Raw genomic sequence first — 88,187 nt, 5'->3', positions numbered from 1 at the left:
TCTGGATTGTGCTTTTCCTTTCTTTTTGTTCCCTTTAATTAGCCATAAACTGCTTCATGCCCTGAGACTTGGCACCGGGGTTGTCGTTGCCGTAGCCTTCCAGCAGGTTGATCGCTCCCCAGATGCCGAGGCCGGCACCCAGTGCGATAACGAGGGTCTGAAGAACGGTTACTGCGCTGTTGAAAAATGCCATAAATGTGTACCTCCTTGTACAATGCGCCCTTACGGGCTGATGAATAGTGAATATCCCCCTGCATGTGCACCTGCAAATGGGCAAACATATAGCCAGATTTCCAATCCCAATCAGAAACCTGGCTATGTAAAGAGGCGGCAGCTCGCCGCCTCTTCTTATTCTGTTGCCAGCAGCGCACCCATGACATCTTCGCCGTCAGAGCAACCTTACTTGGCATGATCTGCGTCAACCACTTCGTACTTATCACCGGGCTTGAGCTTCAGCCGATGATCGAGAAACGCCTCGATGCTGAACGTGTTTTTCTTATCAGCACCGGCAGTGAGCTTGTAGTTCGGATGCTGGGTCAGATCGTATTTATCTGACTTGAACGGTCTGACACCGCGCAGCTGCAAAATGCACTTTCCGCCATCCAGCACAGCCAGTTCATCCACCGAAGCCAGGTCATGCCCAACCTTTTGGTAATTGGTGCCGTAAGATGGGCTATTGCCTCTGGTATCGGAAGTGTTGTACAGATCAATCGTTTCTTTTCCCAGTGCCTGATTCAGCTCTTTTAGCGTAGTCGGCTCCGAACCGCCAAGGAAAATACGAGAATCCATATTGCCGATGATGGTATCGGCATTGTCCTTGTAGATTGCCTTCAACTGGCTCTGTGCCTGAAGCACCAGACACGCCGAGATTTCTCTTGATCGGATGGTGGCTACCAGCTTTTCCAGATTCGGAATCTGACCAATGTTCGCACACTCATCAATCAGGCAGCGCACATGCACCGGCAGTCTGCCGCCGTAAACATCATCCGCTTTTTCGCACAGCAGGTTAAACAGCTGTGTGTAAATCATGGAAATCAGGAAATTAAAAGTCGGGTCTGTATCGCTCATAATGAGGAACAGAGCCGTTTTCTTATCTCCCACCGTATCCAGCGACAGCTCATCGTACATAGTGATATCACGGACTTCCTCAATATCGAAGGGAGCAAGACGTGCGCCGCAGCTCACCAGAATCGACTTTAAGGTCTTGCCCGCCGCCAGCTTGAACTTGGCATATTGGCGGACAGCAAAGTGGTTCGGTTTTTTCTTTTTCAGAGCTTCAAACATCTGATCCACTGGATTCTGAAAGGTTTCATCATCCTCGCGTACTTCCATCGCATTCAGGAATTCAATCAGCGTTGCAAAGTTCTGCTCTTCCAGCGGTGCCTCATAGTGGATATAACCAATCAAAGCACAATACAGCAAGGTCTCTGCCTTCGTCCAGAATTCGTCACCGGCCTTGCCGTCCCCTTTGGTGTTGGCAATGAGGGTTGTGGTCAGCTTCAAAATATCCTTTTCGCTGTGAATATACGCGAAGGGATTATAATGCATCGACTTTCTGAAATTGATAGTATTGAAAATCCGGATACTGTATCCGTTCTTCAAAAGGGCTTGGCCGCAGTCGATTACGATATCGCCTTTCGGGTCAGTGACCACATAGGAACTGTGGCATTGTAAAAGATTGGGTTTAAGCCAAAACCGGGTCTTGCCGCTGCCGGAGCCGCCCACCACCAGCACGTTTTTGTTTCGGGCATTTGCCGGATTCTTCGGGCGGTTGCCCATCATCAGCCGCTCCGTCCGGGTCAGAATCACATTGTTTGCAAACACTGGATCTTCAAACGGTTCGATGTCTTTCTGCGTACCCCAACGAGCAGAGCCATACTCCATGCCATGGCGATATTTCTTGGCATTTTTGCCTTTCAGGTACACAGCAAGCCGCAAACCCGCTCCGCAGCACACACCAATCAGCAAATCCATCGGATGCAGACTTGGCATCGGGTTGGAAAATGCTGCACCCAGGGCAGAAAGAAAGCCGAGGAGCTTTTCAGACATGTCTGCGCCCTCGGCAATTCTCCACGCTTCTCCCAGATTGGTACATACAAGACCGGCAATGAAGTACGGTAGGTTCAGGAGCAGCTGCTTCTTTGTCTTATTACTCATAGATCACGCTCCTGACTTTTGTGGCGAACCTTATCCGGAAGAATTGCAGCAACCAGCTCTTTGAGCTTGTTAAGCTGCTCCAGAACACTCGGTTTTTCCTTTGTTTTCAGCTTTCGGTTGGTGAATTCCTCAAAAGCGGAAGTCAGTGCATCCGCATCCTTCGCCTTAAAGAACACCGTGTACTTGGGTGGCATTACATTTTGGTCTTTCGTAATGGCATAATCCACACCATATTTCCGTGCCACCTGTTCAAAGCCTTTCAAATCCGTTTTCTCAATGGGGATACTGCTGACTCCCTGATTCTGACCGATCAGTTCTTTGATGCTCTGCTTTCCAACCGGCAGCTGCGCTGTTTTCTGAGCCACCTTTGCCTGATGGTGCCGTTTCCACGCATTATAGCCATTCACGATGGTGCGAAAGGTCAATTTCGTGGTGCTGATTGCCAGATTGACGGTACGATTTTCAACTTCTTCCTGCATGAATCTCCGCCTCCTTCCTTACAAACTGTCCCGGTCCGGTGCAGGTTTGCTCTTTTCTTGGGGCTTTGCAGCCTTTTCCTCCATCTTCTTCACCATGTCATCCGGAACCGGAATCGCCATGATGCTGCGACCCATACGAACGAACATCTGGGGCTGATGGAACTTTTCCTCAAATTTCTGCATCTGCTCCGAAGTCAGAGAACCAAAGTCATCCTCTGTCAGCCCTACCACCAGAAAATCACCGGCATAAATGTCCTGCATATCCCCGTCTTCGGTGTAAATCGCACGGTTCAGCGGCAGACCATTGATTTTGCCGGATTCATTCAGAATAATGGCCACTTCATCCTCAAATGGATAGGTGACTTCAATATCGCCGCCGACCATGGCCTGCAAATCTTCCAGCTCCGTGCCAACACTGATTTTCTTCGGATAGGCATTGGGCTGTACCAGCAGCACATCCATTGTCCTGGTCTCTGCCAATTCATGTTCTCCCACGGTCTTGAAATCCACACCGGTGAAATCGCCGGAATCCAGAACATAGTCCTGATTGTTCCACGCCTGCGTCACCATGCGTTCCGCATCTTCCTGTGAGGCAGCTTCCACGGAAACCTTTCTCTGGAGAGTCTCTGTAATCTCCACATCAAATTTCTTCATAGGCGCCTCCTTAGATCAGGCGCAGTGCCGGAACCAACTCGCCGCCAATGGAAACCACCGTCAGGTTCTCGTTCACATAGTCGATGGTACGTTCCAGCGTAAACAGATTGATGCTGCATTCGTTGCCGTTCTGGTCGATTTCCGAAACCTCCGCAGCTCCCAACAGATAGCGGGTTCTGTCAGTCTCGATCACATCGCTCTTATCATAATGGAGAAGCAGTTCCCCATCTGCCACCAGATCAGCCTCCATCTCATCGTAAACATCCTCAAAGATGTCTCGACTGCCAGCCTCGGTCAGAAGTTCGCCGCCAGTCCCCGGCAGGATCACCATCACAATACGCTCCTTCGGGTGATCTTCACGGATTGCCTCCAGCATCACCCAGTTATGAAGCATCGCAATGGACTTCTCAAACTTGGGATCATCCATCGGATTCGGCTGCGATGCACCGTTCGGGCAGTCCTTACAGTCCATGCTGCACACTGCGTTGTTCTGATTCTTCTTAAAGTTCATCATCATAAAAATCTCCTTCTCATCGTTCCATATCTCGTTGTTTACTTCGCTGCCACTTTTCCAGCAGCCGGATAATCGTGTCCTGCATCTGCTTCGGCGTATAGGATTTCGGGAAATACTTCCGAAGAACCTCATTTTTAATCGTCACATGGTCAAGCTCATCCTTTTTGATTTCATTCATCACTTCACACATGGCATCCAATGTGCAGCCGCCCTCCTGCGAGAGTTTTTTCAGCCGCTGCGCCTGCGACAGGGATGGAGATGCCTGTGCATAGTCCATTGCCTCCAGAAATTCTTTCTGTTCAGACGGTTTCAGATAAGACAGCTCTACCGCCGGATTGAAGGCGATTTTCTTCTCATCCACCATATCCAGAATTTCAGGAATCAGGTTTGTAAGGCGGATATATCGCTTTACTTGGGATTTACTGTCACCAGCTTCTTCAGCTACAACCTGAGCTGCCCACGACTTCGGCCCAACTTGGGCCGAAGTTAAATCTCCGCGTTCCCCCTGATGCTTCATTGCCTCCAACTTCATCTTGTAGGAAAACGCTCTCTCACTGGGAAGGATATTTTCCCGCTGCAAGTTGCTGTCCACCATAAAGATGATTGCCGCATCATCATCCATTTCCTTAACGATGACCGGCACTGTCTCCAAACCTGCCAGCTGCGCCGCATGAAGTCTGCGGTGTCCCGAAAGGATTTCGTATCCGCCTTCCGGGTCCGGTCGGACAATCAGCGGTGATACCACACCGATCTGCTTGATGCTCTCCACGGTCTGTGCCATCAGCTCATCGTCCAGCACCTTAAAGGGATGCCCTTCAAAGGGATGCAGGTCTGAAAGCGGCATCTCCGTCCACTGCTCCTTAGCCGCAGCGTCGGCAGCTGAGCCACTGCGGTTTTCTGTTGTAATACTGGTTTTTGCTTTTGCCATTCAGCTTCTTAACCTCCTTCCAGCGGTGATAGATGTCATTCTTACCTGCGAAAAACGCCTTTTTTGCCTTGCACTTCATAGATCAAGTACCTCCTTAACGACCTGCTGTTTTTCTTTTCCAATGCTTTTTCTGCGGTCCTCTCCGCTGATTCGCACCGGCGTACACATTTCCAGAATCCTGCTGTAAATCCGGGCGTATACCACATCCTGCGGATTGCGGATTTCAGCAATCTTCAGATTGGTTGTGATAATGACCGGAAGCCCGGACTTATACCGCTCATCAATGACAGCGTAGACCTGCTCCAGCGCATATTCGGTGCTGCGCTCAATTCCCAGATCATCCAGAATCAGCAAAGAATAGTTGGAAAACGAAGCGATATACCGGTATCGTTCTTCCGAATACATGGCACCCATCTGGTTCAGGATTTTGGAGAAATTCGTCATCAAAACCGGAATGCCCTGATCCAGCAGCGCATTTGCTATACATGCCGCCACAAAGGACTTTCCGGTTCCGACATCTCCCCATAACAAAAGGCCAAGGTTTTCAGCCTTGACCTTTTTCCACTGCTCCACATAACGTTTTGCCATCTGGATGTCCTTGTTGTCTTCTGCAACGCCAAAATTCCATTCCAGAAGATGCTTTTCCTGAATCCCAGTTGCTTTCAGCTGCCTGATTTTACGCTGCCGCTCCACCAGTTCATCCTGGCGTTTCTTTTCCGCCATCGCTTCCTGCTGGCATCTGCAAAGGCAGGGAACAATCTTGTCTCTGCCCCAGAGCTTTACCCTGCACTGCACCGGCGTATGGCAGTTTCTGCAATACAACAGTCCGTCATCGCCCTGGTATTCCAGCTCTCCGGGTTCTTTCGGCGTAAAGAGCGAATCCAACGCCGCATTCAAAACTTCAGGCACCATGTCGCTCATAGGCTGTCTCCTTCCTCAAATGTGTAGTCTGCCGGGTTGTACTTCGGCTTTTCTCTCTTTGCCCAGCTCCGGATTGTTGCAAGGTGGTTTTTGTAGCTCCTGCCGGTGGAGGCCATATACTCAGAGAGCCGTTCCACTCGCATCTGATAATCTCCTGGGAACTCCTGCCGGAGCTTGCCGTATTCCGTGTCAGAAAGAAGGACATTTTCGTATGAGCCATACCGGTGTTGGATTTCCTTCTTCTCTCTTTTATTGATTGTTTTAGTACTTGTTCTATTAGTACTTAATTGCGCGGGATTTTCCGTAACCGGTGTGTCCGTATCCGGATTTACCGCATACGGCTTTTCCGTACACGGTGATTCCGAACACGGCTTTTTCCTTGGCATCTCATAAATCACATACTCCGCTCTGCCCATCCGACCGTTACTCTCACGCTGCTGGTTCCTTTCCAGATACCCAAGACGCTCCAGCTCCTTCAGAGCCGTAAGCACTCCATCTACGCCATCCGGCGTAATCGAAGATAACCCCCGTACCGAATAGTTCCATGTGTCTGGCAAACTGAGCAGCATGGAGAGAAGTCCTTTCCCTTTCAGGCTGAGACCCTGATCCCGCAGGTGGTAATTGCACATTGTTGTGTAATTGCTGTTCTTCTCAACCCTGAATACCGGCATGGTGCTCACCATCCTTTTTCGCAGGCTCCGCTTTTTTCTTCGGACATTTGCGCGGACGATCTTCGCTGTCCTCTCGGCGATGGTATTTGCCGGTATCCTGCATCATGCGTTCAAACGCCTGAAGGCGTCCCTCTGTAAAAAGCGTCATTCGATCACACCCCATTTCTTAAACAACTTGAAGAGATGATTCTTTCCCTTGCAGGTAACTCTCGTCTGCTGTACCAGTTTTCCGCTTCTGCCGTAGCAATCCCGGACAATAAAATAGCCCCTTGCAGATTTGTCTGCAAAAGGCATCAGCCAGCCACTCGGACTGCGGTACAAATAGCGATGATCCAGTAAGAGAGCCACTGCCGTCTTCTCCGGGATTCCGATTTCCTTACAGAAATTCCGGATGCAGGTACAATCCTCCGAGTTCACAAAGGTGTCGAAGTAGTCTGCCTTGGGCTGTGCCGCATCCAGCTGTTTGCGGATACCCTCAAGTTGCTCCCTCTCGGCTACAAGCTCCTGTGCCAGGGTGTAGATGACCTCCGGATGCTGAATCACCTGATCCAAAATGGAATCGCTCATATACACTCCATGCTTGCGGATAGAAGGGAGAACTTCATCAAACACCCAGTGTTCAAATCGTTCTGCCGATGGCAGCTTGCTGTGAACGATCAGCCGGTAAACATCGCCTTCTGTGATAAAGGCGATTTCAACCACCTGCTCTCCAGCATCCCCATACTGATTCACCTTCTGAACGACCCCCTCGCGTTTCGTTAGGGGGCCTCTGCAATGGCGTTTCACTGCGGCGTAGGGATTCACATACCCCAACGCTTTCGCCACATCGCTTGCACAGAAGAAGGTCTTGCCTGCCTCTTGTAACAACCGGATCGAACCAAACTCCTGGTTCTCAAACACCTCCATCATCTGCCTCGACTGTCCGCCATGACTGCCCACATCGGTATCATGGGTCTTCTGATTGAAATCCGTCATACCTGTTACCTCCTACTCAAATTTGTCTCGCCGGATTTCGGGCGAAAAAAATAGAGCCTCGACCCATTCTCGTTTTCAAAGAATGAGCCAAGGCTCTATGTAAATCAGTCAAGTATGTGTTCGTCCGTCGATGGCAAAATTGGACTTCATTTGCTCCTATTGTCCACCAGTAATTTAACCCATAAGAGGTCAAAATGGGCTTGTCCACCAGTAATTTGACCACTATAAACCCATAAATTTCCGTTCAAATTCCATCAAAGCCGAACAGTCCAGATAGAATTTTGGGCATAGAAAAAGCCCGGAAATAGCGTATTTCCGGGCTTTTTTAGCATTATTAAGCTGTAGATTAGCGCTTGCTGAACTGAGGTGCACGACGTGCAGCTTTCAGACCGTACTTCTTTCTCTCCTTCATTCTTGGGTCTCTTGTTAAGAAACCAGCTTTCTTCAGGACTGGTCTGTAGTCAGCATCTGCCTGGAGAAGTGCTCTGGAAATGCCATGACGGATTGCACCAGCCTGTCCTGTTGTGCCGCCGCCGCGGACATTTACTAAAACGTCAAACTTGTCAACTGTCTCAGTTGCAACTAAAGGCTGACGAACGATTAACTTTAAGGTCTCAAGACCAAGATACTCATTGATATCTCTCTTGTTGATGGTGATGTTGCCTGTACCCGGTACTAAATATACTCTGGCGATGGATTTTTTTCTTCTGCCTGTTCCGTAAAATTTTGCGTTAGCCATGATACTTTCTTCCTCCATTCCTCATTAAAATGTTAAAACTTCTGGTTTCTGTGCTGCCTGCTCGTGGTTCGGGCCTGCATATACATGAAGCTTGGTATACATGCTTCTTCCCAGAGGTCCCTTTGGAAGCATACCCTTAACTGCTAACTCTACAACCTTCTCCGGCTTCTTAGCCATCATCTCACGCAGAGTGGTCTCTCTCATACCGCCTACATAATCAGAATGGTTGTAATAGATCTTCTGGTCTAACTTCTTGCCTGTAACCTTTACCTTGTCTGCATTTACAACGATCACATAATCGCCGCAGTCAATGTGTGGTGTAAAGATCGGCTTATTCTTTCCTCTTAACACCTTTGCTACTTCAGAAGCCAAACGTCCTAATGTATATCCTGTAGCATCAACTACGTACCATTTTCTTTCAATTGTCGCTGGACTAGCCATAAAACTCTTCATTGGTTAACCTCCTGTTAATCTCAACCTTGTTATACATCTGGCATCCAACAGATGCCCGCTATATTCTGATAAATATGGGAAGTATTTATCAACCAAATGCTCATTCCGGGGCTTTGGATGAGCATTTTCTGGTAATGTCACAGTTTTATATTATATAATAACGGTTCCGGCATGTCAACTGTTTTATGCAGGATTTTTCGCTGTTTTCCATGTTTTTTAGGCAATAATTCAGCCATGCGGATCTCCCGCTGTCTTCCCCGTCTCTTCATATTCAATCGAAACCAGAGTAAGACCCTTTGCCGGAGCTGTTGGCCCTGCTGCGCTGCGGTCCCTTGCTTCCAGCATGGTTTCCACATCCTCCGGCTGCCTCTGCCCCATACCCACGCTTAAAAGGGTTCCGGCTATGATCCGCACCATATTGTACAGAAAGCCGCTTCCCTTCACACGGATCGTCACCATTCCCTCGCTGTCCCGCTCCGCCTGAACGCTGTATATGGTCCTGACCGTGTCCTTTACCTGAGTGCGCACATTGCAGAAGCTCTTGAAATCGTGCTCTCCCACAAGCCGGTCTGCCGCCTGCTGCATTTTTTCCATATCAAGTCCGGCATAGGTGAAATGGGCATACAGCCGCTCTGTGGGAAGCTCCACGGGGCGGTTCCATATCTTATATTCATACGTCTTTATACAGCTGCATCTTCGGGGATGCCAGTCTGCAGGCACCTCCTCGGAGGACTGTATCCGTATATCCTCAGGAAGGCGCTGGTTCAGCGCAAAGCTTACCTTATCCGCCGGCATCCGGTGGACCGTATCAAACACAGCCACGTTTCCTTTTGCATGGACCCCGGAATCCGTTCTGCTGGCTCCGATGACCTGGATGGGCTCTCCCAGAAGCTCTGTCAGCTTCTCATTCAGCACAGATTCGATTGTCACTGCCCCAGGCTGCAGCTGCCAGCCATGGTAGTTTGTTCCGTCATAGGCGACCACAAGCTTTACACGCTTCACCTTCTGCCTCCTTTAAATCATCTTACAAATAGTAACAGTTCAGACGGGGTATCTTCTTGCCCGGCTAGGCCGGCCAAGAAGCATCGGATTTCCCCGCCGTCTGAACTATTACTATAAATATACCCTGGCAGCGATCATAACCACAAAATACAGAGCCATCATCATATAGGCTTCGTGGTCTCTCTGCTTATACTGCAGGGGCTTCATCTTTGTCCGTCCCTCTCCGCCGCGGTAGCAGCGTGCCTCCATCGCCATAGCCAGATCCGTGGCCCTGCGGAAGGCGGAGATGAACAGCGGCACCAGAAGGGGCACCATGGCCTTTGCCTTCTGTATCAGATTTCCTGTCTCAAAATCAGCTCCACGGGCCATCTGAGCCTTCATGATCTTGTCTGTCTCCTCCACCAGGATAGGGATGAAGCGCAGAGCAATGGACATCATCATGGACACCTCATGGACCGGCACTCCCACTCTCTTTAAAAAGCCCAGGCCCTTTTCCAGGCCGTCTGTCAGCTGGTTTGGCGTGGTAGTCAGCGTCATAAGGGAGGAGCCGATCACCAGGTAGATCAGCCGGACACCCATAAAGCAGGCCATCCTTAAGCCCTCCACAGTGATCTTAAAAATCCAGAATTTGGCAATCACCTGTCCTCCTGTCAGAAACAGGTTAAAGCTGACACTGATAAGGAGCAGGATCACAATGGCCTTCAGCCCCCGCACGATGAACCGGAAGGGCACCTTTGTCAGCCTGATCACTGCTGCCAGCACAATGGTGGCCACCACATATCCCCAGATATTGTCCGCTATGAACAGGGAAATGATAAATACCATGGTACCGAACAGCTTTGTCCTGGGATCCAGACTGTGGACCACCGATTCCACCGGATAATATTGTCCCAACGTAATCTCTCTAAACATCTCAGTCCCCGCTCTTTTCTGCTTGTTTTTTCTGCCACAGCTTAAGGATCGCCTCCCTGGCCTCTCCTACGGTAGTGATATCGCTGTCAATATCTACACCCTTTTCCTTTAGTCCATGGACAACATAGGTGATTTGCGGCGCAGCCAGGCCAATTGTCTCCAGCTCCTTATAATGGCGGAAGACCTCTTTGGGCGTGCCATCAAATACCTTCTGCCCGTGGTTCATGACAATGAGCCGGCCGGCATATCTGGCCATATCCTCCATGCTGTGGGAAACCAGGATGATCGTAATCCCCTTTTCCTCGTGAAGGCGCTTGATCTGATCCAGTATCTCATCCCGCCCCCTGGGATCCAGCCCCGCTGTGGGCTCGTCCAGTATCAGCACCTCCGGTTCCATTGCCAGAACGCCTGCAATGGCTACGCGGCGCTTCTGTCCGCCTGACAGCTCAAAGGGAGACTGCTTATAATAGCTCTCATCCAGTCCCACCAGCTTCAGGGCTTCCATTGCCTTCTTCCTGGCATCCTCCTCGCCAAGGCCCTGGTTCTTTGGCCCAAAACACACATCTGTGAGCACATCGATCTCAAACAGCTGATGTTCCGGATACTGGAATACGAGACCCACCTTGCTGCGCAGGGCCCGCATATCATAGCCGTCCTCGTAGATATTTTCTCCATTATAATAGAGGGCTCCTGAGCTTGCCCTGATGAGCCCGTTTAAATGCTGGATCAGGGTGGATTTTCCAGAGCCCGTATGACCGATCAGGCCTACAAACTCCCCATCCCGGATCTCAAAATTCACATCAAATAATGCATGCTGTTCAAAGGCAGTTCCGCCTCCGTAAACAAAATTCAAATCAACTGCTTTTATCGACATCGTTTTCTCCCCGGCATTCTGCCTCACAGGCTGGCTGCCTGCATGCCTATTTTCCCAAGATCGGAAGCAGCTGGGAAAGCAGCTCCTCCCTGCTTAAAATGCCGTCGGTCAGAGGCATCCCTGCAGCCTTCAGCTCCCAGGCCAGCTCTGTCACCTGGGGCACATCCAGGCCATGGCTCTTTAACTCCTGGACCTGTGAGAAGATCTCCCTGGGCTTTCCATCCATAACGATCCGGCCGTCATCCATCACAATGATCCTGTCCGCATCAACTGCCTCTTCCATATAGTGAGTGATCAGAAGCACTGTGATCCCTTCCGCCCTGTTAAGCTCCCTGACCGTGCGGATGACCTCCTTACGTCCATTGGGATCCAGCATGGCAGTGGGCTCGTCCAATATAATACACTGGGGCTTCATGGCCATGACACCGGCGATGGCAACGCGCTGCTTCTGTCCTCCTGACAGCTTATTGGGCGACTGGAGGCGGTAGGCAGTCATTCCAACCGCCTTCAGGCTCTCATCCACCCTCTTCCATATATCCTCCGTGGGAACACCGATATTTTCAGGGCCAAAGCCCACATCCTCCTCTACCACATTTCCGATGATCTGGTTATCAGGGTTCTGGAACACCATTCCCGCCATTTTGCGCACATCCCATATGTGCCTCTCGTCCTTTGTGTCCATATCTCCCACCCAGATGGTTCCCTCTGTGGGAAGAAGAAGGCCGTTCACATGCTTTGCCAGGGTGGATTTCCCGGAGCCGTTGTGCCCCAGTACGGCAACGAAGTCCCCCTTCCGTATATCAAGGTCCACACCCTTTATGGCGCGCTTGACCTCCTCTATATTTTCTTCCTCATCCCGTCTGACATACTCGTACACCAGCCGGGCCGCTTTTACGATTCCCATTCATTTTCCCTCAAAATCCGTGTCTCTGCTTCGATTTTCAATTTTAGTTGATATCATACCATAAGTCAAGTACCGGGGAAGGTAAAAACGCCAAAGGTTGTTTACGTTCCGTTAAGTAAAATCCTTTTTTATCCAAAAAAGAAGCCCGCTTGCACAGGCTTCTGATAATACTTCAGCTATTTTCTATTAATGCACCCAGATGCCATTTGCATCCAGCACAAATCCGCTGATAGAGGTATTCACTGCCTTTGAGCCGTCTCCCGGATAGAAGTAATAGTAATTGCCTTCCACCTGCTGCCAGCCCTCAGCCATGACACCGGATTCATTGATAAAATAGGTCTTTCCGTTTACAGTCAGCCAGCAGTTCTTGATCATGGCTCCCTCCGGTCCGTTGGCATTGGGATTTAGGTAGTACCAGAGTCCGGCTGACTGGATCCAGCCAGTTTTCATGTCACCGCTGCTGCCAAGATAGTACCAGTTGCCATTGCTCTGCTGCCAGCCAGTAAGCATCTTTCCGGCAGAATCAAAGAAATACCATTTGTCATTCCATTTAAGCCAGCCGGCCTTCTGATAGTTTCCGTCCGGATAACGGAAGTACCAGGTATTTCCCTCCTGGCGCCAGCCCACATCTGTAGTGCCGCCGCTGGGTGTGCTGCCATTGCTGTTATCCTGTCCGGAGCCGTCAGATACCTCGTTCTCGTCAATATACTGGTCATCTGATTCTACCCATTCGCTCTTTTTGCCAATATCATCGCTGTCATTGGGGTTTGGTACCGTCCTGACCTTAAAGGTGTAGTCTCCTTCCTTTGTCATGTAGGGATAGAAATTGTAGGAGGTTCCCTTATAGGCCTCCAGCTTCTTCACAGTGCTGTTGCCCCTGTAAAGGTATACATCAAAGTATCCTGAACTGTCATCTCCCTCATCCCAGGTGGCCCTGCCCTTGCTGTTGCTCCATTCCAGGTCCTCCGGCTCACTGTAGGTTCCCTTGATCGGCTTTGTCTTGATCACGACCTTCAGCTGCTCTCCCTTCCTGGAGGCTGATACAAAGGTTCCGCCGCTGACGCTGACGCTGCTGGAGCTGTAGCTGCTGCGGAAACGGTACTCCTTGGCCCCTGAGGTATCCGGGTCAAGATAGATCTCGATCTTTGGCGTATCGCCAATGCCTACCTCCTTGTCTGTGGCCCATTGGGCAGATTCAATGGAGTATTTGTTTCCGCTGGTATAAACATAGGTACCACTTCCGCTGCCATTGCCAATGCTGATATCGTCTCCGTCATCTATCTCGTCTCCTGCCTCCAGCTCCACATTGACCTTGATCGATATACTGCTGATATACGTATAATCTGCCGCCAATGCACTGAGGGGCATGGAAGCTACCAGCATTCCTGCTGCCAGTATCATACATAACCATCTGCTGCCTTTTCTCATAATGCCTTAACCTCCTCAAAAGGGTACACCCCTGTGTTCTCTTTTATGCTTCTATTATAGCCCCTATTATCGTTTTGCGTCAACTTACGATATTCTTTCGATAATTTCTCATTTCATGGGAAAATATTTTCAAAATAAATAAGGATCCTGCCGGCCGGACTTTTTGTTGCAAAAAAAGCTGCGGATATGTATAACCATATCCGCAGCCGCCTGCATAACTATATTCGGATTAGATTAACTCAATCAGAACTTCCATTGCAGCATCGCCCTTACGGGGACCGATCTTAACGATTCTGGTGTAGCCGCCGTTGCGGTTTGCGTACTTAGGAGCAACCTCGTCAAACAGCTTTGCAACCAGATCTACAGACTTTGTGTTCTTCTTTCTGCCAGCTGCAGCAGTCGGAACCTCGGTAACTCCGTAGAGAACCTTTAACATCTGTCTTCTAGCGTGAAGTCTGGAAGGCATATCCTTCTTGATCTCCTTCTCTACCTCATCGTAAACAGTAACCTTCTTGCCGTTTACAACTTCCTTTACGCGCTTGCCGTCCTTGTCCTTGCGGGCAACCTTAGCAGTAACCTTAACAGTCTCGTAGTTATCCTTTTCCTTCACAGCCATAGCAATGATGCCCTCAGCTACCTTACGGATCTCTTTTGCTCTGGTCTCAGTGGTTTTGATGTGGCCATGGTATAACAGTGCTGTTACCTGGCTTCTGATCATAGCCTTTCTCTGGTCGGAAGTTCTTCCTAATTTTCTGTATCCTGCCATTTTCTAATTCCTCCATATCTGTGGAACACCGCAGCTCATGCATCATTGGTCTTACTGGCCCGGCATTTTCTCCCACTCCTTCATTGGCGCCCATAGCCATGCATCATTGGTCTTACTGGCTGTGGGATATATCTATGCGATTAAGCTTCGTCGCTGGGGTTCAGCTGTAAGCCTAATTCCTTTAACTTAGCCAGCACTTCCTCTAAGGACTTGCGGCCCAGGTTACGAACCTTCATCATATCCTCAGAAGTTCTGTTGCACAGCTCTTCTACGGTATTGATACCGGCTCTCTTTAAGCAGTTGTAAGAACGAACAGACAGCTCCAGCTCGTCAATGTTCATCTCAAGCACTTTTTCCTTCTCGTTGTCTTCCTTCTCTACCATGATCTCTGCAGTCTTGGCATTCTCGGAAAGATCAATAAACAGGTTCAGATGCTCGCTCAATACCTTTGCAGCCAGGCTCACTGCTTCATCCGGAGCCAGGGTGCCGTTGGTATAGATCTCCAGGGTCAGCTTGTCATAGTCTGTCTGCTGTCCAACACGTGTATTGGCAACTGCCATGTTCACGCGCTCTACCGGAGTATAGATGGAATCAACTGCAATTACGCCGATGGGAAGATCGTCGTTCTTGTTCTTGTCAGCGCTGATATAACCGCGGCCTTTGGTGATCGTAAGCTCCATATAGAACTTGCTGTCTGCGCCGCCGCTCAAGGTAGCGATCACCTGCTCCGGGTTCATGATCTCGATATCGGAATCAGCCTGGATATCAGCAGCTGTGATCACGCCTTCGCCTTCAAATTCAATGTATGCAACTTTGGGCTCATCGGTATCGCTGTTGTTCTTGATTGCTAAACTTTTGATGTTCATAATGATCTCAGTTACATCTTCCTTTACGCCTGGAATCGAACTGAACTCATGCAAAACGCCATCGATTTTTACCTGACTCACTGCGGCTCCGGGTAAGGAAGAAAGCATGATTCTTCTTAAGGAATTGCCCAGTGTAGTACCGTAACCTCTCTCAAGTGGTTCAACTACAAACTTGCCGTATCTCTTGTCTTCTGAAATCTCTGCAATTTCAATGTTTGGTTTTTCAAAATCGAACACTATAGCCCCTCCTTTTTGGGTTCTGTCAAATCTTGAGGGATGAAAGTACGCCTGTCCTAATCAAGAACAGGCATACCTTACAAAATTCATAAGCCAGCGGATTATTTGGAGTACAACTCAACGATAAGCATTTCGTTTACTGGAACATCAATCTCGTCTCTGGTTGGCAGCTCTTTTACAGTGCCGCGCAGGTTCTCCTGGTCAGCCTCCAGCCATGCTGGGATCATACGGCCTCCGGTTACTTCCAGGATATCTTTGTATCTCTGAGCAGATTTATACTTCTCTTTGATCTCAACTACGTCTCCAGCCTTTACCTGGTAGGATGGAATGTTGACCGGCTTGCCGTTTACAAGAACGTGCTTGTGGTCAACGATCTGTCTGGTCTCCTTACGTGTACGGCCAAAGCCCATGCGGAACAGTACATTGTCCAGTCTGCACTCAAGCAGGATCATCAGGTTGGTACCAACCATACCATTCATCTTGGATGCCTTTGCATAGTAGTTACGGAAAGGCTTCTCTAATACGCCATAGATGAATTTCGCTTTCTGCTTTTCTCTCAGCTGCATGCCGTATTCGCTTAACTTCTTGTTTGCTCTTTTAGATTCTCTGTTGGACTTTTTATCAATTCCTAAATAGATCGGATCCAGTCCGAGGGATCTGCATCTTTTAAGAACAGGAACTCTATCTACTGCCACTTTTATTACCTCCTAATAAAAATAAATCAGACTCTTCTACGCTTTGGTGGACGGCATCCGTTGTGAGGAACTGGTGTTACGTCCTTGATGCTTGTTACTTCCAGACCGCATGCCTGAAGGGCACGGATAGCGGCCTCACGTCCTGAACCAGGACCCTTAACCATAACGTCTACGGATTTTAAGCCATGTACAAGAGCTGCTTTTGTAGCAGTTTCTGCTGCCATCTGAGCTGCATAAGGAGTAGATTTCCTTGAACCTCTAAATCCCAGACCACCGGCACTTGCCCATGATAATGCGTTTCCCTGTGCATCCGTTAATGTAACGATTGTGTTGTTAAAGGATGACTGGATATGTGCCTGTCCGCGTTCAACGTTTTTCTTTACACGCTTTTTTGTCACTTTTTTTGCTGCAGTGGACACTTTTTTAGCCATTTTAAACTAACCTACTTTCTCATTGATTATGAATTCGTTCTTCCTGTTTTTAAAACATACAAATCCGAATTCGGTTACGTTGTTGCTTTGATTAATGAAGTTCTTTTCCCTGCCGGTCAAAGAACAGCTTTCACACCTGCAATGATGATACATCCTCGCGCTGCTCGGAGTATCCGCTTTCACACTAGGCCCGAAAAAATCTCGCCAAGTGTTCAATGCGTCACTAAGTGTTCAATGCTTACTTTTTCTTATTAGCTACAGTCTTTCTCGGACCCTTGCAGGTTCTGGCGTTGGTCTTTGTCTTCTGTCCGCGAACCGGCAGGCTCTTTCTGTGACGGATTCCTCTGTAGCATCCGATTTCCTGAAGTCTCTTGATGTTCATAGCGATCTCTCTGCGCAGATCACCTTCAACAACCTGAGTGTCAGCAATGATGGTAGCCAGCTTCTTTACCTCATCATCGGTTAAATCCTTAACGCGAGTGTCTGGGTTTACGCCAGCTTCTGCCAAGATGCGGTTGGAGCTTGCTCTACCAATTCCGTAGATGTAAGTAAGACCGATCTCAACACGTTTTTCTCTTGGTAAGTCAACACCTGAAATACGAGCCATGTGTGTAGTACACCTCCTAATTTTAATTAACCTTGTCTCTGTTTATGCTTTGGATTTTCGCAAATTACTCTGATACTGCCTTTTCTCTTTATGATCTTGCACTTTTCGCAGATCGGCTTTACGGATGATCTAACCTTCACAGTAATTCTCCTTTCTATAGACCAACAAAGTTGCTAAAGCATTATACCAAAATTTTTCAACAAATGCAAGCACTTTTTTTGTCTATTTTTGTATTTTGAAGTTCTTCTCCCTACTGATCCTGAGTACGGGAAACCCGAACTCCGCCTGGGGCTGCGTTTGGGTAGCGCTTCGCTTATTTATCTCTCCAGATGATCCTTCCCTTGGACAGATCATAGGGTGATAACTCAATTGTAACCTTATCTCCCGGCAGGATGCGGATGTAGTTCATACGGAGCTTTCCGCTGATATGTGCCAGAACCTGATGGCCGTTCTCCAACTCTACCTGGAACATGGCGTTTGGTAATTTTTCTACTACGGTTCCCTCAATTTCAATAACGTCTGCTTTGGACATTCTCGTTTTCCCTCCTACTGCTGCATTGGGCACTTAGCGCCTGTATTTTCAGCGCTGAAGTTTTCTGTTTTGGATGCGGATGAAATGAATGATCTCTTCATTTCCCACCGCTTCGCCCTGTGTGAGCTTCTTCCTTATGGTTTCATCGTGTTCATCTATAAGCTGTAAGTGTTTTTTGTTCTTGCGTTTCTGCTTTTCCAGGGGATGCTTTCTGCCGTCTGACAGAAAAGCATATTCCCCCCGGACGCTGATTATGATATACAGTTCATCTTTGTCGTGACCTGCAAGACTTCTTACCAGGCCGGCTTCCCTAAACTCTACCATACGTCCCACCTTACGCTACAGCGACAAAATCTCAGGTTCCCCATCCGTGATCAGGATGGTGTTTTCATAATGAGATGCCAGTGAGCCGTCCTCTGTTACTACGGTCCAGCCGTCATCCATCCATGCCACATCATAGCGTCCTGCAGTAATCATGGGCTCGATCGCCAGGGTCATCCCGGCTGCAAGGCGGATGCCTTTGCGGTGCTGCGAAAAATTCGGTATCTCAGGATCCTCATGCATATTGGTTCCGATTCCATGGCCTACCAGGTCGCGGACCACGCCGTAGCCAAAGCTCTCTGCATAAGCCTGGATGGCTTTGGAAATATCATTGAGATGATTGCCTGCTTTTGCGTACTTTATACCCTCAAAAAAGCTCTGCTGTGTTACCTCCACCAGCTTTCTGGCTTCCGGGCTTACCTCGCCGATCATATGAGTGCGGGCTGCATCTGACTGATAGCCCTTCCATATAACGCCTGTATCCAAGCTGACGATATCCCCCTCCTGCAGATAACGGTGCTTATTCGGGATCCCATGGACCACCTCGTCATTGATAGATACGCACACGGAAGCAGGATATCCTTCATAATTTAAAAAGGAAGGAATGCAGCCATGACTGCGGATCATATCCTCGCAGATGCGGTCGATCTCTTTTGTAGACATTCCCGGCTTCAGGATCTTTCCCAGTTCCTCATGGACCTTAGCAAGGATCCTGCCGGCTTCTCTCATTAATTCAATTTCCCGTTCGGATTTAATTGTTACCATTCTCTATGCTCCTAAAATTTTAACGATATCCTGGAAAACCTCTTCCATATCCTTTGTCCCGTCTACCTCAGCCAGCACTCCTGCCTTCTGGTAGTAGTCGATCAGAGGCTGTGTCTGCTCGTGATATACGCTCAGACGCTTTTTCACGGTCTCAGGCTTATCATCATCCCTCAGTACCAGCTGCTGGCCACAGGTGTCGCATACACCCTCCGCCTTTGGCGCATTGTAAACAATATGGTAGGTAGCACCGCAGGACAGGCATGCACGGCGGCCGGACATACGGTTTATGATGTTGTCATCAGGTACATCCACATTTACGGCATAATCGATCGCTTCTCCCATCTCTGCCAGAGCCTTTGTCAGGCTCTCTGCCTGTGGGATCGTGCGTGGGAATCCATCCAGTACATAACCATTTTCACAATCAGCCTCATGGATGCGGTCAAGCAGCATGCCGATGGTGATCTCATCCGGAACCAGGCCGCCTGCATCCATAAAGGATTTGGCCTTCATACCCAGCTCTGTGCCATTTTTAATGTTTGCGCGGAAAATATCTCCGGTGGAAATATGAGGTATCTGATACTTTGCTGCAATTTTTTTAGCCTGAGTGCCTTTGCCGGCGCCCGGTGCACCTAACATGATAATCTTCATGAAACCAGCTCTCCTCTCAATCATGACTCTTTATGTATCGTCAGTGGTTCTCCTATAACGCAAGCAATCCGCCCTTGTGGAATACCACAAAGGCAGATTGACTGAAAAACTTTGATGTTAATCGTTCAAAAATCCCTTATAATAACGCACAAGCATCTGAGATTCTACTGCTTTGATTGTCTCAAGCACAACGCCCACGATAATGATCAGGGAGGTTCCGGAGAATGAAATATGCCCCACATCCAGAAGACCGGATGCAAGGATCGGAACAACTGCAATCACGATCAGGCCAACTGCGCCGATAAAAACAATATAGTTTAAAATCTTATTTAAATAGTCGCTGGTAGGCTTACCAGGACGAATACCCGGGATGAAGCCGCCCTGCTTCTTCATGTTGTTTGCAACCTCTAACGGATTAAAGGTAATGGATGTATAGAAGTATGCAAACACGATCAGCAGTGCAATGTAGATCACCAGGCCGATTGAATATACAGGCTGCTCTGGTCTGCACCAGGAGCTTGAGTTAAGCATCATCAGAATCTTGCCGCCGATGGAATTATAGTCCACAGTAAAGAACTGTGCGATCACCACCGGGAAGGACATGATGGAAGACGCAAAGATAACGGGCATAACGCCTGCCGTATTAATCTTTAACGGAATGCTGGAAGCCTGTCCTCCAACCATCTTACGGCCAACCATCTTCTTTGAATACTGTACAGGAATCCTTCTTTCCGCATCGTTTAAAACGATTACGAATACTACCATAGCCAGGATGACCAGGGCAATCAGAACAAAGGCAATTGCCATTGCAGCAACAGACTGTCCGAAGATGAAGCGGTAATAAAGGCTTCTCACGTCATTCGGAACGCTGGACAGAATGTTAAACAGAAGCACGATGGAGATACCGTTTCCTACACCCTTCTCTGTGATCTGCTCACCAATCCACATAAGCAGTGCGCTTCCTGTTGTCATGGTAACAACAGCTACAATGATGTTCCACACGTTATAGTCAAGGAGAAGTCCCTGACGGCCAAAACCAATGGCCATGGCGCTGGACTCAAGGAGTGCCAGGGCAACGGTGGTGTATCGGGTGTATTCCTGAATCTTCTTTCTTCCGTCCTCACCATCCTTCTGCAGCTCTTCCAGTTTTGGAATCGCAATCGTCAGCAGCTGGATGATAATGGAGGATGTGATGTAAGGCGTAATGCTCAGAGCAAAGATGGACATGGATGAAAAGGATCCACCTGTCATTGCATTAAAGAAGCCAAACACATCGGTTGTCTGCTTTTCAAACCACTCAGCGAAGAATGTGGTCTTGATTCCCGGAATCGGCAGCTGGCAGCCAAAACGGATGACTACCAGCATCATAAAGGTATAGAGGATCTTACTGCGAAGCTCTTTTACCTTAAATGCATTCCTGATCGATTTAAACATTAGATCACCTCGCAGGTTCCACCTAAAGCTTCGATTTTAGATTTTGCACCTTCACTGAATGCATTAACCTTAACGGTCAGCTTTTTGGTTAATTCTCCATTTCCAAGGATCTTTACACCATCTCTTGGATTCTTAACGATTCCAGCCTCGATCAATGTCTCAACTGTAACAACTGCATCGTTATCGAATCTTTCCAGTGCGCTTACGTTAATACCAACAATGGTCTTAGAGTTCATATTGGTGAAACCACGCTTTGGCAGACGTCTGTATAAAGGCATCTGTCCGCCTTCAAAACCAGGTCTCGGAGCTCCGGAACGAGCCTTCTGGCCCTTATGTCCCTTGCCGGCTGTCTTGCCGTTACCTGAACCATGGCCGCGGCCTCTTCTAAAATTATCGCTATGCTTTGAACCTGCAGCAGGCTGTAAATTTGACAATTCCATGACTGCACCTCCTTACTTTATCTGATTAGATTTCTTCCACTTTTACTAAATGTCTTACGCTCTGAATCATGCCTCTGACAGCGCCATTATCTGGCATCTCAACTGTCTTGTGCATCTTGGAGAGTCCGAGAGCCTCAACAGTTGCTTTCTGCTTTGGAACAGCACCGATAGGGGACTTGACCAGTGTGATCTTTAATTTCTCTGCCATGTCTTTCTCCTCCTATTAGCCCACGATTTCTTCAACAGATTTACCGCGAAGTCTTGCATACTCCTCTGGTGTCTTTAAGGAAGTAAGACCTGCAAGTGTTGCCAGAACTACGTTTGTCTTGTTGTTGGAACCTAAAGATTTTGTACGGATGTTCTTGATTCCTGCCATCTCCAGTACGGAACGTGCCGGACCGCCAGCGATAACACCAGTACCTTCAGGAGCTCTCTTTAACAGAACAGCTGCGCTTCCGAACTTACCGATAAAATCATGTGGGATGCTCTTATTCTCATCAACCGGAATCTCTACCAGATTCTTGATTGCTGCTTCTTTTCCTTTGCGGATTGCTTCCGGAACCTCGCCGGCCTTTCCTAAACCTGCGCCAACGTGGCCGTTGCCGTCACCTACTACTACCAGAGCGGAAAATCTCATGGTACGTCCACCTTTAACAGTCTTGGATACTCTCTTGATAGCCACTACCTTGTCATTCAGCTCCATCTGACTGGCATCAATAATTGTACGCTTCATGCTTGTTCTCCTCTCTATTAGAATTCCAGACCAGCTTCTCTAGCTGCATCTGCTAATGCCTGAATCTTGCCCTGATATATAAAGCCGCCTCTATCGAAGACTACTTCCTTGATGCCTTTTTCAAGGGCTCTCTTTGCAATAACTGTACCTACATATGCTGCAGCTGCCTTGTCGTTTGTCTTCTCCAGTTCAGCCTTAACCTCTTTCTCAACTGTGGAAGCAGCAACTAATGTGTTACCAACCGTATCGTCGATAATTTGAGCATACATATGATTATTACTTCTAAACACTGCCAGACGCGGTCTCTCTGCTGTACCAGAAAAACGGTTACGAATTCTGTTGTGCTTCTTTACGCGAATTTCGCTTCTTGACTGCTTGTTAACCATTTTTACACTCTCCTTAATTATTTCTTACCAGTCTTACCAACCTTACGTCTGATAACCTCGTCAGCATACTTGATACCTTTGCCCTTATACGGCTCAGGTCTTCTCTTGTCTCTGATTTCAGCAGCGTACTGGCCAACTTTTTCTTTACTGATACCTTTTACGATGATCTTGTTCTGTCCGTCGCAAACAGTCTCGATGCCCTCAGGATCTTCCATCTCTACCGGATGGGAGTAGCCCAGGTTCAGGGTCAGCTTCTTGCCCTGCTTTGCAGCCCTGTAACCAACACCGTTTACTTCCAGAACCTTCTCATAACCCTGAGTAACACCATGGATCATGTTGTTGATCAGAGTTCTTGTCAGACCATGTAAGGACTTCATCCTCTTTAAATCGTTTGGTCTTGTTACGATAATATGGCCATCCTTCTCTTCGATGGTCAGCTCTGCTGAGAGTTCTCTCTCTAATGTTCCCTTTGGACCTTTTACAGTCACTTTGTTTCCTTCTGCGATTGTAACAGTTACACCTGCCGGGATCGCAACTGGCATTCTACCGATACGTGACATGCCTTTAACCTCCTACTTAGATTCTCGGAGAAGACTTCTGCGTCCTCTCTGTTTTCAGTTGCATTGAGCACTTAGCTCCTGTATTTTAGGAGCTTACGCGCAAAAGCACTTCGCGATACTCAGCGAGGTCTTTTCGAGCTTAGTATCGCCGAAGTATCCTTTTACCAAACAAATGCTAATACTTCTCCGCCAACGCCCAGCTTACGTGCTTCCTTATCGGTGATCACGCCCTGATTGGTGGAAATGATTGCGGTGCCAAGGCCGCCCAGTACCTTCGGAAGCTCTTCCTTGTTTGCGTATACACGCAGACCAGGCTTAGAAATTCTCTTAATACCGGAGATAATCTTCTCGTTCTTGTCCTTGCCGTACTTTAAGGTGATTCTGATGGTGCTGAAGCCACCGTCCTCAACGATATCGTACTTTGCAATATAACCCTCGTCTAACAGGATGTTGGCGATAGCCAGTTTCATCTTAGATGAAGGTACATCTACTGTATCATGCTTTGCAGTGTTTGCATTACGGATTCTTGTAAGCATATCTGCAATGGGATCGCTCATTGTCATTTTAAATTGCCTCCTTCTATATAAATTTTTCTCTCTGTTCGCTCAACTAGGCTCGTGAGAAACCTCGCCAAGGTTCGCGAACGGCTTTCGCACTAGGTTCGTGAAAAACCTCACCAAGTGCCGGGTGCCTACCAGCTTGCCTTCTTGACGCCCGGAATCTGACCCTTATAAGCCAATTCACGGAAGCAAATTCTGCAGATACCGTACTTTCTTAAATAAGCATGTGGACGGCCACAGATTCTGCAGCGGTTATACTCTCTGGTAGAGAATTTAGCAGGACGCTGCTGTTTAATCTTCATTGAAGTCTTAGCCATGAAAGTTTCCTCCTAACTATTTTGCAAAGGGCATGTTGAATAATGTCAAAAGTTCACGAGCTTCCTCGTCCGTCTTAGCGGTGGTAACGAAGATGATGTCCATACCTCTTACCTTGTCAACTTTATCGTACTCAATCTCAGGGAAGATCAGCTGCTCTTTGATACCAAGTGCATAGTTTCCTCTGCCATCAAATGCGTTAGGATTGACGCCTCTAAAGTCACGTACACGTGGCAGTGCCAGGTTTACCAGACGGTCTAAGAACTCATACATTCTCTCGCCGCGCAGTGTTACCTTACAGCCGATTGCCATACCTTCACGGATCTTGAAGTTTGCAACAGACTTCTTAGCCTTTGTGGTAACTGCCTTCTGACCGGAGATGATTTCCAGATCTCTTACAGCAGAATCCAGAACCTTGGCATTTTCCTTTGCTTCGCCTACGCCCATGTTGATAACGATCTTGTCAAGCTTCGGCACCTGCATTACGTTTTTATATCCAAATTTCTTCATCAGAGCGTCTACCATCTCGTTCTGATACTGTTCTTTTAATCTAGCCAACGTTTATTCCTCCTCTCCTGAATTAATCGATCACCTTGCCGGTCTTCTTTGCTACGCGGACCTTCTTGCCGTCCTTCACCTCGAAGCCAACTCTGGTTGCCTTGCCGTCTACTACCAGCATTACATTGGAGATATCAATAGGAGCTTCCTGGTTAATGATGCCACCCTGTGGGTTGCCAGGAGTCTGCTTTGTATGCTTTGTGATCATATTGCAGCCCTGAACCAGAACCTTGTTCTTCTTTGTGTCAACAGAGATTACCTTACCCTGCTTATCTTTATCTTTACCTGCGATTACAACTACTAAATCGTCTTTTTTGATTTTATGCACAGTGGACACCCCCTTATAATACTTCTGGAGCTAAGGAGACAATCTTCATGAACTGTTTGTCTCTTAATTCTCTTGCTACCGGTCCAAAGATACGAGTTCCTCTTGGAGTCTTGTCATCCTTAATAATTACTGCTGCGTTCTCATCAAACTTGATGTAGGAACCATCTTTACGGCGCACGCCCTTAACGGAACGTACTACTACAGCCTTCACAACATCGCCCTTCTTTACAACACCACCTGGTGTTGCATCTTTAACGGAAGCAACGATGACATCGCCGATATTTGCATATCTTCTGGTTGAACCACCTAATACGCGGATGCAGAGAAGTTCTTTTGCACCGGTATTGTCGGCAACCTTAAGTCTTGTTTCCTGCTGAACCATACCTGTTACTCCTTCCTGTTAGTTTCGCTTATCTTGCTTTCTCGATAATCTCAACAAGTCTCCATCTCTTATCCTTGGACAGTGGTCTTGTTTCCATTACTTTTACTGTATCACCGATGCCACACTCATTCTTCTCGTCATGAGCTTTTAACTTAACGGTTTTCTTAACGATCTTACCGATCATTGGGTGTTTGATGTGATCCTCGATAGCTACAACAATGGTCTTATCCATCTTGTTGCTGATCACTTTACCGGTACGGGTTTTTCTTAAATTTCTTTCCACGGTAAGTTCTCCTTTCATTAAGCATTAGCCTTCTCAGTGATAACAGTCTGGATCCTGGCAATATTCTTACGAACTTCCTTAATTCTGGAGGTGTTATCTAACTGATTGGTCGCATTCTGGAATCTTAAATTGAACAGTTCCTTCTTCGCAGCTACTAACTCATTATTCAGCTCGGATGCTGATTTCGCCTTTAATTCTTCTACAAATTTATTCGTTTTCACTGTTATCACCGCCTTCTAAATCTGCTTTAGAAACAATCTTACACTTGCAGGGCAGCTTGTGCATTGCAAGACGAAGTGCTTCTCTGGCTGTTTCCTCTGGTACACCAGCGATCTCAAATAATACGCGGCCTGGCTTTACAACTGCTACCCAGTACTCCAGAGCGCCCTTACCGGAACCCATACGGGTTTCTGCTGGCTTTGCTGTTACAGGCTTATCGGGGAAGATCTTGATCCAAACCTTACCGCCACGCTTGATGTAACGTGTCATGGCAACACGGGCTGCCTCGATCTGGTTTGACTTGATCCAGCACGGCTCGGTAGATACCAGACCGTACTCACCATTTGAAATTGTATTTCCTCTCAGCGCCTTGCCGGCCATGGAACCACGGAACTGTTTGCGGCGCTTTACTCTCTTAGGCATTAACATTATTTATCGCTCCCTTCCTTGTTTCCTTTAGTAGGAAGTACCTCGCCTTTGTAGATCCACACCTTAACGCCCAGCTTGCCGTAGGTGGTATCTGCCTCAGCGAAACCATAGTCAATATCTGCTCTTAATGTCTGAAGCGGGATAGTACCCTCGCTGTAGAACTCTGTACGTGCAATATCAGCACCGCCCAGACGGCCTCCAACAGCGGTCTTGATACCCTTAACGCCAGCCTTCATGGTTCTGCCCATGGTGGACTTCATAGCGCGGCGGAAGGAAACGCGGTTCTCCAGCTGCTGTGCAATGGACTCTGCAACCAGCTGAGCATCTCTGTCAGGACGCTTGATCTCCTTGATATCTACGAAGAGCTTCTTGGAGGTCAGCTTCTGAACCTCTGCTTTTAACTTCTCGATCTCAGCGCCGCCCTTGCCGATCACAACGCCTGGCTTAGCAGTGTAGATGATAACCTTTACTCTGTCAGATGCGCGCTCGATCTCGATCTTGGAAACGCCGGCACTGTATAATCTCTTTTTCAGGAACTTTCTGATATTGTAATCTTCAACCAGGCAGTCTGCAAAATCAGCTTCTGCATACCATCTGGAATCCCAGTCTTTAATAACACCGACTCTTAAGCCGTGTGGATTAACTTTCTGTCCCATATTTGCCTCCTATCTTTCATTCAGAACAACAGTGATGTGGCTCATTCTCTTCTCGATCCTGTAAGCACGTCCCTGGGCTCTCGGTCTAACTCTCTTCATAGTTGGTCCCTGGTTTGCGTAGCACTCCTCTACGTAAAGCTTAGCGGGATCCATGTTGTTATTGTTCTCAGCGTTTGCTGCTGCTGATTCCAGTAACTTCTTGATTAAGCTGGAAGCATATCTTGGGTTATAGGTTACAATACCTAATGCTGTCTGTAAATCTTTGCCTCTGATGGCATCTAATACGAAGCAAGCCTTCTGGACAGATACTCTAGCGTAAGACAGTGTTGCGCTTGGCCTTGTGTCCTTCTGGGCATTTCTCTCTCTCTTGATTTGGGATCTATGTCCTTTTGCCATTGCTAAAACCTCCTTTCAATTTGCCGTGGATTACTTTCTAACGCCGGACTTCTTCTCGTCTTTACCGTGGCCTCTGTAGGTTCTGGTTGCTACGAACTCACCCAGCTTGTGTCCTACCATATCTTCGGTAACGTATACCGGAACGTGTTTTCTACCGTCATGAACTGCGATTGTATGACCAACAAACTGTGGGAAGATTGTAGAACGGCGGGACCAGGTCTTGATTACCTGCTTCTGTCCTGCTGCATTCATAGCGTCTACTTTCTTTAACAGATGTGCATCTGCAAATGGTCCTTTTTTCAGTGAACGAGCCATGTGTTCTTAACCTCCTTTAATTATTTGATGGTTTTGCCATCACGTCTTCTTACGATCAACTTGTTAGACTGCTTGTTTTTCTTTCTGGTCTTCAGACCCAGAGCTGGCTTGCCCCATGGAGTAGAAGGACCTGGACGGCCGATACCGCACTTTCCTTCACCACCACCGTGTGGATGGTCGTTGGGGTTCATTACAGAACCGCGTACTGTTGGGCGGATACCCATGTGACGCTTTCTACCAGCCTTACCAATGTTGATCAGGGAGTGTTCGCCATTGCCAACAACACCGATGGTTGCGCGGCAGATGATCGGAACCATTCTCATTTCACCGGAAGGTAAACGTAAGGTTGCATATTTGCCCTCTTTCGCCATAAGCTGAGCAGAGTTACCAGCAGAACGAACCAGCTGGCCGCCCTTACCAGGATATAACTCAATGTTGTGTACCTGAGTACCAACTGGAACGTGGAACAGCGGCATGCAGTTACCGATCTTAGCCTCTGCATTGTCACCGCTCATAACCTTCATTCCATCGGTTAAGCCCTGAGGAGCGAGGATATAGGATTTTGTACCGTCTGCATAGCAGATCAGTGCAATATTTGCGGATCTGTTTGGATCGTACTCGATACCGATAACGGTTGCCGGGATACCATCCTTGCTGTTTCTCTTGAAATCAACGATTCTATATTTTCTTCTGCTGCCGCCGCCTCTGTGACGAACAGTGATCTTACCCTGATTGTTACGACCTGCATTCTTATCAAGAGATACTACCAAAGACTTCTCTGGAGTTGTCTTGGTGATTTCCTTGAAATCAGAGCCGGTCATATGTCTTCTGGAAGGTGTATAAGCAGTATACTTCTTAATTCCCATGACATTTTACTCCTTTTCTTTTTCTTCTCACGGTATGCTCTGCGTGATACCGTATAAGTTCTCCGGCCGGAATGGTTTCCGGCGGGTTGTATTTGTTATGCAGGTTTTATCCTGCCACAACACGTCCGCTCAACTAAGCTCGAAAAGACCTCGCCAAGTTTCGGGACGGGCGTTCGCACTAAGCTCGAAAAGACCTTGCTAAATGCTCACAGCCCCTGGAAGATCTCGATCTCTTTGCTGTCCTCAGTCAGCTTTACGATCGCTTTCTTGGAAGCAGCTGTCTTGCCGAAGGTCATTCCTCTTCTCTTGGTCTTGCCTTCGCAGTTCATGGTGTTCACAGACTCAACCTTGGTGCCCGGGAACATCTTCTCAACAGCCTCTTTGATCATAGACTTGTTAGCGTCTACGTGTACCATGAAAGTATACTTCCTGTCACCCATAGCATTCATGCTCTTCTCGGTGATAACTGGTTTTAAAATGACGTCATAGTATCTGATATCTGCCATTATGCGTACACCTCCTCAATGGATGCAACAGCTGCCTTTGTAGCAACAACTGTATTGTACTTCAGAATGTCGTATACGTTGATGGTTCCTACCATAGCAGTCTTGATGTCTGCAATGTTCCTTGCGGAAAGAACGGTGTTCTGATCGTTATCAGCCAGAACAACCAGAGCCTTCTCAACCTTCAGGTTGTTCATTACATTCTTGAAGTTCTTTGTCTTGATCTCTTCAAACTTCAGCTCATCAACTACGATGAACTTATTCTCCTGAACACGGCTTGTGAGTGCAGACTTGAGAGCAGCCCTCTTCTCCTTCTTGTTCAGTGTGATCGTGTAATCTCTTGGTGTGGGAGCGAATACTACGCCGCCGCCCTTCCACTGGGGAGCTCTGGTTGAACCCTGTCTTGCATGACCGGTTCCCTTCTGTCTCCAGGGCTTTCTGCCGCCGCCGGAAACCTCAGAACGTGTCTTTGCTTTCTGTGTTCCCTGACGCTTATTAGCAAGCTGTGCAACAACTGCAAGATGTACCAGGTGCTCGTTTACTTCTACACCGAACACGGCATCGTTCAGTTCTAATGTGCCAACTTCTTTACCTTCCATATTGTAAACAGATACGTTTGCCATCTGTGTGTTCCTCCTTTCCTATAAAAGCTTACCTCTCAACCTTAACGGTCTCTCTGACTGTTACCAGGCTCTTCTTTGGTCCTGGCACTGCGCCCTTAACCAGAATCAGGTTATTCTCGGCGTCAACCTTAACTACTGACAGGTTCTGTACAGTTACCTGCACGCGGCCCATCTGTCCAGGCATTCCCTTGCCCTTGAATACGCGGCCTGGTGTGGTAGCGGAACCGTTAGAACCCTGATGGCGATGGAACTTGGAACCATGAGCCATAGGTCCTCTGTGCTGTCCATGTCTCTTGATTGCGCCCTGGAAGCCTTTACCTTTGGAAATAGCGGTTGCATCGATCTTGTCGCCTGCTGCGAAGATGTCAGCCTTGATCTCATCCTTTACAGAATACTCTTCAGCATTCTCTAACTTTAACTCTCTTACGTATCTCTTGTAGGATACGCCTGCCTTGTCGAAGTGGCCCTTCTGAGGCTTGTTGACCAGCTTGTCTCTCTTGTCAACGAAACCAACCTGTACTGCTTTGTAGCCGTCATTCTCAACTGTCTTAACCTGTGTTACTACACAAGGACCAGCCTGAAGTACGGTTACCGGAACTAACGCACCATTCTCATCGAAGATCTGGGTCATTCCGACTTTTGTTGCTAAAATCGCTTTCTTCATTGTCTTACCTCCTGTTTCATGATCTACAGCGGAATGCTTTCGCATTCATCCTAGAGCAGTCTAACTATACGTGGAACACTATGAACCGTAGCCGGTATGTTGATTCCTTAACAGGAAATGCAGTGTTGCTTCTATATTTAAACCCTTCAGGATATAAACGTTTTTGAATTCGCCTGCCGATTATTTCGTTTTCATTTTGATGTCGATGTAAACACCGGCTGGCATTTCCAGTCTGGACAGTGCATCTACTGTCTTCTGGCTTGGAGCAGTGATGTCGATCAGTCTCTTGTGAGTTCTCTGCTCGAACTGCTCTCTGGAATCTTTGTACTTATGAACAGCACGCAGAATGGTTACAACCTCTTTCTTTGTTGGTAACGGCACTGGTCCGCTCACCTGAGATCCTGTCTTCTTTACTGTCTCGATGATCTTTCCAGCTGACTGATCTACTAACTGATGATCATAAGCTTTTAATGTGATTCTCATTACTTGACTTGCCATAAAAAAAGTCGCCTCCTTTTCGCACTTTTAAAACAAGTACGACAAGCGGTGACTGTACACGTTCCCGTGTGTGTCCTGACCGGACTTCACACTGACTCTGCTTTCTTTGCAGCTTCTTTAATTGGTACAGTGACTTGTCGCCAGTTTCCTAACTTGACATTCGCTCCACGGAAAACCTGCCTCACTCACGGGCAGCAACCTCACGTTTCATAGCTATCATGCCACAGCCTTTATACAATAACATAGATGGGAGATAAATGCAAGTACTTTTTTTATTTTTTTCCAGCATTTTCAGCTTCGGAGGAATCTCCCATGCAAACAAAAAACTCCTCCGTCCTATTATTATGGTACGGAGAAGTTCTTTCTATAAAAATATAATGATACGTTTATTCCGTGCACATAGGCTCCATAGGCTCTGTGATATAAGAGCTGATATCAGACTCACCATCTGCTGTAGATAATGTACCGCTGCTGCTGGTCGTCAGCTTCACGCCATCGCTGTTCTTTACCGATGTTCCCTTCATAACCTTTCCGGAGGAGTTTACCACATAGTTATTTCCGTTTACGCGGTAGCATACGTATTTCTCACCATCCGTGGCCGTCTGAAGCTTTCCTTTGTAATACAGATAGTTATCCTTGACTCCGCTATATCCTCTGCCATTGTCCGCAAAATAGAAATCGGATTTACTGCCGTCATCCTCTGTGACCTTTATCTTTCCTGTCTGGACGCAGCTCTTTTCCTTTGTTCCAAAATAAAATGCTGTCCAGTTGTCCTCTCCGCCGCCCAGATATACCTTCTTAAGGCCATACGCAGGATTCCCCAGGTGGTTAAAAAGATAGGACTTGCCGCTGATCTTCACAATGTCGCTGATGGACAGGCGCTCGGAATCTGCTGCTCTGGGCTTTCCGCTGTTGGTGAAATAGAACCATTCCACATCGCCGTCATAGCCATCCAGATCATCCGGAGGCTCAATGGAATACCAGCCAGTCTTTGCCTTGCCATCGCTGCCAAAATACATGTAGGATTCAATGGTATCGCCGGAGCGTACCCGCTGCCATCCCGTCTGCAGGGCCCCATCTTCATCAAAGCAGTAGTATACCCCGTCAATCTTGCGTGTACCGTAGTCTCCAGCCGATCCATCGCTGGGCACATATTTCTTACCGCTGCTGCTAAAATAGAACCAATACTGACCATCATCCGAGCCGCCATTGCTGTCATAGCCGGGGATGACTTTATTCTTCATCTCATCATAATCATCCGGCGGGAACAGCTTCTGCCAGCCTGTGCGCATGACGCCGTCTGTGCCGGTGTAATACATGTCATCCAGGATCCATCCCAGCTCCATACGGCCGTCTCCGTCAAAATGATACCATTTATCATCGATCTTTTTCCAGGTATCATCGATCTTCTTGCCGCTGCTGCCAAAATAATACCACTCGTATTCGCCCTCGTCTGTTGTCAGCTTCAGCCACTTATCTGTCAGCATGATACCGTTGCTGTCCACATAGTAGTCGCCGTCTACCCAGGCATTGACCGCCATGGTCCCTTCACCGTTCAGATACCTCCACTGGTTATCTGCGCCCTTTTTCCAGGCATTGTAGACCTTACTTCCATTTGAATCATAATATATCCAACTGTTTCCTGACTGGGCCCATCCCTCAGCAGCCATTGCCGTGATCGTAGCACCACCCAGCGACAACAGCGCTGCCAGCGTCCAGACTGCCATTTTCTTCTTCATATACAAGGTTCCTCTCTCCTTATGCATTTGCATACGCCGGGAACACCAAACTGAAAAGGTCCCGGCTACCTAAGATATATTGTATCAGGGCTTTTTCGATTGTTCAACCCATTTTATCTTTCAATTCTATTACAATTCTCCGTTTTTGGGTAAATCAAACGTCTATACGCTTGACGTGAAACAGCAGATTCGACTATACTCTGTATGTGAGAATATAAGGAAATGAGGTTATGATATATGTGGCTTGCGGACGGATGGAAGGATTATGAAGTAATTGACTGCTCCAAAGGTGAGAAGCTGGAGCGCTGGGGAGACTATCTCCTGGTCCGCCCGGACCCCCAGGTAATATGGGATACTCCAAAGAAGCACCGGGGCTGGAAGAAGATGAACGGACATTACCACCGCAGCAGCAAGGGCGGAGGTGAATGGGAATTCTTTGATCTGCCGCAGCAGTGGAGCATTGACTATAAGGGGCTCACATTTAATCTGAAGCCCTTCAGCTTTAAGCATACAGGCCTGTTCCCGGAGCAGGCTGCCAACTGGGACTGGTTCGGCGCCAAGATACGCGAAGCAGGAAGGCCCATCAAGGTCCTCAATCTCTTTGCATACACAGGCGGCGCTACCCTAGCTGCAGCAAAGGCCGGGGCAAGCGTGACCCATGTGGACGCCTCCAAGGGCATGGTGACCTGGGCAAAGGAAAATGCCCACTCCTCCGGCCTGTCTGAGGCGCCTATCCGCTGGATCGTAGATGACTGCGTCAAGTTTGTTGAGAGGGAGATACGCAGAGGGAACCACTATGATGCCATCATCATGGATCCCCCCTCCTACGGCCGGGGACCAAAAGGGGAGATCTGGAAGATCGAGGATGCCATTCATCCCCTGGTAAAGCTGTGCGTACAGCTGTTGTCAGAAAAGCCCCTGTTCTTTCTCATCAACTCCTATACAACAGGGCTGGCTCCCGCTGTTCTTTCCTATATGATAGGAGTGGAGCTGGTACCGAAGTTTGGCGGCGTGGTGCACTCAGAAGAGGTTGGCCTGCCGGTGACACAGACAGGGCTGGTGCTGCCATGCGGGGCTTCGGGGAGATGGGAAGCCTAGGAGCCGTCTATTCGGAGGCAAGCTTCACAGTATCTGTACAGATAAGCCGTCCTGCTCTTACGCAGAACGGCTTATTTTATTTAATCACTTAACAGCCTCATCACATCCAGCCTCCCCCACCCCTGCTGATTATGGGGAAGTCCCATGTCCACTGAGCGCTCCCGGATGCGCAGCTTGACATCCTTGTTTGTCATCCAGGGGTATTTCTGCAGCAGAAGGGCGATGGCGCCGGATACGATGGGGGTGGACATGCTGGTGCCGGATTTGGAGAAGTAGCGGCCGGGCTCGTTGCTGCAGCTTATGATGCCGGAGCCGGGGGCTACAATATCGGGCTTGCAGATACAGGCAGGTGTGGGGCCCCGGCCGGAATAGTCCACCATGGGGCTTCCCATCACCTCCACCTCCTTGTGGTCATCGGAGCAGCCCACGGTGATGACCTTCCTGCTGATGCCTGGGGTAGTGATCGTCATAGGATGGGGGCCGTGGTTTCCGGCTGCCACCACCACTACCAGTCCGTCATCCCAGGCTGCGTTTACTCCCCGCACCAGCACAGAATTTTCCGTCATATTGCGCCTTGACAGGGAGCCTACGGATATGTTGACGATCCGTATCCCGTACCTTTCCTTGTTTTCCCGTATCCATTTCAGGCCTGCCAGCACATCAGAGGCATATCCATTTCCCTTGGAGTCAAGGACCTTTGCGGAAATGATCCTGCAGCGGGGCGCTACCCCCTGAAATCTTCCCTGGGAGGAAATGCCGCTGCCTCCGATAATTGCCGAAATATGAGTACCGTGCCCATTATCATCGTACAACTGCCTTCTGTGGTTTACAAAATCCTGAAAGGCAGTGATTCTATCTTCGAAATCCTCATGGGGATAAATGCCGGTGTCTAACACTGCCACTCCGACGCCCTCGCCTGTGATCCCCTGGGAATATGCTTCTTCACAATTGATTTCCAACCTGGCTTGGTTCACATTGAAGAAAACTCCTTCTTTTTTATTAGCATATTCCCCAGATTCCGGTTCGGTGTCAGAAGGTGGCCGGGACTGTCTCCTGTTTGTCTGTGTCAATGATTCCATGAGTAGTAAGCCGCAGCTTCGGTATCACGGGAAGGCTCACAAAGGCCAATGTCATAAAGGCATCGATATCCGGGCTTACTCCCAGCCTGGCAGCTTCCTCCTTCAGAGCCTTTAGCCTTTCCTCCGTTTCCTCTGCTGATGCATTTGTCATGATCCCGCCTATGGGAAGCGGCAGCAGGCCTGTGATTTCCCCGTCCGCTGCAATGGCCAGGCCGCCTCCACAGGCTCTCACCGCATTGGCCGCCAGTACCATATCCCTGTCATTGGTCCCCACGGTGATAAGATTGTGGGAATCATGAGCCACGCTTGTGGCAACCGCGCCCTTTTTGAGCCCATAGCCGCCTATAAAGCCCAGGCCCACATGGCCTGTGTGGCGGTGGCGCTCAAATACCGCTGCTTTTACAATATCGCGCTCAAGGCTGACACCAGGAGCAGGCGTCCCGGCCTTAAGCTCCTTTGGCTTCCGGTCATCCTCCCAGGGTTCGAAGCGCTCTTTTGTCAGGAGCTCTCCCGGATTCAGCTGGATGATGCGCTGGGTATATCCCTCTCTTTCAAGCCGGATATCTTCTTCCGTTATCTCATCCATGTGGAAGGACTGGAACACCTTCGGAAATGCCTCTTCCCAGGAAGGATCCACGTTTCCTGCTTCTCTCTGCTGCTTCGCCTGCCCGTCCGATGCTGCTCTTATCCCATTTTTATATAACGCTGCCACTTTAAATTCCTTCAGATCCTCCAGCACTGCGATATCTGCCTTCCTTCCAGGAGCCAGCGCGCCCCTGTCCTTTAAGCCAAAGTACTGTGCGGCGTGAAGCGTAGCCATTCTGATGGCCCTGACAGGATCCGCCCCCATGGATACAGCCCGGCGCAGGATATGGTCGATATGGCCCATGGATATCAGATCTCCCGGATGCCTGTCATCTGTCACCAGCATGCATCTCTGATAAAACGGAGCTTCAAAGAGCGGCATCAAAGCCTCCAGATTTCTTGCGGCTGTTCCCTCACGTATCATGATCCACTGGCCCCTTGCCAGCTTTTTCAGGGCTTCATGATAATCAGAGCACTCATGGTCCGACAGTACGCCTGCACACACGTAGGCGCACAGCTCCTTTCCCTCTAAAAACGGTGCATGGCCATCAACTGCCTTCCCTGCATTCAGGGCATCCTGTGTTTTTCTTAAAAGTCCTTCCAGTCCAACGGTCACGCCTCTGGCGTTCATCACCTCTGCCAGCCCCAGCACTCTGGGATCATCGTAGTAGGGCTTTAGCTCCTCTGCGCCCAGAGCAGCTCCTGATTCATCCAGCTCTGTAGCCGGAACACAGGAGGGCATCATGAAAAAGACATCAAGAAGAAGGCTCTCTGTGGCCTTTAACATATAATCAATTCCCTGAAGGCCGGCTACATTTCCGATCTCGTGGGGGTCTGTCACAACCGTGGTGGTTCCGTGGGGAAGGACTGCTTTTTCAAACTCCTTCGGGGAGACCATGGAGCTTTCCAGATGGATATGCCCATCGATAAAACCGGGACAAAGCCATTTTCCTGACACATCAATGTTTTCTATTCCATCGTAGTCGCCCAGTCCTGCAATGACTCCATCTTCTATGGCAATATCCACGTTCTCTATCTTCTCTGTGAAGACATTGACCACCTTTCCTCCTTTTAATACCAGGGAGGCCCTCTGGCGTCCAGTGGAGATATCCATCATTTTTTTCCATTTTGTATATTTATCCACAATTGCATCCTCCTTCCAAACTTTTCCTTTTTATATATCATACTATACTCTTCTATGGAATACAATCTTCTGAAATTATAAAATATTGCTTAAAATTTTCTGAATCATTTGAAGCCGTAAGGATCATTACCATTTCTTTTCATTTTCTTTTCTTCCCATTTTTCGTTTTTTCCCTGCAGCAAACAATCTTTTTCCTTTCGTTTTTTCCCGTATTTCCTTGATTTTAGGGGTTTTCCTGCCTGATCCAGGCGCTTTGATGTGCAGATGCAATATTAAGATTTTCTTAATAATCTATTCAAAGAACATTCAAACATTTTCGGAGATTGCGTGTTATACTAAGACCATAATAAATGCACGAATATTTAACAACTATCCTTCAACCCTTTTTGAAAATCCGAAAATCCTAAGAAAATTGCTCCGTACCTTCGGTACGGAGCTTTTTCTTTCCATTATTTCCAGATAGTAAAGCTATGCGTTCTGATTCAGGGAAGCCAATACCTTTTTCAGCTTTTCCACATTCCCATCTATGAAGCAATAGCCATCCATGCCGCAGGCCTGGGCGCCCTCGATATTCAGATCCCAGTCATCTACAAAAAAGCACTCCTCCGGCTTTAGCTGGAAGCGCTCAAAAAGGTGGGCATACATTTCCTTCTGGGGCTTCATGCATTTGACTTCGGCGGAGAACAGCACACCGTCAAAGCAGTCAATGGCGGGGATCACCTTCTGGTAACAGGTGAGAAGGCGGACAGATGCATTGGAACAGAGATAGATCCCATAGCCCTCCGACTTTAGCCAGCGTACAATATCTCCCATACCCTCCTTCGGATACATATTGTACTCATGCCAATGCTCAAAGCACAGGGCAGCCATCTGGCGTTCATGCTCTGTGGAGAGCCTGGACTGCATGCGCTTTAAGGCCGCATCCTCCGGGATCACTCCCATATCAAGGAGCACCCATTCCGGCGACAGAAATACTGCCCGGCTTACTTCCTTCCTCTCTTCCTCGTCCTCTATGTAATGGGCGCAGACGATGTCCGGCTCATATTCCAGCATTACCTTTCCCATGTCAAATACAATATTCTTTATCATCCTGTTTTCTCCTTAATAACATGAGGCTGCCGCAAAACAATGCCTCCCGTGTTGGTTGGCAGCATTTTGCCGCAGCCTCTGATCTGTCTGGCGGTTCTTACGCCCTTTTTTGCATTTCAGCCTGTCCGGCTCTTAAGCCTCCGGCTTCTCAACCTGAATGATAGCTGCCTTCTGCATCGGAATACGGCAGTTCTTGTTGCTGCCGAACTCTACGATCACCATGTCATCTGTCATATCAATGATCACGCCGTAGAATCCGCTGCTGGTCAGAATCGTGTCGCCCACTGCAACGCTGTTTAACAGCTCCTGCTGTTTCTGCTTCTCCTTCTTCTGAGGACGGATTGCCATAAAATATAACATACCACCCAGAAGAACAATATAGAGAATCCAGAAGATCGGACTACTTGTATTCATTCTAAGTTCCTCCTTCACACCTGCCGCCCTCTTGTGACAGCATTTTATTTATTCATCTGCTTTAGAAGAGCCTGCCATACCGGCCAGCTTTTTGGCCTTGTATTCGCTGTAGCGGTGCTCCTCGATAGCGTCTCGAATCTCTTCCATCATTGTATTATAAAAATACAAATTATGCAAGGTGCATAATCTCATTCCCAGCATTTCTTTTGCCTTTAACAGGTGGCGGATGTAAGCCCTGCTGTAGGAACGGCAGGCCGGGCAGCCGCAGCCTTCTTCAATAGGCCTGGGATCCAGCTCATATTTCTGGTTGAACAGGTTCCGCTTTCCCTGGTTCGTGTAAACGTGGCCGTGGCGTCCGTTTCGGGAGGGGTAGACGCAGTCAAAAAAGTCAACGCCTCTGTCCACTGCCTCTAAAATGTTTGCCGGAGTGCCTACGCCCATCAGGTATACCGGCTTGTCCTCCGGCAGATGGGGAACCGTCACATCCAGAACATGATACATCTCCTCGTGGCTCTCGCCCACTGCCAGGCCTCCGATGGCATAGCCATCCAGATCCATGGCCTTTATGGCCTCCGCATGGCTGATGCGGATCTCGTCAATAACGCCGCCCTGGTTGATGCCAAAGAGCAGCTGCTCTTTGTTGATCGTATCCGGCAGAGAATTGAGGCGTGCCATCTCTGTCTTGCACCGGGCCAGCCAGCGGGTCGTGCGCTCCACAGAATTGCGGATATAGTCGTAATCCGCCCGGCTGGAGGGACATTCGTCAAAGGCCATGGCGATGGTAGAGCCTAAGTTGGACTGGATCTGCATGCTCTCCTCAGGACCCATGAATATTTTATGACCGTCTATGTGGGAGTTGAAGGTAACTCCTTCCTCCTTGATCTTTCTTAAGCCTGCCAGGGAAAATACCTGGAAGCCGCCGGAATCCGTCAGAATAGGCTTATCCCAGTTCATGAACTTGTGTAAGCCGCCGTACTCCTTGATCAGCTTATCCCCGGTGCGGACATGGAGGTGATAGGTGTTGGACAGCTCCACCTGAGTCCTGATCTCGCGGAGGTCATCGGTGGATACAGCGCCCTTGATAGCGCCCACCGTGCCTACGTTCATAAAGACCGGAGTCTGGATCGTGCCGTGGACAGTCTCCATCACAGCCCGCTTTGCCTTGCCGTCCTTTGTGATCACTTGATATTTCATAGGCTCTCCACCGTCCGGTCCTCATCCTCTGCCAGGGCCGCCTTGATCATGATGGCGCACTCGATACGCTTTTTCTGCATTTCACAGCCGATCTCATATGCGCCGTTAATGGATCCGCTGAAATTGTAGGCATTTGCCCCGCAGCCGCCGCTGCAGTAGAACCTTGCAAAGCAGTCCTTGCAGCTCTCCTTTGCATAGACATTGCAGAGCTTGAACTCGTCCCTTACCTCCAGGTTTACCACGCCTGTGTCCACATTTCCCAGAAGGAACTTTTCATTGCCCACAAACTGGTGGCAGGGATACAGATCTCCCCATGGGGTCACAGCCAGATATTCTGTTCCGGAGCCGCAGCCTGCCATGCGCTTTGCCACACAGGGGCCGGCCTTTAAGTCGATCATGAAATGGAAGAAGTTAAAGCCTCTCCCCTCTTTTTTGCGCTTGATGTATTCCACTGCCAGCTTATCGTATTCCTTTAAAATAGCGGGAATATCCTCCTCGCGGATAGCATAATCCTCTGACGGGTCTGCCACCACCGGCTCCATGGACATCTGCTGAAAGCCCAGGTCCGCATAATGGAGCACATCATCTGCAAAGTCCAGGTTGTTCCTTGTAAATGTGCCTCTGACATAATAGTTCATCTGGCCCCGGCTCTCTGCAAATTTCCGGAACTTCGGCACGATCAGGTCGTAACTGCCGCTGCCGTTTCGGAAGGGACGCATCTTGTCGTTGACATCCTTCCTTCCGTCCAGGCTGAGCACCACGTTGCTCATCTCCCGGTTGCAGAAGTCCATGATCTCGTCATTTAACAGGACTCCGTTGGTGGTAAGGGTGAACCGGAACTTCTTGTGGTGGGCTTCCTCCTGGGAACGCCCATACTCTACCAGGCGTTTTACCACATCCCAGTTTAAAAGCGGCTCGCCTCCGAAGAAATCCACCTCCAGATGCTCCCTGCTGCCGGAATTGGCGATCAGGAAATCCAGAGCCTTTTTTCCCACCTCATAGCTCATGAGAGCCCGGCGGCCATGATATTCGCCTTCCTCTGCAAAGCAATAGCGGCAGGCAAGGTTGCAGTCATGGGCAATGTGAAGGCACAAAGCCTTTACCACAGTCTTTCTCTTCTTAAAATCTACCACAAAATCGCGGTAAATGTCCTTTGTCAACAGCTGCTCCATATCAATGAGCTGCTGGATGTCCTCCAGCGCTTCCTCAATATCCTGTGTGCTGTAACGGGAAGCCAGGCGGCTCTTGACCTCTTCTTTTACTTCCGGCGCCAGCTTTTCCGGCTTTTCGAGCTCCGGAACCAGCTCTGCTGTAACTGCAATGGCATCATATACAAGTGGATCCACCACATGGACGGATCCGCTGTTGACATCCAGAACAATATGATAGCCATTATTCACATACTGATGAATCACAAATCTACACTCTCTTTCCTACATGGCAAAGCCCCTATAATCCCATCGACCATAGGGGCTTTCTTACCAAAAAGTTATATCCTGCAATTAGCGGTTTGCATTCTCGCAGCTCTGATTGCCTACGGTGCAGGAAGTCTTACAAGCTGACTGACAGGAAGTCTGGCACTCGCCGCATCCGCCCTTTTTCATAGTATCCTTTAAGGTATTGGTGTTCAATGTCTTAACGTGCTTCATGTTGTGCACCTCCTCTTTCCAAAATATAATTCTTAAAAATTATAACACAGGTTAAAATCTCTTGCAATGATAATTTGCCCCAGTTTCCCAGGTTTGTCATATTTGTACCCGGAAAAGGAATATACTGCAACATACCTATTCGTAAAGGAGAACATCCTTATGGAAAATGGAATCGCAAAGCCTATGCTCCGTTCCCTGCTCCTATCCTATGTACTGTCAGGAATCCTTCTGGCTGCCCTTGCATTTGCCCTCTACAAGCTCCGTTTAAAGGAAAGCCAGGTGAATCTGCTGGTATTTGCCATCTACTTTATCACCTGTCTGGCCGGAGGCTTTCTTGCCGGGAAACGCATCCGGCAGCGGCGCTTTTTCTGGGGACTCCTGTCCGGGCTGTTTTACTTCCTGGTGCTTTTTGCCGTATCCTGGGTCATGAATCTTGGAAGTCCCATTGATATGGAACGGTCTGTGACAGTTATGGGAGTGTGTGCTCTGGGAGGGACGTTGGGAGGAATGTTCAGTTAAACAGTACAGCCCACAGAAATGCAAGGCTATCCTTCCTGCGCTTCTGTGGGCCGTTACATCCTCTATTCTGCGGCTTTCCTGTTCTGCTTTACGCGTTTTTTTCCTGTACCCTGCAGACCGGAGGCCGCCTCGGCAAGCATAAACACAGCGCTTCCCAGAAAGATACACATATCTCCCAGATTAAAGACCACCTTATCCAGCCCCTTTTTCTGGAAGCTGAAATAATCCACCACATATCCCCGCTTAAACCTGTCATACAGATTGCTCACAGCCCCGCCTAACACCATGGCAAGCCCGGCCTTCTGGGCAGTGGAGCCTTTCCTCAGAAGCAGGACTCCAAAGGCCCCTGCTACAGCGGAGGCCACCATAAAGGGGATTCCCTTCACAAGCTCAGGATACTCCTTTAAAAAGCCAAAGGGAAAGCCGTCATTATGATTCTTGTGCAGCCTGATCAGTCCCTTGCTGCAGGCCAGATCACGCGGAAAGCTTTCGTCCTCCTGGCGCTCTATCTCATTTTTAATCCCCAAATCCAGGGCGGCCAAACCGCCGATCAGCCAACCGTACATACCTTCTGCCTTCCTTTCCTGCCGATTCCCTGCCCGCAGACTGTCATTTTTTACAGCGGGCGCACTCTTTTCCTTTGTTTTACTCTTTCATTTTACTATGGTTTCCTGACCCAGTCCAGTGAAAGCTTTCTAAAATTCTGCATATACTATGGCAAACAGCCTTTTCGAGGTATGCCATGGCAGCCTGTCCTTTTAATCCTGCTTCAGAAAACATAGCAGATTTCATATTCCGCTACGGAAGCCGGCAGCAGATTCCCGGAAATCCTGCTGACATTCCCTGCATGGATTATGTCAGCCAGGACTACGCTGTGATCTATACGCCTTTGGAATCCGTGGCTCCCATTTCTCTGCGGAAATATTCTTATTACAGTATACCCAGTCTCTTTGCTCTTTTAGACACTACCAGTATGGAAGCTTCCGGCATTCTTTCCACTTTTAATGCTCCTGCTCTGGCAAATAAAGGGAAAGGCGTTCTCATAGGCTTTATCGACACCGGCATTGATTATACCAATCCTCTGTTCCGCAATCCGGACGGCTCCACCCGCATTGTGTCCATCTGGGACCAGAGCCTTCCCGCAGACAGTGACAGCCTTCCTCCCGGCGTGCCGGATCTCTATCCGGCCAGCGGGGCAAATTATGGAACAGAGTTTACAAGAGAGCAGATCAACGAAGCTCTCGCCTCCGATTCCCCCCTGTCTGTGGTACCCTCCACAGATACGAATGGCCATGGTACCTTCCTGGCCGGAATCGCAGCCGGGGCCTCTCTGCCTGAAGAGGATTTCACAGGCGCTGCCCCTGAGTCAGAGCTGGTGGTGGTAAAGCTGAAGCCGGCCAAACAATATCTCAGAGATTTCTACCTTGTCAGGGAGGGAGCGGAGGCCTTTCAGGAAAATGATGTCATGATGGGGATCAAATACATGCGGGTAGCTGCCTACCGCCTGGGCAGGCCACTCGTTATCCTGCTGGGCCTGGGTACGAACCTGGGCAGCCATGAGGCCACCTCCCCCTTAAGCCTGATCCTGCAGGATGTCAGCCGCACCCTGGGAATGGCTACTGTGATCGCTGCCGGAAATGAGACGGGAATGGCCCACCACTATGAGGGGACTGTAAAAGGGAATGATCAGTGGGAGGATGTGGAGATCCGCGTTGGCCCTGAGGAGGCAGAACACGGATTTGTGCTGGAACTCTGGGCTGCTGCTGCTGATACCTACTCCGTAGGCTTTGTTACCCCCAGCGGCCAGACCGTTGACAGAATCCCCATTATCTACAACAATGAGCCTATCATTTCCTTTCTGCTGGAGCCCACCCGGATTACGGTAAATTATATCCTGATCGAAACAGGCTCCGGCAGGCAGATGGTATTCATACGCTTTGAAAAGCCTACGGTAGGTGTATGGAAGGTCCGGGTCTACAGCTCCCAATTTTTTACAGGGGCTTACAATATGTGGCTTCCTCCCAGAGATCATATTTCCGATGACACCGTATTCCTGCTCCCCAACCCTAACACCACCATCACCATTCCCGGCAATACCAGCAGTCCCATCACAGTTGGAGCTTACAACCACTTAAACAACAGCATTTACATCCATTCCAGCAGAGGATATACTGCTTCCGGCATCATCAAGCCGGATATTGCAGCTCCCGGCGTAGATGTCTCAGGCCCTTCCCTTGCCAGAAGGCCCGGTGCCGGCGTACCCATGACACAGCGCACCGGAACCTCCGTTGCAGCCGCCCACGTAGCCGGTGCCGTTGCAGGGCTCCTGGGCTGGGGAATCGTGGACGGCAATACCCTGATCATGAGTGAGGCATCGATCAAATCTTATCTGATCCGGGGAGCCGGGAGGAATCCGGCGTTTACTTATCCCAACCGCGAATGGGGCTACGGAACCCTTGACCTCTATCAGACCTTCCTCCGCCTCCGCGAGTAGCACTCTGATCAAGACGTCACCCGCGCATCTGTACCAGCGGCCCTCCGCTTTTCTCAAGATAAGGCCTGGTAACGACCACAGAGCCGATATTGGGATCCTTTGGGATCTCGTACATGATATCCAGCATGAATTCCTCCAGAATGGCCCTTAAAGCCCTGGCACCAGTGCCCCGCTTCAGGGCCTCCTGGGCGATCCAGTTAAGGGCATCGTCCTCAAATACCAGCTTTACCTCGTCCATGGCCAGCAGCTTCTCATACTGCCTGGTAATGGCATTTTTCGGTTCCTTCAGAATGCGGACCATCATTTCCTCTGTAAGGCCCTGGAGAGTCACTGTTATAGGAAGTCTTCCTAAAAACTCAGGGATCATTCCAAAGGTGCGCAGATCCTCATTTGTCACCTTATTTAAAATATCAGGATCGTTATTGTAGGTATCTTTCAGGACAGAGCCAAAGCCCATGGAGGATTTTTTCATAAGGCGCTCCTTGATGATATCCTCCAGATCCGGGAAGGCCCCTCCGCATATGAACAGGATATTGTCCGTATTCACCGTGGCCATGGGAGTCATAGCATTTTTCTGGTTGGAACCCACAGGCACCTCCACCGTGCTGCCCTCTAAAAGCTTTAACAGCTCCTGCTGCACGGACTCTCCGCTGACATCCCTGGTGCTTACCTGCTTCTTTTTGGCAATCTTGTCTATTTCATCGATGAAAATGATCCCCTTTTCGGCCCGCTCCACATCATTGTCCGCAGCAGACAGAAGCTTTGACACTACGCTTTCAATATCATCTCCTATGTATCCTGCCTCTGTCAGGGAGGTGGCATCTGCGATGGCAAGAGGGACATCCAAAAGGCGGGCCAGTGTTTTTACAAGGTAGGTTTTTCCGCTTCCGGTCGGGCCGATCATAAGGATATTGGATTTCTCCACTGTCACCTCACGGTCACCCGCCCCTTCCTTTCCCAGAAATGCACGCTTATAGTGGTTGTACACAGCTACCGATATGACCTTTTTGGCTTTTTCCTGTCCGATCACATATTCGTCCAGTTTTCCTTTGATCACATGGGGTGCCGGTATGTCCTTCATGGTGAGAGCCGGCTGTGGCTCTGTTTTTTTCTTTATTTTCTGCTTTTTCGGTATCTCCATCGCAGGGGGCGCCATGTTCATGTCGCTGAAGTTCATATTCATGTAGGGCATGTTCGGCAGCTTAGACAGATCGATCCCATTCTGTGTAACGGAATCAAAGGCCTTCTGCATACAGCTGTGGCAGAGATTCATACCGCCAGGCATGGAGATCATAGGGCCTGCCTTACTCTCCGGCCTGCGGCACATATAGCATACCTTCTCAAAGCCGTCGTCATCCTTTTTTTCACTGCTGCCCTGAGCAGACGTGTCTGTATCCTGTATATAATCTTTCTCGCTCAAACGTTCTCTCCTCTCTCAGTTCTGGCCTGTCACCATATAAGCTTTGTTCTGTTCCTTATTCCTGCAGGGTCTGTTCAGATCCCTCAGGCATGGCTGCAAGAGTCACTGTCACAACATGCTCCCGGTACTCGCCGCTTTCCTGCGTCTCTACTGTCAGCTCTATCTGCTCCCCAATTTCATAATAGGCCAAAAGTGACTGGAGATCTGTCATATTTTTTATTCTCTGGCCATCCACCTTTGTGATAATATCCTTCTCCCTGAGGTCTGTGCCTGTGGCAGCGCCGTCAGCCAGTATCTTATACACAAACACGCCCTGAGGCATTCCAAAGGCTTTGGCTGTCTCCTGATCCACGCTGGTTCCCTGGATCCCCAGATATCCGCGCTTTTCCTGTGAAACTTCCTTTCTGGTCTTTCCCTTCATCAGCTGCCCCAGAATGTCCTCCACCTTGGAGATCGGGATCGCATAGCCAATCCCCTCTACGTCCGTGGAGGAATATTTCGCTGCATTGATGCCGATCACCTGTCCCTGCATATTGAGCAAGGCTCCGCCGCTGTTTCCGGGATTGATCGCTGCATCTGTCTGAAGCAGTGTTCTGGTAGAGTTATCAGAGGTCCGCACCTCCCTGTTTAAGGCGCTGACATAGCCCACTGTAACGGACTGCCCATAGCCCAGGGCATTTCCAATGGCGATCACGCCCTGTCCCACCTTCAGCTCATCCGAATTTCCCAGAGTGGCAATGGAAATCTTGCTTTTGGTGTCAGCCGGTATTTTCTCTAAAGGAACAGCAATGATCGCGAGATCGGTATCCGTATCCGTTCCCTTAATGTCCGCATCCACAACCTCGTCATCAATAAAAGCTACCTTCAGGGAGGTGGAGGACTCTACCACATGGTTATTGGTAACGATCAAGAGCTCTGTGTCATTTTCACTGATAATGATGCCTGAGCCGCTGCTGGGCACCTCATATGTCTGGCCGCCATATCCAAAGAGCCAGCCATAGCCAAAATTGTTGGTCTGATAAACAGCCGTGCTGGTAATGGCTACCACGGAAGGCATGGCCTGCTCCACAATGGAGGATACATCCGTAACCAGCGATGCCGATGGGGCTATGGATTCCTTTTTGCCGCTTCCCGCTTTTTCTCTTTTCTCCTGCTGCGTCTCCTCTGCTGTCTCTGCCTGCGTTGGCGCAGAGGCACTTCCCTGGGCCATCACCGATGCATACATATTCCCGATCATTCCCGATGCTGCCACATGAATGCCTACCATCACAGCGCCAGCTACCGTCCCAAAGAGAACCGCGCCGGCAGTGATCAGGGCTGCCTTCTTTAATATGCCGCCTTTCTTAGGCCGCTCCTCCTCATAACGGGACTGTTGATCCCTGTCATACATACCATTATCCCCTTTCTCACTTATGGAATAAATCTCTCTACAAATAAGAGGATACCGCAAAGCCTTTGGCTTTCTGCAATATCCTCTCAAAGCTCTCTGCGTACTCAGATACCCGGGCCGATGATAACAGAGCCAGAGCCTGTGTTATCATCCTCATTATTCAGCGCTCCCGGATAGGGGCTCATAGTTCCTCTGTTTCCTCCCGGTGAAGCAGCTGTTGACTCACGGGTGCTGCCCGTACTGCCGGGAGATGTGATTTGAGAGGAACCCGGCCCATGTGAGGAGCCTCCTGGTGTGGTCGTTCCTCCCGGAGATATGGTCCCGCCCGGCGTGGTGGTCCCTCCCGGAGATATGGTCCCGCCCGGCGTGGTCGTTCCACCAGGGGATATGGTCCCGCCCGGTGTGGTGGTCCCTCCTGGGGATAATGTTCCTCCCGGGGTAGTCGTTCCGCCCGGAGTCGTTGTTCCTCCCGGCCTGGTCGTTCCTCCCGGAGAAATGGTCCCGCCCGGTGTGGTCGTTCCTCCTGGTCTGGTAGTTCCTCCCGGCGTTATGGTTCCCCCCGGAGTGTTCTGCTCTTCATCATCACCGTCATTCGGACGCGTACTTCCGGACGGCCGCAGGCTTCCGGGATATCTTCCGCTTCCCTCTTCATAATCCTCCGGCGGATCGATCACATTGCCGTCCTCATCCGTCTCCAGTTCCCACTCATGCTCGCCGTCAATGATGCTCTCATCTGTCTCACTGGTACTGCTCTCAGACTCGTCCTCTTTCTCAGACTCTCTTTCCTCTGCCTCTGTGGCCTTTGTGGCTTCTGTGGGCTTCGGTATATATCCGCCGTCCGTACCCACATGATCGATCGGAGTTCCCTCACTGTAAAGACCGGAATCAGCGGAAATCTTTGCACTGATCTTCTTTACCATATCGCTGGGCTGGTAATCCTCCTCATCGAACAGGAACTGATGAAGTGCGATCACATTGCTCTCCAGGGTCTGTGGGATCACACAGGCGCCCTTCTTTCCCATCATAGCATCACTTCTCGCTGCCGGGAAGCCCATCGTGCCTGCAATGGTATATTTCGTCAGATTCTTAGCAGCCGGTATGATATCATTCAGTGTAACGCTGCTCTCAATCTGTGCCAGAACTACCTCCATTACGTTATTGATAACAGAGAAATTTGACTGCTTCAACTTATCAAAGCAGAGCTGGATGATCTTTCTCTGGCGCTCCGTCCTTGCAAAGTCCGTGTCCATCTTCCTGAGCCTTGCATAAGCCACCGCCTGAACGCCGTCCAGATGGTTCATGCCGGCCTGCTTTAGGTGTACGGACGCCACGTTGGTAGCCTTTACCGTCTCTGTGATATAGGCATTGATATAGTAGAACTCTGCCTTGCTCAGCTCTACATCCACGCCTCCCAGGATATTGATCGCATCCGCCACTGCCTTCCAGTTAAAGGTGGCATAATCGTCAATCTGCAGATCCAGATTCTTATTCAGCGCTTTGATCGCCTGACTGGGACCTCCCAGGAAATATGCTTCATTGATCTTATTGTAGGTTCCATTGTCATCAACATTCAGATAGGAATCACGGAATACGCTTACCAGCTTGATCTCGCCCGTTCCCTGGTTAATATTGCAGATGATGATCACATCCGACAGATTTCCCTTGCCCAGAGAACCGTTACGGCTGTCAACTCCAAAGAGAGCAATCGTCCAGTACCCTTTCATGATCTCCTCTTTTTCAAAAGAGAGGTTGGTATTGGTAAAATCTTCCTTTTTTACTGTGTCATCTCTTCTGATAAGGGATTCCTTTTGTTTCACATAGCGGATTCCAAAAAACATGCAAAGTACAAGGATCTCCGCAATGATCATGGTGATGATCCGGCGGCGGCGCCTCTTGATCTCCTGCCTGGCAGGATCCTGTGATGCCCGTCCTCTGCCTCTTTTCGTCCCCTGGCTGCCGCTTCTGTGCATTGCGCTGTCCCGCACTGCGGCGCCTGCTGTTCTCTCCGTACTGCGGCTGTAGGCCGGGGTAAATGTATGGCTTTCCGAAGCTCCCTCCCTGCGGGATGCCCCGCTTCTTCCCGTTGTATGTGAATCGGCCCTTCCTGAAGCCCCGGCTTCACGCCGGCGGCTGCGGCCTCTTACCTTCCCATCTTCCAGATCATACTCCCTGTCAAATTCACGATTCATGCGTTCATCCTCATTGCTATGAAAACTTTGCCGCCCCAAGGCGGCATGCATATCAGTATGCATTTTTATTAATAAAGCCTTTAAAAACTGTCAAAAACATGATTTTGAAGTCAAAGCCCAAGCTCCAGTTTTCAATGTAATACAGATCATGCTCAATGCGCTTTGTAATGGAGGTATCTCCCCGGTATCCGTTGACCTGCGCCCAGCCTGTAAGTCCGGGGCGTACCTGGTGCTTGATCATATATCTGGGGATCTCCTCCTTAAATCTCTCCACAAAAAGCGGCCTCTCCGGCCTGGGGCCCACCAGGCTCATGTCACCGATAAGGACATTAAAGAACTGAGGTGTCTCGTCAATACTTGTCTTTCGTATAAAACGTCCCACAGAGGTCACTCTGGGGTCATGGGGTGTTGTCCACTGACTTTGCTCCTTATTCGGATCCTGCACCTCCATGGAGCGGAACTTGTACATCCTAAAGGGGCGGTTGTGAAGCCCAATGCGCTCCTGGCTGTAGAACACAGGTCCCGGCGATGTAAGCTTAATAAGGGCCGCTGTCGCCAGCATGACCGGTGAAAATACCACAAGGCCGAACAGCGCACCCACAATATCCACACAACGCTTCATGGTCGCATTAAATACCCCTGTAAGGGGCACATGGCGGATATGGATCACAGGAAGTCCCTGGAGATCCTCCATGTACGGTATGGTAGGTATCATATTATTGTAATCTGGAATGAATTTCGTATGAACGCCTGATTTCTCGCAGGCAGCCACGATCTGTTCCAGATTCGCATATTCCTTGATGCTTAATGTAATGGCGATCTCATCCAGTGTATTGGCGTCCAGAAATGCCTCCAGCTGATCCGTTGTCCCCAGTATGCGGACATTTTTATAGGAATACCCTGCTGCCTTATGGTCATCCAGTATTCCCTGGATGTGGTATCCCCATTCAGGATTCAGCCTCACCCTGTCTATAAAGCCTTCTGCTGCACGGCTGTAGCCGATGAGGAGAATATGCTTCTGATTATATCCGTTGGTCCGCAGAGAGCGCAAGAATAAGCGTATTGCCATCCGCTCTGCTTCCAGCAGGATAATGTTGATAACGAAAAATGCCAGGATCATCCTGGTGGAGAAATAGCCCAGATGTACGATCAGCCTGCGTCCTCCAAAGAGGATGAAGGTAAAAAGCATCAGCCCGATCACATTGGCCTTACAGATATTGGCAAATTCCAGCCTTCTTCCCTGGATCCGCTTAGGTGTATAGAGGTGGAAGCACCCATACAGGATCAGGTAAACAGGCACAATAAAAATAAGGGCCGCAAAGTATACCTGTGGCTCCAACGCCTCCCCATGGAGAGGAACCACCATGCCGCTGACAATAATGAACCACGCCAGGGCATAGGCCAGGATGATCACCAGGGCATCCAGAAGGACATGTATGCGGTTCAGCCTTTTCTGGTTATCTTTTATCATTGTATATCACCTTGATTTCTCAGGGATCCCCTTTGCTATGAAAGTCCTGCCGCCGGATAGGCGGCTTGTATTCAGGTATGCCAAATGCGCCCGCCAGACCTTTATGGTATGGTGGCGCGTCCGCTGCCGGGCGCATGAAAGTTTACCGTAAATATCTTTGTTATTATACATGATAACTCATCATTATTCCATAAAATTTCTCTTAATTTCGGTAAAAGTTCACATTTCCTTTGTTTCCTGTATCTTGTGCCTTTTGGCCATCTGTCTCACAGAAAATTCATAGATATAGAGTATCGTCCCGGTGATCAGCTCCCATTCGATCGCAACGTAATTCTTAAGATTTTCTTTTTTCCAGGGTACCCGGCGGCATTTTCCCGCTGTAGAGAGCCCTTCCTTTAAGCCATTCAGGTAATCCCCTCCAAAACCGTTCTTCCGGAAAAACAGGTATTTTACCGCGATCCCTGCAGCCAGGAACGGGGCATTGAGCACCAGCTGGGGCAGCGGCATATTCTTATAGTTGAGATAGATATTGTTGCGGGCAGCCAGCCTCACCTTAAAGGGATTGTACCGGGAGCCGCTGGTGCCGCTTCCCACATGGTACACCACTGCGCTGGGACAGTAGATATTGTCATACCCTGCGATCCTGGCGCGGTAGCCCACATCGATATCCTCCAGGTAGGCAAAATGCATCTCGTCAAAAAGGCCGATCTCATCAAATACCTCCCTGCGGTAGATCGCTGCCCCTGCGCAGGCAGAAAAGATGCGGCAGGCCCTGTTATAGCCTGAGGAAGGGCGTCCTACCCCTCGCTGATATGCCCAGCCCATCAGGCTGTACATATCCCCGGCATCGTCCATAAGCTCTTTGTGGTACAGCTGTATCATCTTGCTGCTCACGGAAAAGATCTTCGGGGATCGCTCAATGGCCTTTATCATTTCCCCTATATAATGGCTGTCCGGCTCCGTGTCGTTGTTGAGAAGGATCACATAAGGAGTATCCGCTGCCTTGATCCCGCAGTTAACTGCGCCGGAGAACCCGGTGTTGGTCTCAAGGAAAACGGACGGGATCCCTCTCTCCTTCAGCCATTCCACACTTCCGTCCGTAGACCCATTGTCCACCACCAGCACGGAAAAATCCCTGCACGCCTGACTGTCAAGAGCCCTGAAGCAGGGCTCCATAAATCCGAGACCGTTGTAATTGGGTATTACCACTGTCACTTTTTTTTCCATCTATTTCTCCTCCGGTGCAAACTTGTCATAGACCGCCAGGTCATAGGGCTCGCCGATCTTCTCCTTTAACAGGTCGCGAAGGGCGAAGTTGGATTTGCGCAGAGTCAGGTTGGGATTGTAATAAGGGTCGCCCTCTCTGATGATATCCGGCCATTTCTTAATAAAAATAGCCACCTCGCGGTTAAACCGCTCCACCTTTTGGGGCGTATCCTCCAGGCCCCTGGATTTGGATTCATAATGGTACAGGCAGGCATATGGTGCATATACTACCAGTTTCCCCAGGGCCCGCACTTTCATGCAGTAATCAATGTCATTGAAGGCAACGGCCAGCTCCTCACTCAAGCCTCCCACAGCCTCAAATACGGACTTCTTTGTCATCAGGCAGGCAGCCGTCACGGCACTGTAATCCTGAGCGCACATCGCCCTGTGGAAGTAGCTGTTCTCCGCCTTGTGAAGCCCGATAAAGGTATGTCCTGCAATGCCTCCAAAGCCGATCACCACTCCCGCATGCTGGATGGTATCATCTCCATAGAGGAGCCTTGCCCCCGCAATGCCCACATCCTCCCGCTGGCAGAAGCCCAGCATCTCCTTTATGCTGTCCGGCTCTATGAGCTCTGTGTCATTGTTTAACAGCAGAAGATATTCGCCCTTTGCAAAGGATGTGCCGAAGTTGTTGATGGCAGAATAATTAAAGCCCTTCTCCCATGTCACCACATGGAAATTCGGATGCTCCGCCTGCATTTTCTCGTAGTATGCAAAGGTGGCTGGCTCTGTGCTGTTGTTCTCCACCACAATAAATTCCAGATTCCGGTAGGAGGAGCGTTCCAGCAGGGAGCGCACGCACACGTCCAGGTCATCTCTGTGGTCCTTGTTGGGAATGATCACCGATATAAGAGGCTCTCCCTGGATCCGGAAGGTGGTATGGTAAATGCCGTAGTCCACACCCTTTTCCACCTTCTCCGCCCGGATCCCCATCCGCTCATAGTGGGCCATAATGGCTCTGGAGCCGGCCTCAAAGGCATACATCTTGCTCTCCGGATTGCTGGCCGTGGAATCCTGGTGGCAGCGCCAATGGTAGAGCACCTTCGGAATATGATGGATCCCCTTTGCAGCCTCCGTGCACCGGAAGATAAAATCATAATCCTGGGCTCCGTCAAACTCCTGCCGGAAGCCCCCCACCTGCTTCAGAAGCTCCTTCTTTACAATAAACAGATGGCAGATATAATTCACACTGGTAAGCAGATCCCCATTAAAGTCAGGCTTAAAATGAGGGTCAAACAGTGCCTTCCCATCCATATCCAGCTTATCCTCATCCGAATAGATCACATCGCAGTCAGGATGCTCATTCACTGCCTTTGCCACCTCGTAAAATGCATGGGACGGCAGGGTATCATCGTGATCTGCCAGGATCACATAATCTCCCCGGGCCATTTCAAGGGCAGCATTGGTATTGCCGGCAATCCCCCTGTTGCCTCCCAATATCTGGAAGCGGATCCGCGAATCCTTCTCTGCATATCTCTGTAGAATGCGCTCTAAGCTCTGGCCCCTGGGACTTCCGTCTGCAATGCACACCTCCCAGTTGGTGTAGGTCTGAGCCAGGATCGAATCCAGCATCTCTCTTAAGTACCGCTCCGGTGTCTTATAGGCCGGGATCACCACAGACAGCAGGGGCTCATATGCAAAATGGGTATTTCTCTGGTTTTCCAGTTCTTCCTCCGTGGGTTTTATCAGGTCATACCACTCCCCGTAATCATAGTCATTGTCAAGTCCTGCCAGCTTATGGCGCGACTTTAACACCAGGGCGCGGAGGCCATGCTCCTTCCAGAAGTCAAGAGCCACATGGACGGTCTCCATGTTCATCAGGTCCTTGATCTTCTCCATGCGCTTGTGGGCAACACTGGCCCTCTTTGCGATCAGGCTCTCATTGTATTTGATCTTTGCCTGACGCCCCTCACAGCGTATGAGGAGCCAGTAATCCTTCCCTCTCTCATAGGGGAACTGGATATCAAAGCCAAACTCTCTGTCACAGGTCCTCTTAAAATAAATCTGGCTCACATCATCCCTGCGGGTGGAGACATGCTTAAATTTCACAGGACGGTGATGGTCGTCCTCCACCCGGAAGGTGGCCCTGCTCTCCGGTGACCTTCCGATCACCCAGCCGTTCAGCGTAATGGAATTTTCCCGGATGCGCACCACATCGATCTTATATTTCATCCTTCTCTACCGCCTTTTCCTCAAAATTGATCCGCTCCTCCTCGATCACCAGAGGCCGCTTCATCACACGCTGGTTGATGCTCATAATGTATTCTCCCAGAAAGCCGATAAAAAACAGCTGCACAGAGCCCAAAAACAGCATGCCGATCAGCATGGGAGCAGTCCCTGCCGGGAAGCGGTCCCACCAGATCAGCTTCATGACCAGATATACCAGCGCAATGGCCATACTGAACAGGGCACAGATACTGCCGAACATGGTGGCAAGGCGGAGTCCTGCCTTTGTGTAGGAGGTGACGCTTAACATGGCAGCGTCATAAAGGCGGTAGAAATTGTTGTGTGTCTTCCCTGCGCGGCGCAGAGGCTGTTCGTAGGGGATTTCCTTCCTCTTATACCCCAGCTCTGCCACGATCCCGCGAAGGAACGGCGTCGGATCGTCAAGCCTTCTCAACACCTCGATAAATTCCCTGTCATAGAGGCCGGAGCCGGTGAAATGTTCGATCTGCTCCACATCTGACAGCTTCTTGATGGTCCTGTAATAGCAGCTGCGCAGCCAGTACATCAGCTTATTTTCCTTGCTGCTGGTCTTAATTCCAATGACGATCTTGTAGCCATTCTCCCACTCATGGACATATTTGGGGATCATGTCCACCGGATCCTGGAAATCTGCCACCATCTCGATCACGCAGTCACCGGTCACCTGCAGGATACCGTAATAGGGCGAGTTGAACTGCCCGAAGTTCCTGGCATTGAAAATGGCCTTGATCTTAGGGTTTGCGGCACAGAGGTCTCTTATGATCTCCCTGGTTTTATCCGTGGAATCGTTGTCAATAAATACCAGCTCATAGTCATACCGGGGCAGCTCCCGCTCCAATATCTCCGTCACGGCCTGGCTGATGGGCCCTACATTTTCCTCTTCATTATAACAGGGAATCAATACGCTGATCTTTTTCATATTCTTTCTGCTTCTTTCTGTATGTTATCATGGCCCTCCGGCTTGGGAGCCATAGACTGCTCCTCCCTCTCTATCATCTCCAGGATCCCCTGACGGAAGGAGTATTTCTCATGCCAGCCCCCGGTCAGGGCTTCCAGCCTTGTGATATCAGGGCAGACAGAGAGCGCTCCCTCCTTGCCCTGCTTGAAGGTTCCATATTCCAGGCTTCCCTTCTTTCCCACGATCTCATGGATCTCCTCCACAAAGGAGCGGAGAGTCCGGGTGTCCCTTCCTGCCAGATTGACAATAATGCCGTCCTCCGGTTTTGCTTCCGGGCCCCAGGCCTTTTCCCCGATAAAGCGCTGGTATAATTCATATACTGCCTGCACAGCATCCTCAATATACATAAAATTCCACTGGTGGAGGCAGGCACTTAAGGATACGGTATGATCCCGGCGCAGCTCACGGACCAGGGTGGAGATAATGGACCATGGGTGGTCGCCATAGCCGTATACGCTGAAAAAACGCAGATGGCAGTAGGCCATCCCAAGGGTTTTGCATAAGGGCACGGCCTTCTGGTAAAATTCCAGTTTCGCTTTCCCGTACTGGTTTATGGGATGGCACTCCAGCTCCTCCTTCATCTGTCCGTCCACTGCCCCATACTCTACCCTGGAGCCGGCATCCATAAAAACAGAGCATTGCAGGAGATGGGCCGCCCTTACGCAGTCCAGGGAAGCCGCCACATTGCGGGCCTGCACCTCCGGGGAATCGATCTCCTCCCGGTTCACGCCGCCCCAGGCCAGATGGAAAAATCCTTCCGCCGGTCCGATCTCCTCCTTATGCTCCTTCACATAGTCCAGCACATGCTCCAGGGCACAGGGCACGATGCGAAGCCGCTCATGGGAAGGGAGCGCTTCCATATGAACAGAGCCAGGACGCACCAGCACCACCACCTCTGTCCCCTTTTCCAGGAACAATCTGGCAAGATTGCTTCCGATAAAGCCTGTAGCTCCTGTTATGACAATTCTTTTATGGTCCATATCCATCCGCTTTCTGCTCCTTCTCTAATGGTTCTGGCCGGTTATATCATCTCAAGATGATTGGAACGCATGGCCCTGATCTCTACCTGCTCTCCAAACTGCTCCCGTATGCAGGCTGCGATCTCATCCGTATAGCCCGGCGCTGTGATCACGATGGCATCTACCGGATTCTCATGGAAATGGGCAGGCGCCACAATCGGAAGATGGGAGGACGGAGCAAATTTCCCCTGCTTAAAGGGAGCGGAATCAATGATATACTCTGCCCGCTCTCCCAGCTTTGTGGTAGCTGCCAAGGTAAAGCCCTGGTGGCTGGCTCCCCAGAGCGCCACCTTCTTATTCCAGGCCTTTAAATACTTCATATAACCATCCATTTCCTTTTTCAGGTTCACATAGCACTTTAACAGATTCTCCGTGTCTGTCTGTGGACGCTTCTTCACGATCACAGACAGGGTATCCCTGTTGATCACCTCGCACTCCAGCACCTGAAAGCCATTCCGCTCCAGAAGGGGCATCAAGGTATCAAAGGTATAGTACGCAATATGGTCCCGTATCAGCTCATAGTAGCTGTTGTGGTCCATGATATATTCAAAGCTGGGAACTGTGATCAGCCCCATAGCGTCATCCTCTAAGTTTCTGTAAATGGCCTGGAGCATGGTATTGGGCTCCGGCTGGTGCTCAAGGAAATTAAAGGACAGGAACACATCAAAAAGGCCTCCTGCAAAGACCGTATCCTCTGTCTCTGTAAAGCCCTGGTCCACATGCAGGCCCTGGGCCTTTGCCAGCTCCACCAGAGCCGGATCATGCTCCACTCCGTAAGCCTTTACCGGAAACTCCTCCAGAACCTTTAAAAACTCGCCCTGGCCGCAGCCAACCTCCAGGAATTTCTTTCCCTCCAGGTGGTAGGTCTCGATCAGGTGCTTATACTGGTATCTGCGCAGCTCCACCATGGTCTTTGAAAATCCGCCTGCCCGGATCACATCCCTGTAATAGTCCACGGGCTCACAGTCAAACTGGACAAGCCCGCAGCCCATGCACTGGCATAGATCCAATGTAAGCCCCTTATCCTCCGCAACATTATCCGCATCCGGCATATGCTGCGCCGAAGACGGCATATTATCAAGTGTAAGCAGCGGTGTCTCCCATAGAGGTGCACCGCAGGCAATGCATCGCTTCATGAATCTGTCTTCCTCTCTTTCTTCAGCCCTTGTATCATTTCCAGGATCCCCTCCTCAAAGGATATCTCCTGGCGAAAGCCTACCGTGTCCCGCAGCCTTGTCAGGTCCGGGATCAGGGATACCACCCCCTCTGCATTGGGGGGCCTGTTTCCAAACTCATAGGAGCCTCTGCTGCCGCAGAGACCATAGAGCTCTTCGATATAGTTTCTTAAGGGACGGGTATCTTCCCCTGCCACATTATACACACCGGCAGGCACTTTCGCAAGCAGCAGCTTTGCAAGTGCCCTTGCTGCATCTTTTATATAGAGGAAATTCCACATCTGCGTACAGGGTCCCAGCTCCATGTGGCCCCCCTTTAAAAAGGTATCCACACAGGTAGAAACCAAGGACCAGGGATGATCCCCAGGCCCGTAGACACTGAACACCCTGGCATGGATATAAGAGATCCCCAGCCGTTTTCCCTCTGCTGATGCCTCCTCGCAGACCTTCAGCTTGTCTTTTCCGTACTCGGAGACCGGATGGCACTCCATATCTTCCCTCATAGGCCCCCGGCAGATGCCGTACTCTGCCTGGGAGCCGCAGAACAGGAAGCGGCTGCAGCCTAAGCGGGCTGCCGTCCTTAAGGCATCCATGGCATAGCCGATATTTTTCGCCTGAAGCTCCGGATTCTGGCGGTTGGCACTGCCTGCCCCTTCCCAGCCAAGGTGGAGCCAGGCATCTGCTGCTCTTGTGTTTCCGAGCTTTTCTGATATTCCAATATTTTCCAGTTCCTTTATCCTATCCAGGCTGCAGGGGATCACCCTGACCTTCCCTTCTCTCTCCAGCTGCTCCCGCCCAGGGGAGTCAGGCCGCACCACAGCTGTCACCTGGCAGCCTGCTTCTAAAAACTCCTTTGTCACGGCCTTTCCGATAAAGCTCGTGGCCCCGGTCATGATCACATGCATAAAACTGCACCTCTTGATTTTATTACTCTGAAAGTCCCGTCGCCGACAGGTGGCATGTATTCAGGTACGCCAAGTGCGCCCGCCGGACTTTCACGGTGTGGTGGCGCGTCCGCCCGCCGGGCGCATGCAGGTTTGCTGTCTGCCTTCCGGCTTTCTCACCCTGCGGGATGCCTCTCTATCCCTTAATAGGCTCTTGGAATCTCTTTGTGCCTGGATTTGCAAGGGAGATTCCGAGAGCCTATTTTATCCTGGGAATGATCATATTGCGGTCCATCTCCTCCTCCGGCAGGAAGGGTGACAGATCCTCAAGGGGCGGCGATACCAGCGTACCGTCCGGCAGCCTTTTGGCTGAGGACTTCGGCTCAAAGTTCTGATCCATGGAAACGAATACCTCACAGATCACAGGCCCCTCTGCTGCCAGAGTCTTCTCCACTGCCTCTGAAAGCTCGCTGTTGTGGCGGGCGCATACGTAAGGATATCCATAAGCCCATGCAAGCTTTTCCATATCCGGAAAGCTCAAGTCGCCGCTGTCCACACCAATGCCGATCAGAGGCTCCCCAAAGAAATTCTTCTGTGTCTGGCGGATGGAATGATAGCCGCCATTATTGATCACAAAGATCTTGATCCCCATTTTGTGGTGGATAATGGTCTGCAGCTCCTGAAGGTTCATCTGGATGCTGCCGTCCCCTGTAACTAAGATCAGATCCCCGCCGCTCCTGTCCCCATTCTGGCTGTAGCACTCATGTTTTCTGGAGGCAGCCCAGGCGCCGATGGCTGCCGGAAGATCATAGCCCATGGCTGCCACCGCGGAGTTGGTGATAAAACGCTGGCCCTTTTTGATAACATAGGCATGTCCTCCCACCACACAGGCAGAGCCATTGCCCACCACGGTGATCTGTCCCTCCTTCAGGCGGCTGCTCACCTCTTTTATAAACGCATACACATTAGCCGGCTCCCCGTCTCCCGCCGCATAATGCTTTGGAAGGACTACGGGGTAGACCTCCTTCCACATGATGCAGGTCTCACTCCAGCTCATATCGCCAAGGCCCACTCCGCCATCAAACACCTGCTTCCTGCCGGGACGGCTCAGGCTGCCGGGGAGGGCCTCCCCTTCCTCTGCAAGGATATCATCCAGCACCTCATCCAGCCGCTCCAGCAGATCCTTTGCATCTGCATGGATCCTCATATCGCTGTGCACAGAAGGCTTCTTAAGCTCCTCCTCGTCAATATCATTCACGATCACATAGGCCTCCCTGGCCCATGTCTGATAATTATAGCCTACCTGGCGGATGCTTAAGCGGCTGCCCACAGACAGCACAAGGTCGCTGTTCTGAATGGCAAAATTGCCTGGCCTGTCTCCCATATTGCCTGCCCGGCCTATATACAGGGGATGCTCATCGTACATGCAGTCCTCGCTGTCCCAGCCTGTGATCACAGGAATTCCCAGCTTCTCAGTCACTTCCATGAACACCTCATGTGCCCCTGCAATGCGGATGCCGTTGCCTGCATTGATCACAGGGCGCTTCGCAGCCCGCACCTTCGCGATCACTTCCTCTGCCGTCTCCCTGCTTACCTTGCCTGGAAGCACCTGGCGGTATTCGCCGCGGCCTGCCTCATCCTCCGGTATCTTATGCCCGTCACCCCGGCCTGCCCAGCCATCGCCGCCATTTTCATAATCAGCCGCATCAAAGCCCGCCAATTCCTCTGCCTCCACAAAGGCGCCCTGAACATTTAAGGGAATATCCAGCCAGCACGGGCCCGGACGTCCGGACTGTGCCAGGTAAAGAGCCTTCTCCAGGCAATAGCGGATGCGCATGGGATCGATCACCATTTCCGAATACTTTGTCATACAGTCAATGGACTTGCAGATGTCAAACTCCTGATCTCCCATGGCGCGGATCCTGATACCGGACCAGCGGGCTGTGGTGTCGTAGCGCACCTGGCCGGAAAGCACCAGCATGGGGATCGAATCCAGCCATCCTCCCAATACGCCTGTGATGGCATTGGTCCCGCCGGGTCCGGTGGTGACACACAGTGCCGCAATGCGTCCGTGTATCCTGGCGTAGCTCTCCGCGGCAATGGCGCAGGCCTGCTCATGGTGATTGTAAATACAGCAGAGCCCCTCCTGGTGTCCCAGAGCATCATCCAGATGCATCGCACCTCCGCCAGTCACCATAAATGCCTGGCAGATACCTGCCTGGACTAATCTGGAAGCAATATAGTTGGAAATTTTCATTTTCATAAACCCGCTCTCCCATCTTCTTGATCGATATGGTGATACCAGGGTCAAAAGGCCAGAAATCCGGTATCATAGGGGTCAAAGTACCTTTAGACCCCAACATCATATGGTGAGTATAGCATAAAAAATATAAAAATAATACTGTCTTTTCTCTTAACAAAACCTGGCTTCTTACGTTTTCCCGTGTTTCAGGGGCTTCCCCCCGCCCTCCATAGCCTTCCAAAACTGCCATTAACCTTCACTAGTTTTTGCGTATCCTGTCCGCTATAATGAACCACGTAATGCAACAACGGATTTTCGGCCACAACCAACCACACATATTCAAAAGGAGAGATTATCAATTATGAAAAAACAGATGAAAGCCCTGGCTGTATTATCCACTGCAATGTTTATGGCAGCAGTAACCCCTTCCCTGTTCCCAAATGTGTCCACTGTCTACGCAAAAAACGTTGGCTGGACAGAGGAGAACGGCAACTGGTACTACTATGATTCCTACGGCGATCCGCTGACTGATACCTGGAAGAAAAACGGAAGCGACTGGTATTACCTGGATTCCGATGGCATCCGCGCCTCCAACATGCAGATTGATGAGTATTACGTAGGAGAAGACGGAAAACGCGTTTCTATGAAATGGGTTTCCGTAGAAAACGAAGATTACTGGTCCGAGGAGGACGCGCCGGAATTCTTATACTACTATTACGGCAGAGACGGAAAAGCGCTGACATCCACCTGGGCATCCATAAACGGACAGTGGTACTATTTCAATGAGGACAGCATCATGGAAACAGGCTCCATCGCAGTAGACGGCTGCAACTACTATCTCGGCGAGGACGGAAGCCGCAAGACCGGATGGATCCTTCTGGAGGAAGAGACAGACGATCCTGAGACTCTGGAATACTGGTACTACTTTGACAACAGCGGAAAGCGCGTTGAAAATGAGGTCGACAGAAAGATCGACGGCGCCTACTACACCTTTGTAGACGGCCGCATGCAGACAGGCTGGTTCAAGCTTCCTGCAGCAGCTGCCCCTGCCCAGGACCAGGCCGCAACTCCTTCTGAGGCAACTCCTTCCGAGGCAGCTCCTGCCGTGTCCGCAGAGCCAACCGTTGCCGGCTATCAGTACTATGATGAGGACGGAAAACGCGCATCCGGATGGAGGACCATCGAGGGCGTGGAGAATCTCAGCGAGGACGGAGAGCTCTACAATTTCTACTTCAAAAACGGCGCTCCCTACCATGCCGAAAGCGGCTTAGAGCTCTTTACCGTTGATTCCAAGAAGTATGCTTTCAATACAAAGGGAGAAATGCAGACCGGAAAGCAGGTCGTCAATACAGGCGAGGGCCTCTCTGCCAATTACTTCTTTGATGAAAATGGCGTGATGAAGACCGGAAAGCAGACGATCTACGATGAGGATCTGGGCGAGACTCAGAACTGGTTCTTCCACACAGACGGCTCCAAGAAGGGCCAGGGCTACCACGGCATTAAGGACAACACACTCTACATCTACGGCCTGCGCCAGGATGCAGACAAGGATCTGCGCTTTGCCCCTGCTGAATTTGAAGGAAACCGCTATCTTGTAAACGCCAACGGCGCTGTGCAGAAGGCCGGCTCCACCTCCAAATCCAGTGAGAGGCCTGAGTTAGGCAATGGCTTTAAGGATTTCAAGGATACCAATGAAACCATCTGGACCGTAAATACGGAGGGTATCATCCAGTAATATCCGGCGGCACCCACTATAACCTTTCAAACAATGCGATACCTCCCACCAGCGCCTGTGGCTCATCCGTTCATCTTTCCACAGGCAGCGGTGCGGATGGCACGGTATTTTTCGCGGCAGACTAGCTAAACAGTCTGCTGCTTTTTTGTGTATTTTGCTGATTTTTACTCAAAATCCGAAAAAAATGGTATAATTTGGAAGTTCATACGCTATTTATTATAGTGATGATAAAATGTGGGAGGAAGTTATGAGAGAGCTTGCTGTGTTTTACTGCCCGAAATGCGGGCACTATGCCTATTATCACACGTCCCGTCATCCCCAGTGTCCCAAATGCGGGGCGCCTGGCGCCATGCTCATGGTAAGAATGCATTATCTGGAATTTATGCAGCTGTCATGTGAGGAACGGGATGAATATCTGACCCAGGAGATCCTGAATTCCAATCCTTCTTTGCTGAAACGTTTGAATATACCCCATGAGAAATACAACAGCCGTGAGCTGATCGCAGAAATGAACAATGTTATCATGAATCTGGACACGGAGAATAAAATCCTAAGCGACACCGTAAACTGGATGCATGACACCATCTGGGAGCTTCTGCGCGAAAAACGCCAGGCCGGACAGGCTCTTTCGGCGGAAGCCGCGGCTTCCAAAGAGCCCTTGGAAGATTAAAAGAAAATGCGTAATTTTATCCCTTTCTTTTGTGCAGATAGTGCGATATAATAAAATATAAGAAAATAAATTTGTGCACTTTTCATATCTTATACCATTTAGAAAGGAGTGAAACTATGAGTAACAAGATCATAACCATTGCCCGCCAATTTGGAAGCGGAGGGCATGAGGCCGCAGAGCGTCTGTCGAAACAGCTGGGCATCCCCCTTTATGACAGAAGCCTGGTGGAAATGGCTGCCGAAAAAATGGGCCAATCTGCTGTCAGCGTAGAAAAAGTAGATGAGACTGCCCTGTCCCGTTTTCTTGCCAATTACCAGATCTCCCAGGAGCCCAACTCTGTAACCGGCTATGGCCTTTCACTGAATGACAGCACCTATGTGACGCAGACCATCATCATAGATGCCCTTGCCGCGAAGGGGCCTTGTATCATCGTGGGGCGCTGCGGAAACTACGTGCTCCAAAATCATCCCGGACTGATCGATGTCTTCCTCTGTGCCTCCATGGAGGACCGGATCAAACGCATCATGGAGCGGTACGGCTTTTCAGAAAAGGATGCAGTGAACGCTATCAAGTCCACGGACCGGCAGCGCAAAAAATATTATGAAAATTATACCCAAAACAAATGGGGATCCATTGAATCCCACCAGATGCTCCTCAATGTCAGCCGCCTCGGTATGGAAAAAACGGTCGACATCATCAAAGGCCTCTACGAGAGCTGAGTCCGCCTGACAGCCCCCAGCTTTTCGCAGTAAGCATCATACTGCCTTAAGGCATTTTCCTTAAAAGGGGCGCTGATGGTAAATTTCTCACCGCCAAACAGAGTCACATTCCTGACACTGAAGGAGGCTACATATCTCAAATTGACTGCATAGGATTTATGCAGGCGGAGAAAGCCGGCCTCCTCCATATGGATTTTTGAAAAGAGCTTTTCGATCGTAGAGTAACAGTGGTAAACATTATTTTCCACGACGATCCGGACTCTCCGGTTATCGCCCTCAAAATACCGGATATCCTTTAGGGGTATCCGGTATATGGTGCGTCCTGATTTAAATTCAAAAATCCCTGCATTTCCTTCAATTTTCTCACAGGCTTTATAAAAAATGTGTTGGAAGGCTTCGGAATCAATCGGCTTTTTCAGAAAATAGAATGGCTGGAACTGGAACAGCTCCATGGCATATGTTTGTCCGTAGGAAGATATATAGATGATCAGACTGGAATCATCGTGCAGCTCCTCCCGTATGACCCTTCCCAGCTCAATGCCATTCTTATCACGCATCACCACGTCAAGAAATATCAGATCATAATGGTTTTCCCGCAATGCTTCATCAAACTCTATTCCAGATGTAAAGATATCCTGCTCGATATCCCTGCCCTTTCCCAAACACTCTATATACTTTTCCAGTTGCTCGCACACCTGGTAATTATCATCACAAACTGCAATTCGTATCATAAACATTTCCCCATAGTGTAGTGCAATTTAATCCTTCCTATTTTACACCCCCCTGGCATGTTCTGTCTATAAATGTAGAAAACAGTTTGTTTGTCGTAGAAAATTACTATAAAGGTCCTGCCGCCGGATAGGCGGCATGCCTTTATCCTCCCAGGGTAACATCCTGCCTGGAATACCAGGCCAGCGCCTCCTCCACATGAGCTGTCCGAAAGTCCGGCCAAAGCTCATCTACCACATACATATCCGCATACACGGACTGCACCGGCGGGAAACCTGACAGCCTTCTCCTGCCGCCCCACCGGATGATCAGGTCGATCCTGGAAACCTCTGCCGTCTTAAGTCCGGGTCCGATGAGACACGGCCCCTTTCCAGGGCCTCTTCCCTTAAGCCCCAGATCCCACTCCCAGCTGTAATTCACCAGAAAATTGATCTTCATTCCACCTCTTCCAAAGGTCTGCCTGACCGTATATGGAAGCAGCTCCTCCGGGAAGCTGGAGGAGTCTGTATTGCCCAGCACCAGAAGCTCTGCATCCTCCTTAGAAAGCTCCCTTACCGCCGCCACACAGGCTGCTGTAAACGCCTTCCGCTGGACAGAAGGACGCTTTGTATTGTCCACCGTAAATCCATAAAAGGTCATCTCCTCTACGCCCAGATCACGGCACATGTAAAAAAGCTCCATTCCCGGTGAAATCCCGTGTCCGTACCCCATCTCCTTTCCCATCCCTTGTCCCTCTGCCCATCTTCGGTTTCCATCCGGTATGATCCCTATGTGTCTAGGTATTCTCATAAGCTTTCTCCCTCCTTACAGGGAGAGTATTGCCCATTGTCGTGAATTAAAGCAGCAGGGCTCCAAATTGTATGAATAATTTAAGATTCTCTTCATTGCCGCTGACTTTTTCATCTGTTATAATGAAGATAGGATTATTGCACTGTGATGGCACTTGCTTTCTATAAGGGGGTATATTATGATCAGTCATACTGTAAAGCTTTTGATCCTTACAACACTTTTATCTGCCGGCACCTGCGGCATTGTCTATGGAGAGGAGAAACCTATCACAGAGATCGACCTGGATTTCTCCTGGGACAAAGCGCCAAAGGGCGGGGAGCTGGTCGGACAGATACGGGCAGACTCTAAAAATAAACAGCTTATCATCGAGGGCTCTGAATATGCCAAAAAGGATGATACCTGGATATTCGGCGAACGTCCCCTTGTGGAAGTGGATCTGTCTGCCAAGGAGGGCTATTATTTCGATGACCTCACAAGCAGTGCCTTCACGCTCTCCGGCTGCAGCGTGACATACCAGTCTGTCGAGATCGATGAGGACGGAAGCTATTTGACCCTCCGGGTCCGCCTTCCCAAAATTGACGGCACTCTTCCCAAAACCACTGCCACCAGCTGGGAGGGGCATTCCGCCTCCTGGGATGCGGTAGGCGGTGCCAGAGGATATGAGGTAAAGCTTTACCGGAATGGCATCCCCGTTACCTCTGCCACCACCAAAGACATCAGCTATGACTTAAGCCCCTACATCACCTCGAAAGGCACCTATACCTTCGCAGTCCGGGCAACCGGCTACTACAATGATCAGGCTGGCCCATGGGTCACATGCGATGACATCATCAGCCTTTCAGAGGAGGATGCCTGGCTCTGTGATAACGGTACCTGGAAGCAGACCGGAGATGAACGCAGATACATTTACAAAGACAACAGCTATCCGGTGAGCACCTGGCGCTCCATAGACGGCAAATGGTATTACTTTGACAAGGACGGCTGCATGGTCTCTGACTGCTACGTCCAGTCGCCGGACGACCCGAATACATACCGTTTTATAGGAGAAAACGGAAGCTGGGAGAAAGAAAAGGATACGGAGCGTCCTAACAGGGCGTTGTATGAAATCTATTAAGACAATCTATAAAAAATAAGGAGGAACACATTCACATGAAAAAACCAATGAAGCTTTTACTTTTAGCAGCCCTTTTATCCGTCGGAATGGCTTGTTCCGCCCAAGCAGAAGAGCCGGAGGCCAAGGCCACCACTTCCATTTCCCTCTCCTTTTCCTGGGACAGAGCTCCAAAGGGCGGGGAGCTGGTAGGTGAAGTCTATGCAAACACCAGCAGCCGCCAGTTTATCGTGGAGGGCGCAGAATATGCGAAGAAGGATGATACCTGGGTCTACGGGGAACAGCCCATTGTTGAGGTAGAGCTGTCGGCCGAGGACGGCTATTACTTCAGCGACACAAGCCGGAGCCGTTTCACCCTTTCCGGCTGCAATGCCCAGTACAAAACAGCTGAGATTGACTCTGACGGCAGCTCCCTGACCCTGCAGGTCTTCCTCTCCAAGATCAGCGGCAGCCTGCCCCGCACCACTGCCACCTCCTGGAACGGCAATATTGCCGCCTGGGATGCCGTAGAGGGCTCCAGCCGATATGAGGTACGGCTGTACTGCGATAACCGCCTTCTGACAACTGTCACCACAGCAAATAACTCCTACGACTTCAGTGCTTACATCAATACAGAAGGCACCTACACCTTCGCCGTCCAGGCCACCGGTTCCAACAGTACCCAGGACAGCTCCTGGACCACGGAATCCGAAGGACGCATCCTGACCCGCGAGGACGCCTGGACCATCGACAACGGCGCCTGGAAGCAATCCGGCTCCAAATGGCGCTTTGTATACGGCAACGGCGCCTATCCCACAAACAGCTGGCGCCTGATCAATGAAAAATGGTACTACTTTGACAGCAATGGCTACATGGTATCCAACTGCTACGTGAAATCCGCCGCATCTGGTGTTTACTATTGGATCGGTGGAGACGGTGTGTGGGATACACAGTGGGATACGCAGAGTCCGGATGTGAGGACGTATAAAACTTATTAATTACCAAGCCATCCCGGCAAACAAACTCAATGGTGCGTTTTGCCGGATACTTCATGACAAAAAGACCTGCTGCAAACAATGCCTTATTGTATTGGCAGTTATTTGCAGCAGGTCTTTTATTTTTCTATTCTATCTGGAGCCTTTCCCGGTCAGAACCACCTTCACTGTCAGCAGGATGATCTTCACATCCTTGAGGATCGACCAATGATCGATATACTCCATATCCAGCTTGACGACTTCCTCAAAGTCTTTGATATCACTGCGTCCGCTTATCTGCCACAGCCCTGTCATCCCCGGAGTCATACTGAGGCGGCATTTATGCTTTGCTTCATAGTGTTCAAACTCATCTACCGTTGGAGGACGTGTGCCTACCAGACTCATATCACCCTTTAGTACATTCCAAAACTGGGGCAGCTCATCAATACTGGTCTTGCGCAGGAATCTTCCCACCTTTGTGATCCTGGGATCATTTTCCATTTTAAACATCAGTCCGGTGACCTCATTCGATGCCATCAGTTCCTTCTTGCGCTGCTCCGCATCCTGGTACATGGAGCGGAATTTATAAAAGGTAAAACGTCTTCCATTCCTTCCAATCCTGGTCTGTCCGAAAAATACTGGTCCCGGCGATTCCAGCTTAATGGCAGGGGCAACAAAAACCGCTGCAGCACCCAGGATCAGCAGGCCTACCAGACTTCCGGCAATATCCAGCGCCCGCTTTAGCACCATATCCCTTGTGGAAAAAATATTTCTGGCAAATGTCACTACCGCATACTTTCCTACCCGGTTCAGAGACCGTTTTCCTGAGCTGCTGATATCAAAAATATCAATGTTCACATCCACAATAATGCCCATCATTTCCATTTCTGATATCCACTCCTGGATCAGCGGCTCATTCCTTACATTCGAATCCAGGATAAAGACCTCATCAATGTCATGATGGATGACATAATCAAGGAAGGTCTCTCTGTCTGCTACCACAGGATATCCGCAGATCTCCTCGCCAACAGCATCTTTGTCCAAAAGCACAAGCCCAGTCAGGACGCGGTTCCATTCATTGTAAGCCAGCAGGTTCCGGATAACATCGTCTGCCCTGTCCTCTCTGGTCACGAGAAGCGTTCTGTTGCTGTATTTACTCTTCTTATAAATCTTGACCATGTACTGTTTAAACAGCAAACGCGCCAAGTAGCTCAATGGTATATTCACTGCCAAACATACGCCGAATACGATTCGTGACAGCTCGTCCGTCCTGTGCATGATATAAAGCAGTACTACCCAGCATATGGAAAATGCTGCCTGCATTTTTATGACCGCTATCAGTTCTTCAAAAAACCCGCGTCTGAAAAAATGATGATTAAAATTGATCAGTACATTGATCACGATCAGAAGAAGGCATATAAAACTCACCTGCCATATCTGATCGCCATGTTTATCCCTTCCATAAAACAGTCCATAACGGATCGCAAAGGCAGCGGCAACGCTTACCAGGAGGCACAGGACATCCAATACCAGTAAAATGGCATTTTCGATCGTCTCTTTCTTTTGATACATTTGTATATACCTCACTTTTATCCAACGTGTTACAAAACCTTAAGCCATTCCTTTAATACACGCTCTTTCTCCTCCGCTTTCTCCCTGCTTTTGCCAACCGCCTGGATATAAACCTTCAGCTTTGGCTCTGTGCCGGAGGGGCGGACAGCGATCGAGGTCCCATCCTCCCAGATAAATTTTACTACATTGGAAGGCGGAAGGTCAATAGGAAGAATCCTTCCGTCCGGCAGCCATCTCTTTGAAGTCTTATAATCATCCGCCTGGATCATGTTCAAGCCGCAGCAGGCGGGGAAGGTCCTCATATTGCCGCGGTAGGACTCCATCAACTCTCTCATCTTTTCAATACCGTCTTTTCCCGGAAAGGAATAGGTATGCTGGGTGTTAAGATAATAACCATACTTCTCATAGATCCCATCCAGCACCTCTAAAAGAGAATGCCCCTTTGCCTTATGGTATCCAGCCATTTCGCATATCATAAGAGAAGCATCCACTCCGTCCTTATCCCTCACATAGGTACCGGTCAGATACCCATAGCTCTCCTCGATCCCCAGGATAAAGCGCCCCTTCTCATCTGCTGATTCCAAAAGGCTGATCTGCTCTCCGATATATTTAAAGCCCGTGAGAACATTTCTCATCTCAACATCATAGCCTTCCGCGATCTCTGCTGCCAGGTCTGTTGTGACAATGGTCTTAAATGCCAGCGGATCATCGGGCATTTTCCCTGTCTCCCGGCGCCTCCGGCAGATGTAATCCAACAGAAGTATCCCTGTTTCATTTCCGGAAAGCAGACAGTACCCCTTCGCACTTTTCACTGCAATTCCCACACGGTCACAATCAGGATCCGTAGACAACACCAGATCCGCATCCAGACGCTCTGCGTCTCTTAAGGCCAGAGTCAGCGCTTCCTTCTTCTCCGGATTCGGAACAGGACAGGTTGGGAAATTCCCATCCGGATCCTTTTGTTCCTCTACCACGTGGACATCGGAAAATCCATTTTCCTTCAGCACACGACATACCGGCTTCAAGCCAGTACCATTTAAGGGTGAATATACAATTTTAATATTTCTGTCGATCTCTCCCCCAAATGCCTCATGGGAAACATCTTTGATAAAGGCATCCAGAAGGCTGTCAGGCACAAAGGAAATCTTTCCCTGCTCCACTGCCTCCTCAAAAGGAAGACGTTTTACATCATCAAAGATATCCAGCTTCTGTATCTCAGCAAATATACTTTCTGCTGCCTCCCCCGTGATCTGTCCTCCATCTCTGCCATAAACCTTGTAGCCATTGTACTCAGCAGGATTATGGCTGGCAGTGATCACAACACCTCCGCTGCAGCCCAGATAGGGCACTGCATAGGACAAAACAGGCGTTGGCATCAGCTCCCTAAACAAGTGGACACGGATCCCGGCGGCTGCAAATACTTCTGCAGCCGCCTTTGCAAACTCAGTGGACTTTCTGCGGCTGTCATAGGCAATGACCACTTCTATGCCTTCCCTTCCGCTATAGAGCCCTTCCAGATAACGGGCGTATCCTCCGGAAGCGCGGGCTACTGTGTACACATTCATACGGTTTGTCCCAGCGCCAATGATCCCTCTGAGTCCTCCGGTTCCAAACTCCAGATCCTTATAGAAGCATTCTGTGATCTGCGCTTCCAGCTCACTGGCCTTCGGACTGCCCGGACTTTCCTCTTCCGGCTCCGGATTCTTCCATTCTCCGATTTTTTCCGTCTCTTGTTTCCACCCCAGAAGTTCTTTCGCGGTATCCGCGTCTTTTACGGCCTTCTCCTCCCACCGTTTCCACTGTCTGTATACTTCCTGTGTCATTTTTCTCACCATGTCCAAGTAAATTCTTCTATGTCATTCTCTTCCAGCTCTCTGCCGATCTGTACCTCGATCAGGTGAACATCACTCAGGGCACGAAGGGCATGCTTCTGTCCGGCAGTCAGATATACCACATCACCTCTCCTGACATTCCGGCTGTGCCCGTCTATGATCACTTCGCCGTCACCGTCCACAATGGTCCATATCTCATCGCGTTTTTTATGGCACTGATAGCCGATATATCTGCCCTTCTGGATAAAGGTGTGTTTTGTGAGGGAGCAGCTCTTATCTGCATACTGCACATAATCTGTCACCCTGTAATCTCCCCATATCAATTCCTCATACATGGGGCGCTCGCTTACCTTTTCTGCATAGGGCTTTAAATAAGAGCTGGCTCCCTTGTCAGAAATAAGAATACCGTCCGGACTTGCCGCCACGATCAGATTGTTCAACCCCAGTCCGATCACCGGCAGGGAGGTCTCATTGATAACCGTGGTATCCTTCGTCCCCTCTCCCAGCAGCACATGGCCCATGGCAGGCTCCGCGATCTCCTCTGCCAGAGTATTCCAGGTTCCCAGATCCTTCCATTTCCCCTCGTAAGGTATCATGGCTATGGACTCTGTCTTCTCCACCACCTCATAGTCAAAGCTGATCTTCTTAAGGCATCCGTAATGGCTTCTGAACTCCTCAAAGGAATTCTTCCCCTTCTCTCCAAAGCTCTGATACTTCCGAACTGTCTCAAGAAGATATCCCAGCTTAAAAGCAAACACACCGCCGTTCCAGAGAGCGCCGTCCTCCAGAAGCATTTTTGCCTTCTCATAGGACGGCTTCTCCTGGAACCGCTTCACAGGCCAGGCGGTAACGCCCTCTGCCTCTACCGGCTGGGACTCCGGCACAATGTAGCCATACTTCTCTGACGGATAGGTGGGCCGGATCCCCATGAGGACCATATCTGCGATCCCGGCCTGAACTGCCTTCTCCATCTCGATCATTGCATGGAAATATTCGATGTCTGCATAGGGATCCACAGGAAGCACAAGAACCACTTCATTCTCATCCATCCCCTTCTCCAGAGCCAGATACACAGAGGCCAGGGCAATGGCCGGAAAGGTATCCCTGCGTTCCGGCTCCACCACCACATCCACATTTTTGCCCAGCTGGCTGCGGATGGAGTCCACCTGGGAGGCTCCGGTAGCCACCACGATATGAGCGTCGATCCCGGCCTTGCGTATCTGTCCGTACACTCGCTGTACCATGGACTCATACTGGCCCTCTTCATTTTTTAACAGCTTTAAAAACTGCTTTGATCTCGAATCATTGGAAAGAGGCCACAGGCGTTTCCCTGAACCCCCGGATAATAATACAATATTCATCGCTCTGCACGCACCTCACTGTGTAAAAAGTCATCATATGCCATGGCAATGCCATCCTCCAGCTCCGTCTTATAGGTCCAGCCCAGACTGGTAAGCTTATCCACATTCAAAAGCTTTCTGGGGGTCCCATCCGGTCTGGAAGTATCAAAGGTGATCCTGCCCTCGTAGCCTACTGCCTTTTTCACCAGCTCTGCCAGTTCAGCGATCGTAAGCTCCTTTCCTGTTCCCAGATTCACGGTCTCATTGCCGGAATAGGTATTCATGAGGAAAACACAGGCATCTGCCAGATCATCCACATACAGGAACTCCCTGAGAGGCGTACCCGTTCCCCAGATCACCACCTCAGGAAGCTTCTGCTCCTTTGCCTCATGGAATCTGCGGATTAATGCCGGAAGCACGTGGGAATGTTCCGGATGGTAGTTGTCATTGGGCCCATACAGGTTTGTGGGCATCACGCTGATATAATCTGTCCCATACTGGCGGTTCAGATATTCGCAGTACTTCAGACCGGAAATTTTTGCCAGGGCATAGGCCTCATTTGTCTGCTCCAGGGAGCTGGTCAAAAGGCAGCTCTCCGGCATGGGCTGGGGAGCCAGTCTGGGGTAGATGCAGGAGCTTCCCAAAAACATCAGCTTTTTTACCTGGTTCACAAATGCACTGTGGATCACGTTCATTTCCAGGATCATATTTTCATACATAAAATCAGCGGGATGCTTGCTGTTTGCAATGATCCCTCCCACTTTGGCGGCTGCCAGGAATACATACTCCGGCTTCTCCTCTGCAAAAAACTGCTCCACCTGATCCTGCCTGCGAAGATCCAGCTCCTTTGACGTTCTCAGGACCAGATTATCATATCCCTGTTTCTTAAGGCAGCGCACGATCGCTGAACCCACCATTCCCCGGTGGCCTGCCACATAGATCTTTCCACTCTTTTCCATCATTTTTCAAATACCTCTTTTCTCTAATGCCTGTTTCTGTATTCCTCACAACTCATTCCAGCTATCTTCCGAAGATCTGCGTCCATCATCATGGCCACAAGCTGCTTGAAATCAACCTTTCTCTTCCAGCCCAGTTCCTTTTCCGCCTTTGCAGGATTTCCCCAAAGGTACTCCACCTCGGCTGGACGGTAGAACTCCGGATTCACATCCACTAACAGCCTGCCTGTCTCCTCATCGTAGCCCTTTTCCTCCACACCGGTTCCCTCCCAGCGGATACGGATACCAAGCTCCTCAAGGGCAGCTTCCACAAACTGCCTTACGGTATGGGTCTCGTTGGTGGCAAGGACAAAATCACCCGGCACCTCATGCTGGAGCATTCTCCACATGCCCTCTACATAATCACCTGCAAAGCCCCAGTCGCGCTTTGCATTCATGTTGCCCAGGGAAAGCTTTTCCTGCTTGCCGGCAATGATATTTGCCAATGCAAGGGTGATCTTGCGGGTAACGAAATTTTCCCCGCGGCGGGGAGACTCATGATTAAACAGGATGCCATTGCAGGCAAACATATTGTAGGACTCCCGGTAATTCACTGTGATCCAGTATGCATACAGCTTTGCGGCGCCATAAGGGCTCTTCGGATAGAAGGGCGTTGCCTCACTCTGAGGAGCTGTCTCCGGCAGACCGCCAAACAGCTCGGAGGTGGATGCCTGATAATAACGGCAGTTGCCTCCGTTCACGCGGATCGCCTCCAGAAGCTTCAAGGTAGAAACTCCTGTTGCCTCAGCTGTATACTCAGGAACCTCAAAGGATACCCCCACATGGGACTGGGCGGCAAGATTATACACCTCTGATGGGCGGATCTCCGCAATAAGACGCATTAAATTGCTGGAATCTGTCATATCTGCATAGTGCAGGAAAAATTTGATCCGGTTATAATCAGAATGGATAATATGGTCGATCCGCTCCGTATTGGAAATGCTGTGGCGGCGGATAAGGCCATGGACCTCATAACCCTTGCTCAGCAGAAACTCCGCCAAATAGGAACCATCCTGACCTGTAATGCCTGTAATTAATGCTATTTTGCTCATATACTACCTCTCTCACTTTTCACTGTATATTACATGTATTCTTCCCATTTTTCAGCCTGATGCACGATGTCATAGATCAGTCTGCCTAATCATAATACAGACAGACCTAAAATTCAATTGATATAATTGCGGAAAAATAGTATTATATTGCTATGGAAAACATTGCATCGGAGGAGCCGCTATGCCCCATTTTTTCGAACAGTACAGAAAATCAGAAGTCACCGAAACTCACCGCATCATCCACACCCCCAGCGATACCGCCAAACGGACCTTCCTTTACATCCAGGAGGCCGGCTATTTAAAAAGCTTAAAGCCCCACTTAGGCAGGCGTTCCGGGCTGAGCTCCTACCTTTTCCTGATCGTGCTCTCCGGCAGCGGTTCCATCACCTACAAGGGCGTTCAACACGAGGTCTCTGCCCAGGACTGCTTCCTTCTCGACTGCCGGGAAGCCTACAGCCATATCAGCACGGAGCAGGATCCCTGGGAGCTGCTGTGGCTGCATTTCAACGGCGAGCAGGCGCCGCTGCTCTACCAATACGTTATCCAGAAAAACGGCCACTGCTTCCGCGTCAACAATCTGCCTGCCATCACAGATGCTGTTCACGAGCTGATCGCCCTCAATTCCGATGTATCAGAATACAGCGATCTGTCCTCCTCCTATCTGATCACCCAGATCCTCACCCTGAGCGTAACCGGCTGCCAGAAACACAGCGGCAGCCAAGCCGGGATCAAGGAAAAGCTGTATCAGGTACTGACCTATATCAATGAGCATTTCAATGAGTCCATCACCCTGGATACCCTATCCGGGCAGTTTTATATAAGCAAGTATCATCTTGCAAGGGAATTTAAAAAAGAATATAACCAGACGATCGTACAATATTTATTAAACAAACGGATCACCTGTGCAAAAGAGTTGCTGCGTTTTACAGATATGAATATTGGAGAGATCGCACAGAGGTGCGGGATAAAAGACTTGAATTATTTTAATAAGGTGTTTCGGAAAATCGAAGGATGCACCGCCTCCGAGTATCGGAGGCGGTGGTAGAAGCGGGCTATATAAAGCAGATAATATTCTGTAACATTTTTCATATTATACATGCCTGCCACTGCGTAAGTGAGATCTTGCTTATCCATTATTATTGTACTCATTTTTCTTTTGTCTCCCATGGAAGCCTATTATTTCAGCTTACTGACTCTTGCGTCAAATTCAAAATCATACCATATCTCCAGGCAGTCATAAAAGAGGGCTCTGCCTCCCATAACGGTTTTTCTGTAATTAAGGAGGCTGTTTTCAAATATCTTCTTATGTTCCTTTTGGCGCTCCTGCAGCTGCCCGCTCTCACCTTGAAGAATATCCAAATAGCCCATCATTGGATCGGCGGATGTGTCAATTACTGCAATATAGACCTTTTTGACATTAGGCGCTAATTTTCCATCTCCAATCCCCTCAAGAATAATCTTTTCAAATAAAGCCAGCGATTCATATGCTTTGAGCCTTATATTCAAACGCAGATTGTCTTTATGAGTCGTTGTATTGATATCTTCTTTTTTACTGGCAAAGCCTGTTTTAAACTCGATAAAATAAATATGCCGTCTCACTAATAATGCATCTGCCGAAGTACATTTCTGCCCGGCAAGCTGTTGTTTGATCTCATCATAATCGTATGCTGTTTCTATGCTTTTTATCGCTGCATTATTAGAAAGCTCTGCAAAGGCTCCTTTATGATTATATTTTTTCTCCAGCTCATTATAAATATCTTTTGTATTTACCATGTATGCCGCCTTCCGCTTCAATCATCGGAATTGCGCAGCTTTCTGCTCTGCAATTCAAACAGGGGAGTTGCCAGCTTATTGTATGCTGTTTTCAAATCATTTTTTACATTACTGTAACGAACCATATAAGCATTCTCACTCTGCTCCGTACAATACATAGTGGTTCCATCCCATATTTCATATTCCTTTGCATATACATCCAGCGCCATAAGGAAATTGGGGCTATGGGTAGTAAGGAGGACATGCATCTCAAGATACTTCACCAGTAAAACAATGATCTCTGCAAATCTGTTCTGCCAAGCCGGATGCAGATGGGACTCAGGCTCATCTAAGATCAACAGGGTATCCGCAGTCAACTCTCCATTCTCCAACAACTTCTTGATAATAGCAAATAGTTTTGAACCAGCTGCCAAGTTTCTCACATCCAGCTTGCTCTGACTGCAAATATATTGATCATCTGACAAAATAATCTTATCAGGAAACACCTCATCCATCTTTCTTAAAAGTTTTTCGGCCTTATTCTGATTGATCATTTCCTCGAAGAGGTTATCTGACCTGTTTTTTAATTTTTCCACCAATATCTGATTATGCCCCTGTGATTCGAACCGCTCTGACCATTGGCGTTCCTGCCTGTTATTCAGAAATCTATATACATCCATGTAATTGCGTCCGGCCTCACCAAGCTTATCTAAGGCGAACACATCATCAATAAAAATAACATCCCTGTATGCATCTGAAAAATAGGTTTTTGCATTATCCGCCAATTCATTTTTCAATACATGGATTAAAAAGCATTTTGTATCATCGCTGTAAAATTCAATCGTACCTTTGACATCAGGATATCTGACCGGAAGTATCTGCCCATTGAATTCCTTCTGCAGGCTTCGGATGATCCTTTTATTTGCATATTGCGTCAGCTCCGGATCGCTGCATAGGCTCTCAAAGAGATTATCCAATGACTTGACAAGCTGGTTTCTCTTACTGTCAAGGGATCTTTTGGTCATCCTCTTACCGTTTCCCCATTCAGATAAAATATCCTTTAAAGCCTCGTCAGAAATATTCATGGCCGACTCCCGCAGCTGGCGGACATAAGCAGCAAGATCCGCAAAGTCCCCAAAATCGCTGCGGCCATTTCCGCTTAAATAATCTCCCAGATACTGGCCTTCCTTTGTTCCGATATCAGTCCCTGCTTTTCCAATTCGGATCATTGGACTCATAGACTCAAAATGGAAAAGTCTGTTCATTCCCAGCATATCCCGGATCTCATTTTCCTTACTTCTGGCAAAATCGACCTTATCCTTCAGTGCTTTCTGCTGGAGATCCTCCACTGCCGACAATATGGCAAATAATGTTTTTCCCACTGTTGTCTTTCCTGAATTGTTATGACCAGTCACCACTGTCAATCCTTTGAGTTCAATGGTGGAATCTTTAATAATTCCTATATTATCCAGTCTGATTTTCTTTCCGCTCTGTGTCATGAAGGCTCCTTTACATTTATAAAAGCACGAATGAAATCTGTATATGTATTCATACTATAAATCATTTTCAAACAAAAGACAAGAAACCTCTGTCCAGTTCCCTGAAAAACTTTCTTTTTATATACACAAGCAGATCACCTGTGCAAAAGAGCTGCCGCATTTTACTGATGTGAATAGGGGGAGATTACGCAGGAAGGGGCTCAATCTCCCTCTTTTTGTTTCGATGCGACCTTGTCGATAAAGTCTTCCCAGCGAATGCCCTCATCGTTCATAATACTTTCACACCGGGCCGCAAATTCGCCCAGCTTATTTTTCTTTTGCTGATAATTTCCAACGCCTGCAATGTACAGACGGTGCTCCATACACAGCTTGTCGCAGGTACGGCGGTACGATTTCCATTTATCATGGCAGGCTGTAAGGTTGAGAAAGCCTTCTGCTATTAATGCAAAAGAGCTTATTGCCGTCAGGGTATAAGGATTCAAAAGACGGCATTCTGACAGCGCCAGCAGCGGAATCAATGCCACCAGCGTGAGCCTCACACCTGATAATACGAGATATAAGCGCTTATAATGCTTCCCTCTCCTGTCATAATAAAGAACCATTTTTTCCACTAATTCACAATACTCCTGCTCATCCGCAAAGGAACAGGGGCCAAAAAATTCATAATGTTCTCCCATATGGCATCTCCTACCGGCTTACCATCTCTTCTCCTGAAACTGCTCTCTTACCATAACGCAGTTCCTATACAGCAGCCTTCCAAAATTCTCAACAAATTCTGCATATTCCTTTCTGATTTCCTTTTCAAAAACCTCCCGCCCCAAAGGATCAGGGCAATGATAATTCAGGATATAACGGACACATTTATCCAGCTGTCGGCTCTCCATAACGTATTCCTTCAGCTCTGTTGTAATCTCAATGGTTTTCTCAATCCCCTTTTTCAGGATCTTAGCAGAGTCTCTGTCAAATGGAGACAAAATATACCATTGGATGCAATAATCAAGGGCAGAGGAAAAATTATCTCCTCTGCTGAACGTATGAGGATAAACTGGTAAAAGAAGATGCTTATAACGGCTGTCCGGCTTAAATACTTTTTTCTGGATAGAGTAGTAATCCACATGAGTGGGCTGATTCGCATATGGTTCAAAGGCCTTCATATAATCATAAAGCCTTGCTGCCTCACTCATAATAATAGAACCAGCCTCTGGCCCCACAGTGCGAAGGCCAAAAAAGTATTCAAGTCCCTGATCGCGGTTATGCCGAATCTCCTCAATATGTACCAGCCTATGCGGAAGATGTCTGACTGTTTTGATACCAATACCAGTAGCCTCTTTATCTCCGATCTCCTGGGAGATTGCCATAAATCTTGCAGGAAGAGCCGCATTCGCCTTAAATAATTTTTCAGAATCCCACAGATATGTAACAGGGATCTCCTCATCACCCAGCATCAGTTCCTTAGACTCCACAAAAGCCTGATATGGCTCTATAAATTTCCGAAAATGTTCCATATCTACCGTCTGATAAAATAAAAGAATGAGAGAAAGGAGGATCTCCGGGATTTTTTCAAATCTCTGTCCTTTGATATTTTGTTTCCCTGGCTCTTCTTTATCCTGTTTTATAAAATAATCACACCAATTTTTCACGATTTTATTGCGTACATTCAGCAGCTCCTCTTCCTCTATGGCATCTTCACGCAGCCTGTCCCTGTCAATATTAAGGTATCTTTCTGCTTCCCCATCCAGAATCGTGATATCCCAATTCAAAAAGCCTGCATGAAGACGCTCCTGCCGGTTTCTTTTGGAGTAAATCGTTTCTGTATCATTTACAGCGCAAAACTTATAATTGACATGATATAGATTGGGTACAGGATCCGGCAAAAACAACCGTTTTTTCCCTTCCTTTACTTCAATTGTACATGGCCTCACCGTCAAGCTATAGCATCTGCTTGCTTCTTTATCCCAGAAGCATGCCATATTATCAATGAAGCTTAAGGATTCTCCCTTACTTGCAATAAATGGCTGAATTGTTTTTGCAAATGACTTCATCGCATAGCCAGCCATCTCCGGCTCCTTTTCTGTTTGAAAATAGCTTCTGCGGAGACATGTCCGTTTCCCCTTTGTTAATCCTCCTTCGCTGTCAATCACCATGGATTGGAAATACACATTAAAATAATCGCATTTTGCCCCCTCCTTTATCCGCTCCATGCAGACACGGCACATCTCCGCAAACAGCATATCCAGCTCGTCTCCATGGTCAAATTCGGGATCATAATAAATAAAATGATCTTTCCCATCCCTGTCCTTCAGTCTCTCAGGATCTATTGCTATTTTTACATTTGTTCCAGGGACGCCATTTTCAAAATAGAGGCCGTCCTCATTCGGCGGAACTTCCCTTATCTCAATCCTTCCCTTATTTTTTCCATAGGAATGAAGCAAAATCTCCCATTCCGGCGAATTATGCTGCCTGGAATAAAAATGAATACAATCTGTAAGCTGAAATACCGATTGAAGTCCAATCCCAAAAACTCCTGCCGGCTTCAACCAATCCGGCATATTCTCCCTAATCTTCTTAAGACGTGTATTCTTCTCCTTGCTGGCTCCAATTTCCGACATGTAGCGGGCGTCCTCCGGTGTAATCCCCACTCCCTTGTCCTTTACCACCAGGTAAACCTTTCCCACAGTCCTGTCCTGTATTACCTCTACCGAGATATCATAATTTCTGAAAAGAGCCGCTTTTTTCTTATCCGCAAAATATAGTAGATCCAGACCATCCTTTACCGCATTCTTAGAGAGGCCGTATGCAAGATAACGATTTTGGACAATATCATACCAAAGCTGCAGAAGAGATGCGTCCACCGCATTTTGAAGCAATTCCCGGATCCCTACATATTTATCTTTATAAATACTGGTACCTTCCAACAGCTTCATAACACGTTCATGAGGCATTTTCATCTGAAGCTTTCGTTCAAACGCCAGATATGACCGATCTCCCACATAAATGTCAACGTTTACCATATTAGGAGGAAAACCAAAATCCGGCTGTGAGATTTCAGACCAATGATTTACCATATATCTGCATTCTTCCTGCAGAAGGTCTGCCCAATCACTTACCAAACCAGCCACCTTATATCCGTCAGGCCCGTCACTGCATCTGGCAATGATTTCAATTTTTTTATGTGTAATCAATAAATGGGAAATCGCTTCATGCTTCCTGTAATGCATGGCAGAAAGCTCAGGAATAATAGTCGCATTTTGGGAAACCTCCTTGATAAACCAGTAGGGGAACCTTCCGTTATCCAGATCCAGCAGATCCCCCAGCCTAAGCATGGCCGCAACAAACCGCGGATGAAATTCATCCCCTACAATCCCTCCTGCCCGCTGGGAAAAAGATAAAATTGTCTGGATAGGCTGCCCATGAGACTTGCAGATTTCCACTACACCCTCAGAGCCCCAGATAAACCGGCGCTTAAGCCCTCCCTGAAGCAGCTTATCAAAATCCTCAACAACATCCGCTGCCCCCTTCCAGTGATTCGGCCTAAGGTACATCTGTATTACCAGCATAATGGAAAAGTACATATCATTCAGCGCAAGGCTGGGCTTCGCCTTATCCAGGTAGCATAACAGATTATGTATAGCCCACGCATCTTCCTTTTCCAGCATATTTTTATTCTCGTCCATTTTTCTCAGAAAGCTTTCAAATTCACGGCTTCCCAGTATGTTATATATTTTCCTGAAGGACTGGGCCATCCCATAGTCATGAGCGTAAGCGCATATGAGAAGCATGAATGTATCAGTAGCTGATAACTGCCGGATTCTCCCCTCTCCCAGGAACCGCTCGATGGATTGTATCACCGAACGGCTATGACTGGCGTCATGAAGACTGTAATTCACAAAGTTATGACGTGAAGAAATCAGCTCATCTTCAATACGCCCTCTGAGAATCGTCCACAATCCATGCAATTCCTGAACAGACGGATAACTCTCTGCCAGCATTTTAAAATGCTGCTCCAGGGTCAGCGGCATGTTGTAAGTATGGATAGCAGTGCTTTCTGACATAGGCTTACCTCCTCTAAATTCTATACTCTGTTGCCGGTTTTATGGGCTTATTTTCTTTTATTGTACAGCAGGAGGGGGAGTTTCGTCAAAGTGTATTTACTAAATTGCAACTCTTTCTTTAAAGAATAAACCAAAACTCCATATGGCAAAAATAAACTAAGAAAATCCTGAATTGCTATATAGAAAAAGTAGTAGTATAATACCAATAATTATAATTGTGCCAAAGGAAGAATGCCATGTACCTTACTCCCAAAAAATTTATCAAAAAAATTCTCACTCCAGGACAGCTTGCAAAGATAAAAGAAATAAGGTTCTCATCCTTAAACCCTCAATGTAAAAGGCTGCTTTCATTGAATAGCGAATTTAAAAACAAACACAAAGGACAGCGTTGCTTTATATTTGGCAATGGGCCATCGTTAAACGACATTGATTTTTCATTATTAAAAAATGAATGTACTTTCACAGTTAATCAGCTTCCAAGAAATAACAATTTTGAAAAGCTGCATACCACCTATCATTTCTGGGCCGATGACAGGTTTTTTCATCTTGATGAGACAAAAGAAGAGGATATGGAGCTTCTTCAGATTATGAAGAATGTAAATACCTCCGATAACCATCCCATTATCTTTTACAAATACAGTGCTTACGATATGGTTCATCACTATGATCTGGATCAGGAATTGGATATCCGGTATTATGCGGGACTTGATATCGATAAACAGCTTATCATGAAAAAAGATGTTGAGCTCACAATGCTTATGCCGGATTTTCCCACTGTAATCCATTATATTGTCTGCATTGCTGTTTATATGGGATTTTCGGAGATATATCTGCTGGGCTGTGACTGTACAGGCTTTATTAATACTGCCCAGGCAAAATTAAAAAATGCAAAAGAATCGCAGTATGCATATAAAATCTCTGAAAACGAAAAAAAACGCATGGAAAAAGTATCAAAACTTACCAGTATTCGTGATGAATTGGCCTGGTATGCTGATATTTTTGATACGTATGAATTATTGAATAAATACTGCCAAAAACATCATGTAAAATTATTTAATGCTACAGAAGGAGGCCTTCTTGAGGCTTTGCCCCGCGTATCATTAAATGATGTTCTTCAACAGAAATCTTAACAGGAGCTTCAATAAAAGATATGAAAACCGATTATAAGTATCTGTTCAAGAATATTGGTTTGCTGACGATCAGCCAATTTGGAACAAAACTGCTTGTTTTTTTTCTGGTTCCATTATATACCAGTATTTTAACAACAGAAGAATATGGCATTTTCGATCTCTTTAACACTACGATCGCGCTGCTGATACCTATTTTAACCTTAAACATCATGGATTCTGTCATCCGCTTTGCTTTAGATAAGGACTCAGATCCAGCATGTATTTTATCGATTTCCCTGCAGGTATTTTTTAAAGGCATCTTATTTTTTATTTTCCTGCTTATAATAAACCGATTCTTCCATATCATTCCAGTTATCAATCATTATATCCCTGTTTTAGTTTGGATGTTTCTTGTGACAGGGCTTTATCAGATTATCAGCAACTTTTCACGCGGCATCGATGACGTATTTGCGGTTTCCGTTGCCGGTGTACTAAGCTCTGCAGTATCGTTGACATTAAGTGTCCTTTTGCTGGTTGCTGCAAAATGGGGACTTAAGGGATATTTTTATGCAAATATAGCCGGTCCGGCTGCAGCGTTATGCTACTTAGCCATCCGGCTGAAAATATGGAATTACATCTGTTTCACAAATGTGGCATCTGACTTAAAGCGGCAAATGCTTTCATACAGTATTCCTTTAATTTTTAATTCCGTCAGCTGGTGGATCAACGGCGCTTCTGACCGCTATGTCATCACTGCACTATGCGGAATGGCTGCCAATGGAATTTATTCCGTAGGCTACAAAATCCCAGGAATCCTTAATATATTCCAAACGATTTTTAATCAGGCATGGGCCCTATCAACTGTCAGGGAATTTGATTCCAAGGATAAATCCGGGTTCTTCACCCAAACGTATAAGCTGTATCATTTTGGCATGTCCATCATCTGTTCGCTGATTATCGTTTTTACCCGGCTGATTGCAGCAATCCTATATGCCAAGGACTTTTATCAGGCATGGGCATATGTTCCTTTTCTGACAATATCAATCGTATTCGGAGCATTATCCGGCCATATCGGCGGAATTTTTACTGCGGTAAAGGATACAAAGGCTTTCAGCCTTTCCACATCCATTGGCGCTGTTGTTAACCTTTTGCTGAATTTTATTCTGGTTTCCGCCTTCGGCCCTTTAGGAGCTGCTATTGCGACTGTATTCTCCTACTTTCTCGTCTGGCAAATACGTATTTTATTAGTCAGGCGGCATATAAAAATGCAGTTATCCCTATTGCATGATTATTTAACCTATATTATACTTCTGCTGCAATCCATTCTGATACTCGCTTTTGACGACAGTATCGGACTTTACGTTATATTGGCGGCTCTCACCGGATGTATTGTTTTCCTATACAGAAAGGAAGCCGGCAGCTTGTTAAATCACCTCAGAAAGAGGGCTGCTCATTCATGAAAACCGTACAGAGACTTTATGATCGTTTCTATCACGGTTTCTTTTACCGTATGATAGCTGTAAAACTGACAGCGTTTTTCCTTATATTCATTTTTCAGTTTAACAGCATCAATATCCTTTAAATCCATTCCGGCAAGCTCGCGAATATCCGCATATCCAATACCAGGAATGTCAGAAAACTCCAGTATGCTCTTATGTGAAATCGGTATCGTATCTGTAAACAGGCATTCCTGAAGGACCCCGGATGTCCTGTTTCTATAAAATTCTTCATCATATGGTATCAGGCAAAGCTTACTTGAAGCCAATATCTGATAATACTCTTCTGAATCTATATACCGGTTTTCAATCACAATATTATTTCCCTTAATCGAACACAAGCGTTTATAAGTTTCAACAGAGGAAAACTGTCCGGCAATGTAAAGAGGATATCCATTCTTAGAAAATGCCTCCACGGCATCCAGCAGCTTTTTTTTCTCATTCATGGTTCCCAAGCAAACTGCTCTCTCTTTTTTTTCTAATCCAGTATACCTGCCATACTCCTCCTCCCTATATGCATAATCAGGAATGAACATACCATTAGGAATTGACTGTAATAATCTTTTATTTGTTGCAAATACTGCATCAACCTTTTTTAATGCCTTACGAAATATCCATCTCTTTATTTTACTGTTGCCATAATCCTCATATACATTCACTACAATTCTGCGCTTTCCTTTGACCGATAATAAAAGAAAGAGAAATAAATAGATATTCGGTACATAAAACCATATAACAGACTCAGCCTCTTTGCGGTATACCTCGCGCAGGCATTGAAAGGTTGTTAAAATTCTTTTCCATTTAGGAAAGCCATTCTGCAGCGAATGAGCAAATGTACACCTTCTGGGGTTTACCAAATGCTGCAGCATACCTTCATTTGCATACTGAACCACATCAAATGAATCTGCTATATAATTGTAATATTCATTCCCAACCTTTCTGCCATGACCTATTGGCTTACCTTTTTCATCACATACAGACCAAAAGTCTACCATTGCTACTCTCTTCTTTATCATATTATCTTCACTCTTCCAAATATTGTTTCTCCTATACTATAAACGCCTTTATGGCCGCGTTAAACTAATCAGCTTATATATTCTGTTATAAACTTTCATTAAGTAATACACTCCACGCCATTTCACTGCATATAATGTTTTCACCTTCTTATTCTGCCATTCACAGCTAAGATATTGTTTTACATAATCCCTGTAGCCCTTCATATTTCCCATTCTAACCTTATTATAGCTCCGATGACGCATAATCTGGGGATCTGGAAAGCTCATGCCAAAATATGCTTTTACTTCAGGAAGGATTGGCATTTCATAACCAGACAAGACAGGTAAATCATAATCTAACAACGTATTTCTCTTTGTCTGTATTCCCAGTAATGAAAGCAGCTCCATTGTCACATAAAATAGGAATTCATTTGTAGGGTGATTCGGGTCATAAAAAAGCTGGCTCTCTTTATAACTCCTCTTTATAAAATCAAGACATTTGATATCCCAATCTTTTTCTCTCTCTTCTACTTTAGCAAAAAATAGTTCCAAAAGCCTGTCCAGGTGCTCATCTGTAAAATGTATGTTATTCCAATAATCATCAAGAGTATCTTTATACGAAAGTCCTCTTTCTGCCGCATCATCAAGAACGGAATCTCTAAAAAAGACAGAGTCCCCATCTCTTTTAACGAATTCTGCTTCTCGTGTGTATTGTGGAAAAAAGCACACTGGTAATCTATATACATTAGGAACAGCAATCACCTGGCACTTTGCGTTTAATCGTAAAATAATATTTTGTGAAGAGAACTCTGCTCCATAGCGGTTTTCCTTTTGAATACTCTGATGAATAAAAACATCGCAATATCTGAAAATCGGCTTATCAAAATACGATACGGAATCTATTGTGTGGATAGGTTTTATCGCATATACTTTGTATTCCTGGTTAAACTCCACACATTGATTTAAAATTTCTGCAATAATTGATGTATGGCAGTTTCCATATATAACAACAATCCTTTTTCCCAGGAACCGCTCATATATGTAATCTTCAAACTCTATCATCCCGTAATCCAAAAGCTGTTGTTCAGATATATTTTCATCAACCACAAGCAGGCTATCTGCATCCCTATGGATTGCCATAGCTGCTTCCTTCGTTAAAGACTGCAGCTTTAATGCTCTTTGCAGCAATTTCTGATTACTACCAGGCTGTTTTAAAACATACAGTTTTTCGATGTTTTCTGCCCGCTCTGTTGCGATTCCTCCCCTCCCCCCTGATTTATATTCCAACACTTTTGTCATTTTGAACTAGTACCTCCGTATAATAGCCACTCTATAAATTCCCGAACAGCTCCATCACCGCCATTTTTTCTGCTTACAAAATCAGAGATATTTAATACTGTTTCCGATGCATCAGCCGGACAGCCGACCAGGCCGCCTTTCTCTTTAATAATAGACATGCATGGAAGATCATTAATGTCATCACCAATATACGCTACTTCTGTCATATCATCTGTAAGCAAAAACAGCTTTTCCACTTTGTCTGTAACACCCTGATACAAAAATGTAATTCCTAATTCATTACAGCGGTTTTCTAATATCTTCGATGTCCGTCCGGTAATAATTACAGGCACCATTCCTGCTGGTATCGCCAAATCATGGATCCCACAGCCATCCTTAATGTTAAACGCTTTACACATTTCGCCGTTATTTCCCATATAAATTTTTCCGTCTGTCAATGTACCATCAACATCCATGACAAGATATTTTATTCTTCTCATCTTTTATTACTCCTATATATTTTTTTATACCGCAGAAAATAACAAGGGCCACAAACATAATAATAACCTTTTTCAGCCAGTACGCTTTATAACCATTATAGCTGCTTAAGATGCTCCTCGCAATGTCTCCGGATAAATAGTCAAATGCCATTATGAAAATTGTATTCGTGCCGAAAAGCGCAATTAATTTGAAAAACGGCTTTAATTTCCCCATATTTTCAAATCTATTGCATACTTCCCTGCATACTGCAATGAGTAAGAAACTCGCAGCGGCTGCTGCAATCAGCATTAAAAAGTAATTTCCATATCTGTTATTATTAAAGCTTACTGCAGCAATGGGATTTAAAAATGCCGCTAATCCCCATATAATAAGCAGAAGCAGGGACAATCCTATTTTTTTAACGTATTTGACATTATTATACCGGGAAATAAGACTATACTTTTTTAATAGTATCCCCATATACATAAATGTCACACCCGCCATAGCCGTATCAATATTCCAGGGCAATTTGGGCGCTTCGGCAAATGAAAGAACCGCTGTAACAACCGAAAATCCAATTACCGCAATATAGGCCTTCTCCCTAAGCTTTTGAGTTATCGCATTCAACATTACTACTGCACAAAATATACATGTTAAATACCATAAGGGACTACAGTTAGGCATACAAAGCATTGATCCCCTCGAATATACACCCCCCCCTACATATACAAAGAAGCTTTTTAATAATTGCTCTTCTTTTCCTATCCATAATCTGACCATTTGTATCATCAGATTAATCGATACATAGCCAAAATAAGGTACGATATATCTCTTCCAATTCTTATATATGCATTCTCTCGTACCAAGGCTCTGATTCACTTTAAACAAATATCCCGAAAGTATAAAAAACAATGGCATATGAAAACTATCGATTGCTTTATTAAGCCATGGCGATGGGCCGGAATGCCCTAACATTACGATAAGAATCCCAATTCCTCTGCACACATTTATCCAATTTTCATGTTTTAGACTATCCATAAAATCTCTACTCTTCCAACTAACCCTATATTTTTCTTAAAATAATATCCCCCATTATCATCATCCTGCTTATGAAGCAGTCTTCTATATAATAGATTTTCCGTATGATTATATTCTCAAAAAGCCCCCTTACCATCCCTGCAGATATCCCTATTGCCATAATACACACCAGAGCAATCAATGAATGTACCGGCAAGATTACAGGAAGTTTATAAAAAAATAACCATAACCAGCTTTCAACAAAAATGTTTTCATGCCAAAGATATACATCCAGCATATATCCTGCTATTCCATTAACGGCAGGTATCACTGTTCTTTCTCTCTGGACAAATGACATAAAAATACAGACAGAGCATAACAATGTTGTTGGATAATTACCGGATCTCAGATATCCGGGTATTCTGTGGTGTCCCAGCAGTCCCAATATAATCACTGCGAAAATGTGAAATCCTCCGATTAAAAAAGCGATTTTTCCCCAGGCCAATTTCTTGTCATGCTTACAGCCATACTTTTTTAAATATGTTCCTAAAAAATACATCATAATAACCTGCAATTGCTGGTTCCAATTCATTCCTGAGTATTGCTGGAATGTAATGCTTGGTATTATGCTCCAAAGAACAAACATTAAAATAATAAAAGCCGTAAATTCTTTTTTATTTAACGAATAGATAAGTTTATTTAATGTTGGAATTAACAAATATAAAACCGCTATTGCAGTCATAAACCAATATGTATTGAACAGCAATGGGAAAATACTTTTTAGCAGCCTTTCCCAAGTCAGATCTGCCCCTAAAATGCCAAAAAATACAAAGCATGTAATTGTGCAAAAAAGGATCCTTCTGTCAAATGCTAATACCTTTTTTATACATTTTATATATCCTGGTGTATTATCAATACAGTACCATCCTATAATCAGAACAAATAGATTAACCCCCAGTTTTCCCCCGAGAGCTATAACATCCAAATAAATTTCATGAAATCCCGTTGTCTGTAGCAGACTATAGCCATGCAATGCATCATGATACAAAATTATCATAATCATTGCAATAATTCACACCACTTCTATATTCGTATTCCTGGCCAGCTGGCTGGCTGGCTGGCTGGCTGGCTGGCTGGCTGGCTGGCTGGCTGGCTGGCT

Annotated in this window: 95 protein-coding genes and 1 pseudogene; 11 read left to right on the top strand and 85 right to left on the bottom strand. The window is 48.1% G+C overall.

All coding sequences use genetic code 11. The features are described from left to right. Positions 1–34 precede the first annotated feature (34 nt). The 50 genes from LIZ87_RS12955 to LIZ87_RS12710 form a co-directional block, all read right to left on the bottom strand. Positions 35–193 carry a Maff2 family mobile element protein gene (locus LIZ87_RS12955; RefSeq protein WP_005929973.1) on the bottom strand — a complete coding sequence of 53 codons (159 nt, stop codon included), beginning with the start codon at positions 191–193 and terminating at the stop codon, positions 35–37. 206 nt (positions 194–399) lie between these two features. Beyond that, on the bottom strand, positions 400–2,157 hold the full coding sequence (locus tag LIZ87_RS12950) for a VirD4-like conjugal transfer protein, CD1115 family (protein WP_112120892.1): 1,758 nt from the start codon (positions 2,155–2,157) through the stop codon (positions 400–402). Continuing rightward, positions 2,154–2,636: a PcfB family protein gene (locus tag LIZ87_RS12945; RefSeq protein ID WP_097772871.1), complete on the bottom strand. Its 483-nt coding sequence runs from the start codon at positions 2,634–2,636 to the stop codon at positions 2,154–2,156. Before LIZ87_RS12945 ends, LIZ87_RS12950 begins: the two co-directional genes overlap by 4 nt. Positions 2,637–2,654: 18 nt before the next feature. Beyond that, on the bottom strand, positions 2,655–3,290 hold the full coding sequence (locus tag LIZ87_RS12940; RefSeq protein ID WP_117965678.1) for a DUF3846 domain-containing protein: 636 nt from the start codon (positions 3,288–3,290) through the stop codon (positions 2,655–2,657). 10 nt (positions 3,291–3,300) lie between these two features. After that, positions 3,301–3,807, bottom strand: coding sequence for a hypothetical protein (locus LIZ87_RS12935; protein WP_117965682.1), 507 nt, complete (start codon positions 3,805–3,807; stop codon positions 3,301–3,303). 13 nt (positions 3,808–3,820) lie between these two features. Next, positions 3,821–4,732, bottom strand: coding sequence for a ParB/RepB/Spo0J family partition protein (locus LIZ87_RS12930; protein ID WP_117965685.1), 912 nt, complete (start codon positions 4,730–4,732; stop codon positions 3,821–3,823). A 75-nt stretch (positions 4,733–4,807) separates the two neighbouring features. After that, positions 4,808–5,653 (bottom strand): ATP-binding protein, encoded by an 846-nt coding sequence (locus LIZ87_RS12925; protein ID WP_117965688.1) that lies wholly within the window; start codon positions 5,651–5,653, stop codon positions 4,808–4,810. Continuing rightward, the gene (locus tag LIZ87_RS12920; RefSeq protein WP_005929992.1) at positions 5,650–6,324 is read right to left on the bottom strand and encodes a helix-turn-helix domain-containing protein; all 675 of its coding nucleotides are present in this window, start codon (positions 6,322–6,324) and stop codon (positions 5,650–5,652) included. Before LIZ87_RS12920 ends, LIZ87_RS12925 begins: the two co-directional genes overlap by 4 nt. Further along, on the bottom strand, positions 6,305–6,472 hold the full coding sequence (locus tag LIZ87_RS12915) for a hypothetical protein (protein ID WP_009532276.1): 168 nt from the start codon (positions 6,470–6,472) through the stop codon (positions 6,305–6,307). Before LIZ87_RS12915 ends, LIZ87_RS12920 begins: the two co-directional genes overlap by 20 nt. After that, positions 6,469–7,299 (bottom strand): phage antirepressor KilAC domain-containing protein, encoded by an 831-nt coding sequence (locus LIZ87_RS12910; RefSeq protein WP_215665462.1) that lies wholly within the window; start codon positions 7,297–7,299, stop codon positions 6,469–6,471. Before LIZ87_RS12910 ends, LIZ87_RS12915 begins: the two co-directional genes overlap by 4 nt. 346 nt (positions 7,300–7,645) lie before the next feature. Next, on the bottom strand, positions 7,646–8,038 hold the full coding sequence (rpsI, locus tag LIZ87_RS12905; RefSeq protein ID WP_227147622.1) for a 30S ribosomal protein S9: 393 nt from the start codon (positions 8,036–8,038) through the stop codon (positions 7,646–7,648). A gap of 24 nt (positions 8,039–8,062) precedes the next feature. Continuing rightward, positions 8,063–8,491, bottom strand: coding sequence for a 50S ribosomal protein L13 (gene rplM, locus LIZ87_RS12900; RefSeq protein WP_178316664.1), 429 nt, complete (start codon positions 8,489–8,491; stop codon positions 8,063–8,065). Between the two features lie 228 nt (positions 8,492–8,719). Then, positions 8,720–9,493 carry a tRNA pseudouridine(38-40) synthase TruA gene (truA, locus tag LIZ87_RS12895; protein WP_227147610.1) on the bottom strand — a complete coding sequence of 258 codons (774 nt, stop codon included), beginning with the start codon at positions 9,491–9,493 and terminating at the stop codon, positions 8,720–8,722. A 111-nt stretch (positions 9,494–9,604) separates the two neighbouring features. Further along, a complete protein-coding gene (locus tag LIZ87_RS12890; RefSeq protein ID WP_227147608.1) occupies positions 9,605–10,405 on the bottom strand; it encodes an energy-coupling factor transporter transmembrane component T family protein in 801 nt (266 codons plus the stop codon). A 1-nt stretch (position 10,406) separates the two neighbouring features. Continuing rightward, positions 10,407–11,279 carry an energy-coupling factor transporter ATPase gene (locus LIZ87_RS12885; protein WP_227147606.1) on the bottom strand — a complete coding sequence of 291 codons (873 nt, stop codon included), beginning with the start codon at positions 11,277–11,279 and terminating at the stop codon, positions 10,407–10,409. 46 nt (positions 11,280–11,325) lie between these two features. After that, positions 11,326–12,183: an energy-coupling factor transporter ATPase gene (locus LIZ87_RS12880; RefSeq protein WP_178314661.1), complete on the bottom strand. Its 858-nt coding sequence runs from the start codon at positions 12,181–12,183 to the stop codon at positions 11,326–11,328. 186 nt (positions 12,184–12,369) lie between these two features. Beyond that, complete coding sequence (locus tag LIZ87_RS12875) at positions 12,370–13,611, bottom strand: N-acetylmuramoyl-L-alanine amidase family protein (protein WP_227147604.1); 1,242 nt, start codon at positions 13,609–13,611, stop codon at positions 12,370–12,372. Between the two features lie 229 nt (positions 13,612–13,840). After that, entirely contained in the window at positions 13,841–14,377 is a 537-nt protein-coding gene (locus tag LIZ87_RS12870) for a bL17 family ribosomal protein (RefSeq protein ID WP_178316157.1), read from the bottom strand. Between the two features lie 140 nt (positions 14,378–14,517). Then, complete coding sequence (locus tag LIZ87_RS12865) at positions 14,518–15,480, bottom strand: DNA-directed RNA polymerase subunit alpha (RefSeq protein WP_178316156.1); 963 nt, start codon at positions 15,478–15,480, stop codon at positions 14,518–14,520. Between the two features lie 101 nt (positions 15,481–15,581). Next, positions 15,582–16,175: a 30S ribosomal protein S4 gene (rpsD, locus tag LIZ87_RS12860; RefSeq protein WP_178316155.1), complete on the bottom strand. Its 594-nt coding sequence runs from the start codon at positions 16,173–16,175 to the stop codon at positions 15,582–15,584. Positions 16,176–16,201: 26 nt separating this feature from the next. After that, entirely contained in the window at positions 16,202–16,606 is a 405-nt protein-coding gene (rpsK, locus tag LIZ87_RS12855; RefSeq protein WP_227147602.1) for a 30S ribosomal protein S11, read from the bottom strand. A gap of 238 nt (positions 16,607–16,844) precedes the next feature. Continuing rightward, positions 16,845–17,213 carry a 30S ribosomal protein S13 gene (gene rpsM / locus LIZ87_RS12850; protein ID WP_178314169.1) on the bottom strand — a complete coding sequence of 123 codons (369 nt, stop codon included), beginning with the start codon at positions 17,211–17,213 and terminating at the stop codon, positions 16,845–16,847. A gap of 26 nt (positions 17,214–17,239) precedes the next feature. Then, positions 17,240–17,353 (bottom strand): 50S ribosomal protein L36, encoded by a 114-nt coding sequence (gene rpmJ / locus LIZ87_RS12845; protein ID WP_003497809.1) that lies wholly within the window; start codon positions 17,351–17,353, stop codon positions 17,240–17,242. 173 nt (positions 17,354–17,526) lie between these two features. Further along, the gene (infA, locus tag LIZ87_RS12840) at positions 17,527–17,745 is read right to left on the bottom strand and encodes a translation initiation factor IF-1 (protein ID WP_002604680.1); all 219 of its coding nucleotides are present in this window, start codon (positions 17,743–17,745) and stop codon (positions 17,527–17,529) included. 48 nt (positions 17,746–17,793) lie between these two features. Continuing rightward, positions 17,794–18,069 carry a KOW domain-containing RNA-binding protein gene (locus tag LIZ87_RS12835; RefSeq protein WP_178314167.1) on the bottom strand — a complete coding sequence of 92 codons (276 nt, stop codon included), beginning with the start codon at positions 18,067–18,069 and terminating at the stop codon, positions 17,794–17,796. 15 nt (positions 18,070–18,084) lie between these two features. Further along, on the bottom strand, positions 18,085–18,831 hold the full coding sequence (gene map, locus LIZ87_RS12830; RefSeq protein ID WP_178314165.1) for a type I methionyl aminopeptidase: 747 nt from the start codon (positions 18,829–18,831) through the stop codon (positions 18,085–18,087). Between the two features lie 3 nt (positions 18,832–18,834). Next, positions 18,835–19,479, bottom strand: a complete 645-nt coding sequence (locus LIZ87_RS12825) for an adenylate kinase (RefSeq protein ID WP_178314163.1) — start codon at positions 19,477–19,479, stop codon at positions 18,835–18,837. A gap of 117 nt (positions 19,480–19,596) precedes the next feature. Continuing rightward, positions 19,597–20,913, bottom strand: a complete 1,317-nt coding sequence (secY, locus tag LIZ87_RS12820; RefSeq protein WP_178314161.1) for a preprotein translocase subunit SecY — start codon at positions 20,911–20,913, stop codon at positions 19,597–19,599. Further along, complete coding sequence (rplO, locus tag LIZ87_RS12815; RefSeq protein WP_227147600.1) at positions 20,913–21,353, bottom strand: 50S ribosomal protein L15; 441 nt, start codon at positions 21,351–21,353, stop codon at positions 20,913–20,915. Before rplO ends, secY begins: the two co-directional genes overlap by 1 nt. Before the next feature lie 25 nt (positions 21,354–21,378). After that, the gene (gene rpmD, locus LIZ87_RS12810; RefSeq protein WP_227147598.1) at positions 21,379–21,561 is read right to left on the bottom strand and encodes a 50S ribosomal protein L30; all 183 of its coding nucleotides are present in this window, start codon (positions 21,559–21,561) and stop codon (positions 21,379–21,381) included. Positions 21,562–21,576: 15 nt separating this feature from the next. Then, the gene (rpsE, locus tag LIZ87_RS12805) at positions 21,577–22,086 is read right to left on the bottom strand and encodes a 30S ribosomal protein S5 (RefSeq protein ID WP_227147595.1); all 510 of its coding nucleotides are present in this window, start codon (positions 22,084–22,086) and stop codon (positions 21,577–21,579) included. A gap of 17 nt (positions 22,087–22,103) precedes the next feature. Beyond that, on the bottom strand, positions 22,104–22,472 hold the full coding sequence (rplR, locus tag LIZ87_RS12800) for a 50S ribosomal protein L18 (protein WP_227147593.1): 369 nt from the start codon (positions 22,470–22,472) through the stop codon (positions 22,104–22,106). Between the two features lie 17 nt (positions 22,473–22,489). After that, the gene (gene rplF / locus LIZ87_RS12795; RefSeq protein WP_227147591.1) at positions 22,490–23,032 is read right to left on the bottom strand and encodes a 50S ribosomal protein L6; all 543 of its coding nucleotides are present in this window, start codon (positions 23,030–23,032) and stop codon (positions 22,490–22,492) included. A 161-nt stretch (positions 23,033–23,193) separates the two neighbouring features. Then, positions 23,194–23,595 (bottom strand): 30S ribosomal protein S8, encoded by a 402-nt coding sequence (gene rpsH, locus LIZ87_RS12790; RefSeq protein WP_227147588.1) that lies wholly within the window; start codon positions 23,593–23,595, stop codon positions 23,194–23,196. A 128-nt stretch (positions 23,596–23,723) separates the two neighbouring features. After that, positions 23,724–23,909 (bottom strand): type Z 30S ribosomal protein S14, encoded by a 186-nt coding sequence (locus LIZ87_RS12785; protein WP_002566501.1) that lies wholly within the window; start codon positions 23,907–23,909, stop codon positions 23,724–23,726. Positions 23,910–23,925: 16 nt separating this feature from the next. Further along, positions 23,926–24,465 (bottom strand): 50S ribosomal protein L5, encoded by a 540-nt coding sequence (gene rplE, locus LIZ87_RS12780; protein WP_177280164.1) that lies wholly within the window; start codon positions 24,463–24,465, stop codon positions 23,926–23,928. Between the two features lie 22 nt (positions 24,466–24,487). Beyond that, positions 24,488–24,793: a 50S ribosomal protein L24 gene (gene rplX / locus LIZ87_RS12775; protein WP_227147586.1), complete on the bottom strand. Its 306-nt coding sequence runs from the start codon at positions 24,791–24,793 to the stop codon at positions 24,488–24,490. Positions 24,794–24,806: 13 nt separating this feature from the next. Further along, complete coding sequence (gene rplN / locus LIZ87_RS12770) at positions 24,807–25,175, bottom strand: 50S ribosomal protein L14 (RefSeq protein WP_227147583.1); 369 nt, start codon at positions 25,173–25,175, stop codon at positions 24,807–24,809. A gap of 28 nt (positions 25,176–25,203) precedes the next feature. After that, positions 25,204–25,458 (bottom strand): 30S ribosomal protein S17, encoded by a 255-nt coding sequence (gene rpsQ / locus LIZ87_RS12765; RefSeq protein WP_319638583.1) that lies wholly within the window; start codon positions 25,456–25,458, stop codon positions 25,204–25,206. A 17-nt stretch (positions 25,459–25,475) separates the two neighbouring features. Further along, positions 25,476–25,679, bottom strand: coding sequence for a 50S ribosomal protein L29 (rpmC, locus tag LIZ87_RS12760; protein WP_178321166.1), 204 nt, complete (start codon positions 25,677–25,679; stop codon positions 25,476–25,478). Next, positions 25,666–26,106: a 50S ribosomal protein L16 gene (gene rplP, locus LIZ87_RS12755; RefSeq protein WP_227147577.1), complete on the bottom strand. Its 441-nt coding sequence runs from the start codon at positions 26,104–26,106 to the stop codon at positions 25,666–25,668. Before rplP ends, rpmC begins: the two co-directional genes overlap by 14 nt. Further along, positions 26,106–26,762, bottom strand: a complete 657-nt coding sequence (rpsC, locus tag LIZ87_RS12750; RefSeq protein ID WP_227147574.1) for a 30S ribosomal protein S3 — start codon at positions 26,760–26,762, stop codon at positions 26,106–26,108. The genes rplP and rpsC overlap by 1 nt, the downstream gene beginning before the upstream one ends. Positions 26,763–26,771: 9 nt before the next feature. Further along, positions 26,772–27,158, bottom strand: a complete 387-nt coding sequence (gene rplV, locus LIZ87_RS12745) for a 50S ribosomal protein L22 (RefSeq protein WP_227147571.1) — start codon at positions 27,156–27,158, stop codon at positions 26,772–26,774. Between the two features lie 30 nt (positions 27,159–27,188). Next, complete coding sequence (rpsS, locus tag LIZ87_RS12740) at positions 27,189–27,473, bottom strand: 30S ribosomal protein S19 (protein WP_008726428.1); 285 nt, start codon at positions 27,471–27,473, stop codon at positions 27,189–27,191. 20 nt (positions 27,474–27,493) lie between these two features. Continuing rightward, entirely contained in the window at positions 27,494–28,339 is an 846-nt protein-coding gene (gene rplB / locus LIZ87_RS12735; RefSeq protein WP_227147568.1) for a 50S ribosomal protein L2, read from the bottom strand. 206 nt (positions 28,340–28,545) lie between these two features. Beyond that, positions 28,546–28,845: a 50S ribosomal protein L23 gene (rplW, locus tag LIZ87_RS12730; RefSeq protein WP_227147565.1), complete on the bottom strand. Its 300-nt coding sequence runs from the start codon at positions 28,843–28,845 to the stop codon at positions 28,546–28,548. Beyond that, complete coding sequence (gene rplD / locus LIZ87_RS12725) at positions 28,845–29,465, bottom strand: 50S ribosomal protein L4 (RefSeq protein WP_227147563.1); 621 nt, start codon at positions 29,463–29,465, stop codon at positions 28,845–28,847. The genes rplW and rplD overlap by 1 nt, the downstream gene beginning before the upstream one ends. Positions 29,466–29,493: 28 nt before the next feature. After that, positions 29,494–30,129, bottom strand: a complete 636-nt coding sequence (gene rplC, locus LIZ87_RS12720) for a 50S ribosomal protein L3 (RefSeq protein ID WP_227147616.1) — start codon at positions 30,127–30,129, stop codon at positions 29,494–29,496. A gap of 180 nt (positions 30,130–30,309) precedes the next feature. Next, positions 30,310–30,627: a 30S ribosomal protein S10 gene (gene rpsJ / locus LIZ87_RS12715; RefSeq protein WP_002566515.1), complete on the bottom strand. Its 318-nt coding sequence runs from the start codon at positions 30,625–30,627 to the stop codon at positions 30,310–30,312. A gap of 386 nt (positions 30,628–31,013) precedes the next feature. Beyond that, a complete protein-coding gene (locus LIZ87_RS12710) occupies positions 31,014–32,366 on the bottom strand; it encodes a cell wall-binding protein (protein ID WP_227147560.1) in 1,353 nt (450 codons plus the stop codon). Positions 32,367–32,603: 237 nt separating this feature from the next. Between LIZ87_RS12710 and LIZ87_RS12705 the strand changes: the two genes are divergently transcribed. Further along, positions 32,604–33,464 (top strand): class I SAM-dependent methyltransferase, encoded by an 861-nt coding sequence (locus LIZ87_RS12705; protein WP_178313268.1) that lies wholly within the window; start codon positions 32,604–32,606, stop codon positions 33,462–33,464. An 80-nt stretch (positions 33,465–33,544) separates the two neighbouring features. On the opposite strand, the gene LIZ87_RS12700 is transcribed toward LIZ87_RS12705, so the two are convergent. The 7 genes from LIZ87_RS12700 to scfA all read right to left on the bottom strand — a co-directional run bounded on the left by LIZ87_RS12700 (position 33,545) and on the right by scfA (position 40,618). Next, positions 33,545–34,438: a S8 family peptidase gene (locus tag LIZ87_RS12700; RefSeq protein WP_178313267.1), complete on the bottom strand. Its 894-nt coding sequence runs from the start codon at positions 34,436–34,438 to the stop codon at positions 33,545–33,547. A 55-nt stretch (positions 34,439–34,493) separates the two neighbouring features. After that, on the bottom strand, positions 34,494–36,245 hold the full coding sequence (ade, locus tag LIZ87_RS12695) for an adenine deaminase (RefSeq protein ID WP_227147613.1): 1,752 nt from the start codon (positions 36,243–36,245) through the stop codon (positions 34,494–34,496). A gap of 495 nt (positions 36,246–36,740) precedes the next feature. Then, on the bottom strand, positions 36,741–37,361 hold the full coding sequence (locus LIZ87_RS12690) for an HAD family hydrolase (protein WP_227147557.1): 621 nt from the start codon (positions 37,359–37,361) through the stop codon (positions 36,741–36,743). Between the two features lie 132 nt (positions 37,362–37,493). Further along, on the bottom strand, positions 37,494–37,775 hold the full coding sequence (yajC, locus tag LIZ87_RS12685; RefSeq protein ID WP_227147554.1) for a preprotein translocase subunit YajC: 282 nt from the start codon (positions 37,773–37,775) through the stop codon (positions 37,494–37,496). Between the two features lie 48 nt (positions 37,776–37,823). Then, positions 37,824–38,969 carry a tRNA guanosine(34) transglycosylase Tgt gene (tgt, locus tag LIZ87_RS12680; RefSeq protein WP_227147552.1) on the bottom strand — a complete coding sequence of 382 codons (1,146 nt, stop codon included), beginning with the start codon at positions 38,967–38,969 and terminating at the stop codon, positions 37,824–37,826. Then, positions 38,966–40,384 carry a thioether cross-link-forming SCIFF peptide maturase gene (gene scfB / locus LIZ87_RS12675; RefSeq protein ID WP_227147550.1) on the bottom strand — a complete coding sequence of 473 codons (1,419 nt, stop codon included), beginning with the start codon at positions 40,382–40,384 and terminating at the stop codon, positions 38,966–38,968. Before scfB ends, tgt begins: the two co-directional genes overlap by 4 nt. Positions 40,385–40,471: 87 nt before the next feature. Then, positions 40,472–40,618: a six-cysteine ranthipeptide SCIFF gene (scfA, locus tag LIZ87_RS12670; protein ID WP_002566540.1), complete on the bottom strand. Its 147-nt coding sequence runs from the start codon at positions 40,616–40,618 to the stop codon at positions 40,472–40,474. Between the two features lie 159 nt (positions 40,619–40,777). On the opposite strand from scfA, the gene LIZ87_RS12665 reads away from it, so the two are divergent. Next, positions 40,778–41,137: a TIGR04086 family membrane protein gene (locus tag LIZ87_RS12665; RefSeq protein ID WP_227147547.1), complete on the top strand. Its 360-nt coding sequence runs from the start codon at positions 40,778–40,780 to the stop codon at positions 41,135–41,137. A gap of 62 nt (positions 41,138–41,199) precedes the next feature. Here the strand turns inward: LIZ87_RS12665 and LIZ87_RS12660 are convergent, their stop codons facing one another. Continuing rightward, positions 41,200–41,703, bottom strand: coding sequence for a signal peptidase II (locus LIZ87_RS12660; RefSeq protein ID WP_227147544.1), 504 nt, complete (start codon positions 41,701–41,703; stop codon positions 41,200–41,202). 176 nt (positions 41,704–41,879) lie between these two features. Here LIZ87_RS12660 and LIZ87_RS12655 point away from each other — a divergent pair, with 176 nt between their 5' ends. Then, positions 41,880–43,631 carry a S8 family peptidase gene (locus LIZ87_RS12655; protein WP_227147541.1) on the top strand — a complete coding sequence of 584 codons (1,752 nt, stop codon included), beginning with the start codon at positions 41,880–41,882 and terminating at the stop codon, positions 43,629–43,631. A 16-nt stretch (positions 43,632–43,647) separates the two neighbouring features. Here LIZ87_RS12655 and clpX read toward each other — a convergent pair whose 3' ends face one another. From clpX to LIZ87_RS12600, 11 genes are all read right to left on the bottom strand, one after another. Continuing rightward, positions 43,648–45,051 carry an ATP-dependent Clp protease ATP-binding subunit ClpX gene (clpX, locus tag LIZ87_RS12650; RefSeq protein WP_227147538.1) on the bottom strand — a complete coding sequence of 468 codons (1,404 nt, stop codon included), beginning with the start codon at positions 45,049–45,051 and terminating at the stop codon, positions 43,648–43,650. 55 nt (positions 45,052–45,106) lie between these two features. Continuing rightward, complete coding sequence (locus LIZ87_RS12645) at positions 45,107–46,441, bottom strand: S1C family serine protease (protein ID WP_227147535.1); 1,335 nt, start codon at positions 46,439–46,441, stop codon at positions 45,107–45,109. A gap of 104 nt (positions 46,442–46,545) precedes the next feature. Further along, complete coding sequence (locus tag LIZ87_RS12640) at positions 46,546–48,630, bottom strand: LCP family glycopolymer transferase (protein WP_227147532.1); 2,085 nt, start codon at positions 48,628–48,630, stop codon at positions 46,546–46,548. 52 nt (positions 48,631–48,682) lie between these two features. Then, a complete protein-coding gene (locus LIZ87_RS12635) occupies positions 48,683–50,101 on the bottom strand; it encodes an undecaprenyl-phosphate glucose phosphotransferase (RefSeq protein WP_178315037.1) in 1,419 nt (472 codons plus the stop codon). Positions 50,102–50,320: 219 nt separating this feature from the next. Then, positions 50,321–51,328 carry a glycosyltransferase family 2 protein gene (locus LIZ87_RS12630; protein WP_178315035.1) on the bottom strand — a complete coding sequence of 336 codons (1,008 nt, stop codon included), beginning with the start codon at positions 51,326–51,328 and terminating at the stop codon, positions 50,321–50,323. Further along, entirely contained in the window at positions 51,329–53,542 is a 2,214-nt protein-coding gene (locus LIZ87_RS12625; protein WP_227147530.1) for a glycosyltransferase family 2 protein, read from the bottom strand. Next, positions 53,532–54,494, bottom strand: coding sequence for a glycosyltransferase family 2 protein (locus LIZ87_RS12620; RefSeq protein ID WP_178314222.1), 963 nt, complete (start codon positions 54,492–54,494; stop codon positions 53,532–53,534). The genes LIZ87_RS12625 and LIZ87_RS12620 overlap by 11 nt, the downstream gene beginning before the upstream one ends. After that, the gene (locus tag LIZ87_RS12615) at positions 54,491–55,513 is read right to left on the bottom strand and encodes an NAD-dependent epimerase/dehydratase family protein (protein ID WP_178314224.1); all 1,023 of its coding nucleotides are present in this window, start codon (positions 55,511–55,513) and stop codon (positions 54,491–54,493) included. Before LIZ87_RS12615 ends, LIZ87_RS12620 begins: the two co-directional genes overlap by 4 nt. A gap of 41 nt (positions 55,514–55,554) precedes the next feature. After that, positions 55,555–56,688: a class I SAM-dependent methyltransferase gene (locus LIZ87_RS12610; protein WP_178314225.1), complete on the bottom strand. Its 1,134-nt coding sequence runs from the start codon at positions 56,686–56,688 to the stop codon at positions 55,555–55,557. Next, positions 56,685–57,632: an NAD-dependent epimerase/dehydratase family protein gene (locus LIZ87_RS12605; protein ID WP_227147529.1), complete on the bottom strand. Its 948-nt coding sequence runs from the start codon at positions 57,630–57,632 to the stop codon at positions 56,685–56,687. The genes LIZ87_RS12610 and LIZ87_RS12605 overlap by 4 nt, the downstream gene beginning before the upstream one ends. Before the next feature lie 238 nt (positions 57,633–57,870). Continuing rightward, positions 57,871–59,874 (bottom strand): thiamine pyrophosphate-binding protein, encoded by a 2,004-nt coding sequence (locus LIZ87_RS12600; protein WP_227147526.1) that lies wholly within the window; start codon positions 59,872–59,874, stop codon positions 57,871–57,873. A gap of 340 nt (positions 59,875–60,214) precedes the next feature. On the opposite strand from LIZ87_RS12600, the gene LIZ87_RS12595 reads away from it, so the two are divergent. The 3 genes and pseudogenes from LIZ87_RS12595 to LIZ87_RS12585 all read left to right on the top strand — a co-directional run bounded on the left by LIZ87_RS12595 (position 60,215) and on the right by LIZ87_RS12585 (position 62,977). After that, positions 60,215–61,588, top strand: coding sequence for a cell wall-binding protein (locus tag LIZ87_RS12595; protein WP_178316518.1), 1,374 nt, complete (start codon positions 60,215–60,217; stop codon positions 61,586–61,588). Between the two features lie 247 nt (positions 61,589–61,835). After that, positions 61,836–62,210 (top strand): annotated as a pseudogene (locus tag LIZ87_RS12590) (hypothetical protein); the annotation flags it as partial. A gap of 164 nt (positions 62,211–62,374) precedes the next feature. Continuing rightward, on the top strand, positions 62,375–62,977 hold the full coding sequence (locus tag LIZ87_RS12585) for a cytidylate kinase-like family protein (RefSeq protein ID WP_227147524.1): 603 nt from the start codon (positions 62,375–62,377) through the stop codon (positions 62,975–62,977). On the opposite strand, the gene LIZ87_RS12580 is transcribed toward LIZ87_RS12585, so the two are convergent. Together LIZ87_RS12580 and LIZ87_RS12575 are read right to left on the bottom strand one after the other, a co-directional pair. Continuing rightward, positions 62,965–63,708, bottom strand: a complete 744-nt coding sequence (locus tag LIZ87_RS12580; protein ID WP_227147521.1) for a LytR/AlgR family response regulator transcription factor — start codon at positions 63,706–63,708, stop codon at positions 62,965–62,967. The genes LIZ87_RS12585 and LIZ87_RS12580 overlap by 13 nt on opposite strands. Positions 63,709–63,850: 142 nt before the next feature. Continuing rightward, a complete protein-coding gene (locus LIZ87_RS12575) occupies positions 63,851–64,495 on the bottom strand; it encodes an undecaprenyl diphosphate synthase family protein (RefSeq protein WP_227147518.1) in 645 nt (214 codons plus the stop codon). Positions 64,496–64,673: 178 nt separating this feature from the next. Between LIZ87_RS12575 and LIZ87_RS12570 the strand changes: the two genes are divergently transcribed. Together LIZ87_RS12570 and LIZ87_RS12565 are read left to right on the top strand one after the other, a co-directional pair. Next, a complete protein-coding gene (locus LIZ87_RS12570) occupies positions 64,674–65,609 on the top strand; it encodes a hypothetical protein (protein WP_227147515.1) in 936 nt (311 codons plus the stop codon). 35 nt (positions 65,610–65,644) lie between these two features. Then, on the top strand, positions 65,645–66,583 hold the full coding sequence (locus tag LIZ87_RS12565) for a hypothetical protein (RefSeq protein ID WP_227147512.1): 939 nt from the start codon (positions 65,645–65,647) through the stop codon (positions 66,581–66,583). A gap of 129 nt (positions 66,584–66,712) precedes the next feature. Here LIZ87_RS12565 and LIZ87_RS12560 read toward each other — a convergent pair whose 3' ends face one another. From LIZ87_RS12560 to gmd, 5 genes are read right to left on the bottom strand one after another with little or no spacing between them, the layout of a single operon-like run. After that, the gene (locus LIZ87_RS12560) at positions 66,713–68,131 is read right to left on the bottom strand and encodes a sugar transferase (RefSeq protein WP_227147510.1); all 1,419 of its coding nucleotides are present in this window, start codon (positions 68,129–68,131) and stop codon (positions 66,713–66,715) included. Positions 68,132–68,160: 29 nt separating this feature from the next. After that, positions 68,161–69,954: a phospho-sugar mutase gene (locus LIZ87_RS12555; protein WP_227147508.1), complete on the bottom strand. Its 1,794-nt coding sequence runs from the start codon at positions 69,952–69,954 to the stop codon at positions 68,161–68,163. Between the two features lie 5 nt (positions 69,955–69,959). Beyond that, positions 69,960–71,324 (bottom strand): sugar phosphate nucleotidyltransferase, encoded by a 1,365-nt coding sequence (locus LIZ87_RS12550; RefSeq protein WP_178315927.1) that lies wholly within the window; start codon positions 71,322–71,324, stop codon positions 69,960–69,962. Then, positions 71,321–72,265, bottom strand: coding sequence for a GDP-L-fucose synthase (fcl, locus tag LIZ87_RS12545; protein ID WP_227147505.1), 945 nt, complete (start codon positions 72,263–72,265; stop codon positions 71,321–71,323). Before fcl ends, LIZ87_RS12550 begins: the two co-directional genes overlap by 4 nt. Before the next feature lie 20 nt (positions 72,266–72,285). Continuing rightward, on the bottom strand, positions 72,286–73,350 hold the full coding sequence (gmd, locus tag LIZ87_RS12540) for a GDP-mannose 4,6-dehydratase (RefSeq protein WP_178315928.1): 1,065 nt from the start codon (positions 73,348–73,350) through the stop codon (positions 72,286–72,288). A 181-nt stretch (positions 73,351–73,531) separates the two neighbouring features. Here gmd and LIZ87_RS12535 point away from each other — a divergent pair, with 181 nt between their 5' ends. Continuing rightward, on the top strand, positions 73,532–74,395 hold the full coding sequence (locus tag LIZ87_RS12535) for an AraC family transcriptional regulator (RefSeq protein ID WP_227147502.1): 864 nt from the start codon (positions 73,532–73,534) through the stop codon (positions 74,393–74,395). Positions 74,396–74,526: 131 nt separating this feature from the next. Here LIZ87_RS12535 and LIZ87_RS12530 read toward each other — a convergent pair whose 3' ends face one another. The 4 genes from LIZ87_RS12530 to LIZ87_RS12515 form a co-directional block, all read right to left on the bottom strand. After that, on the bottom strand, positions 74,527–75,123 hold the full coding sequence (locus LIZ87_RS12530; protein ID WP_227147499.1) for a hypothetical protein: 597 nt from the start codon (positions 75,121–75,123) through the stop codon (positions 74,527–74,529). A 17-nt stretch (positions 75,124–75,140) separates the two neighbouring features. Then, positions 75,141–76,601, bottom strand: a complete 1,461-nt coding sequence (locus LIZ87_RS12525; protein ID WP_227147497.1) for an AAA family ATPase — start codon at positions 76,599–76,601, stop codon at positions 75,141–75,143. Positions 76,602–76,801: 200 nt separating this feature from the next. Then, the gene (locus LIZ87_RS12520) at positions 76,802–77,278 is read right to left on the bottom strand and encodes a DUF4231 domain-containing protein (protein WP_227147494.1); all 477 of its coding nucleotides are present in this window, start codon (positions 77,276–77,278) and stop codon (positions 76,802–76,804) included. Positions 77,279–77,296: 18 nt separating this feature from the next. After that, positions 77,297–80,653: an HD domain-containing protein gene (locus tag LIZ87_RS12515; protein ID WP_227147490.1), complete on the bottom strand. Its 3,357-nt coding sequence runs from the start codon at positions 80,651–80,653 to the stop codon at positions 77,297–77,299. Positions 80,654–80,889: 236 nt separating this feature from the next. Between LIZ87_RS12515 and LIZ87_RS12510 the strand changes: the two genes are divergently transcribed. Together LIZ87_RS12510 and LIZ87_RS12505 are read left to right on the top strand one after the other, a co-directional pair. Beyond that, a complete protein-coding gene (locus tag LIZ87_RS12510) occupies positions 80,890–81,783 on the top strand; it encodes a hypothetical protein (RefSeq protein ID WP_227147487.1) in 894 nt (297 codons plus the stop codon). 20 nt (positions 81,784–81,803) lie between these two features. After that, on the top strand, positions 81,804–83,222 hold the full coding sequence (locus LIZ87_RS12505) for a lipopolysaccharide biosynthesis protein (RefSeq protein ID WP_227147484.1): 1,419 nt from the start codon (positions 81,804–81,806) through the stop codon (positions 83,220–83,222). Here the strand turns inward: LIZ87_RS12505 and LIZ87_RS12500 are convergent. From LIZ87_RS12500 to LIZ87_RS12480, 5 genes are read right to left on the bottom strand one after another with little or no spacing between them, the layout of a single operon-like run. Next, complete coding sequence (locus LIZ87_RS12500) at positions 83,213–84,274, bottom strand: hypothetical protein (protein WP_227147481.1); 1,062 nt, start codon at positions 84,272–84,274, stop codon at positions 83,213–83,215. The genes LIZ87_RS12505 and LIZ87_RS12500 overlap by 10 nt on opposite strands. 48 nt (positions 84,275–84,322) lie before the next feature. Continuing rightward, on the bottom strand, positions 84,323–85,552 hold the full coding sequence (locus LIZ87_RS12495) for a WcbI family polysaccharide biosynthesis putative acetyltransferase (protein WP_227147479.1): 1,230 nt from the start codon (positions 85,550–85,552) through the stop codon (positions 84,323–84,325). After that, positions 85,549–86,031: a KdsC family phosphatase gene (locus tag LIZ87_RS12490; protein WP_227147477.1), complete on the bottom strand. Its 483-nt coding sequence runs from the start codon at positions 86,029–86,031 to the stop codon at positions 85,549–85,551. Before LIZ87_RS12490 ends, LIZ87_RS12495 begins: the two co-directional genes overlap by 4 nt. Continuing rightward, positions 85,997–87,049, bottom strand: coding sequence for an acyltransferase family protein (locus LIZ87_RS12485; protein WP_227147474.1), 1,053 nt, complete (start codon positions 87,047–87,049; stop codon positions 85,997–85,999). The genes LIZ87_RS12490 and LIZ87_RS12485 overlap by 35 nt, the downstream gene beginning before the upstream one ends. A 25-nt stretch (positions 87,050–87,074) precedes the next feature. Continuing rightward, positions 87,075–88,091 (bottom strand): acyltransferase, encoded by a 1,017-nt coding sequence (locus LIZ87_RS12480; RefSeq protein WP_319638582.1) that lies wholly within the window; start codon positions 88,089–88,091, stop codon positions 87,075–87,077. Between the last annotated feature and the right edge of the window lie 96 nt (positions 88,092–88,187).

Origin of the sequence: Lacrimispora sp. 210928-DFI.3.58 (assembly GCF_020554865.1) — a bacterium.
GTDB lineage: Bacteria > Bacillota > Clostridia > Lachnospirales > Lachnospiraceae > Enterocloster.
This window is presented reverse-complemented; position numbering and strand designations above follow the sequence as displayed.

Excerpts from the sequence above, each read along its gene's own strand:
- LIZ87_RS12955 (WP_005929973.1), bottom strand. The coding sequence starts at position 193 with ATGGCATTTTTCAACAGCGCAGTAACCGTTCTTCAGACCCTCGTTATC.
- LIZ87_RS12950 (WP_112120892.1), bottom strand. The coding sequence starts at position 2,157 with ATGAGTAATAAGACAAAGAAGCAGCTGCTCCTGAACCTACCGTACTTC.
- LIZ87_RS12945 (WP_097772871.1), bottom strand. The coding sequence starts at position 2,636 with ATGCAGGAAGAAGTTGAAAATCGTACCGTCAATCTGGCAATCAGCACC.
- LIZ87_RS12940 (WP_117965678.1), bottom strand. The coding sequence starts at position 3,290 with ATGAAGAAATTTGATGTGGAGATTACAGAGACTCTCCAGAGAAAGGTT.
- LIZ87_RS12935 (WP_117965682.1), bottom strand. The coding sequence starts at position 3,807 with ATGATGATGAACTTTAAGAAGAATCAGAACAACGCAGTGTGCAGCATG.
- LIZ87_RS12930 (WP_117965685.1), bottom strand. The coding sequence starts at position 4,732 with ATGGCAAAAGCAAAAACCAGTATTACAACAGAAAACCGCAGTGGCTCA.
- LIZ87_RS12925 (WP_117965688.1), bottom strand. The coding sequence starts at position 5,653 with ATGAGCGACATGGTGCCTGAAGTTTTGAATGCGGCGTTGGATTCGCTC.
- LIZ87_RS12920 (WP_005929992.1), bottom strand. The coding sequence starts at position 6,324 with ATGCCGGTATTCAGGGTTGAGAAGAACAGCAATTACACAACAATGTGC.
- LIZ87_RS12915 (WP_009532276.1), bottom strand. The coding sequence starts at position 6,472 with ATGACGCTTTTTACAGAGGGACGCCTTCAGGCGTTTGAACGCATGATG.
- LIZ87_RS12910 (WP_215665462.1), bottom strand. The coding sequence starts at position 7,299 with ATGACGGATTTCAATCAGAAGACCCATGATACCGATGTGGGCAGTCAT.
- rpsI (WP_227147622.1), bottom strand. The coding sequence starts at position 8,038 with ATGGCTAACGCAAAATTTTACGGAACAGGCAGAAGAAAAAAATCCATC.
- rplM (WP_178316664.1), bottom strand. The coding sequence starts at position 8,491 with ATGAAGAGTTTTATGGCTAGTCCAGCGACAATTGAAAGAAAATGGTAC.
- LIZ87_RS12890 (WP_227147608.1), bottom strand. The coding sequence starts at position 10,405 with ATGTTTAGAGAGATTACGTTGGGACAATATTATCCGGTGGAATCGGTG.
- LIZ87_RS12885 (WP_227147606.1), bottom strand. The coding sequence starts at position 11,279 with ATGTCGATAAAAGCAGTTGATTTGAATTTTGTTTACGGAGGCGGAACT.
- LIZ87_RS12880 (WP_178314661.1), bottom strand. The coding sequence starts at position 12,183 with ATGGGAATCGTAAAAGCGGCCCGGCTGGTGTACGAGTATGTCAGACGG.
- LIZ87_RS12875 (WP_227147604.1), bottom strand. The coding sequence starts at position 13,611 with ATGAGAAAAGGCAGCAGATGGTTATGTATGATACTGGCAGCAGGAATG.
- LIZ87_RS12870 (WP_178316157.1), bottom strand. The coding sequence starts at position 14,377 with ATGGCAGGATACAGAAAATTAGGAAGAACTTCCGACCAGAGAAAGGCT.
- rpsK (WP_227147602.1), bottom strand. The coding sequence starts at position 16,606 with ATGGCTAAAAAAGTGTCCACTGCAGCAAAAAAAGTGACAAAAAAGCGT.
- rpsM (WP_178314169.1), bottom strand. The coding sequence starts at position 17,213 with ATGGCTCGTATTTCAGGTGTTGACTTACCAAGAGAAAAACGTGTTGAG.
- infA (WP_002604680.1), bottom strand. The coding sequence starts at position 17,745 with ATGTCCAAAGCAGACGTTATTGAAATTGAGGGAACCGTAGTAGAAAAA.
- LIZ87_RS12835 (WP_178314167.1), bottom strand. The coding sequence starts at position 18,069 with ATGGTAGAGTTTAGGGAAGCCGGCCTGGTAAGAAGTCTTGCAGGTCAC.
- map (WP_178314165.1), bottom strand. The coding sequence starts at position 18,831 with ATGGTAACAATTAAATCCGAACGGGAAATTGAATTAATGAGAGAAGCC.
- LIZ87_RS12825 (WP_178314163.1), bottom strand. The coding sequence starts at position 19,479 with ATGAAGATTATCATGTTAGGTGCACCGGGCGCCGGCAAAGGCACTCAG.
- secY (WP_178314161.1), bottom strand. The coding sequence starts at position 20,913 with ATGTTTAAATCGATCAGGAATGCATTTAAGGTAAAAGAGCTTCGCAGT.
- rplO (WP_227147600.1), bottom strand. The coding sequence starts at position 21,353 with ATGGAATTGTCAAATTTACAGCCTGCTGCAGGTTCAAAGCATAGCGAT.
- rpmD (WP_227147598.1), bottom strand. The coding sequence starts at position 21,561 with ATGGCAGAGAAATTAAAGATCACACTGGTCAAGTCCCCTATCGGTGCT.
- rpsE (WP_227147595.1), bottom strand. The coding sequence starts at position 22,086 with ATGAAGCGTACAATTATTGATGCCAGTCAGATGGAGCTGAATGACAAG.
- rplR (WP_227147593.1), bottom strand. The coding sequence starts at position 22,472 with ATGGTTAACAAGCAGTCAAGAAGCGAAATTCGCGTAAAGAAGCACAAC.
- rplF (WP_227147591.1), bottom strand. The coding sequence starts at position 23,032 with ATGTCACGTATCGGTAGAATGCCAGTTGCGATCCCGGCAGGTGTAACT.
- rpsH (WP_227147588.1), bottom strand. The coding sequence starts at position 23,595 with ATGACAATGAGCGATCCCATTGCAGATATGCTTACAAGAATCCGTAAT.
- LIZ87_RS12785 (WP_002566501.1), bottom strand. The coding sequence starts at position 23,909 with ATGGCTAAGACTTCAATGAAGATTAAACAGCAGCGTCCTGCTAAATTC.
- rplN (WP_227147583.1), bottom strand. The coding sequence starts at position 25,175 with ATGGTTCAGCAGGAAACAAGACTTAAGGTTGCCGACAATACCGGTGCA.
- rplP (WP_227147577.1), bottom strand. The coding sequence starts at position 26,106 with ATGTTAATGCCTAAGAGAGTAAAGCGCCGCAAACAGTTCCGTGGTTCC.
- rpsC (WP_227147574.1), bottom strand. The coding sequence starts at position 26,762 with ATGGGACAGAAAGTTAATCCACACGGCTTAAGAGTCGGTGTTATTAAA.
- rplV (WP_227147571.1), bottom strand. The coding sequence starts at position 27,158 with ATGGCAAAAGGACATAGATCCCAAATCAAGAGAGAGAGAAATGCCCAG.
- rpsS (WP_008726428.1), bottom strand. The coding sequence starts at position 27,473 with ATGGCTCGTTCACTGAAAAAAGGACCATTTGCAGATGCACATCTGTTA.
- rplB (WP_227147568.1), bottom strand. The coding sequence starts at position 28,339 with ATGGGAATTAAGAAGTATACTGCTTATACACCTTCCAGAAGACATATG.
- rplW (WP_227147565.1), bottom strand. The coding sequence starts at position 28,845 with ATGGCAGATATCAGATACTATGACGTCATTTTAAAACCAGTTATCACC.
- rplD (WP_227147563.1), bottom strand. The coding sequence starts at position 29,465 with ATGGCAAACGTATCTGTTTACAATATGGAAGGTAAAGAAGTTGGCACA.
- rplC (WP_227147616.1), bottom strand. The coding sequence starts at position 30,129 with ATGAAGAAAGCGATTTTAGCAACAAAAGTCGGAATGACCCAGATCTTC.
- rpsJ (WP_002566515.1), bottom strand. The coding sequence starts at position 30,627 with ATGGCAAGTCAAGTAATGAGAATCACATTAAAAGCTTATGATCATCAG.
- LIZ87_RS12710 (WP_227147560.1), bottom strand. The coding sequence starts at position 32,366 with ATGAAGAAGAAAATGGCAGTCTGGACGCTGGCAGCGCTGTTGTCGCTG.
- LIZ87_RS12705 (WP_178313268.1), top strand. The coding sequence starts at position 32,604 with ATGTGGCTTGCGGACGGATGGAAGGATTATGAAGTAATTGACTGCTCC.
- ade (WP_227147613.1), bottom strand. The coding sequence starts at position 36,245 with ATGATGGATATCTCCACTGGACGCCAGAGGGCCTCCCTGGTATTAAAA.
- LIZ87_RS12690 (WP_227147557.1), bottom strand. The coding sequence starts at position 37,361 with ATGATAAAGAATATTGTATTTGACATGGGAAAGGTAATGCTGGAATAT.
- yajC (WP_227147554.1), bottom strand. The coding sequence starts at position 37,775 with ATGAATACAAGTAGTCCGATCTTCTGGATTCTCTATATTGTTCTTCTG.
- tgt (WP_227147552.1), bottom strand. The coding sequence starts at position 38,969 with ATGAAATATCAAGTGATCACAAAGGACGGCAAGGCAAAGCGGGCTGTG.
- scfA (WP_002566540.1), bottom strand. The coding sequence starts at position 40,618 with ATGAAGCACGTTAAGACATTGAACACCAATACCTTAAAGGATACTATG.
- LIZ87_RS12665 (WP_227147547.1), top strand. The coding sequence starts at position 40,778 with ATGGAAAATGGAATCGCAAAGCCTATGCTCCGTTCCCTGCTCCTATCC.
- LIZ87_RS12660 (WP_227147544.1), bottom strand. The coding sequence starts at position 41,703 with ATGTACGGTTGGCTGATCGGCGGTTTGGCCGCCCTGGATTTGGGGATT.
- LIZ87_RS12655 (WP_227147541.1), top strand. The coding sequence starts at position 41,880 with ATGGCAGCCTGTCCTTTTAATCCTGCTTCAGAAAACATAGCAGATTTC.
- LIZ87_RS12645 (WP_227147535.1), bottom strand. The coding sequence starts at position 46,441 with ATGTATGACAGGGATCAACAGTCCCGTTATGAGGAGGAGCGGCCTAAG.
- LIZ87_RS12640 (WP_227147532.1), bottom strand. The coding sequence starts at position 48,630 with ATGAATCGTGAATTTGACAGGGAGTATGATCTGGAAGATGGGAAGGTA.
- LIZ87_RS12635 (WP_178315037.1), bottom strand. The coding sequence starts at position 50,101 with ATGATAAAAGATAACCAGAAAAGGCTGAACCGCATACATGTCCTTCTG.
- LIZ87_RS12630 (WP_178315035.1), bottom strand. The coding sequence starts at position 51,328 with ATGGAAAAAAAAGTGACAGTGGTAATACCCAATTACAACGGTCTCGGA.
- LIZ87_RS12625 (WP_227147530.1), bottom strand. The coding sequence starts at position 53,542 with ATGAAATATAAGATCGATGTGGTGCGCATCCGGGAAAATTCCATTACG.
- LIZ87_RS12620 (WP_178314222.1), bottom strand. The coding sequence starts at position 54,494 with ATGAAAAAGATCAGCGTATTGATTCCCTGTTATAATGAAGAGGAAAAT.
- LIZ87_RS12615 (WP_178314224.1), bottom strand. The coding sequence starts at position 55,513 with ATGGACCATAAAAGAATTGTCATAACAGGAGCTACAGGCTTTATCGGA.
- LIZ87_RS12610 (WP_178314225.1), bottom strand. The coding sequence starts at position 56,688 with ATGAAGCGATGCATTGCCTGCGGTGCACCTCTATGGGAGACACCGCTG.
- LIZ87_RS12605 (WP_227147529.1), bottom strand. The coding sequence starts at position 57,632 with ATGCATGTGATCATGACCGGGGCCACGAGCTTTATCGGAAAGGCCGTG.
- LIZ87_RS12600 (WP_227147526.1), bottom strand. The coding sequence starts at position 59,874 with ATGAAAATGAAAATTTCCAACTATATTGCTTCCAGATTAGTCCAGGCA.
- LIZ87_RS12595 (WP_178316518.1), top strand. The coding sequence starts at position 60,215 with ATGAAAAAACAGATGAAAGCCCTGGCTGTATTATCCACTGCAATGTTT.
- LIZ87_RS12585 (WP_227147524.1), top strand. The coding sequence starts at position 62,375 with ATGAGTAACAAGATCATAACCATTGCCCGCCAATTTGGAAGCGGAGGG.
- LIZ87_RS12580 (WP_227147521.1), bottom strand. The coding sequence starts at position 63,708 with ATGATACGAATTGCAGTTTGTGATGATAATTACCAGGTGTGCGAGCAA.
- LIZ87_RS12575 (WP_227147518.1), bottom strand. The coding sequence starts at position 64,495 with ATGAGAATACCTAGACACATAGGGATCATACCGGATGGAAACCGAAGA.
- LIZ87_RS12570 (WP_227147515.1), top strand. The coding sequence starts at position 64,674 with ATGATCAGTCATACTGTAAAGCTTTTGATCCTTACAACACTTTTATCT.
- LIZ87_RS12565 (WP_227147512.1), top strand. The coding sequence starts at position 65,645 with ATGAAAAAACCAATGAAGCTTTTACTTTTAGCAGCCCTTTTATCCGTC.
- LIZ87_RS12560 (WP_227147510.1), bottom strand. The coding sequence starts at position 68,131 with ATGTATCAAAAGAAAGAGACGATCGAAAATGCCATTTTACTGGTATTG.
- LIZ87_RS12555 (WP_227147508.1), bottom strand. The coding sequence starts at position 69,954 with ATGACACAGGAAGTATACAGACAGTGGAAACGGTGGGAGGAGAAGGCC.
- LIZ87_RS12550 (WP_178315927.1), bottom strand. The coding sequence starts at position 71,324 with ATGAATATTGTATTATTATCCGGGGGTTCAGGGAAACGCCTGTGGCCT.
- fcl (WP_227147505.1), bottom strand. The coding sequence starts at position 72,265 with ATGATGGAAAAGAGTGGAAAGATCTATGTGGCAGGCCACCGGGGAATG.
- gmd (WP_178315928.1), bottom strand. The coding sequence starts at position 73,350 with ATGAGCAAAATAGCATTAATTACAGGCATTACAGGTCAGGATGGTTCC.
- LIZ87_RS12535 (WP_227147502.1), top strand. The coding sequence starts at position 73,532 with ATGCCCCATTTTTTCGAACAGTACAGAAAATCAGAAGTCACCGAAACT.
- LIZ87_RS12530 (WP_227147499.1), bottom strand. The coding sequence starts at position 75,123 with ATGGTAAATACAAAAGATATTTATAATGAGCTGGAGAAAAAATATAAT.
- LIZ87_RS12525 (WP_227147497.1), bottom strand. The coding sequence starts at position 76,601 with ATGACACAGAGCGGAAAGAAAATCAGACTGGATAATATAGGAATTATT.
- LIZ87_RS12520 (WP_227147494.1), bottom strand. The coding sequence starts at position 77,278 with ATGGGAGAACATTATGAATTTTTTGGCCCCTGTTCCTTTGCGGATGAG.
- LIZ87_RS12515 (WP_227147490.1), bottom strand. The coding sequence starts at position 80,653 with ATGTCAGAAAGCACTGCTATCCATACTTACAACATGCCGCTGACCCTG.
- LIZ87_RS12510 (WP_227147487.1), top strand. The coding sequence starts at position 80,890 with ATGTACCTTACTCCCAAAAAATTTATCAAAAAAATTCTCACTCCAGGA.
- LIZ87_RS12505 (WP_227147484.1), top strand. The coding sequence starts at position 81,804 with ATGAAAACCGATTATAAGTATCTGTTCAAGAATATTGGTTTGCTGACG.
- LIZ87_RS12500 (WP_227147481.1), bottom strand. The coding sequence starts at position 84,274 with ATGATAAAGAAGAGAGTAGCAATGGTAGACTTTTGGTCTGTATGTGAT.
- LIZ87_RS12495 (WP_227147479.1), bottom strand. The coding sequence starts at position 85,552 with ATGACAAAAGTGTTGGAATATAAATCAGGGGGGAGGGGAGGAATCGCA.
- LIZ87_RS12490 (WP_227147477.1), bottom strand. The coding sequence starts at position 86,031 with ATGAGAAGAATAAAATATCTTGTCATGGATGTTGATGGTACATTGACA.
- LIZ87_RS12485 (WP_227147474.1), bottom strand. The coding sequence starts at position 87,049 with ATGGATAGTCTAAAACATGAAAATTGGATAAATGTGTGCAGAGGAATT.
- LIZ87_RS12480 (WP_319638582.1), bottom strand. The coding sequence starts at position 88,091 with ATGATTATGATAATTTTGTATCATGATGCATTGCATGGCTATAGTCTG.